This is a genomic window from Micromonospora sp. DT41, from assembly GCF_049841715.1.
Classification (GTDB): domain Bacteria; phylum Actinomycetota; class Actinomycetes; order Mycobacteriales; family Micromonosporaceae; genus Micromonospora; species Micromonospora profundi.
In genome coordinates this window covers 1-106,671 of record NZ_JBNCKU010000018.1, presented here as the reverse complement: position 1 = coordinate 106,671, position 106,671 = coordinate 1, and the positions used below count along the sequence as shown (strand labels likewise).

The 106,671-nt window shown below is 68.3% G+C and carries 85 protein-coding genes, 4 pseudogenes and 2 CRISPR repeat arrays; of the genes and pseudogenes, 45 read left to right on the top strand and 44 right to left on the bottom strand.

Going from position 1 to position 106,671, the window contains the following annotated elements; all coding sequences use genetic code 11:
- Positions 1–39: 39 nt before the first annotated feature.
- A CRISPR array of direct repeats spans positions 40–817; the repeat unit is 37 nt; unit sequence GTTGCGATCCTCGCCCGGTCCGGGGACCGGGCGCAGC.
- Between the two features lie 127 nt (positions 818–944).
- The 14 genes from cas2 to ACLQ23_RS26770 all read right to left on the bottom strand — a co-directional run bounded on the left by cas2 (position 945) and on the right by ACLQ23_RS26770 (position 20,544).
- Entirely contained in the window at positions 945–1,235 is a 291-nt protein-coding gene (cas2, locus tag ACLQ23_RS26835; protein ID WP_357488065.1) for a CRISPR-associated endonuclease Cas2, read from the bottom strand.
- Between the two features lies 1 nt (position 1,236).
- The gene (cas1c, locus tag ACLQ23_RS26830; RefSeq protein ID WP_425881308.1) at positions 1,237–2,262 is read right to left on the bottom strand and encodes a type I-C CRISPR-associated endonuclease Cas1c; all 1,026 of its coding nucleotides are present in this window, start codon (positions 2,260–2,262) and stop codon (positions 1,237–1,239) included.
- The gene (gene cas4, locus ACLQ23_RS26825) at positions 2,255–2,902 is read right to left on the bottom strand and encodes a CRISPR-associated protein Cas4 (protein ID WP_425881307.1); all 648 of its coding nucleotides are present in this window, start codon (positions 2,900–2,902) and stop codon (positions 2,255–2,257) included. The genes cas1c and cas4 overlap by 8 nt, the downstream gene beginning before the upstream one ends.
- Positions 2,899–3,765: a type I-C CRISPR-associated protein Cas7/Csd2 gene (gene cas7c / locus ACLQ23_RS26820; protein ID WP_357488068.1), complete on the bottom strand. Its 867-nt coding sequence runs from the start codon at positions 3,763–3,765 to the stop codon at positions 2,899–2,901. Before cas7c ends, cas4 begins: the two co-directional genes overlap by 4 nt.
- Positions 3,762–5,588 carry a type I-C CRISPR-associated protein Cas8c/Csd1 gene (cas8c, locus tag ACLQ23_RS26815; protein WP_425881306.1) on the bottom strand — a complete coding sequence of 609 codons (1,827 nt, stop codon included), beginning with the start codon at positions 5,586–5,588 and terminating at the stop codon, positions 3,762–3,764. The genes cas7c and cas8c overlap by 4 nt, the downstream gene beginning before the upstream one ends.
- Positions 5,588–6,280, bottom strand: coding sequence for a type I-C CRISPR-associated protein Cas5c (gene cas5c, locus ACLQ23_RS26810; protein WP_425881331.1), 693 nt, complete (start codon positions 6,278–6,280; stop codon positions 5,588–5,590). The genes cas8c and cas5c overlap by 1 nt, the downstream gene beginning before the upstream one ends.
- 2 nt (positions 6,281–6,282) lie before the next feature.
- Entirely contained in the window at positions 6,283–8,568 is a 2,286-nt protein-coding gene (gene cas3 / locus ACLQ23_RS26805) for a CRISPR-associated helicase Cas3' (RefSeq protein ID WP_425881305.1), read from the bottom strand.
- A 311-nt stretch (positions 8,569–8,879) separates the two neighbouring features.
- Positions 8,880–12,691: direct repeats of the CRISPR family, unit length 37 nt; unit sequence GTTGCGATCCTCGCCCGGTCCGAAGACCGGGCGCAGC.
- Positions 12,692–13,332: 641 nt separating this feature from the next.
- Positions 13,333–14,469, bottom strand: a complete 1,137-nt coding sequence (locus tag ACLQ23_RS26800) for a class II histone deacetylase (protein WP_425881304.1) — start codon at positions 14,467–14,469, stop codon at positions 13,333–13,335.
- 45 nt (positions 14,470–14,514) lie between these two features.
- The gene (locus tag ACLQ23_RS26795; RefSeq protein ID WP_425881303.1) at positions 14,515–15,720 is read right to left on the bottom strand and encodes a histidine decarboxylase; all 1,206 of its coding nucleotides are present in this window, start codon (positions 15,718–15,720) and stop codon (positions 14,515–14,517) included.
- Positions 15,717–16,709: a hypothetical protein gene (locus ACLQ23_RS26790; RefSeq protein ID WP_425881302.1), complete on the bottom strand. Its 993-nt coding sequence runs from the start codon at positions 16,707–16,709 to the stop codon at positions 15,717–15,719. Before ACLQ23_RS26790 ends, ACLQ23_RS26795 begins: the two co-directional genes overlap by 4 nt.
- A 14-nt stretch (positions 16,710–16,723) precedes the next feature.
- Positions 16,724–18,169, bottom strand: coding sequence for an APC family permease (locus ACLQ23_RS26785; protein WP_425881330.1), 1,446 nt, complete (start codon positions 18,167–18,169; stop codon positions 16,724–16,726).
- An 11-nt stretch (positions 18,170–18,180) separates the two neighbouring features.
- Complete coding sequence (locus ACLQ23_RS26780; protein WP_425881301.1) at positions 18,181–18,570, bottom strand: hypothetical protein; 390 nt, start codon at positions 18,568–18,570, stop codon at positions 18,181–18,183.
- A gap of 76 nt (positions 18,571–18,646) precedes the next feature.
- A complete protein-coding gene (locus ACLQ23_RS26775) occupies positions 18,647–19,339 on the bottom strand; it encodes an N-acetyltransferase (protein ID WP_425881300.1) in 693 nt (230 codons plus the stop codon).
- Positions 19,336–20,544, bottom strand: coding sequence for an FAD-binding oxidoreductase (locus tag ACLQ23_RS26770; protein ID WP_425881299.1), 1,209 nt, complete (start codon positions 20,542–20,544; stop codon positions 19,336–19,338). The genes ACLQ23_RS26775 and ACLQ23_RS26770 overlap by 4 nt, the downstream gene beginning before the upstream one ends.
- A gap of 525 nt (positions 20,545–21,069) precedes the next feature.
- On the opposite strand from ACLQ23_RS26770, the gene ACLQ23_RS26765 reads away from it, so the two are divergent.
- Both ACLQ23_RS26765 and ACLQ23_RS26760 read left to right on the top strand, forming a co-directional pair.
- Complete coding sequence (locus ACLQ23_RS26765; RefSeq protein ID WP_425881298.1) at positions 21,070–22,269, top strand: helix-turn-helix domain-containing protein; 1,200 nt, start codon at positions 21,070–21,072, stop codon at positions 22,267–22,269.
- Positions 22,270–22,330: 61 nt separating this feature from the next.
- Positions 22,331–22,861 carry a GNAT family N-acetyltransferase gene (locus tag ACLQ23_RS26760; RefSeq protein WP_425881297.1) on the top strand — a complete coding sequence of 177 codons (531 nt, stop codon included), beginning with the start codon at positions 22,331–22,333 and terminating at the stop codon, positions 22,859–22,861.
- 184 nt (positions 22,862–23,045) lie between these two features.
- Here the strand turns inward: ACLQ23_RS26760 and ACLQ23_RS26755 are convergent, their stop codons facing one another.
- From ACLQ23_RS26755 to ACLQ23_RS26735, 5 genes are all read right to left on the bottom strand, one after another.
- The gene (locus ACLQ23_RS26755) at positions 23,046–24,341 is read right to left on the bottom strand and encodes a hypothetical protein (RefSeq protein WP_425881296.1); all 1,296 of its coding nucleotides are present in this window, start codon (positions 24,339–24,341) and stop codon (positions 23,046–23,048) included.
- Positions 24,338–25,033, bottom strand: a complete 696-nt coding sequence (locus tag ACLQ23_RS26750; protein ID WP_425881295.1) for a GGDEF domain-containing protein — start codon at positions 25,031–25,033, stop codon at positions 24,338–24,340. The genes ACLQ23_RS26755 and ACLQ23_RS26750 overlap by 4 nt, the downstream gene beginning before the upstream one ends.
- 258 nt (positions 25,034–25,291) lie before the next feature.
- A complete protein-coding gene (locus tag ACLQ23_RS26745) occupies positions 25,292–25,570 on the bottom strand; it encodes a hypothetical protein (protein WP_425881294.1) in 279 nt (92 codons plus the stop codon).
- A 252-nt stretch (positions 25,571–25,822) separates the two neighbouring features.
- On the bottom strand, positions 25,823–26,275 hold the full coding sequence (locus tag ACLQ23_RS26740; protein ID WP_425881293.1) for a hypothetical protein: 453 nt from the start codon (positions 26,273–26,275) through the stop codon (positions 25,823–25,825).
- Between the two features lie 5 nt (positions 26,276–26,280).
- Positions 26,281–27,315 carry a DUF4192 domain-containing protein gene (locus ACLQ23_RS26735; RefSeq protein WP_425881292.1) on the bottom strand — a complete coding sequence of 345 codons (1,035 nt, stop codon included), beginning with the start codon at positions 27,313–27,315 and terminating at the stop codon, positions 26,281–26,283.
- A gap of 41 nt (positions 27,316–27,356) precedes the next feature.
- Between ACLQ23_RS26735 and ACLQ23_RS26730 the strand changes: the two genes are divergently transcribed.
- Entirely contained in the window at positions 27,357–27,545 is a 189-nt protein-coding gene (locus ACLQ23_RS26730; protein WP_425881291.1) for a hypothetical protein, read from the top strand.
- Between the two features lie 460 nt (positions 27,546–28,005).
- On the opposite strand, the gene ACLQ23_RS26725 is transcribed toward ACLQ23_RS26730, so the two are convergent.
- Positions 28,006–28,848 (bottom strand): TRM11 family SAM-dependent methyltransferase, encoded by an 843-nt coding sequence (locus tag ACLQ23_RS26725; protein ID WP_425881290.1) that lies wholly within the window; start codon positions 28,846–28,848, stop codon positions 28,006–28,008.
- Positions 28,841–29,413, bottom strand: coding sequence for a hypothetical protein (locus tag ACLQ23_RS26720; protein ID WP_425881329.1), 573 nt, complete (start codon positions 29,411–29,413; stop codon positions 28,841–28,843). The genes ACLQ23_RS26725 and ACLQ23_RS26720 overlap by 8 nt, the downstream gene beginning before the upstream one ends.
- A 282-nt stretch (positions 29,414–29,695) precedes the next feature.
- Between ACLQ23_RS26720 and ACLQ23_RS26715 the strand changes: the two genes are divergently transcribed.
- On the top strand, positions 29,696–30,472 hold the full coding sequence (locus ACLQ23_RS26715) for a hypothetical protein (protein WP_425881289.1): 777 nt from the start codon (positions 29,696–29,698) through the stop codon (positions 30,470–30,472).
- Positions 30,473–30,695: 223 nt separating this feature from the next.
- Here ACLQ23_RS26715 and ACLQ23_RS26710 read toward each other — a convergent pair whose 3' ends face one another.
- The 4 genes and pseudogenes from ACLQ23_RS26710 to ACLQ23_RS26695 form a co-directional block, all read right to left on the bottom strand.
- On the bottom strand, positions 30,696–30,845 hold the full coding sequence (locus ACLQ23_RS26710) for an immunity 21 family protein (RefSeq protein WP_245241879.1): 150 nt from the start codon (positions 30,843–30,845) through the stop codon (positions 30,696–30,698).
- 26 nt (positions 30,846–30,871) lie between these two features.
- A complete protein-coding gene (locus ACLQ23_RS26705; RefSeq protein ID WP_425881288.1) occupies positions 30,872–32,077 on the bottom strand; it encodes an McrC family protein in 1,206 nt (401 codons plus the stop codon).
- Positions 32,074–34,362 (bottom strand): AAA family ATPase, encoded by a 2,289-nt coding sequence (locus ACLQ23_RS26700; RefSeq protein WP_425881287.1) that lies wholly within the window; start codon positions 34,360–34,362, stop codon positions 32,074–32,076. The genes ACLQ23_RS26705 and ACLQ23_RS26700 overlap by 4 nt, the downstream gene beginning before the upstream one ends.
- Before the next feature lie 380 nt (positions 34,363–34,742).
- Positions 34,743–35,756 (bottom strand): annotated as a pseudogene (locus ACLQ23_RS26695) (Mu transposase domain-containing protein); the annotation flags it as partial.
- A 309-nt stretch (positions 35,757–36,065) separates the two neighbouring features.
- On the opposite strand from ACLQ23_RS26695, the gene ACLQ23_RS26690 reads away from it, so the two are divergent.
- The 14 genes from ACLQ23_RS26690 to ACLQ23_RS26625 all read left to right on the top strand — a co-directional run bounded on the left by ACLQ23_RS26690 (position 36,066) and on the right by ACLQ23_RS26625 (position 49,780).
- The gene (locus ACLQ23_RS26690) at positions 36,066–36,341 is read left to right on the top strand and encodes a pilin (protein ID WP_425881286.1); all 276 of its coding nucleotides are present in this window, start codon (positions 36,066–36,068) and stop codon (positions 36,339–36,341) included.
- Positions 36,342–36,352: 11 nt separating this feature from the next.
- Positions 36,353–37,270 (top strand): conjugal transfer protein TrbL family protein, encoded by a 918-nt coding sequence (locus ACLQ23_RS26685; protein WP_425881285.1) that lies wholly within the window; start codon positions 36,353–36,355, stop codon positions 37,268–37,270.
- Positions 37,267–38,154 (top strand): PrgI family mobile element protein, encoded by an 888-nt coding sequence (locus ACLQ23_RS26680; protein ID WP_425881284.1) that lies wholly within the window; start codon positions 37,267–37,269, stop codon positions 38,152–38,154. Before ACLQ23_RS26685 ends, ACLQ23_RS26680 begins: the two co-directional genes overlap by 4 nt.
- A 44-nt stretch (positions 38,155–38,198) precedes the next feature.
- Positions 38,199–39,902 carry a VirB4 family type IV secretion system protein gene (locus ACLQ23_RS26675; protein ID WP_425881328.1) on the top strand — a complete coding sequence of 568 codons (1,704 nt, stop codon included), beginning with the start codon at positions 38,199–38,201 and terminating at the stop codon, positions 39,900–39,902.
- Complete coding sequence (locus ACLQ23_RS26670) at positions 39,899–42,358, top strand: helicase HerA domain-containing protein (RefSeq protein ID WP_425881283.1); 2,460 nt, start codon at positions 39,899–39,901, stop codon at positions 42,356–42,358. The genes ACLQ23_RS26675 and ACLQ23_RS26670 overlap by 4 nt, the downstream gene beginning before the upstream one ends.
- A 201-nt stretch (positions 42,359–42,559) precedes the next feature.
- Positions 42,560–43,411 carry a replication-relaxation family protein gene (locus ACLQ23_RS26665; RefSeq protein WP_425881282.1) on the top strand — a complete coding sequence of 284 codons (852 nt, stop codon included), beginning with the start codon at positions 42,560–42,562 and terminating at the stop codon, positions 43,409–43,411.
- Between the two features lie 313 nt (positions 43,412–43,724).
- Positions 43,725–44,411, top strand: coding sequence for a hypothetical protein (locus ACLQ23_RS26660; protein WP_425881281.1), 687 nt, complete (start codon positions 43,725–43,727; stop codon positions 44,409–44,411).
- A 98-nt stretch (positions 44,412–44,509) separates the two neighbouring features.
- Positions 44,510–45,238 carry a hypothetical protein gene (locus tag ACLQ23_RS26655; protein ID WP_425881280.1) on the top strand — a complete coding sequence of 243 codons (729 nt, stop codon included), beginning with the start codon at positions 44,510–44,512 and terminating at the stop codon, positions 45,236–45,238.
- A 13-nt stretch (positions 45,239–45,251) separates the two neighbouring features.
- Complete coding sequence (locus tag ACLQ23_RS26650; protein WP_425881279.1) at positions 45,252–45,836, top strand: hypothetical protein; 585 nt, start codon at positions 45,252–45,254, stop codon at positions 45,834–45,836.
- A gap of 184 nt (positions 45,837–46,020) precedes the next feature.
- On the top strand, positions 46,021–47,316 hold the full coding sequence (locus ACLQ23_RS26645) for a MarR family transcriptional regulator (RefSeq protein WP_425881278.1): 1,296 nt from the start codon (positions 46,021–46,023) through the stop codon (positions 47,314–47,316).
- Positions 47,317–47,396: 80 nt separating this feature from the next.
- Positions 47,397–48,386, top strand: a complete 990-nt coding sequence (locus ACLQ23_RS26640; RefSeq protein ID WP_167944643.1) for a DUF932 domain-containing protein — start codon at positions 47,397–47,399, stop codon at positions 48,384–48,386.
- Between the two features lie 120 nt (positions 48,387–48,506).
- Positions 48,507–48,908 carry a hypothetical protein gene (locus tag ACLQ23_RS26635; RefSeq protein WP_425881277.1) on the top strand — a complete coding sequence of 134 codons (402 nt, stop codon included), beginning with the start codon at positions 48,507–48,509 and terminating at the stop codon, positions 48,906–48,908.
- Positions 48,905–49,351, top strand: a complete 447-nt coding sequence (locus ACLQ23_RS26630) for a hypothetical protein (protein WP_425881276.1) — start codon at positions 48,905–48,907, stop codon at positions 49,349–49,351. The genes ACLQ23_RS26635 and ACLQ23_RS26630 overlap by 4 nt, the downstream gene beginning before the upstream one ends.
- A 99-nt stretch (positions 49,352–49,450) precedes the next feature.
- Positions 49,451–49,780: a hypothetical protein gene (locus tag ACLQ23_RS26625; RefSeq protein WP_425881275.1), complete on the top strand. Its 330-nt coding sequence runs from the start codon at positions 49,451–49,453 to the stop codon at positions 49,778–49,780.
- Between the two features lie 674 nt (positions 49,781–50,454).
- On the opposite strand, the gene ACLQ23_RS26620 is transcribed toward ACLQ23_RS26625, so the two are convergent.
- Entirely contained in the window at positions 50,455–50,823 is a 369-nt protein-coding gene (locus ACLQ23_RS26620) for a hypothetical protein (RefSeq protein ID WP_425881274.1), read from the bottom strand.
- Here ACLQ23_RS26620 and ACLQ23_RS26615 point away from each other — a divergent pair.
- A complete protein-coding gene (locus ACLQ23_RS26615) occupies positions 50,816–51,268 on the top strand; it encodes a hypothetical protein (protein ID WP_425881273.1) in 453 nt (150 codons plus the stop codon). The genes ACLQ23_RS26620 and ACLQ23_RS26615 overlap by 8 nt on opposite strands.
- A gap of 53 nt (positions 51,269–51,321) precedes the next feature.
- On the opposite strand, the gene ACLQ23_RS26610 is transcribed toward ACLQ23_RS26615, so the two are convergent.
- From ACLQ23_RS26610 to ACLQ23_RS26595, 4 genes are all read right to left on the bottom strand, one after another.
- Positions 51,322–52,296 carry a hypothetical protein gene (locus ACLQ23_RS26610; RefSeq protein WP_425881272.1) on the bottom strand — a complete coding sequence of 325 codons (975 nt, stop codon included), beginning with the start codon at positions 52,294–52,296 and terminating at the stop codon, positions 51,322–51,324.
- Positions 52,293–52,631, bottom strand: a complete 339-nt coding sequence (locus ACLQ23_RS26605) for an IS3 family transposase (protein ID WP_425881271.1) — start codon at positions 52,629–52,631, stop codon at positions 52,293–52,295. The genes ACLQ23_RS26610 and ACLQ23_RS26605 overlap by 4 nt, the downstream gene beginning before the upstream one ends.
- Positions 52,632–52,679: 48 nt before the next feature.
- On the bottom strand, positions 52,680–53,216 hold the full coding sequence (locus ACLQ23_RS26600; RefSeq protein ID WP_306273980.1) for a GNAT family N-acetyltransferase: 537 nt from the start codon (positions 53,214–53,216) through the stop codon (positions 52,680–52,682).
- A 577-nt stretch (positions 53,217–53,793) separates the two neighbouring features.
- Positions 53,794–56,370: a BTAD domain-containing putative transcriptional regulator gene (locus tag ACLQ23_RS26595; protein WP_425881270.1), complete on the bottom strand. Its 2,577-nt coding sequence runs from the start codon at positions 56,368–56,370 to the stop codon at positions 53,794–53,796.
- Between the two features lie 318 nt (positions 56,371–56,688).
- Here ACLQ23_RS26595 and ACLQ23_RS26590 point away from each other — a divergent pair, with 318 nt between their 5' ends.
- The 8 genes and pseudogenes from ACLQ23_RS26590 to ACLQ23_RS26555 all read left to right on the top strand — a co-directional run bounded on the left by ACLQ23_RS26590 (position 56,689) and on the right by ACLQ23_RS26555 (position 65,605).
- Positions 56,689–58,620: a hypothetical protein gene (locus ACLQ23_RS26590; protein ID WP_425881269.1), complete on the top strand. Its 1,932-nt coding sequence runs from the start codon at positions 56,689–56,691 to the stop codon at positions 58,618–58,620.
- A 45-nt stretch (positions 58,621–58,665) separates the two neighbouring features.
- Complete coding sequence (locus ACLQ23_RS26585) at positions 58,666–59,190, top strand: alpha/beta hydrolase fold domain-containing protein (protein ID WP_425881268.1); 525 nt, start codon at positions 58,666–58,668, stop codon at positions 59,188–59,190.
- Between the two features lie 1,028 nt (positions 59,191–60,218).
- Positions 60,219–60,923, top strand: a complete 705-nt coding sequence (locus ACLQ23_RS26580; RefSeq protein WP_425881267.1) for a tryptophan 2,3-dioxygenase family protein — start codon at positions 60,219–60,221, stop codon at positions 60,921–60,923.
- Positions 60,924–60,980: 57 nt separating this feature from the next.
- Positions 60,981–62,258: a tryptophan 2,3-dioxygenase family protein gene (locus ACLQ23_RS26575; protein WP_425881266.1), complete on the top strand. Its 1,278-nt coding sequence runs from the start codon at positions 60,981–60,983 to the stop codon at positions 62,256–62,258.
- Positions 62,255–63,433: an aminotransferase class V-fold PLP-dependent enzyme gene (locus ACLQ23_RS26570; protein ID WP_355598233.1), complete on the top strand. Its 1,179-nt coding sequence runs from the start codon at positions 62,255–62,257 to the stop codon at positions 63,431–63,433. The genes ACLQ23_RS26575 and ACLQ23_RS26570 overlap by 4 nt, the downstream gene beginning before the upstream one ends.
- Positions 63,430–64,461: a methyltransferase gene (locus ACLQ23_RS26565; protein WP_425881265.1), complete on the top strand. Its 1,032-nt coding sequence runs from the start codon at positions 63,430–63,432 to the stop codon at positions 64,459–64,461. Before ACLQ23_RS26570 ends, ACLQ23_RS26565 begins: the two co-directional genes overlap by 4 nt.
- A 198-nt stretch (positions 64,462–64,659) precedes the next feature.
- A pseudogene (locus ACLQ23_RS26560) lies at positions 64,660–64,932 on the top strand (IS701 family transposase); the annotation flags it as partial.
- Between the two features lie 181 nt (positions 64,933–65,113).
- Positions 65,114–65,605, top strand: coding sequence for a hypothetical protein (locus ACLQ23_RS26555; protein WP_355598239.1), 492 nt, complete (start codon positions 65,114–65,116; stop codon positions 65,603–65,605).
- Between the two features lie 176 nt (positions 65,606–65,781).
- Here ACLQ23_RS26555 and ACLQ23_RS26550 read toward each other — a convergent pair whose 3' ends face one another.
- A complete protein-coding gene (locus ACLQ23_RS26550) occupies positions 65,782–66,054 on the bottom strand; it encodes an Imm32 family immunity protein (RefSeq protein WP_355598241.1) in 273 nt (90 codons plus the stop codon).
- Positions 66,055–66,433: 379 nt separating this feature from the next.
- Positions 66,434–66,646, bottom strand: a pseudogene (locus tag ACLQ23_RS26545) (HalD/BesD family halogenase); the annotation flags it as partial.
- 155 nt (positions 66,647–66,801) lie between these two features.
- On the opposite strand from ACLQ23_RS26545, the gene ACLQ23_RS26540 reads away from it, so the two are divergent.
- Together ACLQ23_RS26540 and ACLQ23_RS26535 are read left to right on the top strand one after the other, a co-directional pair.
- Positions 66,802–66,924, top strand: a complete 123-nt coding sequence (locus ACLQ23_RS26540; RefSeq protein WP_355595967.1) for a hypothetical protein — start codon at positions 66,802–66,804, stop codon at positions 66,922–66,924.
- A gap of 142 nt (positions 66,925–67,066) precedes the next feature.
- On the top strand, positions 67,067–68,215 hold the full coding sequence (locus tag ACLQ23_RS26535) for an ankyrin repeat domain-containing protein (RefSeq protein ID WP_425881264.1): 1,149 nt from the start codon (positions 67,067–67,069) through the stop codon (positions 68,213–68,215).
- A gap of 286 nt (positions 68,216–68,501) precedes the next feature.
- Here ACLQ23_RS26535 and ACLQ23_RS26530 read toward each other — a convergent pair whose 3' ends face one another.
- Positions 68,502–69,314, bottom strand: a complete 813-nt coding sequence (locus ACLQ23_RS26530) for an LLM class flavin-dependent oxidoreductase (RefSeq protein WP_425881263.1) — start codon at positions 69,312–69,314, stop codon at positions 68,502–68,504.
- 323 nt (positions 69,315–69,637) lie between these two features.
- Between ACLQ23_RS26530 and ACLQ23_RS26525 the strand changes: the two genes are divergently transcribed.
- From ACLQ23_RS26525 to ACLQ23_RS26510, 4 genes and pseudogenes are all read left to right on the top strand, one after another.
- A complete protein-coding gene (locus ACLQ23_RS26525) occupies positions 69,638–70,765 on the top strand; it encodes a Fic family protein (RefSeq protein ID WP_355595961.1) in 1,128 nt (375 codons plus the stop codon).
- A gap of 141 nt (positions 70,766–70,906) precedes the next feature.
- Positions 70,907–71,371: a hypothetical protein gene (locus ACLQ23_RS26520; RefSeq protein WP_355595959.1), complete on the top strand. Its 465-nt coding sequence runs from the start codon at positions 70,907–70,909 to the stop codon at positions 71,369–71,371.
- Positions 71,372–71,514: 143 nt separating this feature from the next.
- Positions 71,515–71,641 (top strand): annotated as a pseudogene (locus ACLQ23_RS26515) (site-specific integrase); the annotation flags it as partial.
- Positions 71,642–72,054: 413 nt separating this feature from the next.
- A complete protein-coding gene (locus tag ACLQ23_RS26510; RefSeq protein ID WP_425881262.1) occupies positions 72,055–73,008 on the top strand; it encodes an HNH endonuclease in 954 nt (317 codons plus the stop codon).
- A gap of 90 nt (positions 73,009–73,098) precedes the next feature.
- Here the strand turns inward: ACLQ23_RS26510 and ACLQ23_RS26505 are convergent, their stop codons facing one another.
- From ACLQ23_RS26505 to ACLQ23_RS26490, 4 genes are read right to left on the bottom strand one after another with little or no spacing between them, the layout of a single operon-like run.
- Positions 73,099–74,205 carry an AAA family ATPase gene (locus ACLQ23_RS26505; RefSeq protein WP_425881261.1) on the bottom strand — a complete coding sequence of 369 codons (1,107 nt, stop codon included), beginning with the start codon at positions 74,203–74,205 and terminating at the stop codon, positions 73,099–73,101.
- Positions 74,202–75,986: a DrmB family protein gene (gene drmB, locus ACLQ23_RS26500; protein WP_425881260.1), complete on the bottom strand. Its 1,785-nt coding sequence runs from the start codon at positions 75,984–75,986 to the stop codon at positions 74,202–74,204. Before drmB ends, ACLQ23_RS26505 begins: the two co-directional genes overlap by 4 nt.
- Positions 75,987–76,006: 20 nt before the next feature.
- A complete protein-coding gene (locus ACLQ23_RS26495; protein WP_425881259.1) occupies positions 76,007–79,150 on the bottom strand; it encodes a helicase-related protein in 3,144 nt (1,047 codons plus the stop codon).
- Complete coding sequence (locus ACLQ23_RS26490) at positions 79,147–80,733, bottom strand: NERD domain-containing protein (RefSeq protein WP_425881327.1); 1,587 nt, start codon at positions 80,731–80,733, stop codon at positions 79,147–79,149. The genes ACLQ23_RS26495 and ACLQ23_RS26490 overlap by 4 nt, the downstream gene beginning before the upstream one ends.
- Positions 80,734–80,803: 70 nt before the next feature.
- On the opposite strand from ACLQ23_RS26490, the gene ACLQ23_RS26485 reads away from it, so the two are divergent.
- The 3 genes from ACLQ23_RS26485 (at position 80,804) to ACLQ23_RS26475 (ending at position 83,973) form a co-directional block, all read left to right on the top strand.
- Positions 80,804–81,985: a sigma-70 family RNA polymerase sigma factor gene (locus ACLQ23_RS26485; RefSeq protein WP_425881258.1), complete on the top strand. Its 1,182-nt coding sequence runs from the start codon at positions 80,804–80,806 to the stop codon at positions 81,983–81,985.
- A 101-nt stretch (positions 81,986–82,086) separates the two neighbouring features.
- Positions 82,087–82,611: a very short patch repair endonuclease gene (locus ACLQ23_RS26480; protein ID WP_425881257.1), complete on the top strand. Its 525-nt coding sequence runs from the start codon at positions 82,087–82,089 to the stop codon at positions 82,609–82,611.
- 54 nt (positions 82,612–82,665) lie between these two features.
- Complete coding sequence (locus tag ACLQ23_RS26475; RefSeq protein WP_425881256.1) at positions 82,666–83,973, top strand: ATP-binding protein; 1,308 nt, start codon at positions 82,666–82,668, stop codon at positions 83,971–83,973.
- Between the two features lie 15 nt (positions 83,974–83,988).
- On the opposite strand, the gene ACLQ23_RS26470 is transcribed toward ACLQ23_RS26475, so the two are convergent.
- On the bottom strand, positions 83,989–85,953 hold the full coding sequence (locus ACLQ23_RS26470) for a DNA cytosine methyltransferase (protein ID WP_425881255.1): 1,965 nt from the start codon (positions 85,951–85,953) through the stop codon (positions 83,989–83,991).
- 281 nt (positions 85,954–86,234) lie between these two features.
- Between ACLQ23_RS26470 and ACLQ23_RS26465 the strand changes: the two genes are divergently transcribed.
- From ACLQ23_RS26465 to ACLQ23_RS26445, 5 genes are read left to right on the top strand one after another with little or no spacing between them, the layout of a single operon-like run.
- A complete protein-coding gene (locus tag ACLQ23_RS26465; protein WP_425881254.1) occupies positions 86,235–88,892 on the top strand; it encodes a Z1 domain-containing protein in 2,658 nt (885 codons plus the stop codon).
- A complete protein-coding gene (locus tag ACLQ23_RS26460; RefSeq protein WP_425881253.1) occupies positions 88,889–89,881 on the top strand; it encodes a PD-(D/E)XK motif protein in 993 nt (330 codons plus the stop codon). Before ACLQ23_RS26465 ends, ACLQ23_RS26460 begins: the two co-directional genes overlap by 4 nt.
- Before the next feature lie 59 nt (positions 89,882–89,940).
- Positions 89,941–91,776 carry a hypothetical protein gene (locus tag ACLQ23_RS26455; protein WP_425881252.1) on the top strand — a complete coding sequence of 612 codons (1,836 nt, stop codon included), beginning with the start codon at positions 89,941–89,943 and terminating at the stop codon, positions 91,774–91,776.
- Positions 91,773–92,663: a hypothetical protein gene (locus ACLQ23_RS26450; protein WP_425881251.1), complete on the top strand. Its 891-nt coding sequence runs from the start codon at positions 91,773–91,775 to the stop codon at positions 92,661–92,663. Before ACLQ23_RS26455 ends, ACLQ23_RS26450 begins: the two co-directional genes overlap by 4 nt.
- Positions 92,660–93,469, top strand: coding sequence for a hypothetical protein (locus ACLQ23_RS26445; protein ID WP_425881250.1), 810 nt, complete (start codon positions 92,660–92,662; stop codon positions 93,467–93,469). Before ACLQ23_RS26450 ends, ACLQ23_RS26445 begins: the two co-directional genes overlap by 4 nt.
- Before the next feature lie 211 nt (positions 93,470–93,680).
- Here the strand turns inward: ACLQ23_RS26445 and ACLQ23_RS26440 are convergent, their stop codons facing one another.
- Positions 93,681–94,118, bottom strand: coding sequence for a hypothetical protein (locus ACLQ23_RS26440; protein ID WP_425881249.1), 438 nt, complete (start codon positions 94,116–94,118; stop codon positions 93,681–93,683).
- A gap of 416 nt (positions 94,119–94,534) precedes the next feature.
- Here ACLQ23_RS26440 and ACLQ23_RS26435 point away from each other — a divergent pair, with 416 nt between their 5' ends.
- Positions 94,535–94,849, top strand: coding sequence for a hypothetical protein (locus ACLQ23_RS26435; RefSeq protein ID WP_425881248.1), 315 nt, complete (start codon positions 94,535–94,537; stop codon positions 94,847–94,849).
- A 607-nt stretch (positions 94,850–95,456) separates the two neighbouring features.
- Here ACLQ23_RS26435 and ACLQ23_RS26430 read toward each other — a convergent pair.
- Genes ACLQ23_RS26430 through ACLQ23_RS26415 form a run of 4 tightly spaced genes read right to left on the bottom strand, consistent with a single transcriptional unit; the run spans position 95,457 to position 102,907 of the window.
- Entirely contained in the window at positions 95,457–98,390 is a 2,934-nt protein-coding gene (locus ACLQ23_RS26430; RefSeq protein ID WP_425881247.1) for a Z1 domain-containing protein, read from the bottom strand.
- The gene (locus tag ACLQ23_RS26425; protein ID WP_425881246.1) at positions 98,387–99,373 is read right to left on the bottom strand and encodes a PD-(D/E)XK motif protein; all 987 of its coding nucleotides are present in this window, start codon (positions 99,371–99,373) and stop codon (positions 98,387–98,389) included. The genes ACLQ23_RS26430 and ACLQ23_RS26425 overlap by 4 nt, the downstream gene beginning before the upstream one ends.
- Positions 99,370–100,881: an ATP-binding protein gene (locus ACLQ23_RS26420; protein WP_425881245.1), complete on the bottom strand. Its 1,512-nt coding sequence runs from the start codon at positions 100,879–100,881 to the stop codon at positions 99,370–99,372. The genes ACLQ23_RS26425 and ACLQ23_RS26420 overlap by 4 nt, the downstream gene beginning before the upstream one ends.
- A 4-nt stretch (positions 100,882–100,885) precedes the next feature.
- Positions 100,886–102,907: an AIPR family protein gene (locus tag ACLQ23_RS26415; protein ID WP_425881244.1), complete on the bottom strand. Its 2,022-nt coding sequence runs from the start codon at positions 102,905–102,907 to the stop codon at positions 100,886–100,888.
- A gap of 645 nt (positions 102,908–103,552) precedes the next feature.
- Here ACLQ23_RS26415 and ACLQ23_RS26410 point away from each other — a divergent pair.
- The 3 genes from ACLQ23_RS26410 (at position 103,553) to ACLQ23_RS26400 (ending at position 104,886) form a co-directional block, all read left to right on the top strand.
- The gene (locus ACLQ23_RS26410; RefSeq protein ID WP_425881243.1) at positions 103,553–103,750 is read left to right on the top strand and encodes a hypothetical protein; all 198 of its coding nucleotides are present in this window, start codon (positions 103,553–103,555) and stop codon (positions 103,748–103,750) included.
- A 169-nt stretch (positions 103,751–103,919) separates the two neighbouring features.
- Positions 103,920–104,141, top strand: coding sequence for a transposase (locus ACLQ23_RS26405; RefSeq protein WP_425881242.1), 222 nt, complete (start codon positions 103,920–103,922; stop codon positions 104,139–104,141).
- A gap of 115 nt (positions 104,142–104,256) precedes the next feature.
- The gene (locus ACLQ23_RS26400) at positions 104,257–104,886 is read left to right on the top strand and encodes a hypothetical protein (RefSeq protein WP_425881241.1); all 630 of its coding nucleotides are present in this window, start codon (positions 104,257–104,259) and stop codon (positions 104,884–104,886) included.
- A gap of 731 nt (positions 104,887–105,617) precedes the next feature.
- Here the strand turns inward: ACLQ23_RS26400 and ACLQ23_RS26395 are convergent.
- The gene (locus ACLQ23_RS26395; RefSeq protein WP_425881240.1) at positions 105,618–106,058 is read right to left on the bottom strand and encodes a hypothetical protein; all 441 of its coding nucleotides are present in this window, start codon (positions 106,056–106,058) and stop codon (positions 105,618–105,620) included.
- Between the last annotated feature and the right edge of the window lie 613 nt (positions 106,059–106,671).

Sequence of the window (106,671 nt, the reverse complement as noted above, 5' to 3'; positions counted from 1 at the left end):
CAACGGACAGACGTACATGCAAGCCGATTCGGACCACCTGTTGCGATCCTCGCCCGGTCCGGGGACCGGGCGCAGCCGGCGGCCTCGGCCGCGCAGCTGGCCCGGGGGCCGCTGTTGCGATCCTCGCCCGGTCCGGGGACCGGGCGCAGCAACGGACAGACGTACATGCAAGCCGATTCGGACCACCTGTTGCGATCCTCGCCCGGTCCGGGGACCGGGCGCAGCCGTGGCTCCGGGCGCGATCGGCTATCAGTTCTACTTGTTGCGATCCTCGCCCGGTCCGGGGACCGGGCGCAGCGATTACTCGGCTGGCCGATGCCATCATGGGGGACAAGGTTGCGATCCTCGCCCGGTCCGGGGACCGGGCGCAGCTGTGGTGCGTGCCGGCGGGTGCTGCGCGCCAAGAAGGCGTTGCGATCCTCGCCCGGTCCGGGGACCGGGCGCAGCCGCGGGTAGCCCAGACGTGGTACGGCACGGCGTAGGTGTTGCGATCCTCGCCCGGTCCGGGGACCGGGCGCAGCTCCACCCCGACCCGTCGTTCACCTTCATCTACGTCGAGTTGCGATCCTCGCCCGGTCCGGGGACCGGGCGCAGCGGGCGATCTCCTCCGGGCTCTCGGTCACACCGTCGGGGTTGCGATCCTCGCCCGGTCCGGGGACCGGGCGCAGCGCGCGATCGGTCCGGAGGCTGTCCTCGACCTCGACCTGTTGCGATCCTCGCCCGGTCCGGGGACCGGGCGCAGCACTGGGGCCTGGGTGACATCGACCCGACGGTGTCGCTGTTGCGATCCTCGCCCGGTCCGGGGACCGGGCGCAGCAGCTCGTGAGCAGCTGTTATTCAAGTTCGTCGCTAGATAGACATCCGTGGCGGCGCTAGATAAGCGCCCAATTGGTATGGTTTGCTAGTTGGGAACGTCAGGCTCTCTGGGTGGCCACTGGGGGTTCCTAGATCACGAACGGGCCGCGGGGATCGACGTGTCGTGGCAGCCCTAGGTGTTCGACGTTGTCGAGTGCGTTGGCCGGGAGGCGATAGATGCGGATGCTGTCGCGGGCGGGATCGATGGCATCTTGCAAGGCTGCGACGAGTTTCACCTTGTCGGCGTCGCGGCAGACGACCTCGAAGACGGATTTCTGGACGCGGTGTCCGTACGCTTCGCAGATTTTGGCGACTTTCCTCAGCCGCCTCTGGCCTGCTGGGGTGATGGTTTCTACGTCGTAGGTGATGAGGATGTCCACGTCAGTTGACTGTCCAGGGGCGGTAGGTGGCGAGGTCTCCTCGGAGGTGCCGGGCGAGCAGGCGTGCTTGCACGAGCGGGAGGACGGCGCCTTCTATTTCGCGGTTGAGGTGGGCGTGTGGCCAGGCTCGTCGTCGGGCGGTCTGCCATGCGTTGAGGGTGTTTTTTCGGCCGGTTTCGGTGAGCCGGTATGCGCCGTTGGGGAGTAGTTCGAAGTCGTCGGTGGAGAGTTCTCGTCGGTTGAGCAGGGTGAAGGCGAGTCGGTCGGCGAGGAGGGGGCGGAATTCTTCCATCAGGTCGAGTGCGAGTGCCGGCTTGGCGGGGCGGGTGGCGTGGAGGAATCCGATGTAGGGGTCGAGGCCGACTTGTTCGAGTGCGCCGTGCACGGCGACTCGGAGCATGCCGTAGAGGAAGGACAGGAGGCAGTTGATGGGGTCGGTGGGTGGTCTTTTGGTTCGTCCGGTGCTTCGCCATTGCTTGTCGGTGACGAGGTATGGCAGGGCGGCGAAGTAGTCGCGTGCGGCGATGCCTTCGGTGCCGAGCACGCCGTCGATGCTCTCGGCGCTCTTGAGCAGTTCCAGTCGTTGACCAATGAGTTCCGCTGATGCTCGCAATGCGGTCTGCCGGTGACCGGATGTGTCGCGGCCGGCGCGGAGCAGAACTTGGCGGGAGTTGTGTATCTTGCCGGCGACCATGGCTTTGGCGATCTTGATCCGGTGCTCGTGGTTGTCGACGGCGCGGTGCTGGGCTTGTCGTAGGAGTGGGTTGCCGCTGGTGGGGCCGGCGACGCGGGCTCTGAATCGGCCCATGCCGGTGAGCCAGCTGACGGATCGGCCGTCGTCGGCGCAGCGCAGCAGCAGGTCGTCGGTGATGGTCACGCCGGCGAAGAGCACCAGGTGGTCGACTCGGGTCAGGGGCAGCAGGCGTCGTCCGGTTTGTTCAGGGTGGTAGACGCGGACGGTGTCGCCGTCGAGGTGCAGGCTGGTTCCGGGAGTTTGTACGTAGAGGGTGTTGAGTAGTTCAGTCACGCCACTGTCCCAACGGCCTTGGGGTGAATAGGTTGTCCGCTGATCGGTGCTGTCGACCGTTGGTCACGTCGGGTAGGCAGTCGTCGCGTAGTGAGCACTTGCGGCATCGGGTGTCGTTGCGCGCCGCTGGTAGGTGCTGGGACGCGAGGAGGTGCCGGATGGCCTCGGCCGCTTGCACTACCTGGTGCAGGAGGTCGGGGCTGATGGTGACTGGGTGGCGGCGGCGTTCGGCGACGGAGTAGATGTATCCAAGGGGCACATCGAATCCGGCTTCGAGGAGGCAGAGGGCCTGACCGGCGAGTTGCAGGTCAGCGGGCCCGTCTGGCTGATAGCGGCCGACTTTGTATTCCACCGGGGTGGCGGTAGTGCCCGAGAACTCCACTACGTCGCAGATGCCGCTGAGGCCGTACACGGCGCTGCCGACGGGTAGGGAGCGGATGGTGGTGAGACCTGCCCGCCGGGTAAGGCCGGGCAGGTCCACCAGTCGATGGCTCAGATCGCCGCGTACGGTCTGCGCGCTGTCACCCCAGATGCCCTCGACGTGGATGAGTGCGGTCTGTCGGTGGCAGTAGGCGTAGTGCTCGAGTGCGGAGAGCGGGATCTCGGCGAGGGTGCTGTCGCCATCGGTCGCTGGGGTCACGGCCAGAGGTTCACCAGTGGGGTGAAATCGATACCCTCGGGCAGGTTGTCGGTGGCGAGGGTCAGCTGGTAGTCCAGGTGGTGCCGGGCGGGCTTTTCCGTGTTCGCGCGGCTGAGGGATACGCGTTCGGTGAGGCTGGCCGCCGGTGCGACGCCGAGGGCGTCGGGGTGGCTGAAGACGTACAGGCCGCAGAGTTTCATCTCGCCGCGGGTGGCGGAGCGGTCGTGGTCGAACATCAGGGTGATCGCCCGCCAGAACACGGCGAGGTCGTCAGAGGTGACACCCGTCTTCCCGGCGCGAGGGGCGGAGTAGAAGATGCGGGCTTGGTAGAGGCCGTAGGGCACGGTCCATTTCGAGCCCATCTCGGTCCGCTCGCCCTTGTCGATGTCGTCCTGGCGGGTTTGGGTGACCCGGGTGATGGCGTGATCGGTGGGAAGGACCGGATCGACGCTGCGGGCGAAGGTGAGCTGTACCGGACCGCGCACTTGTCCGGCGCCGCCCTTGGTGGTGCCGGTGCTGAGTACGGCGCCGAACATGCGGATGTCGAAGTAGTGCTCGCAGAGCCACCGCTGTGCCTCGTCGGCGCGGCCGGGGTTGGCCTTGAGGCCTTCCTCGATGCGGGTGTTCAGCGCGTGGCCGGCCTCGACGAAGATCCCGAACTTTGGGTCGTCGCCGCGCATCAGGGCGACGGTGTCGCGAATCTTGCGTTTGATGGCGACGTCGGTGACGAGGCCCTGGCCGGTCTCGTCGTCGGTGCGCGGCTGGTTACCGCCGTCGGGGTCGCCGTTGGGGTTGCCGTCGGTGACGTCGAACAGGAGAACTGCGTCGTGGCGGCGGGCCGGGTCGAGGTGGGTGTCGCTCATTCGGCGTCTCCTTCGGTGGTGGGCTGGTCGTCTGAGGCGGGCGGCAGGTCGGTGTTCTTCTTCTTGGCGGCGGCCGCGATGCGCTCGGCGCGCATGGCGGCGCGTTGCTGGTGGAAGCCGAGGACGAACTGGGCCTTCTGCGCCAGGACGGCGGTGCTCGGGATCGAGTCCCGGCTCGTGTCGATCTGGGCGAAGATGTCGTCAAGTCGGGTGGCGTAAGCCTTGGCCCAGCCCGGTTTGCGGAGCGGTCCGCGTAGGCGGCGCAACCAGGCGGTCGAGGTCCGCTGTCCGTTGACTAGGACGACTCTCGGGTTGGTGATGGCGCGGCCCATGTACCGCTCGGCGAAGGTGGTGTTCAGCGGCTGGTTCGCCGCGCGGAAGACCGTCTGTTGGAGGTCATCGAGAACGGCGAAGGCCCTGCCGGACAAGTAGGCGGGGTCGTTGTTGTCCAAGTTCAACGTGGGGGTCAGCCTTTCAGACTCGTCGGTTCGGTCTGGCCGGCGGCGCAGGCCGAGCCGGATCAGGGCCGCGCGTGCCGGGTCGACCCGGCCGTCGGTGCGGATTCGGTTGAGCACATGGGTGAGCAGTCGCGGCGGCAGCGGGTTGTGTAGTAGCGCGGCCCGTAGCAGCGCGTGTTGCAGGCCGGCCGGACGGTCCTCGCCCCTGGTGCCGAGGTTGACCCAACTGCCGGGGGCGCCGCCTCGCCCGACCTGCCATCGGCCCGCCGCGCGGACCAACTGGGTCAGCCGGACCTGGGTGACCTCACCGGACCAGTCGGCGATCTCGTGATCGTCAATCCACGAACGAATATGGTCCTTGACCCGGGGCAGCGGCATCTCCACCCAGTCGCGGATCACGACCCGGGCGACGTTGCCGCCAACGGTCACCGAGCAGAAGGTGGACAGGTCGTCATCGCCGGGTTCGATGCCGTCGCCGGGGGTGGCGAGCAGGGCGCGGGCGTCGTCGAGGTCCGGGGCGTCCAGCGGGGCCATGGGGTCGAAGCGGGAGCCGCCGACCAGCCACCAGGCCAGACGGGCGTTCTGCCCGGGTAGCGCGGTGCTGTGCCGTTCATCGGACAGCACGGCCGTCAACGACGACATGAACGTCAAGCCGCACGTGACACAGATCGGGGTGTGGGCGAGAAGTTTCGTCAGCTCGTAGCCGTGGGATGCCTCGTTGACGCTCACCAGGGAGGCGTTCTGAGTGGCGCCGGGCAGCCACCGCCGCGGAATCTGCTGCGGGATCGTCTTGAGCAGGTCGCGGACGTGGCCGCAGACCAGGCAGTAGCCTGCCCGGCCGAGGCCCTTACGCCCGGCGGCGACGTTCGCCCAGTACCGCTTCGCTGATTCGTGTTCGGTGGCGATCTGCCCGTCGACGACGAAGGCCACCACGTCGGCGCGGCTCCACTTCTGATCGGTGACGACCTTCGGTGCGTGACCGCCAGCGTAGAAGGCGGCGATGGCGGGAGCTGGGCCATCCGGCTCCGCGGCAGCCCAGTCCCGGATCAGCTCCTGGAACGCGGTGTGCTGCTTGGCCACCCGGTCGGCTTTGCCATCCTCGGCAACCCAACCCAGCACATATTCGACGGTGTCGGCGGCCAACGTCGGCGCGACCCCTACGGTCCGGGTGACATTCGGCATCCACCGGCTGATCCCGAATCGCTGCCCGGGTGTTCCCGGATCCGCGAAATCGACCAGCTCGGTGTTGGTGGGCGTGCCGTCAGCGGCGAGGTAGAGCAGGAACCGCACCGGCCTCCTTGCATAGAACGGTGGAGTCACCTCGCTGCTGGACTCCGCGTACTCGACGAGCCGCTGCAGCAGCATTAGACGCCCCCGCCGGGGAGGGCAAGTTCCATTCCCCGTTGCGGCACGTACAGAATCCCGGCCTGCACCCGGGCGGAGAACCACTCCATGCGAGGACTGCCCCCACCGTCGCGGTGAATCGAGTGCAGCATGATGCCGATGTCCTCATGCAGATCGTGCTGACGCTCGACCTTGTCGTCCGGCCAACCGAACTCCGCGCTGAACTCCCGCGTACCCAGGTAGGGGCGCTGGAAGCAGGCACCCCGGCGGACCCGGCGGCGCAACTGATCCCGGTACGCAGAGGCCGGCTTATCCGCATGCGAAGCCGGCACTGTGTGCGCGTGGATGCGGTACGCCACGTCCCGCAGGCAGACAGCGTTGCGTTGATCACGATGAGCAACCGTGTCCACCCGACGGGTGCCCTTGATGGCCTCCGCTAACGGCGCCACGTCCGTGGTCTCGTTACGGCGGATCGTGAACTGCCGGATCGGGCTGAGCACCTCGATCGCGACGATCTCGTAGCGAAACTCCGGCTTCCAATAGATCGACTCCAACACGCCCACCGCGGCGGGCGGCGTCATGACCGGGTAGCTCACCCGCTCCACCTTCAGCTCCGGGCGGGAGAACAGGGCCGCCTCGCCGGCGACCTGAACCACCACAGGCAAGTCACCCTCGCGGCTCCGCCGCAGGCTCACCCCGTCGACAACATCCATCGTCACAGCACGAACTCCTCAAGGTTCGGATCGAAGGTTATGCCGGTAGCGCTGTCGTAGTCGCCGATCCACTCCACCAGCGCACCCACCTGAGCCTCGTCGCCGAGAATCGGTCGCATCCGCGTCTTCACCTCCGGGTTAGCGAGGACACCGCTGTGCACGGACGTCGTGTAGGGCTGAAGCTGACGCAGGTCACGCAGGTCCGGCACGGGTGCGTTGCGGATTTCTTCAACCAGGTCGATGAGCGCGGCACACTCCGCGTCCGTTGACGCTCCCTGCGGGGTCACAACGGAGATGCCCTCGTCGCGGATGAGCCGGAACGCCTGCTTGTGATCACGACGGTCGCCTTTCACATCGATCAGCGGGCCGTCGGAAACGGTCTGGAACGCCCACCGCTCACGGGCCTGCTGGATGCGTTGACCAACGTGATCCGGGTCCTTCAGATCGAGCGCGTCATAGACCCGACGGTAGTAGTCCGCCAACGCCGACGCGTTATCCGGATCGGCCACGCAGGGCCCGAAGCAGGTCTTCGCAACACCAACCAGCTTCTTGTACGCGCCCGGCTGCCCTCCGTCTGACGGCGTGAAGATAACGACCCGTCCCCGGTCCAAGCGCCCCTCCCGATTGGCCCGACCGGCGGCCTGCAGCAACGAATCAGCCGGCGCCATCGCCCGATATACCAGCGGAAAGTCCAGGTCCACGCCCGCCTCCACCAGCTGCGTCGCGGCTAGAAGCACTCGCTCACCGGCACGTAACCGCCGGATCACCACCTCCAGCACCCGCCGCCGATGCGCCGGGCACATCCGCGTGGACAGATGCCAGGCGACATCACCGAAGCCTTCCTCCTGCCACCGCTCATACACCGTCCGGGCATCCGCGGTCGTGTTCACCACCACCATCGCCGACCCCCCACCGCTGGAACCCAGCCCGACGCTGGCGTCATCAGCGACGTCAGCCAAGGTCAGATCTGCGTCCAGCCGCCACTCGTACGACACACGCCGCATCTTCTCGTTGAGCACCGACACTTCCGAGACCAACTCGAACCGGTCCAGGTCTTCGAAGGTCCGCAACGCCCAAAAGTCGGGCTGGGTAGCCGACGACAACAGGACCGTCGTCCCGAAGTGCTCCACCAACAGACGCAGGCCGTCCAGGATCGGTACGAGCATGTCGTGCGGCAGCGCCTGAATCTCGTCGAGCACGATCACCGACCCTGCCAGCCGATGCACCCGCCGCATCGCCGACGGCTTACGGGCGTAGAGAGACTCGAACAGACGCACAAACGTCGTCACCACGAACGGCGCATCCCAGTTTTCCGCGGCCTGACGCGCCCAAGGCCCAGCTGCAGGAGCATCGAAATTCACCTGGCTGTGATGCTCCAACACCACCGGCTCCGCACCATCCTCATTGAGCATCTGCCGGTAGACAGCGGCGTTCTGCTCCGTGATGGTCAAGAACGGCACCGCGACGATCACCCGACGCAGATCGTGCCGCTGCGCGTGACGCAGCGCGAAGCCGGCCGCAGCAAGTGTCTTCCCGACCCCAGTCGGCGCGTGCAGCCGGAACATCCCGGTGGGCCGCTCCGCAGCGGCGAGAGACTCCGCGTAAACCTGCTCCCGCAGCCCATCAATCGGCGACGGCGGACGCTGCGCAAGCGACTCTGCCCGACGTCGCTCGAACAGCGCGAACAGGTGGCCGAAGTCAGCATCCGGACGCACCCTCGGAACGGCGAGCTGATAGTGGTGCGCGTGAGTATCCAACCCATCGGCGTCAACCAGTGCGCTGTAGCACAGCCGCAACGCCATCTCCCCCACCAGCGGATCCCGTTGCCAACGCTCCGGCAAGGCAGCGCTCAAGTCGGCAGGTAAGTCCGGCAGCAGACGGGACAGAGCGGCCTCTGCCGACGCCACGTTCCGCGGGTTATCCCTCAACGCAGCTATCAATTTTTTCTTGAAGTCGCCCTGGTCCACGAGCCCACCATGGTGCCCGAAAATGCCGACAGCGAAGCGACCCAGACCACGTTCCCACGCAACCCGCGTGCCGAGCGCCTTGTGATCGATGCCGACTCGCCCGCCACTCGCGGCAACCTTCGACAATCGCTCCTGCCAGGCATCACTGGCCTTGCCGCAGTCATGCAACAAGCCCAGCCAGTACGCCAGATCGCCGCCCCCGAACGGCGCCGCGAACCCCCGAGCAAGGGCCGCCGTACTACGCAGGTGGTCCTCAAGGAGGTGCCACACATCGGTACCGGAAGCGGGACTGTGCGCCTTTAGTGGAACTTCAACTCTCACACGGAACCCTGGAACTCATACCAAGTGACCCCATCACCGATCCATCGAGTCATGCGCCCTAGGAGGAGTCAACGCCGAGTTGACAATCTGTCAGATAGTTGTCTGGGCGTCCGGGGGCCGGGACTGGCCCAGCCCCCGGATCGAACTCGCGTGCTTTCCCGTGATCACTAGCGCCGCCTCCGTGGGCGTCAACCGCAGTTGTGCCCGCTTCGCCCGGTCCGATGGCTTAGAGCGTTCAGTTGCGTTCCTCGCTCACTCCTTGGACCGGACGCAGCGCGCACCGGCCCGAACTCGCTGGACCCGGCCACGGCGCTGCGATCTTCACCCGATCCGAAGACCGGGCGCAGCGTGCGGGTCGTCGACGGCACGCCGGCGATACGGCGGGGGTTGCGATCCTCGCCCGGTCCGAAGACCGGGCGCAGCTCAAGGTCGTCAAGTTCACCACGAAAAACCCGCCGTGGTTGCGATCCTCGCCCGGTTCGAAGACCGGGCGCAGCCGTCTGCCACCTGTTCAACCTACGCCGCAATACCTGTTGCGATCCTCGCCCGGTCCGAAGACCGGGCGCAGCCGTCTTCGGCGACACCGAAACCATTACCCTCGACGCGGTTGCGATCCTCGCCTGGTCCGAAGACCGGGCGCAGCTCGTGGCGGAGGCTGAGCGGGAGGCGGCCCGGCAGTTGTTGCGATCCTCGCCCGGTCCGAAGACCGGGCGCAGCCGTTCGGGGCGACAGCCACCTTCCCCTCCTCGGCGATGTTGCAATCCTCGCCCGGTCCGAAGACCGGGCGCAGCGCTGCGGCCAGGTCCAGGCGGCCGGTGATGCGACGCCAGTTGCGATCCTCGCCCGGTCCGAAGACCGGGCGCAGCCCCTCCGCGCTCGGCGGGTTCGTCGTCGACTGCCCCAGGTTGCGATCCTCGCCCGGTCCGAAGACCGGGCGCAGCCTGATCCTGGACGCCTCGCCGGCGGCAGTCTCGGCGTTGTTGCGATCCTCGCCCGGTCCGAAGACCGGGCGCAGCGCACACCAGCCGGATACGCCGCCACCGACCCCACCCAGTTGCGATCCTCGCCCGGTCCGAAGACCGGGCGCAGCGCGAAAAACGGGTCTCCCCGGGCGCCCGGGGAGAGAGTTGCGATCCTCGCCCGGTCCGAAGACCGGGCGCAGCCTCCCCGTGGGCAAGGTCGCCAAACTCGCAGGAGCGACGTTGCGATCCTCGCCCGGTCCGAAGACCGGGCGCAGCGCGCCCATGCAGGGCACCGCCATGCACACGCTCATGGTTGCGATCCTCGCCCGGTCCGAAGACCGGGCGCAGCCCGTGTGCGGCGCCGCGATGCTCTTACGCGCGGCCAGGTTGCGATCCTCGCCCGGTCCGAAGACCGGGCGCAGCGAGCACGACGCGGCGGCACGACGGCAGGCAGGGAGGTGTTGCGATCCTCGCCCGGTCCGAAGACCGGGCGCAGCTCACGCACCAGCAGCCCACCCAAAAAGCCCTACTACAAGTTGCGATCCTCGCCCGGTCCGAAGACCGGGCGCAGCCTCGGGTGCACCGGATGGCACGCGCAGGCCGCCTGTGCTGTTGCGATCCTCGCCCGGTCCGAAGACCGGGCGCAGCTCCGACGTCTGCATGTACGAGGCGAGCTGCTCCAACTCGTTGCGATCCTCGCCCGGTCCGAAGACCGGGCGCAGCGAACAGTCGGAACGCCCAGTTGCGGCGCCATGCGGTTGTTGCGATCCTCGCCCGGTCCGAAGACCGGGCGCAGCGCCCGCCGATACGGGGATCTTCCACGACCGCGCCGCGGTTGCGATCCTCGCCCGGTCCGAAGACCGGGCGCAGCCATGTCCCGGGGTGGCCTCGCTGACGCGCCGATTACTCGTTGCGATCCTCGCCCGGTCCGAAGACCGGGCGCAGCTCGGTGATCAGCAGCGCGTACTTCGTCGTCGACATCAGTTGCGATCCTCGCCCGGTCCGAAGACCGGGCGCAGCCTCTTCGCGGGCTAGGTCAGCGCACATCCGTAGCAGGTGTTGCGATCCTCGCCCGGTCCGAAGACCGGGCGCAGCCGCCAGCGCCGGGCCGGCTAACACCCGTGTGGGTCGAGTTGCGATCCTCGCCCGGTCCGAAGACCGGGCGCAGCAAGCCCGCTAACCGGCTCGCCGGCTTCCCCCACCTGTGTTGCGATCCTCGCCCGGTCCGAAGACCGGGCGCAGCGTGCTCAACCTCGCCATCGGGTCGCGGATCGTGCGGACGTTGCGATCCTCGCCCGGTCCGAAGACCGGGCGCAGCACGAGCCGCTCGCCGAGGTGATCCCGCTACGGGACCTGTTGCGATCCTCGCCCGGTCCGAAGACCGGGCGCAGCCGGAGAAGCTGGCGGCGGCGCTGCTGCGGATCCCGAAGTTGCGATCCTCGCCCGGTCCGAAGACCGGGCGCAGCGCCGACCGCGCCCGGAGCCACGTCGACATCAGCCATGTTGCGATCCTCGCCCGGTCCGAAGACCGGGCGCAGCCGCACACCACTCTGACGGTCACGGTTCACGAGTGAGGTTGCGATCCTCGCCCGGTCCGAAGACCGGGCGCAGCTCCAGGCCGCCGACGTTCGCGTCGACCTCGTACTTGGAGGTTGCGATCCTCGCCCGGTCCGAAGACCGGGCGCAGCGTGGCCGCCGCGCGTGCGCCTGGTCCTCACCGACCTGTTGCGATCCTCGCCCGGTCCGAAGACCGGGCGCAGCGTCCCCACAACAATAATTGCGAGACGGTAACCAACAAGTTGCGATCCTCGCCCGGTCCGAAGACCGGGCGCAGCCTCGAAGCCCTTGCCGCCGCTGTTGGACCACTGATCGTTGCGATCCTCGCCCGGTCCGAAGACCGGGCGCAGCGCTGCACCCGGACTGGGACGACACGCGGGTGCGCGAGGTTGCGATCCTCGCCCGGTCCGAAGACCGGGCGCAGCCCCGGCAAGCTCCAGTCGGTTATCAAGGTCGGCGTCGAGTTGCGATCCTCGCCCGGTCCGAAGACCGGGCGCAGCGAGGTGGCCGCCGTCGGTCTGCTCCAGCTGGTCGAGGTTGCGATCCTCGCCCGGTCCGAAGACCGGGCGCAGCGTATGACCGTCATCATGGACTGGTGGGTGCGGCACGCGTTGCGATCCTCGCCCGGTCCGAAGACCGGGCGCAGCACGGCGGCGCTGACTACCTCGCGTTGATCTTGCATCTGTTGCGATCCTCGCCCGGTCCGAAGACCGGGCGCAGCCCGCGCCCTTCGTAGATCTTGCCGCCGGAGACGAGGTTGCGATCCTCGCCCGGTCCGAAGACCGGGCGCAGCGGGGCTACGCCGTGCGCTTCGATCTGGCCGACTACCTGTTGCGATCCTCGCCCGGTCCGAAGACCGGGCGCAGCGACACAGGCACGCCGCCGCCCAATGGCGGCAAGAAGTTGCGATCCTCGCCCGGTCCGAAGACCGGGCGCAGCCCCCCACGCCGGCCGATCTCCAGCTGGTCGACCTCCAGTTGCGATCCTCGCCCGGTCCGAAGACCGGGCGCAGCGCTTGCGGATGGTGATGGTGTCACCGACCGCACCGGCGTTGCGATCCTCGCCCGGTCCGAAGACCGGGCGCAGCAACCGGGAGCTATCGACAACGCCCCACATTTGCCGGTGTTGCGATCCTCGCCCGGTCCGAAGACCGGGCGCAGCGGCCGCCGGCGGGGCAGTCGGCGGCCCGACGACAACGGTTGCGATCCTCGCCCGGTCCGAAGACCGGGCGCAGCTACCCGACACGGATCACTGAGCCGTCCTGCCACACCGAGTTGCGATCCTCGCCCGGTCCGAAGACCGGGCGCAGCACCGTTCCCGCGCCCGCTTGTCCGGGTCGTAGTAGAGGTTGCGATCCTCGCCCGGTCCGAAGACCGGGCGCAGCGCCGGGGTGATCTGGCGGTCCGGCTGGCCCGCCCAAGTTGCGATCCTCGCCCGGTCCGAAGACCGGGCGCAGCCAGCCCAGAAGGCGGCGGCCAGCGGCAGGGCGATGAGGTTGCGATCCTCGCCCGGTCCGAAGACCGGGCGCAGCGGTGACTCGGGCCGCCGGGGAGCCGGCGCTGAAGAGGTTGCGATCCTCGCCCGGTCCGAAGACCGGGCGCAGCAGTTGCTCAACAGCATAGATTCATCAACTTCGAGCATCACTAGGCACTCCGCTTAGGCGGAAGTTGCCGTATCGCCCGATTTTCTAGTTCGGAACCCCAAGCTCAACCCACCATCGCCAGAGGTTCCTAGATCAACTGATCCCAGCGCCTAGCGGGACAGCTCGGCGACACCGCCGAGCTGCGCCACCGCGGCACGGCGAGCCGCCGGACGATAGTCCGGCTTACTGGTCCGCGAACGCGACGCCGTGCACCGCCGACCGAACGTGCCCGCAGTACCTCCTGATCACTGAAATGTCACGAAAACTCATTGGGCGATGAGGTCGAGCAGGCATCGGGTCGAGTAGGTCAGCGACGTCCGTCCGAGGCAGGCGAGGACCCACCGCAGAAGCAGGTCATCACCTGGGCCGCTCAAGGTTTGGACACGGTGAGCGGGCATGCGGCACTACCCCCCATCAGCTTCTAAGGGCGTCGGTGACGGGCGTCGGTTGAGGTAGCTGGTGTCCTGGGTGACCGCGCTGACCGTGCCATAGGTGCCAACAAGTTGGGCCAGGTGGGCGGTAATCGCTCCGCACCATCTCAGTCCTCCGGTGTGGATGCGGATACGGCTCGGGCAGCAACGCCGGTTAGGCAAGGCGTTCCGGTCAGCGAGTGGCCGGAGAGGCAGCGGTGCGGATCCCGGTCGCAAGTTGGGCGGCCTCGTTGATCACTGCCTGCTGCTGAGGTGTGAGCGGCTCGGCGGCGTAGCTGGCGACGACGGCGGCGAGTGGGTCGGTGACGTGGGTGGTGGTGCCTGCGAGTTGTTCGAGGAACGCCAGGACGCAGTAGGGGGTGTAGAAGGGGCTGTATCCGCCTTCGTGAGCGGCGACGAGCCGCCCGTGGCAGAGCCGGTTGGCCGCGTCGGTGAGCAGCCGGGTCATCTCGCGGTACGAGGCGGAGGTGAGCATCTGTCTCGCCATGGGGTCGAACACGCCCGCGTCGAAGCCGTTCGCGAGCAGGATCAGGTCCGGCGCGAAGCGGTCCAGTGCGGGCAGGACGACCTCGGTCATCGCGTGAAGGTAGGCGGCGTGGCCGCTGCCGGGCGGTAGTGGGACGTTGAGGGCGTAGCCAAGGCCGTCGCCAGCGCCGTTCTCGTGGGTCCAGCCGGAGTCGGGTGGGAAGCAGCCGGCTTGGTGCAGGGAGATGGTGAGCACGGTCGGGTCGGTGTAGAAGATCGACTGAGTGCCGTTGCCGTGGTGGGCGTCCCAATCCACGACCGCGATCCGCGCAAGGCCGAGTTCGGCCTGGGCGTGGCGTGCCGCGATGGCGATGGAGTTGAACAGGCAGAAGCCCATCCCGGAGTCGGCGGTGGCGTGGTGTCCGGGCGGGCGGGTCAGCGCGTACCCGTTGGTGATGTCGCCCTGGGCGACGGCGGTGACGAGTTCGATCAGGCCGCCGGCCGCGAGACGGGCGATGTCGTAGCTGCCGTGACCGACCGGGGAGAAGCCGTCCCCGGCGTCCCCTCCCCCGCGCAGTTCGCTCTGGGCCTTGATGTGCTGAAGATGCTCGCCGGTGTGCACGCGCAGGAGTTCCGGCACGGTGGCACGCCGGGGCTCGATGACCACCAGCTCAGCGAGGAGCCCGGCGGCGTGGATGAGTTCGTGGGCGCGCCGTTTAGCTTCGGGGTTCTCGATGTGCACGGCGGGTTGGATGCCGGCGGTTGGGTGGGCGGGCAGCAGGCCGGCGCTGGTGCCGGTGTCGTGCCAGAGGTATTCGGGGTGGAAGACGTAGCCGGTGCTCATGGTGATTGCCTCCGTTGGTCGGTAGGGGGAGCTCAGGCAGGATCGTCAGCGCGCTGAGGTGCTGACCGGTGCTGCGGTCGCGGGCCGGGGCCGCGGGATCGACCGTGGCGGTGCGGCGGCGGTGAGGTCGGCGACGAAGGCGTCGATCTGGCCGTGGGTGATGCCGGGCATGCAGATGAGGTGGCTGGTGTCGCCGTCGGTGGCGAGCAGCCACTTCTTGCGTACCTGCTCGGGTGGGGTGGGCAGGACGACGGTGAAGGCGTGAGGGTGTCGCCAGGCGGGCCAGCCGACGGCGGTGAGCTGCTCGACGGTGTAGGCCGCGAGTCGGCGGGCGTGGGTGGTCCGCCAGCGGTGTCCTTCCCGGCCGTGGGTGGCGATGGCGTGCCACAGCAGCGCGGCGGCCAGGCCGCATCGCGAGCCGGTGATGGTGGTGTCGACGGTGGCGGTGTAGGGGACGGGGCGGTGGTGGGTGCGCAGGTGGTCGCGGATGAGGACGACTCCGCACGGTGTCGGCACGCCGAGGAACTTGTGGCCGCTGATGGCGATGCTGCCGATGCCGCTGGCGTCGTCGAGGCGCAGCCGCCCGTCGAGGGCGAGGGGGACGCCGGACAGGGCTGCGTCGACGTGCAGGTGTCCGCCACTGTGGTGTTCGTACAGGACGGCGCGGATGCGGGCGGTGTCGTCGACCGCCTCGGTCATGGTGGTGCCGGCGGTGGCCACGACGATGGCGGGCCAGCGGCGCCGGGTGCGGAGCTGCGCGGAGAGATGCGCGTAGTCCATCTCCCCGTCCGTGCGGGCGTCGATGACAACTCCCCGCGCGCCGAGCAGTCCGACGGTCTTGGGAATGGAGTAGTGCGCGGCGCTCGAGTGGTAGATCCGGGCTGTGGGGTGGGTTCGGTAGGCGGCGTGGAGGGCGGACAGGTTGCCTTCCGTGCCGCCGGTGGTCACGTAGCCCCAACGGTCGTCGGCTGGCATGGCGAGGATGTCGGCGAGCCAGGTGATGACGGCCCGCTCCAGCACTCGTGTGTGTGCGGTTCCACCCGTGTCGGCCGGGTCGCCGATGTTGTTCCACAGGCGGTTGCCGAGGCGCGCCAGGACTTCGCTGTGGTCGAGGTCCACGGCGCCGGGAAACCCGATGCTCGTGGCCGCGGCGGCGTCGGCCTCGCGGACGAGGTGGTCGAGGGCAGCTGCGACGTCGATCGGGGCACGGCCGAGGTTCGCGGCGTCGGCAAGGTTCAGGGTGTGGGTCACACCGGCCGCCCGGAGTGCAGGTGGGTGGTGAGGGTGTGGTTCAGCGCGCCCAGCTGCCGCCACATATGCCGGGTGGCATCGTCGCAGTCCTCGGTCAGGTTCTCGTGCCGGTTGAAGTAGGTGACCCGGTCGGGGTCGAGGGTCCGGTTGCAGCGGATGCCGTCCACGCCGAGGCGTGCGTGCGGGTCCCGGTCGATGTGCATAGCAGTGCCGTCGGTCAGCAGCACGTAGCACTGGCCTTTGAGGTCGAAGACGGACAGGCGGCGACCGGTGGCTGGCAGGTCTCGCAGCGTGTGGGCGAGCTGGTACCAGTGGCCCTGGTCGGAGTCGAGGGTGCTGACGCCCACGCCGACGTAGGTGGACCCATTGGGCAGGCTCATGTCCCCGCCGTTGACCATCGAGCCGTCCGGCCCAAGGGGATGCCAGCGGCGCCGCGTGGAGGCCGCGCGCGCGATGTTCTCGCTGGCCACCTCGGCGAGGTCGGCGAGCAGCCGAGGAAGGTCGTCGGCTTCTGGGGAGGCCAGCCACAGCCGGTAGGCGGTATGCAGCTGGTAGCCGTGCGGCTCGGCGGGGACGTCAGAGACGAAGAACAACACCACCCCGTGCGGGCCGATCGCGTGGCGTTGCCCGAAACGCTGATCCGCCTCCACCATGTGGCCGGTGTTGATCCGCTTGCACCGGTACGCGACCTGCTTGCGAAGGTCAGCCCAGCGACGGACCTCCGGCGGCACCCCATCGCAGGCCGGCACCTGCTCGAACGCCGACGAGGGCGCGGGCAGAAGCGGTGGTGGTGGCGGGACCTTGGCCTCAGGCGGTCGCGGGTAGACGGGAGGCACACGGGCCTCCCGGTAACCCGGCGGCGGCACCTGGGCCGCAGGCCCCGGCGGGCCGGCGGGCGGTGCTGCCGATGAGAGGTCCGGCCGCCAGTCCGAGTTGACGGGATCGACGTCGTAGTGCCTGCCAGGAGGCGGTACCGCAGCGTGGGTCATCATCGTCGCCCTCTTCAGATCGAGATGTTGATGGCGTCGGGGACGGCGTGTGTTTTCGGGCTGCCGCGGCCGATGCCGGCGTAGACCTCCGGGCGGGCCTGCCGTAGGTGTCCGGCCCACACCCCGCCCACGACGGCAGTGGCGGCGAGGATCGCGGGCAGGAAGAACGGATACATCGACCCGGGGGTGGCACCGAGCAGGGAACCGACGTTGCCCACCATCAGGGCCAGCACCACCGAGCCGCCGAGCACGCCCAAGGCGGGGGCGAGCCGCCACTCCCACGCACCGGCCTGCGGGCCGCGCACGCTGGCCGGTGCCGTCATCGCGGCCACCGAGGCGGCCAGCATCAGGCACAGCAGGCCCATCGCTCCCAGCGTCGACAGCCAGGTGAACATCACCGCGATCGGGTCAGCGCCGGTCAGCGCGAACGCGCCCACCACCACGGTGGCAGTGCCGGTCTGCGTCAGCGACCCGCCGCGCGGCGCGCTGACCCTCATCGCGCTGCCGGTCTGCGCCAGGCCGGCGGGCAGGACACCTTCGCGGGCCATCGCGAACACGTACCGGGCGACAACGCTGTGGAAGGCCAGCATCGAGGTGACGATCGCGAAGATCAGGACCAGCTCCGCGAGGGGTACCCACCAGCCGCCGAGACGCTCCAACACCGCGAATGGCAGCCCGGCTGCAGGGTCGGCAGCCGCCTCGGCAACGGCGCCGGGGCCGACCGCCACGCCCATCGCCCACGCGGCGAGCGCATAGACCCCGCCCAGGACGACCACTCCCCCGATGGTGGCCCGGCCGACCGACCGGCGGTCGATGGCCTCTTCGACGAACGACCCCGGGGCGTCAACTCCCATGAACGCGGCCACGCAGAACGCGACCGCACCTCCGATGCCACTGACCGCCAGTCCCGAGGCATCGAAGCCCTCCCAGGACAGCCCACCGACCGCAGGCTGTCCGACACTGGCCAGCACGAAGGCCGCGACAATCAGCAGCGACACCGTCAAAACGGCGGCCAGCACCCGGGTAGACAGCACGATGGCCCGCACCCCCAACACCCCGACCACGGCCAGGGCGATGCCCGCCCACACCCACCACGCGCCGCCCAACTGCGCGGCCATCGTCGCCCCGAACAGCCCGAACAGGCTGGTCTGGATGGCGTTGTACGCCACGAGGGCGACCAGGCCGGCGGCGACACCCCAGCCACGGCCGAGTCCGTTGGCGAGGATGCCGTAGTAGGCCGCCGGATGGCCGAGTTGGCGAGCCATCGCGGTGTACCCGACCGCAAGCACCGCGACCGTGCCTGCCACCAGCACGAAGGTCAGCGGCAGGGCCGTCGCCCTCGTGGTCGCATAGGTGGCCACGATGCCTCCGGCGAGCACCACCATGGGCGCCGACGCCGCCGCGCCGAAGACCCACAACCCGAACGGAGTCAGCGTCCGCCGTGCGAGGGCCACCTGCATGTGCCTCGACTTCATCGCTGCCCCCGCTGCGTGGAGTCCGGGCAGCCAGCGTGGCGGCAGCCGTTCACCGGATGACGGTTCACGTCGGCGGCGTTGGCGGCGACGAGGTACACCGCTGTCGGCCTGATCGGCCCGCTACGCCAGTAGTCCCGGTCCCGGTCGAGCCGCCGTTGCGCGAGGTCGGCCCGAGGTGTGAACCCGAACAGGTCGTGAGCGCCGTCCGGCCACTGCCGTCGAACCGCGTACCCCCACGCGTACTCCGTCGACCCCACATCTCCCACGCCTACGGCGGCGCTAGGCGCGGCGGGCAACCGGGCCAACCACCGCCCGGCGTTCAGCCGCCTTGGTGGGGAGATGGAGAGGGATCGGGCGAGAGCAGACAGCATGAGGGGTGCCTCCATCGATCAGGGGTGCAAGGGCGGACTGCCGGGAGGTCAGCACCGGCAGGTGATCAACAACTGGTGTTCGACCGGGCGGTCAGGGAGAACGAGGTGCTGCCGCCGCTGCCGCCCGACCGCGAAACGGCGTCGCGGAGCGATGCAGGCGCACCCGGCGCGGTAGTCCGCCGGTTAGCCGCTCGCCTGGGTGGGGCCGCCACATCCGCCACAGCGCCGGGCCGCCCGGCTCCAGCAGGATCGGTGAACGTGGCTCGTAACCGAGCCAGGCGAACAGATCCTCTCGAGGACGGGTGCTGCTGATCTCCGTGTACGCCGGCAACCCCTCCGCATCCAGCCTCAGGTGGTGGCTGACCAGCAACGCTCTCGCGGCACCGCCCCGCCCGGGGCGGGCCGCGACATGTGCGAGGTGGTGGTGTGGTGTGTGGGGCAGCACCGCGTCGACGTAGGCGTGCAGCAGGGCGAACCGGGGAGCGTGTGGCCCGAGGAACCGGTCCAGGTCGTACATCCACGTCGCAGCCGGCGGGGCTGGTTCCAGCCGCCTGTACCAGACCGTCACAGCGGTCAGGTCGTCGGTGGTGTCGATTTGGCCGTGCTCGAACCCGTGCGTCAGCACGAGATGCGCATAGCGGTGCAAGAGGGCCGGCCGCTGGGCCACGTCCGGGACCAGCCAGGCTCCTATGGGCCGGGCGACAAACGCGTCCGCCAAGACCGTCGACAGCGCCGGGAAGTCCTCTTCGACTGCGGGGCGTACCGCCGCTTCCACCAGCGTCATGGCGCGTCCCTCGGTGTGCGGTCGGGGCCGGTGCCTTCGGCCACCGTGTGCAGCCCGAACGTGGACTCCACGGCGCGTGCTGACCGGTGGCGGGACACCCACAGCGCCGAATCGAGCGCGCGCTCGAAGGTGGCGGCGAGGTGCAGGCTGTCGGGGGCGACCCCTGCCACGGGCAGGCGCTCCCGGGCGACCTCGATCAACCGCGGTGAGCCGCAGACGTAGAACGCCTGCCCTGGGCGATGGTGGTACAAGGCCACGCTGAGCAGGTCGCCCTGCGCGGCCGGTTCGACGTCATGGTCGTCGGAGAACGCCAACACCACCGTCAGCCAGTCAGCATGCGCCTGCTGAAGCTCGTTCAATGCCGCCGCGTCGTAGAGATCGAGGAGCGTGCGTGAGCCCACGACCAAGGTCACCCGCCGGTTGATCGGCGCCGAAGCTACCTGCTCCACCAGCGCACGCATCGGCGCAAGACCGGTGCCACCCGCCGCCAGCAGCAGATCGGCCTCACCGGCTGCCTCCAGCGACAGCCCGACATCGAACGCCGGTCCCAACCACAGCAGCTCCCCCGGTGCCACCCGCTCGACCAGCACGGGCGAAACCGCGCCGTCCGCGAGCGCCCGGATGTGAAAGTCCACCGTCCCGTCTGGGCGAGGAGCGTTGGCGGGCGAATACCATCGCCACTGACCCGGCAGCCGAGGTGTGCAGACCGGCATCGCCTGGCCAGGTAGGTAGCGAAGGCGCCGCATCGGCCGGACGGTCAAGACTGCGACGCCATCGGCCGCCGCGTTGGACGCCACGACTTCGCCGACCGTCACGTGGGGACCATCGCCCATGGCCTCCGCCGCCCTCTCCGCCAGACGGATCGCTCGTCGACAACCCCGCTCCCAATAGGTCGCCAGCTCCGGGTCCCAGCTCGTACCCGAGAATCGCCGCACCGTGTCCGTCATCGCCGCCGCGATGACGGTCCCGTGGTACGGATACAGCCCGAAACGCCGGTGCATCCGACCCAACACCGCCAAAGCGGCACGCCGACCAGCCGGATCGCCCCGACCAGTCACCACACGCCCGAGCGTCGAGAAGAACATCGGCGCAAGTTGCTGCGGAAGGAACCGCACGCTGCGGTCCTCCATGTACGACCAGAATTGATCTGCGGCCAGGTCATGCGCAGCGAGCGCCGCCTCCAGCGATGCCTCCGTGTCAGCCATTGTGGCAACCGCTCCTCAGATGAGGGCCACCATGAGGCTGCGCCGACCATGACGAACCTATGAACGAATCGCGACGGCCCTCCGCTGCAACCCAAACACCAAAGCCCATATGATCACGGGCAGCCTGACCGCCGGCAGAGCTGGGATTGCGGGAGCTGCGTGTCGACCGCTTTACCTTCGAACCGTCATCGGTCACCTGGATCAACGACCCGGCAATTCCGTGCTCGGATGGAGCATCGCCGATTGGGTTGAACGACCGATCGTCGGCCGGGAGGAACCATTTTCTCCGCCGCATTCCAAGCCACCCTTCACCGCGATCACTGCCTTTTCAGTGGAGCCATGACCCACGAACGTTGGTTCGATGGCCCACGTCGTACTGGCCACCGCCTACCGCGCCTACTTCCGTCGTGTCGGGTCTGCCTATTGATGTAGCGTCGTCGATAAAATAGGCCTACAGCAGGCGTGCACCGTGTGCACACACAGCTGCACACAACGCTTGGGGGCGACGTGGAATCTTTCGGGCACATGCTCAGGCAGCACCGCACGGCAGCCGGCTTGTCGCTACGGGATCTCGCCGTCCTCGTGAGGTTCCAGTACAGCCACATCTCGCAGGTAGAGCGCGGGGAACGTCGGCCTACTCAGGCAATGGCAGACGCGTGCGAGCGGGCCTTAGCGGCCGGGGGCGTACTGGTAGAGGCATACCTACGTGAGCAGTCAGGTGACACCGACATGCGCAGACGCATCGTTCTCCAAGCCATGGGCGCGCTCGCCGCAGCGCCCACTGTGGACCGGCTCGTCGGTTTGGAAGCGCTACGGCACGGCCTCGGCGCCGCCGTCAACGTGGAGCACGACGAGTGGACTGACATCGTCGACGCATACGGCCGAAGCTACTATCAGCAGCCGCAGAGCCGGGTAATGGACCAGCTGGGCCGCGATATGGCCGTGTTACAGCATCAGATTGCCGTCGATCGCGGCGACCGCCGGCCTCTGCTGCTACAGGCTGCCGGCCGACTGTCGGTCATCATTGCTCTCGGGCTAGTCGCGTCCGGCCAGGTGATGGTGGCTCGCCGGTGGTGGCAAACCGCGCAGCGGGTCGCCGACGAGTCCGGTGATTCGGACACGCAGGTGCTCGTGCGAGCCTGGGACGTAGTGAACGGCTGTTACGACGGCCGGCCTGCTGACCAAGTGGTGTCGCTGTCGAGCGAGGTACTGCCGCTGCTGCACGGGCAAGCCACCGCTGCGACGTGTGGCCTGCTTGCCGGACGGGCCCAGTCACTCTCTCTGGCCGGCAGGCACTCGGAGGCGATCAGCACGGTCGAACAGCTCAGCAGCATGGTTGAGCAGCTCCCGGCGGCGGTAGTCGACGACGCAGAGAGCTTGTGGGGCTGGCCAGAGCACCGGCTTCGACACACCGAGTCGTGGGTGTACACACACGCGGGCAACTACCGAAAGGCAGAGCAAGCGCAGGACCGCGCGCTCACGCTGTATCCAGCGTCGCAGACGCGACTACGCACTCAAGTGCAGCTACACCAAGCGGCGGCGCTCATCCGCAACGGGCATGTGCCGGACGGGCTGCGTCTTGCTGCCGACCTAATGGACGAGCTACCGGCCGAACAGCACAACGAAATAGTTCGTAGCGTCGCCCGCCAAGTCGCTGCAGCCGTGCCCGAGCCCGAGCGAAGCCGGCCACTATACGACGATCTGCTCAGCCGGGTACGGCTCTGACTGCCACACGAGCACAACTCGAAGGCGCTACCGCACAGGGATCGGCCCGTAACATCCGGTCATGCTCAGCTACACCGCTCACACTGGCCCGGCCCTCAGCCATCTCTTCGGTCCTCTCGAAAGCCTGTACGCCCTCGTGTATGCGGAGCCCCCCTACAACGAAGGACCGGAGCAGGTCGCCAGATTTCGCGAGGGCCTGCCCGGGGAAGCCGCCCGGCCCGGGTTCACGCTGATTGCTGCGGATGAAGGTGGGCATCTGATCGGAGCGGCATACGGCTGGACGATGCCCGCTGGCACCTGGTGGTCCCGCGCCGAGCAGGAACCCTCCCGCGAGGTGCTCGACGCGGACAAGTTCGCAGTGATGGAGTGGATCGTGCATCCCGAGCGGCGGGGCGAGGGCGTCGGTTCGGAGTTGATGCGGCGATTGCTCGCAGACCGGCTCGAACATTGGGCGACCCTCGCTTCGGATCCCCGGTCGCCCGCCCGAGCCATGTACGAACGAGCCGGATGGAGACAGGTTGCGACGTCGGTGCTCCCGTGGGGGCCGCCCATGGACCTTCTGGTCCTGCCCCTGCCGGTCGCCGACGTCTGACCCTCCGTTGAGACCGCGCCGAGGGTGCGAGGATCCCCCGCTTCCCCACGTTCCTGAAGGAATTGTTGCAACCTCAGGCAGAGGTACGCGCGAGGCGGCGGCCGTTCAGCTATCTGCGACGTTTGCATTCGATGCCGGCGGTGGCGCAGCTCCGTGACCGACGCCACCACCGGCATCGCTGCTGCTACTGCTCTTCCGGGCTCGGACGGCGGCTGCTGAGCATGCGTACGGTGGTGCTCAGCTTGATCGGCGCGTCGTCGGGGCCTCTGAGGAAGGGGTGGATGTAGACGGGGCGGCGCAGCGATCGGCCGGGGCCGTGGGCTTGGTTGCGCCAGTGGCCGGAGACCCAGAACCGGCTGGTTTGAGAGCGCTCTTGGCTACCTGGTATCGGTTCCCCGTCCGGGCCTGGGGTGGCGCCGTGGCCGCGGATGCGCACGATGCGCAGTTCGGGTAGCGGTCGGTTGGTGCGGGCGTAGGTCTTGGCGACGGCTTTGTCGACTCGCGCCGTGGTGACGTCTGCGGTTTGCTGGGCGATCAGCAGCCAGGTTGCGACCAGCGCTGCCGCCGGATGGTCACGGGGTATCAGGTGCTGTTCGGGGAGGTGGGCTGCGCTCGTCGGTGCGAGCCAGCCGACCTGTTCGCGTAGCCGCTGCAGTGGCTTGCCGTGCAGTCCGGCGCCGACGGTGCGGTAGAGGACGAGGTGCCAGCCGTGGCTGGTGTTGGTCCAGGACGCGGCGGTGAGTTGCCGAGGTGTGACTGGTCGGGGCCAGATGAGCATTCCGTCGGTCGCGGGGATGAGGTCGCGGCTGAGGTGTACGTCGGGGAGCTGGGCTGCGGCGTGCTCGGCCAGGTCGGTGAAGTCGGTGTCGATCCAGTACAGGTGTGATCGCTCGAGACCGGCGGCTATCTGCTGACGTGCGTCGGTGATTGCGAGCGTGGCGGGCAGGTTGTCGGTGCCTCGGTAGAAGCGGGTGAGCCGGTCACGGACCTTGGGCAGGTCTGCGGCGGTGATGGTGGTGGTGGCCGGCCAGGCGGTCGTCGTGATGAGTGTTCGGCCGGGGAGTCGGGCGTTGAGGAACGCCTGGTGCAGCTCCTCGATTCGTTGTCGTGCCTGGGGATGGTTGGCGAGGCCGAGTGCCTGTACGGCGCGGTCGATGACCTTGTCGCGGCGGCCGTCGTCGATGTGGGTGTGGCAGGCCGCGCATGCTGCCCAGGAGTGGCCGAAGTCCTGGACGAGCCCTGCGGTGGGGCCGATGGCAATGGCGGTCACCTCGCCGCCGCGCAGTGTCCAGATCGGGTAGGGGTCGCCGCAGAAGTCGCAGCTTCGGCGCACGGTGTCGAGCTGACTGACCGGGACGGGCGCTGGTTGGTGTCCGTCGGTGGCGAGGTGGGTTGGGTGTACGTGGGTGGGTGGCGTGCCGAGGGTGTTCAGCGGGGAGAGGCAGGTCTGGCAGGCCATCTCGTCGTGCGGGGCGGTCATGCCGTGGCCCCGCCGGTCGGCTGGCGCCGGTCACGGAGGCGGGGTCCGCGACGGTGCTGTGCGGGCGGCATGGTCATGCCCGGCTGGTAGATGGCGTGGCGGTTCCGGCCGTTTCGCTTGGCGTGGTACATGGCGATGTCCGCGCGGTGCAGGGCCACCTCAGTGAAGGGGTCGCTGGTGTCGACGAGGGCCAGGCCCACGCTGGCGGTGATGGTGACCGTGGCGGGGCCGCTCTCTGCGGGAAGCGCGACGGGCTCGGCGATGATCGTGGTGAAGGTGTCGGCGATGCGGTTCAGGTCGTCGGTGCAGGCCGGCAGGATTGCGGCGTATTCGTCGCCGGCGAGCCGGGCGGCGGTGCCTCCGTGAAGGGCGGCGATGTCGGTGATGCGGTCGCCGATGTCGATGAGGAGGTCGTCTCCCCGGCGGTGGCCGTGGGTGTCGTTGACGCGTTTGAAGTCGTCGAGGTCGATCAGGGCGACGATGAAGGGCTGTGCGGGGGCGGTTTCGGCGAAGGTCGCGTGCGCGGCTTGCAGGCCGGCGCGGTTGAGCATGCCGGTGAGCGGGTCGTGGAGTACCGACCGGGTGGCGTCGGCGAGTTGGGTGCGGAGGCGGTGAATTGTCGGCCAGGCGGTGAGCCTGCCCAGGGCGAGCGCCACCGCGGCGGTGGCGATCATGATCAGTGGTAGGGACACTGGGTTCCTCCTTTGCAGGAGAACCCGGGACGCGATCGTTTCGAGGCGGCGCGTCCCGGGTCCTGATACGACGACGGCCCGCCTCTGGGGCGGGCCGGGTTGCGGGTTCGTGCCGCTCTGGCTCACGGCATCGGTGACGACGAACCTCCCGAGGAGGCGTCATCGGGTCGGTTCAGTCAGCAGTGCTCGTGGTGGTGTGCCTGCGAGTGGGTTGGAGCATCGGCGTGCGATGTGACGTCAGCCGACCGGAAGTTGGTGTCAGCGGCGCACCGGGTGCGCGGCCTGGTCGGCGCGGAGTTTGGCGGGTAGGTCGGCTGGTATCTCGGCGTAGGGTGCGACGGCTATAAGCACCTCGGCCGGGTCGAGAAGCGTCTCGATCCGGCCGAGGTGGATGGTGTCGGGCTGGTGATGGGGTTCGGTGACCGGGTCCCAGGTGAAGTCGACGACGGTGGCGACGTACGTGCGGTGGGGGTTCCAGCCGACCTGGATGGTGTACCGCTCGAACCCCGGTTTAGGTGTGAGGGTGTACAGGCTCATGGGTTCCTTCCCTGGATTGCTGCCCATGCCCGGCACGCCCTGCGCGCGTAGCAGGTCGTGCGGCAGCGGCAGATGGCCTGGATGGTTCTGCCGGGTGAGAGGTTCGTCGTCGTGGGCCCACTCCCCCGTCGTGAGCCGCGCTGGTAGGCGCCGACCGGGTCTGGTCTGCCACAGCCGCGAGGGAGAGCGGCGTGCTGTTGTGCCCCGGGTTGGACGGCGAGCGGGGGGTGCCGCCGGCAGGTGGGCCGATGCTCATGCCGGCAGGTGGCGGGCGCGTTCCTCTGCCACTTCGATGATCTTGTCGCGGCGCGCGGCGGGCAGGTCGGCGAGCAGATCGGCGTAGTGCTGTTCCTGCGCGGTGAGCGGCTCGGCGAACGCCGCCTTGTAGGCCAGGCGCGCTGCCTCGTGTGCGGCCTCAATCGGGCCACTGTGGTCGTAGGCGGAGGTGACCTGGCGAAGTTGTGCGGCTGCCGTGAGCGGGTCTCGGGACAGGGTGGTGTCGTAGAGGCGGAAGTTCGTCGGAAGGTCGGCTGCGGTGATCGCGGTGATCAGGCACAGGTCGGCTTGGACGTCGTAGGAGAACGCCTCGGTGCGGGTGGGCGTTTCCCCGCGGGCGCGCAGTGCGGCGCGTTCGGCGTGCCAGCGCAGTCGGGCTTCTTCAGCGGTGCGGGCGAGGGACAGCAGGATGCTGCGGATGGGATCCATGGTGGTTACTCCTGATCTGAGGCGGTGTTCGGGTTTGGGATGGATGGGTTGGGGTGGGTGCTGGTGGTCGCCTGTTCGACGGCGGAGGGCGGCAGGCCGGCGTGCAGGGCCTGCAGGAGCAGGTCGGCGAGTTGGTAGTCGGGGTCGATCTGCAGGGCACGCTCGGCGGCCATGACGGCCAGGACGCCGTCACCGCAGCGCCATGCGGTGAGCGCGAGGACGGTCGCAGGCGCCGGCACGAGCGCCTGGTCGGCGCGGCGGGTGACCTCGGCCCAGAAGGTGACGTGCTGGTCGTGCGGTTGAGTGAGGTCGACGGCGAGGTCCCGCACGGGCCGGTGTGTCAGCAGCACGGTCAGCCAGGCGACGTCGTGGTCGGTGAGACGTGTGCCGTCGTCGTGCTGGCGGAGCGCACCGCGGACCGTGTGGACGCCGGCCTCGTACACCGCGGCGCTGCCGCTAGCCTTCAAGGCCGCCATGCGGGCGGTCGCCTCGGTCGTGGCGTGTCGGATGCCCTCGCCGGTGCTGTCGACGGTGGTGAAGCGGCTGGCCACTGCCGCCCGGTCCGGCCTCGCGACGAGCCCGGCGACGGTCGCGTGTACGGCGACGAGTGAGGTGGTGGGGTCGACGGGGGTTCCCTGTGGTGGGCAGCAGCCGGGATCGTCGCAGGTGAGGCTGAAGATGCGGCTTTCGGTGACCCGCAGCAGTTCCCGCACGGCCAGGCCGGTGGTGGTGAACGCATCGCCGACGACCTGCAGTGCCGAGTCGATGTGTCTCTGGGTGCCGTAGCCGACGATCACGAGGTCGGTGATCGGCTGCTGGCGCTGCACGACCGGGACCAGGTGAGCGGTGAGGTCGCGCAGGTGATGTGCGGGGGATCCGGGGGCCGGCAGGTCGCCTCGGGCGGCGAACACGATCCGCCGGTCTCGGCAGGCGATCACGACGATGCTGCCGTCGCTGGGATGGAAGCCGATGAGGTACGGCACCGCGGCAGCCAGGTCGGCCGTTGATCGGACCGTCAGTTTGTTTTCGGGGAATGACACGTTGATCTCCCGTCAGAGTGGGGCGCAGCCGTCGTTTCGGCATGCAGAGCACGGGCCTGATCGGCCGGGCTTCCGCCGGTCATCGCTGCGCCGCCGGCAGCAGCCGAGGGCACGTCCGTGACCAGACCGGCGCACGCAACCACCCGAACGACGGCCATGTGGTGGGCCGGGTGTACTTCGGTGTGTTGGCCGCGAACGTGCTGCGCAGAAGGTCGGGCGGGGCGGGTTGACGGAGGTCGTCTGGGACCTCACCGTGTGTCAGGTGCTGGGTGGGACGACGCATGTTGTCCTCCGTAGGACAGCGAGAAGGCGGCCACCGGTTGGTGGCCGCCTGAACGGATGGTGAAGCCGCGCACTGGTCGCGCTTGGGCGAAGAGTGTGGGTTGGTACGTGCCGGATCCGAGGCTGGCGGCGGCGGCCGACCATGGTTGGTGGGCGCGATGCCGTCGCGCGAGGCGTCAGATCAGAGGCACAGAAGGTAAGGAGAGCCCTCAAGCTAGCCCGTCCGGGAGCGCCGTCGGCGGGGCTGTCAGGTTCGGCCTCCTGGCAGAACCTGACAGCCCGGCAATCCACACTGGCCATAGTGGGACTCGCCGGGACTGCCGCCCGCCTGGCCGATCTCGTCAGCGGCTTGGTCAAGCCCTCGGCGTCGGCCTTACCTGGCCGATACTCCTGACCCCGGCAAGGCTCTCAAGGGCGGCGGAGGACCAGCACGTCTTCGTGCGCCACCAGGTGCACGGGGATGCCGTCGTCGCGGCTGCGGCGGACCGCCATCATTCCGAACATGCTGGCCCGGTGCACGACCTGCCCGTCGCGGACGGCGGCGAGCATCGCCGCCGTCCGTTCCACCGGGACCAGCCCGGCTGACCGTGCGGCGGCGACCAGCTCGCCGGGCAGGTCGATCAGGTCATCGCGTTGGCGGCGTACCGGCCGGGAGGTGATCACCACGGTTCCGCCGGGACGCAGCATCTGGTAGCTGGCGGACAGGATGGAGGCGAACCCGTCGAGCAGGCGGGACCACCCCGCGTAGGCGAGGTTGCCACGCTCCCGGTCCCCATACAGGTGGTCCCGCTTGCGTACCCCGCCTCTGGTTGTCTGGACGAGGCCATGCGTCCCGCGCCCGTACGGCGGCGAGGTAAGCACAAGGCTCACCCGGCCGACCGCCGACGCGGGCACCAGGTCGAGCAAATCGGTAGCGTCCCCGGTGAACACCGTGGCCGTGCCGGCGGCGCCTTGCGACGCGGCGAGAGCGACGTTGGCCTCGGCGAGTGCGGTGTAGCGGGGCTCGATGTCGATCCCGATACCCTGCCGGCCGAGGTGCATGGCCTCCACCAACGTGGTGCCGCACCCGCACATCGGGTCGAACACCACCTCGCCCGGCACGGTGTATGCGCTGATCGCGTGCGCGGCCAGGTGAGGCAGCATTTTGGCCGGATGGCTGGAGGTCTGCCGGACGTAGCGGCCGCGCCGCTGGTCACGGGCAGGTATCTGGCAGGTCAGCCACACCGAGGTAATCGGCAGGATCTCACCCATCGGTGGCCCCGCCCTGTATCGCGCTGCGGGTCAGGATCAGCACGTCGGTGTGGATCGCCAGCTGCACCTGCTCGCCGCGTCGAGGCAGCCGGTCGGCCGCCACGATGTGCTGCAGATACGCCAGCCCGGCCCGCTTCGCGGCGATGACGACGTCGACCGGCAGGGCGACGTCGCGGTGCGCCAGCACCACCGCCACGCAGCCGCCCGGCACGAGATGGGCGCGGCAGCGGAGGAAGAAGTCGACCGGAGAGGTGTCGGCAATCGGCCAGCCAGTGACGATCAGCGTCGCCGACTCGCGGCCCCACCCGACTGGGCGCGCCGCCTGCAGATGACTACGGCGGTGTGCCGCGATGATCGCGCACGCCAACTGCGGTCCTTCGGCCAGGTCGATGATGAGGTCGGACGGGTGGGTGAGGTTGTGGACCAATCGCATGCCCATCGCGTTGGACATGGCCTCGCCTTCGTGTGGGGCGGGGACTGGCCAGACAGTGATCGGCACGGGCGGGTCTCCGGGCACCACGTCCCCCACGGGAACCGGCGCGCGGTGATGGTTTCTGTCGGTCATGGGCACGGTGGCCCCCGGGACCGGCGGGCGTACTGACGATTCCCAGTGCGCCGCTGACAGGCCGATCGAACCCGCCCATGACCTGACAGCACCAGTCATTCGGGCCGGTCTGACAGCCACGTCAACGAATCGGCGGCGGTGAGCGCAGTGGCGAACCTGACATGGCCGGTCACGACCTATCCGGGTCTGACAAACGCTCGTGCTGTCAGGCCGGGCTGTCCCAATCGGAGGCCTCGGAGCCTTCGCACGAGGCGAAGCGCTCCCGGCAAGGGAGACATCACCATGGCAACGACCACCCGCACGAGGACCGCCAACACGGCTCTGACCACCGCCGAGAAGGCCTTCGCACTGCTGACCTGCGAACCCGCACCACTGGTGTTCGACGCCCGGCCGGTGCCGGGCCTGCCAGACACCACGATGCCGCTGGACGAGCTCCGCAAGCTACTCATGTTCGAGCGCTACGACAGCGACACCACCGACGAGTTGTGGCGGCAGCTGGCCCACCACGCCCGCGAATGGGGACCGGCCTGGGTCGTCGGCGCGATCGGCGTGGCGTTGCCCGCCTTGACGCACCTCGCCGCGAAAATCAGCCGCGGCTACGCGCGTCACGCCGACGACGTGGACTCCGAAGTCCTGGCCGGATTCCTGCAATCGTTGCGCAGCGCGGATCTCGCCCCGCCCCGACTGTGGCTGCGGCTGTGCTGGGCGGCCTGGCGCGCCGGCACCGCGGTCGTCAAGACCCACGACGGCGAGGAACTGCCACTGGACCTGCCCACCGGGTCGCGCTCACCAAGGATGCCTTACGGACATCCGGACCTACTGCTCGGCCGGGCAGCCGCCGCCGGCCTGATCACGGCCGAAACCGCTGAACTGATCAGCGCCACCCGGCTCGGCGACGCGCTGATCGAGCAGCTGGCTGCCGAAAAGGGCGTGACCGGACCAGCCCTGCGGATGCGCCGCCGCCGCGCCGAACGGGTCGTAGCCGCCGCGGTCATGCGGGGGGACCTGTCCGGTCCGAGCTCTTCGGCCAGCCGCTGCGAAGGCGCCATAGCCGCCTGAGAGCACCAACCGGTCGGCAACAGGCCGCGTACATAGGTAGCAGCGCGACGGATGAGGATCTACTTTCGGCGCAATCAATGCAGATGCTCCGGAGGCCGCTCTCGCGACCAAGCCGACTAATCCGGCCGGCTGGACCTGATCCCCCGTAGCACCGTGGCGAGCGCCCGGATCGCGGCTAGGTCCGGGTGTGGTGATCAAGCCTGGTCTGCCTCCGGCTGCGAGTTCATGGCACGGGTTGAAGCTGAACGAGGATCATCCAGTTGTCACCATCGGCGCGGTACGTCGCCCGGACCCGGTATTCGCTCGGGCGTAGATCGATCACGAGGTGGTTGTCAGGCTCCAACTCCGCTCCGGGCCATGCCGAATCGAACATCACGACTGGCCCGTCCACCACCCAGATTATTCGGGGACAGCAGCCTCGCGCATGGCGCGGTCGGCGAGATGGCGAACGTCTTTCAGGAGTTGCTCTGGCGGTTGGCGCAGGTCGAGTGGTCGGTAGCCGATGTTGGTGTTGGTGTTACGGGCACGCCATGTGGTGGCCGATTCTGTGCCTTGAGCGTAAAGAATCCAACCGCAACGCAGGTTCAGCGCAGTGCAGTACGCGAGCATCTGGTAGACGTCGGGGTTGGTCGGCTTCCCTGCCCCTGGCTCGATCTTGTACTTGGCATCGAAGACGGCTACCGGTCGTCCGTCGATGATGTGCAGGACATCGGGTTCGATCCGGATGCTCTGCCCTATGTCGAGCGTCCATCTGCCAGGCGCCTCGGTGTGGCCACCGTAAGTAGACAGCGCCTCACGTAGGGCCACGCCGATGAACGCTTCGAAGACCTTCTCCATGTTCACGACGAAGGCCGCGATGGCATAGCGGCCATCGCCGGGGTCGGCAGAGCAGTGCTGGACGATCAGCTCGCTGAGGCGCAGCGCCGGGGCGTATCGGGCGTTGAGCCGGCTCGGGCGCCACACGGGCAGCGGAGCTCCTTGCGGCAGCACGCGCACCCCGGCCAGGCGGGCATCCAGCTCGGTCAGATCAGCCTGATCGGCGTCGCGCAGGCGCGGCACGGTCAGCATGCGTTGTACGGCGGTGCGCAGGAGACGGTTCTCCGGGACGTCATTGCTGTAGTCGTCGTACCGCACCTCGACCGGTAGCGGCACGCCGGGGCGCGCGGCCGCGTGGTCGCCGAACCGGATTCGTCCGCGTACGAGCGGCAGGGTGTCATCGACGGTGGCGTACCCGTGCAGCGGACCGGAGGCGAGTGCGCGACGGGTGTAGCGGATCAGTGATGTAGCCAGGGCGGGCCACAGTCCGGCGGTGGGGACGCCGGCGACGTCTTCCGGGCGAAATCCGGGATTGGTCGCGTAGCCGAGGAAAAAGAGCATGTTGGCAAGGCCGACCTTCGGCGTCACTTCGACCTCGAGATTGCCGACACGGATTGCCCCGACCTTTCGGCCAGCCTTGATCTTCCATTGGCCGCCGACGGCAGGGCTCACGGTAACGAGGTCCGCGGCGCGCAGGGCGGCGACCTGGTGGTCGTCCAGTGTCAGCACGACCGCCTTGGATCCGACCTCGGTGAGAACGATGGAACCCGGTGTGGTGCTGGTGTTCACGCCAGCCTTCCGTCGAAGTCGGCATTCTGGACTGGCACAGTCACGCGCGCAGCGTCGGTGTCGTCGCCTACCCGCCCATTAGGAGCGCCTTGTGTGGCGATAGCCGTGCGGATCGCTGGCAGCCCGAACCGGCTGCGGACCGCTGCGCGTGATAGGCGTCCCGCATAGTGCTCCTCGAGTAGCGGCAGGAGGTCGTGGTCCCAAATCCGTGTCAGGCCGTCGACGTGTTCGGCGCTGGCGCGCATAAAGTAGGAAGGGCCGATCTTGAAGTCGTGGTCGGCGGTCCCGATCGCCGCGTTGAGGGCACCGAGCAGGGCGGGACGTTCGTCATCGGCCTTGCCCTGCTTCTTCAGCCACTCGTGCAGCACCGACGAGACCGGTTCCTCGTCCGGGTGCAACTCGACAAATGCGAAGCGGCGACGGATGGCGGCATCGACCAGCGCAATCGAACGGTCGGCGGTGTTCATCGTGCCGATGAGCAAGACGTTTGGCGGCAGGTTGAACGCCTCCGCCGGCGAGTACTGAAGGCGAACGGTGGCCTGCCGATACTCCAGAAGGAAGTACAGCTCTCCGAAGACCTTCGCGAGGTTGGCGCGGTTGATCTCGTCGATGACCAAGACGTGTGGCTTGCTCGGATTCTCCTTGGCTGCAGCGGCGATCTCCCGAAGCGGTCCGGGAACCTTGGCGAAGCCCACCGCCGAGCCGTCAGCGCCCTCAACGGGCCGGAAGCCTTCGAAGAAGTCCTCGTAGGCGTACGAGGGGTGGAACTGGACCAGACGGATCGCATCCCGTTCTGCGATATGCCTGGCCACCGCCTGGGCGACGAACGTCTTGCCCGTCCCAGGTGGGCCGAAGAGGACGACCTGGGACCGCTCTTGCCACAGGTCGAGCAGCTTCTGCAACCAGTTCTGAGGAAGGTTCAGGCGATCGGCGAGATCGCCGGTAGCCGACGGCAACGCAGGCACAGTTTGCGGGCCTTGCCTTCCACGACTGTTGGCATCCGCCTCGACGTCGGCAGGCTCAACCACCTCCTCGATCAGAGCCGTGAGCGCCTCCAGCGCGCCGGTCAGATCAACGACGACACCCTGTTGATCCAGCTCCGCCGGAAGGGGCGCCGGGAGGGTGTCCACCGGAACCGGGTCAATCGCCACCCATTGCACCGGTCTGACCAGCTGCAGGTCGTCTCCGTCGAGAACATAATCCGGTGATCCATCGATCACGCCGAGGTGCAGCTCGTCGTCGACCACTGTCACCACGATGTCCTCGACGTTCATCAGCGACAGGAACGCGTGATACTCCGTGGCGAGCACGAGCCGCCCGGCGTAGTCCAAATGCCCAAACCCACCATCCACGGCTGACCGCACAGCGGATCGCTCTGATCCCGCGGGCACCTGGCCGATGCGGGTGGCCGCCATCGAGACGACCTGGCTGCTCTTCCACTGGTCGAGCACGTCTTCACTCGCCCGGGAGCGGACGAGCCAGGCACGCCGACCCTGCGGTGGCGGCTTCCACTGACTCGCGAACGGCGGCCGGTAGTAGTCGACTCGCCGCTCACCGACCTGCTTCTGCACCTGTGTGGTGATGTAGAACAGGTCTCTGTTGAGGTCTTGCGTCGGCGCGACTACGGCGCCCGGAGCGAACGCGTCGCGGATCGCCCGCTTATGAGCGACGTTGACGATCGGCAAGAAGTGCGTGGGGAACGCGAGGTAGAGCAGCGCCTCTCGCAACGAGGGCATCAGCTTCTTCTCGTACACAACCTCCTGCCACACCCAGGGGTCGCCCAAAGCAAGGGTGCGCCGTTGCTCAGGCAGCGCCCACCAGGCCAGGAGGAACTCGACCGCGTCGGCCAGCCACTTCCACAACATCGTGTGGGCGCCGGTTCCCCCGTTCCAAGTCTTCTGTTGGAAGGCGGCCAGGATCGGCTCAGGGATGCTCACAGGCGTACGCATCCAGGCCAATACAGCCTCAACACGTCTGCGCTTGGTTGCCGGGGTGAGGTTGCTCAGCGGAAGCGCCTGCAGAGTCAACAACTCCGCAACCAGCAGCTTGACCTCGTCGGAGGCGTCGTCAAGCTGCCGTTGCAACTTCACCAGGAACGCATCGGAGCCCTCGTCCGGGCGCTCGTTGTACGCAATAAACAACTCCCGCGCGGCCCCCTGGGCCCAAGCCCGTCTACCAGGGACAAGCAGCGAGCCGCCCTGGCCAAGCCCTAGATCGATGAGCCTGCGGCCGACCGATCGCACCATGTCGTCGTCTCGAGAGGGAATGATCGCCCCGTCCGCCACGACCCACCCCAATCACGTGCGGCTATCAATACAGAGGCCAGCGGTGACGCCACCCACGCAACCTAATGACGTTGGTACCGCCCAGCAACGCCCAATCGGGCGAAAGGCCCTCCCTTCTCACAGGGTCGACTCTCACAGGTCGAGCCGTCACAGGTGAACAGGCCGAGGCCGACGCGCCGGCGCGATCGTCCAACCGGCAGCCGTAAGTCCCTTCCTCCAGCGCTCAATCGAGCCACTGAAGGAGCATCGAGCACGGGGCACAGGAACGCCGCTCGAGGTCGGATTGCCGACATGGGCCAGTCTCGCTAAGGGTGTTTCCGGCGATCTTGGTTAGTAGGTTTCAGCGGCTGGGAAGCGGTCGCTGAAGGTCATGGTGGCCATCAGGCGGCCACCTCATCCAGGCCGAACCATGCGGTCGTAATCGGCCAGCCGACGGTGCTCCACCTCGGTCGTGACTGCCGCCGCTGGTGCCTGCCGGGCTGCTGTTCGCAGATCGGCGGCGGCCCGGCGGTGAGCGGGATCGGTGATGCTCTGATGCTTGGCCCGGCACCGGTCATGCCGGACGACGAGGCGATCCTCGCAGAACACCTGTACCCGCTCGGCATCGGCGACGATGTCCACCCGTCGGCCCGCCACCGTCGGGTGCACCGAGTAGTCATTGCTGTCCAACCGGACGTAATGATCCCGGGGCAGCCGGGTGCTCTGCCGCCAGCCAACTACCGGCGCGACCGGCGGCAACGACAGCATCGCGGCCCGGTCGGCGACCCAGCGGTCCACGGGTCGGCAGCCCAACGTGCGGTGCCGGCGGTTGTTCGCCCGCTCTAACCACTCAGCCAGTTGAGCGTTGAAGTCGCCGGGTGAGGCGAAGCGGCGGCCGGGCAGGAACGAGGTCTCCAGGTAGCCGTTGGCGCGCTCGACCAGGCCTTTAGCCTCCGGGTCGGCCGGCCGGCACTGGATCACCTTGATGCCGAGGGTCCTGCGGAAGGCGTTCATCGCCTCGGCCAGCTGAGGCCTGCCGGCCCGCCACTGCCCGACCGCGGACTCGTTGTCCCACACCAGAGCCTTGGGCACCCGACCCCAGCCGCAGATCAGCGTCCAGTGCCCGCCCAACAGGTCCGGCGATTGCCGGGCCGGGATCATCACCGCCGACAGTCACCGCGATACCCCGACACCATCACCATCACCATCACCAGCACCGGCGGCCGGTCGACCTGCCCGAAGCCCAACGACACGTCCGCCGGCGGGAACCACAGATCGCACTGCGCCAGCTCACCCGGCAGATACTCCGTCCGCTGAGCCGGATCCGGGCGCCGGAACAACGGCCGCAACTGCTGCACCCGATCAGCGAACACCGTCTTGCCGCGGGTCCACCCGACCCGCTCCATGATCATCGTCGGTCCCAAGGGACTACGTGAGTCGCTGACTGGTCCTGTCAGGTCGTGACGGGTGCCGGGCGAGTTCGATCGGCCTGACAGCCGAGATCTGGGCGGTGCATGTCATCCACGGCATGCCCGCCCGGTGGGGACCCTCATCCGGCGAGGCCAATGGTCCGGCACGGCTGGCGCGGCGTACTGACACCGCAACCCTCGCCGAAGCAAGGGAGGAGCGCCCCCACCGGCCCAGTCGAAGCTTCGCCCTGGTCCCCACCGCGGCGGCCCGCAGAAGTCCTGTGGAGCGTCGCAATGCACACAACTCTGTCAGTCTTGTCCGATCTCGCTGCCGTCGCGCCGCAGCCACTGGCGGCTCCGAAATCGATCAACGAGGTCATCTCCTCGATCACCGCGTGGATCATGGGCATCATCGCGCTGGCCGCGACGATGTTCCTGGTCATCGGTGGCCTGCGCTACATGGCCGCCGGCGGTGACCCGGCCCAGGTCGAGCAGGCGAAGGGCAACTTCAAGTCCGCTTTGATCGGCTACGCGTTGGCGGTTCTCTCTCCGGTGATCCTGCAGGTGCTGCAGGGCATCATCGGCGGCTGAGGACACCGGTCATGGTCGACTGGATGATGAACGGCCTGGTGGAATGGCTCGCCGAGCGGTTGCAAGACTTGCTCGGCGGACTCTTGGCCTATCTGACGTCGTCGATGTTCTTGTCGCCGGACGTCACCGTGTTGCCGCAGGTGCAGACCATCGCCGCGAAGAGCGCGCTGGTTGTCAACGCCTGCTACATCCTCGCGCTGTTGACGGCCGGCGTCGTGACGATGACCAGTAGTTCGGTCGAGATGCGGTACGGGGTCAAGGAACTCGTGCCACGCCTCGTTGTCGGGTTCATCCTGTCGAACGTTGCGGTTCCACTCTGTGCCGTTCTCATCGATGTCGCCAATGCGTTGACGGTGGCCATGGTCGGCACTGCGGCGCCGACCACGCAGGCGGTCACGATGGCCCGTACCCACGTGGCTGCCGCCCTCACCGATCCATCCAACGCTCTCATCGCGCTGGTCATCGGGTTGCTGATCGTCGGGCTGATGTTCGCCCTGGTCACCGGTTGGGTCGTCCGCGTTGCGGTGCTGGTCATCCTGGCTGGGCTCGCCCCGGTCGCGTTGGCCTGTTATTGCCTGCCCTGGACGCAGCCCACCGCCGACCTGTGGTGGCGGGGCTTGCTGGGCTGTCTCGGCACGGCCGTGCTGCAGGCCATCGCGTTCTCCACCGGCATCCACCTGCTCACCGACCCGGAGGCGAGCATTCCGGTCCTGATCGGCCTGCCGGGCTCGGACGTGTTGAACCTGTTGCTGGTCGCGGTGGTGTTGTGGATGACGGTCAGGATCCCCGCGATGGTGGGCCGCTACGCGGCGGGCAAGGGGTCGCCGAACGTCGGCGGGATCATGCTGCGGGCAGTGGTCATCCAGGGCATCACCCGCCGTCTACCGGGCGGTGGGCTTGGGCGTGCCGCCTTGCGAGGTGGGCGATGACGATTGAGGACAGTGCGCCGCGTGCCGTCGTCCCGGCCAACGTCAACGAGCCTGACCGCATCGCGTTCGGGTTGACGTTCCGGCAACTGGGCATCATCGGCGGTGCCGGCGTTGTCGGCCTCGGGGTCTACGACACGTTCGGGCATCTACTTCCGCAGGTGGTGTGGATCGTTGCCGGGGCGCTCGTGTTCGCCGTGGCGGTCGTGGTGGCGCTCGGCCGCCGTGACGGTCTGCCGCTGGACGTGTGGCTGCGGCACGGGTTCGCGCTGAGCAGCAGGCCGCTCACTCTCGCCCCGGGTTCAGCTCGGGTCAGCGCGGTCGCGGTCGTGGCCGGCAACCCGAGCCTTCCGGCGCCGCTGCGTTCTCCGGTCACGGCGGTCAGCCCGACCGGAGTGCTGACCAGTGAGGGCAGCGGCAAGGTCCTGATCGCCTGCGGCACCACGAACATTCACCTGCGCACCGGGGGCGAGCAGGGCGCGCTGTTGGAGGGGTTCGGGCGGTTCCTCAACAGTCTGACCGGGCCGGCGCAGATCGTCGTGGCGGCGCAGCGGCACGATCTGACCGTCTACGCGCAAGCGGTCGTCGACCACGCGCCGCGCCTGCCGCACCCGGCGTTGCAGGCCGCCGCCGACGACTACGCCGAATTCCTGCTCGACCTCGACAGCCAGCGCGATCCGCTGCGCCGCCAGGTCGTCATCGTCACCGGAGAGCTTGGGGCTGACGCCGGCGTGCGCGCGCTGTCCGGGCTCGGTGTCGAAGCCGCCCCTTTGGACGGGCCGGCTGTCGCCTCCGCGCTGGCCGGTGCGGTCGATCCGTTCTCCCCGCCGGTGCCGGGCCCGCGTGCGGTGCCCGGCGCCCCGATCACCCTGCGGAGCACATCGTGAACCTGTGGAAAAGGTCGAAGATCAGTGTCGCGGCTGGCGAGGAGATGCCCTCCCCCGCCGCGTTGTCGGTCACGCCGTGGCACGTGCAGGTCGGCGACGGATACGCGGCGACCTACGTGGTGTGCGGGTATCCGGCCGAGGTCGGCCCCGCCTGGTTGGACCCGCTGCTGTCCTACCCGGCACGGGTCGACGTCTCGGTGCATCTGGACCCGGTGGCGCCGCAACTGGCCGCGCCGATGCTCAAGCGCCAACGCGCCCGCCTCGAATCCTCGCGCCGCCTCGACGCCGACCAGGGACGCTTGGGCGATCCGATGGTCGAGGCGGCCGCGGCCGACGCTGCCGACCTCGCCGATCGGGTCGCGCGCGGCGCGGCGCGGCTCTTCGACACCGGCATCTACGTCACCATCCACGCCCGTACCCTCGAGGAGCTGCGCACCGTCACCGCGGGCGTGAAGGCGGCCGCCGCCAGCGTGCTGCTGGATTTGCAGCCGGCCACGTTCCGGCACCACCAGGGCTGGATCTCCACTCTGCCGGTCGGTGTGGATCCGCTGCGGATGCGCCGCATCCTCGACACCACCGCTCTCGCGGCGGCGTTTCCCCTCGCTTCGGCGGACCTCGCCGCCCCGGCCCCCGGCACCGTCGCTGCGCCCGAGGGGCTGTTGTATGGGGTCAACACGACCAGCAACGGGGTCGTGATCTGGAACAGGTGGGCGCAGGACAACCACAACTCGGTCGTCCTGGCCCGCTCCGGCGCGGGTAAGTCGTACTTCGTCAAACTGGAGGTGCTCCGCAACCTCTACCAGGGCACGGTTGTGTCCGTCATCGACCCCGAAGACGAGTACGCGCCTCTGGCCGAGCACGTCGACGGCACGGTCGTGCAGCTCGGCCAACCGGGCGTCAGGGTCAATCCGCTCGATCTGCCCGCCGACCACCGGGCCGACACCCTCACCCGACGCGGCCTGTACCTACACACACTGATCGCGGTCATGCTCGGGGCGGCCCCGCCGCCCGGCGAGCGCGCCGCGCTGGACCGGGCGATCACCGCCACCTACGCCCGCGCCGGGATCACCGGCGACCCGGCCACCTGGGCCAGGCCTGCGCCGCTGCTGCGGGACCTGGCCGACGTGCTCGCCGCTGACGGCGACCCGGCCGCCGGGCAGCTCGCCGCCCGGCTCGCCCCGTGGACGGTGGGGAACTTCGCCAACCTGTTCGACGGTCCGACCACGACCGTCCCGCGCGGGCACTTGGTGGTGTGGTCGCTGCGGCATCTGCCCGACGAGCTGCGCACGGTGGGCACGCTGCTGGCGCTCGACTCGATCTGGTCGGGTATCGACGCCCCGGCCACGGCGGCCCGCCGGCGGCGACAGCTGGTCGTGGTGGACGAAGCCTGGCTGCTGATGCGCGACGGCGAAGGCAGCAGGTTTCTGTTCCGGATGGCCAAGGCAGCGCGGAAGCGGTCCGCCGGGCTGTGCGTGATCACGCAGGACGCGGCCGACGTGCTGTCGACCGACCTCGGCCTCGCGGTGGTGTCCAACGCCGCCACGCAGGTTCTGATGCGCCAGTCCACGCAGTCCATCGACGCGGTGGCCGAGGCGTTCGGTCTGACCGCCGGGGAGTCGCGGCTGCTGCTGTCGGCGCCGCGCGGCGAGGGACTGCTCGTCGCTGGTCGTAGCCGGATCCCGTTCCGCGCGGTGGGGTCGGCGGCCGAGCACAAGCTTGCCGTAACCGGGATCGGGGAGGCCGAATGACCTCCACCCCGACCTGGCCCGCCGACGTGGGGCATTGGATCATCGCCCGGCCGTGGCTGGGCTTCATCGCCGCCGCCGCGATCGTCAGCGCAGTGTTCGGCCACGACCGACTGCTCGCCTGGCGGCACCAGCGGTTCACGGCCGGCGCACGGTGGCTGACCGTCGCCGCCCCGCCGGAGGTCACCGCCGAGGCTGCCGCGGCGTTCTGGACCACGCTGGTCGGCGTGCTGACGCCGTCGGTGTGGCAGCAGCGCCTGTTCGGCATCCCGCACGTCGGGTGGGAGTACATCTGGACCGGCCGGTCCCTGACCATCCGGGTCTGGGTGCCGGGCACGGTGCCGCGCGGCGCGGTCGAGGCCGCCGTCCGGGCGGCCTGGCCCGCGGCCACCCTCACCACCGCGGACGCCGCACCGCCGATTCCGCCCACCGTCGCCGAGGAGGTGGGTGGGGCGCACTGGCCGCAGCACACCGACGGGCTGCCGCTGCGCAGCGAGCACCACACCGACCCACTGCGGGCGCTGCTCGCCGCCGGAGCCGAGGTACGCCACCGCGAACACGCATGTGTGCAGATCCTCGCCCGCCCGGCACCCACCCGCCGCGTCCGCGCCGCCCGCAGGGCCGCCGCGAGCAACCATCGCCACGGGCGGCCCGACCTGGCCACCCGCGCCGTCACCGGGGCGGTGCGGCTGGCAATCGAGCCCCTGCTGTGGATCCTCGACGTGTTCACACCCGGCGCGTCGCGGCCCCGCACCCCGGGCCATGCCCCGGTGCGTCCGGCCGAGCGGGACCCGGTGGCCACCGCTGAGGCCCGCACCGTTGTCGACAAGGCCGTGCGGGTGCCGCACTACGAGATCGCGGTCCGGTTCGCCGTCGCGGCTGACGCCGGCACGTCCCCACCAGACCCGCAACGGGCCGCGCACGTCCGCTCACGCCTCGGCGGGCTCGGGCACACCATCGCCTCGGCCGCCGCCGCGTACACCGGCCCGAACCGGCTGCGCCGGATGAAGATGCCCCGCCCGGTGGCCACGCTCGCCGGACGGCAACTACGGCGCGGGTTCCTGGCCACCGTCCCGGAACTCGCCGCCCTGGCCGCGCTGCCGCAAGACCTCGCCGTCCCGGGCCTGGACCGGGCGCGGGCCAAGGCCGTGCCGGCGCCCGTGCAGGTGCCCTCCGGCGGGCGCAGCGTGAAGGTGCTGGGCCGCTCGCAGATCGGCCACCACAGCATCGGCCTCCGCGTGACCGACGCCCGGCAGCACGTGCACGTCGTCGGCAAGACCGGCGTCGGCAAGTCCACGCTGCTGCTGAACATGATCCTCGGCGACATCAAGTCCGGGCGCGGGACCGTGGTCATCGACCCCCGCGGAGACCTGATCACCGACATCCTCGACCGATTGCCCGCCTCCTACGCCAAGAAGATCGTGCTCATCGACCCGGACCAGGACAACCCCGGCTGCTTCAACCCCCTCGATGACGGCGGCGACCCACACCTGGCCGTGGACAACCTCGTCGGCATCTTCGCCAAGATCTTCCAAGGCCAGTGGGGGCCCCGCATGGACGACACCATGCGCGTCGCCTGCCTCACCCTGATGCGCCACGCGAAACCAACCCTGAGCCTGGTCCCGTCGCTGTTGCAGGACCGGGACTTCCGGGCCCGGTTCACCCACGGCCTGGACGACCCGGACGGCCTCGGCGGATTCTGGCTCTGGTACGACGGCATCAACGAGCAGTTCCGGGGCCAGGTCATCGCACCCGTCCTCGCCAGACTCCGGGCATTCCTGCTACGCGACTTCGTCAAATCGGTCATCGGTAACGCCCACTCGTCGTTCGACATGGGTCGGGTCCTCGACGGCGGGGTGCTGCTCTGCCGGCTACCCAAGGGCATCCTCGGCGAAGAGACCAGCCGCATCCTCGGCTCGATGATCGTCGCCCGGGTCTGGCAGGCCGCCATCGCCCGCGCCAGCATCCCCGAAGACCAGCGCAAAGACGCCAACCTCTACATCGATGAGTGCCACAACTTCCTCACCCTGCCCGGCAACGTCGGGGACATGCTGGCCGAGGCGCGCGGGTTCCGGCTCGGGCTCGTCCTGGCGCACCAGGACCTGGCGCAACTACCCAACGACATCGCCGCAGCGGTGTCGGCCAACGCGCGCACGAAACTGTTCTTCACCGTCGACCCCGCCGACGCGCGGGACCTGTCCCGCCACACCAAACCCGAGCTGGACGAGCACGACCTCGCCCACCTCGACGTCTACACCGCCGCCGCCCGGCTGCTGGTCGGCAACCGGGAACTACCCGCGTTCACCTTCGTGACCAACCCGCCGGCGCCACCGGTGGGTGAAGCGACCGCGATCCGGCAGGAGTGCGCCGCCGCCCACAGCCGCACCGGTGGCGAGCCGCCGATGCAGCAGCTCGCCCGTACCGCGATGAAGCGGCGCATGACCGACCGCGACCGCTGACCCGGGCCGCGCGTTCGCAGGCTCGGCTGGGCACGGCACCGGGGGCTCGTCTGGGGGTGTCCGCGATACGAGACCCCACACGAGCCCCGCGCACCTGGTCTGTCAGGTGCCTGACCTGCCCCAACCCACCCGACGCCAGGACCGAAACCAAGATCGACTCATCCAGACTCCCTACGGGACTCTCTCTCCAGGGGTATATCCATGCCGCAATCGCAATCGGCCAGCCTCCTTGCCATCTATCCCCACATCACCAACCGTGACCGTCGGCTTCTCCAGCTGCTCGACGACCACCAGGTCCTCACCACCGATCAGATCCACCGCATGCTGTTCCTGGCCCGACGGACCTGTCAGATCCGCCTCGGTGAGCTGGCCGCGCTGGGCCTGCTGGACCGGTTCCGGTTCGCCCGCGCCGGGGGTGGTAGCCATCCGTGGCACTGGACCCTCGGCCACCAGGGGCACCGCTTCCAGGCCGCCGCCCACCGCCGGCCCGAACCCACCGTGCGCACCAGCCGCCAGGCCGTCGACCGGCTCTCGGCCAACCCGAACCTGACCCACCTGCTCATGGCCAACGAATTCTTCGTCCGCCTCACCGTGCACGCCCGCCAACACCCGCAGGCGCGGCTGGACCGGTGGTGGTCCGAAACGATGACCACCAGGCAGTTCCGCACCATCACCGCCGACGGGCACGGCCTGTGGAGCGTCGCGGACACCACGGTGGGGTTCTTCCTGGAGGCCGACACCGGCACCGAACCCCTCGGCCGGGTGGTGGCCAAACTCGACCGGTACGAGCAGCTGATCCGCCGCGGCGGCCCCCGCTACCCGGTGCTGTTCTGGCTCGGCAGCGAACACCGGGAGGAACACCTACACCGGCTCCTGCGCAGCCGCCGCGACAGCGTTCCCCTCGCAACCGCCAACCACGCCACGAACCCCGCCGAAGCGGTCTGGCTTCGTGACGGCGCCACCGGCCGAGTCCGGCTCACCGAACTGCCCAGCGACCACGGGCAGCCCGTGGCGGACAACCCGAACTACGACGAGAGCGGCTTCGTGCTCTGACAGACCCTGACACGCTCGCGGCAGATCCTGTCAGCGCAGCTCAGCGGCATAGCCGGCAATCCTGACAGAGCGGGTGCTGTCAGGTCACGACGCTACGGTGCAACCTCTTCTCTCTTTGCTCGCACCGCCGCCCCGTCTTCCCCCTGGACCTGCCCGCGCCAGCGGGATCACCCACAGCCCACCTGACGGTCGGCTCGTGATCCACGCCCCGCGCCCTCGCACGGCAGCTTCCCGGCACAGACGCCGCCGCGACCCGGTGACACCACGCCGCACACCCTCCACGCCCACCCCTGCCCGAAGGGAGCACCCTGCCATGCCCACGCCGCTGTTCGACCAGGTCGTCGTCACCGTCTGCTTCGCCCCCGGCGAAGACGCCGACTGGTTCGCCGCCTCGGAGAAGGTCAACGACCTGCTGCACGCCGACGGCACCCCGGCCCGCCGCTACCACGTCCGCCACCGCCGCCTCATCGGCTGGCTGACCCGCTTCCTCGGCTACTACCTCCTCGACGCCGCCCGCCGCTTCGGCGCAGTCACCATGGCCGCCGGAGGCCGCAAGGGCCGCCTCGACCTCACCGGCACCGCCGCGAAGGCCGCCCACCACGCCGCCCTGCGCTGGCGTACCTGGAACACCCACATCGCCGCGACAACCCGTCCAGCCCATCCGTGGGAGGACTACCTCGCCCAGCACGACGCCGACCCGACCAAGCTCCGCCTGGCCGAGGCCCGCCGACGCTTCGAGCAGCAGCCACGCGTCCTGGCGATGCTCGCCCACCATCTCGACCCGTACGAACTGTCCGTCTACCAGGCCGGTGAAGCCACCTACGTCGGACTGCACTGGCGCATCGCCCTGATCGGCAACGCACTGATCACCACCGACGGCCGGCTCCTCATCCCGACCAGCGACTCCGTCGCCGACCGGTTCCGCTTCCTCAACGAAGCCTGCGCCTACCTACGCAGCCTGCGCTCCAGCGCACGACTGTGCGCCGTCGCCATCGCCTAACTGCCCTACCGCCCGAACGCACCGAGGACCGGTCGCAGCCCCGCTGCGACCGGTCCTCGCCATGCCCACATCCCGACCGTCTGCAAAGGAGACCTCTCGTGTTCCTGACCGATCCCGCGCTGCGGCGCATCGCCGCCGACACCAACGACGTCCTGCCCGAACACCTGTGGCGCCACGACACCGCCACCCCCGAACCACTCGGCGACCTCGCCCGCATCCTGCACCAGACCGCCCGCGACTTCACCGACAGCACCACCAGCCTCGACCAGGCCCTCGCCCGGGCGGGTGTGCTCACCGAAACCGCCCGGCAAGGGCTGGCCGCCCGCGCCGACCTGCACATCGCCAGCTACCACCAGACCCTCACCGACGCACTGGTCGCCCGCGAACGGCACACCGTCCTCGGGGCCGCGCTCGTCACCTGCTACCACGCCTGGCGCCACCACCGACCGATCGCCGACGGCGACGAGCGGTACCTGCTCCTGCGGCGCTGCGACCCGTCGCGCGGCGTCGCGACTCTACGGCGCAGCGACCCGCACACCTGGCTGGTCGTACCCGACGTCGAGGCCGCCGGCGCGTTCGACATCCCCTACCCGGATCGCGTCGTCGGCGAGGTCACCGAAACCGAGCACGGGTGGACGCCCACCGCCTACATCGCCCGGCCGCATCAGGCCCCGCTCACCACGGTGTATCCGCTACCCGCCTGCGGTGACCTCGCCTCGGCCTGCCGGTCGTTGCTGCGCTGGTGGCACCTGCGCCACTCCGACACCTGGCGCAACCGCACCCCGAACCAACTCGACCCCACCGAACTCGCCCACCTCGCCAGTTGAAGCCGGGGACCTCATGGCGCACCTCGACACGATCAGCCGCTGGATCACCGCGACGACCGAGCGCACCCTCGACCAACACGCCACCGACCCCGTCCCCGCCGCCGCGCACCTGCCCGAAGCCGCCGCCAACCTGCGCCACCTGCGCACCGAACTGCTGCGCGCAGTCGACCGGCTGCGCACCCTCCTGATCAACGAAGGCGACCTGAACGGTTCCACCAGCACGGTCGCCGGCCCGGTAGAGACCATCACAGAGCTGGCCCGGGAGTACCGGTACGCCCGCAACTGGATCGACACCCTCATCGGCGACGCGGCACGGGCCGCGTACGCGCAGGCGAACCCGGGCCGGTCGGTGCGGCGGCGCTACGTCAGCCCCGGTGACACGGTCCTGGTCGTCCTGCCGCACACCGACTCCTGCCGCCGACAGAACCTCGCCGGACACGCCAGCCCCATCAAGGTCGGCACATCCGACGCCCGGATCCGCCCGCCCGGCAGCGTCAACCCGCTGTATCTGTCCCACGCCGACGCCGGCGTCTACCGCGATCCGACCGAGGACCGCCTCTACATCCTCCAGGCCGACGAGGCCGTCCCCGGTCACTGACCGGCGCCGCGGCACCACTCACCGCCACGACCCACCGGGCCACGCCTGAGCGGCGCCCCTCGGCAGCGCGCGACGTCATGCGCCTGCCGCACTGGCCGTTGCCCGCGACCCCCGGCGCACCACCCGCCCCGGCACACCACCGTGCCCGGCACCCCTCACCAGTTCCCACGAAAGGAAAATCCTGATGGAACACCTGTCGCTGACGCCTGCCACGCAGGCCGTCCTCGACGCCCTGACCGACCTCGGTCAGGGCGACGTCCACGAGTTGGCCGACAAGTCCGGCAAGGCCCGCTCGACCACCGACAAGGCGATCAAGACCCTGGCCGACGCCGGTGTCATCGTCGCGGTGGACCCCGACGCCGACCCGGCCGAGGGCAAACCCGCGCGGTGGACCCTCGCCACGCCGAGCGACGCCGATGCCCTCTTGCCCGCCGACCCGGCCGACGCGGCCGACATCGGCGAACCGGAGCCTGACAACGCGGCCGACCAGCCGCAGATGGAGGCAGGCCACCAGCCCACCGATGCGGTCGACGGCGCCTCCGCCGAGAACGACCGACCGGACGACGGCAGTGACGACGCCGTCGACACGCCGGACACCGAGACGGCCGACCAATCGGGCAGCCAGGTCGACAGCGACGACGCGACCGAGTCCGACGGCACCACTGCGGACAACGCCGACCGTGGAAAGGACGAGCAGGCACCGACGGTCGCGGCCGTGCAACCCGCTCGCCCTGGGGACCGCAAGGTCATGGCCATCAAGGGTGTCCTTGCCGACTACGGGGACATCGGCGCCACGCTGGACCTGATTGTCGGCGAGAGCGGTATCAGTCACCCGACCGCCTCGCGGCTGCTGACCGCGATGGAGCAGGCCGACGCCGCCCGCCGGCTGCCCGGCCTGCCGCAGCGGTGGATCGCCGGCCCGACCAAGGCCAGCGAGGTCGACCCGAACCCGCAGCCACCCCGCTGCCCACTGTGCTACCAGGTCATCCGCGGCCTGGCGACCGCGCCGAGCGCCACGGCCGCGGTGCTGCCCCTGATCCGGCCGGACGGCACGCTGCACGTCGTCGCGCCGGACGGCGAGACCCACGTCGTCACCCTGCCCCGTCGCACGCCGCCGCGCGCGACGGGCATCACCGCGAGCGTGGGCCGCCGCAGCGACGGGACCGCCAACGCCGACGGCAGCCAGCCGTTCGGCCGGGGCGAGTTGGAGAAGCTGACCCTCGACGTCCTGGCCGCGAACCCGGGCCGGGCGATGAGCCCGCAGGACATCGCCACCGCCATCAGTGCACAACTCGGCCGCGCGGTCAGCTCCGGGGCGGTGCGCAACAACTGCACCAAGGCCGCCGCCGCCGGCCGGATCCTCCTGGCCTCCGACACACCGCTGACCTTCACCTACTCGCCCCAGCCCGACCAGAACCCCACCCCGAGCACCAGCGCGAACCACCCTCGGCAGGACGACAACGACGCCGAGCAGTCCTGACCCGCACCACCCCCAACCCATCGCGGGGGGCGAGCGCGTACGCGCTCGGCCCCCGCGGCATATCGAAGAGGAGAACCCCTGTGCCGCACGAACTTGAGACATTCGCCGACGGAACGACCGCCTTCGCCAGCGCCCGCCTGTCGGCCTGGCATCAGCTGGGCACCGTCACCCAGCACACGATGAAGGCCGAGGAGATCATGGCCGCCGCCCGGCTCGGCGACTGGGGCGTACGGACCATCCGCACCGTCGGCATCGACATCGTCAACGGCGTCGAGGTGCAGATCCCCGCCGACGACAAGCGCATGACCGTGCGCCGCAACCCCGTCACCGGCGCAACCGAGTACCTGGGCATCGTCGGCACCGACTACACCGTGGTTCAGAACGAGCAGTGCGCCGAGATGCTCGACCGCCTCGTCGACCAGGTCGGCGGCGCCCACTTCGAAACCGCCGGAAGCCTCCGCCGCGGCAAGTCGGTGTTCGTCACGATGAAGCTGCCCACGGCGATGGAGATCGCCGGGGTGGACCGCCTGGACCTCTACCTCATCGGCACCACCTCCCACGACGGCACCGCCGCCCTGCGGGTCGACGCCAGCCCGATCCGAGTCGTCTGCGCCAACACCCAACGCGCCGCCTTCGCCCACTCGGCCGGGCACTACACGTTCCGGCACACCTCCAACGTCAACTCCCAGATCAGCCAGGCCCGTGAAGCGCTGGGCCTGATGTGGACGTACATGCAGACCTTCGAGAAGGCCGCCGAGCGGATGCTCCAGACCGAGCTGACCATGCGCGAGTTCGAGAAGGTCGTCGCCGGGGTGTGGCCGGTCAAGGACAACGCGTCCGAGCAAACCCGCAACAACGCCAAGCAGCGCCTCGGCACCCTCAAGTACCTGATCCGCGAGGCCGACACCCAGAAAGCGATCACCGGCAGCCGGTGGGCCGGCTACCAGGCCATCACCGAGTACCTCGACCACTACCAGCCCGCCAAGAACGAGACCGCCCGCGCCAACCGGGTGCTCACCGGCAACGTCGGCGAGCTGAAGGTGACCGCCTTCGACCTGCTGAAGGTCTGACCGCACCTCGGCCCCTCGGGGCAGCGGTCCGCCGGCCGCTGCCCCGGCACGCATAGAAACGGACACACCCATGGCACCGCCGAGCACCCCACGGCGCGGTACACACCGGACGGCACGCCGATGATCCGCCACATCCGCCACCCCCGCGACCTCCGACAGTCCGTGTGCGGCCTGCTCGCCGCTGACGTCCAGCGGTGGGAGACCGAGCACCCGCCGCGCGTCGAGTCCACCTGCGAGGACTGCTACACCCTGCTCCCCGAAGCCGCCCGTCCCGACGACGCCAACCACCCACCCGGGGACCCCACGCTCATCGACACGCTGCGGCGCATCGTCGCCAACCGGCAGCACGCCAAGATCGACGGCGTCCTCGTCGACCTGTGGTCAGCGAGGGTCACCGTCCTCGTCTGGGACCAGCTCCGCGCCGACAAGCGGCAACGGCTGCTGACCCTGCCGTCACACGAGCTGATCCTGCGCTGCATCGCGATCTACACCCGCCTCACCGCGAAGAAGGACCATCAGTGACCGGCTCCCGCCTACCTCAGTGGTTCCACTTCGGGCCGTGGGTGTTCTCGATCGACGCCGCGCAAGCGCTGATCGCGGCGTCGCCCCGCGCCACCCGGCCCTTGGACGTGCCGGCGTGGGCCGCCGCGTACGGCCTTACGCATCTTGACAACCCCAACCCGTGGTTAACCAGCCTTATCGGCCCGACCGACACCGCCCTCAACCGGACCTATGCCATGACCACCGACCTGACCCAGCCGCTGATCGTGGCGCAGATCAGCGTCAACAAAGCGCCGCCTGGCCCGCTGCTCATCGACGGGACCCACCGCCTCTACCGCGCCTGGCGCGAGCACGTACCGCAACTGCCGGCCTACGTGCTCACCGTCGAGGAGACCCGCCAGATCCAGGACGAGCGGTTCCTCGGACCAGGCGGAACGTCCACCATCCCGCCGCCGACCCGATGACGGCCTGACACCGCCCGTCCCCACTCCGTACGCCTCGGAAGCCGCCCTACACAGGCGGCGACCGAGGCGTACACCCATTCACCCCCTGGGGAGGAACCCGTGACGCACACGCCACCGTGGCACAGGGTCTGCGACTGCCGCTGCATCCTTCACCACCGCCTGCCGCGCACCACCTACAACGAGTCCGGCTGCGCCTGCACCATCACCTGCGCCACGCAACCGATCACCGTGCTGACCAACCAGTGGGGTCGGGCGCTGTTCCTCGACCAGGGCGGCGATCTCTGGCAGGTCTCCGCCATGGCCAACGGCACCTGGGACTGGGACCGCGCCACCGAGATCGACACCCGGGCCGATGTCTACAGCGTCGGCCTCGAGATGGACCACCTGCTCCGCCAAGCCGCCAACGTCCTCGACGCATTGCCCGACTGACCCGACCGCTCAAGGTGGGCCGCCCTCGTGGGCGGCCCACGACCCTTTTGTGCTTCACGACCAGAGGAGACATCTGCGCACACCGCACCTACCGCAACGCCCGCGAGCGCACCTGCGGCTGCCGCTGCCCGATCCACCACGGCCAACCGCGCTCGATCTACAACAACCCCGACTGCCACTGCTTGGCAACCCGCGCCAGCCAACCCATGACCTTGCTTGCCGCACAGATCAACGGCGCCGCGTTCCTCGAGCTCGCCGGGCCCTCTGGTACGCCTGGAGCCCGGCCACTGGGACTGGCGCAACGCCACCTGCCTCGACGTGGGCCACCCACTGTCCCCGGCCAGCACCCTGACCACCGGTCTCCTGCGCGAGACCGACACCGGATTGCTCCCCCTTCACTACCGCGCACGTCGCGGCCACCGGCCCCACACCGCACGCAGACCGGCCCTTTCTTGATATCCCGAGAGGTCATCGCCATGACAAAGATCATCATCGGCGTCGTCACCGTCGTCGTCGTCATCGCCTGCTGCTGACCTCCGTCACCGGCGGCGGCCCTGGCGGGTGCGCCATCGCCGCCGCGCCCGCCCTACGCCCTTCCGGGCAGCCGCCCGGCCCCGACCGATGGGACACCGAGCAACTCGACATCGCCGCCGCGATCATCGACGTCGGGGTCGCTAAAGGCGTCCACCGTCGGCGTCAACGACGTCGTCGCCGACCTCTAGGAAGGCGTACGGGCGGAAGAACAGTTCGAGCGTGAACGGAACACCGCCGCCGGGCTCGATGCTCGTGCCCTGCAACTCCGATGCCGCGTCCGGAGCCTCACCTGCGCGCAGAACGAGCAAGCTCAGGCTCGGGTGGGGCAGCCAGCCCGTCTCCTGCAGCGGGTCGTACTCGTCAACGTCGATGACGTGGATGATCCGCGCCGGGATACCGACCCGGCAGGTATCGCCGGGTGTCAGGCGGAGGGAGTGCCGGGAGCGCTCGTTGCCGGGCTTCGCCGTAGAAACACTGCTGCGATACAGGATGATGCCCTGCGTGCCCATCATCGATCTGCTACGAGCCGGAGTAACCACGCCGCACCCTGACTCGGCGGCGTGTGCCACATGGCTGGCCTCGGTGTACGAGAGCATCAGAGGAGCCGGTGGCGCGGTCACCACCTCGGTCGAGAAACCAACCGTCGGCCGAAACTACCACCGGACCGGTGTGCGACTCAGTGACGGCACGCCGTTGTACGTACTTCTCAACTCCGCGGCCGCCCTGGTCGCCGCAGCCCAACCGCGGGATCCACATCTGATCACCCTGCTGTTCGCCGACGTCCCAGGCGAAGGAATCTATCGCCGAGCAGGGTTGCGGGTCGCCACCGCGGAGGAGCTGGAGCAACCGATCGAAGATCGTTACCTCCAGCTGCTAACCGACGAAGAACGCCGGGACGTCGCCTACCACCGTCCGGGCCGGCTTGGTGACCTGCTGTTCAACTGGTTCGACTGACCTGCCCGTGAACACCTCGCGGCCAGATCCGGACGTCTGATCTTGAGGGGTGCTCACCCAACGAGCCGGCGGCACGCATTCCGCCTGTGTGGTAATCCGGCCTGCTTGAAGACGAGCCCGCAACTCCCGTTCGTCGGGTCCCAGAGCTCGTCGTTGGTCACCAGAGCCCGAACCAGCGCGCGCTGCGTTTCAGTAAGGGGCCGGCTCGTCGCGTATGGCTTGGGGAATGCGAACCGCACCAACGCGCCCCAGCCGTCGTCGAAGCCGGCCCAACTGTCCCGACTGGCCACCTGGCAAGCAGCCGTGGCGATCTCGTCGAAGTCAGCGGCGACGCGGAGCGCCGCGGCGACGAGCGCGAACTGATGCACTCCCGGAGGTGGTGGCTCAGCCAGAGCGGCCAGGATCAGCTCACGACCGCGCGGGTCGTCCTCGTGGAACAGCGCGGCCTGGAGCCGGACCGCCGGGTCCGGGTCGATGAGCCGGTCGCGGAGGTCAACGTCGAGCTGGCCGAGGCAGTGCAGCCACTCCGCCTGCGGCCCGGCGCCTCGTTCCGACCACTCCAGGATGAGCGCCGTCAGTTCCTCCCGCCAATCCGCCAACGGCCGCATCCGAGCGATCGCCACAAGATTCTCCGCGCGGAACAGTGCGCGGTCCGGCGGGGACGCCGTGAGTAGCGGAAGCACCACCGGGTACGCCTGCGCGACAGCATCGGCGAGGTCCGGCAGTATCTCCGCGAAATGGCGGTCGTCAGAGAGGTCGGTCACGCTCATAGCCGCGTCGCCGAGGAACTCCAAGAGCGATTCGACGGTGTCCGGGTGGGCTCGCCCCTCGGCGAGCAGCGCGGTCACGGCCCGAACTGCCGGAGCGGTAGCTGTTTCCGGGAAACCCTGATGCAGCACCGCCATGTCGAGGTGGTCCAGCGCGGCCCCCCGGGCCTCGTCGTCACCGAACTCCAGCGCGGCCAGGTGCCCCGGGGTGTCAATCGCCCGGCCGTACGCGTGCCCGAGCCGACTCCAGTCAACCGTCATCGCCACGTCCTCCGCAGTTCGCCAGCCGACCGGAAGCGGTGTCGGGAACGGTGGCGTCGGTATCCGGTGTCGTCATCGGCAGGGATCAGATCACACGACGGTTTCCCTCGCCGCCCCGTCTCCCGTCGCCTGCTGACGGTCTCGTACTCGTCGGAGCTGAGGTAGCACAGCTCGCGTTGCCTGCGGCGGGTGTTGTACCAGCCGCCGATGCAGGCGAAGATCACGTCCTCGACCTCGTCGCGGGTCCACCAGCTCGTGAGGTAGACGAGTTCAATCTTGAGCGTTGACCAGTCCCACCGGAGCCGCCACAGTAACCGCGTCCGCTCAGCGGCCAAATCCGGATACCGGACGGGAGCTGTCGGGACGGTTGCGGGGTGGACCGCTTACAGATCCATCGCATAAACCCGAACCTGGCGGCCGGTGTCCGGCTGCACGGTCTCGCGTTTCAGCATCATGCCCAGCTTGACCATCACTCGCGCCGACGCCTCGTTGCCGACCACGTGGATGCTGACCAGCCTCCGCAGTCCGAGCTCGGCACGAGCGTGGGAGACCACGGACTGGGCCGCCTCGGTGGCCAGGCCCCGGCCCCAGTGCGCGCGGCCGAGCCGCCAACCGATCTCCACGGCCGGCATGATCTCAGGCAGGAAGGTCGGCACCGCCAGCCCGGTGAAACCGGCCAGCTCGCCGGTCTCCTTGATCTCCACCGCGTACAGGCCGAAGCCGTGCTCATCCCAGTGCCGCTGATAGGTGGCCAGGCGCTCCGCGGTCGCGGCCCGGTCCAGGGTGCGACCGTCATGGATGTAGCGCATCACCTCGGGCTGTGCGTTTACCGCGGCGAAGCCGTCCAGATCGTTGCTTTGCCAGCGGCGCAACAGCAGCCGCGGAGTTTCCAGGGACGTGGCATCAAGGGAACTGGTCATGTCAGGCACGAACCTTCGTAGCATTCCGGCGCTCATGGGGCGATGGATTATCCAGCCGGGAAGCTGCCAGTAGCCGAACTATTCTGAAAGGGTGCCGGTTCGGTTGGACCAGGTGGGAACGTCAGCAACAGTTGCCGGGACATGCAGGTGCGTGTTGGCATGACCTTCGCCAGCACTCAAGCACGGACATCGGCTACGGGCGGACGCTGTCTCCTGTCATTGAGGGGCCACATGCGTTCAGTTGCCGCTTCTCCGAGGTGCTGGGACGTGCGCAGCGCCGGCAACCAGAAACGATCTGAGCGGCAGGAAGTCTTCGGCTGCGACGACCGGTGCTGCGGAGGTCGATCGCGGTGGCCGTCGCATGACCCTGGCCAACGTGGACGAACACGTCCGCTGGTCACCACGCGGAGGTGCCCAGATCGAGCTGGTCCGGTCCGGCAGCAGGAGGGCGTCGGCCAACGCGGTGGCGGTTTCGACGATTTACGGGAACGTGCCGATGCGCAGGCCGTACGAGGTGCAGCGAGCGGATCGGGCAGACGGCGTTGAAACGTGCGCGGGGCGGTCTGGCGGGAGAGGGTCAGTTCTCGTCCGGGCTATTTCGCAGCTGGGTGGCGAGTGCGATGGTGTCGTCGTGCGGTTCGGCGTCGAGGTCGGCGAGGGCTTTGGTCAGGGCGCGTAGCAGGGTTCGGATGCCGTCGGCGTCGCCGAGGGCGTGTCGGGCGTGCATCGCCTTGACGTAGAGGGCTTCGTTGTAGCGGTCGAGTCCGATGGCTTTGGCGAGTAGGTCGGATGCGGCCTGCGGGTTGCTGTGGAGTAGGTCGTCGGCGAGCAGGAGGTGGGCTTCAGTGCCCCAGCGGCGGACTGTTTCGCGGTGGGGTTGCAGCCATTCGTAGTCCTGGCCGTCGGCGAGGGGTGCGGTGTAGAGGTCGCAGGCGGCGGTGAGGAGTTCGCGGCGACGCGGTCCGGTGGCGATGGTGGCGGTGCGCATCAGGTCGCGCAGGGTCCACACGTCGATGTCCACGGTCGCGGGGTCGAGGAGGTACCGTCCTGCGGATTTGATGACGTAGGCGTTCTTCGTCGCGGCGGTTCCGGCGCGGCCGAGGACGTGTCGTAGGTTCGAGGCGTTGGTGTGGACGCGTTGGTCGGCTTGGCTGATGCGGGCGTCGGGTTCGAGGTATTCGCCGATGTCGCGGGTGCTGGCTCCGTCGGGGTGCACGGCGAGGTAGACCGCGAGTTCCAGGGCTTTGGCTCGCAGCGGTCGGCCTTCTGTGGTGATGCCTTCGATGCGCGGTGCGCCGAGTACGCGCAGGCGCGCCCGTCCCGGCAGGGCGTCGGCGGTGGGTTTGACGGCGGTCGGGGTAGCCGGGTCCGTGGCAGGGGCCGTGGTTTCGGTGCGGCTCGTGTGTAGGGGCACGATCGTGACCGGTAGGGCTGTTGAGGTGCTGGCGGGCGGTTCTCCGGTCTGTGCCTCGCGGAGCGTGGTCAGGATCTGGAGGGCTGCGGCCGGTTCGAGCACGGGAAGGCGCGGCGGCGCCGGGTCGGCGGGCTGCGCGGAGAGGAGCGTGGTGTGTCCGTCCGGGGCGATCTCGATTGTGGTGCCGTGGGCCCATTCGCCGAGGAGCAGCGCGGACACGTGCAGACCTTCGCCCAGGGCGAGGGCGACCTTGGCGCGCATGCGGGCATTGGCGGGTGGGGTCTCGGTGATGAGCCTGACGGGCGGTAGGGCTTCCTCGTCGGGCGCTGTCCGTCGCAGCTCGTCCAGGTCGGTCAGGGCGTGCTCATCGAGGATGCGGCTGCGGTGCAGCAGCTGGGACTCGATGACGGTGAGCGCGTCGTTGATGCTGTCGGTCACGTGCAGGCGCGGCCATGGGTTGAGGGTCACTGCGTCCGGGCCGAGCAGCGTGGTCAGGGTGGCGGTGTCGATGACGACCTGGCTGCGGGCGTCGGGGTGGTGCGGGCCGCCGGAGGCCAGCACGGCGACGAGGGCGGCGCGGGCGGCAGCGTGTGCGCCGTCTCCGACGATTCCGGTTCCGCCGCCCGGCAGTACCCCGAGGTCGGGTGCGAGAGCGAGGGGCGGGCCGCCGTCGCTGCTCGCATCCGACGGCTCGCGATCATGGGCGGCCACAGCGCGGCGGACCTGGACCACGGCCGGGGGCAGTTCGGTGGGCGGATCATCGTCCGGCTCGGCGGTGTATCGACGGCGGCGTTGGAGCCAGAGCATCGCGGCGGCGGCGCTGATGGCGGCGGCGAGTGACCAGGGCAGCCAACCCGAATCCGACAGATCCACACCCTGGTCGTCTGAGGCCGCCGTGGGGCTGTTCGTGGCGGGCGGCGACGTGGCGGGGTTGGAGACCCCCGACGACGGCGCTGGCGACAAAACGGACCCGCTTGGGGCCGCCGAGCGCGTGGTGGTGGGAGTGCCGGCCGATGGCGGGGGCGCGGGTGGCGGAACCGCGGGATCGGGCGGGTTCGGTGCGGCGCTCGGCGAGACGGGTGGTGTAACAGGCCGGCGCGACCGAGGGGTGGGGGGCGTTGCTGGTGTGGCGGCTTGTGGTGGGCGGGCGTCGGCAGGGAGGCGAAGCTCCCAGCCGGGGTAGACGAGGTCGCAGTCGCGCAGGACACCGCCGGTTGGGAAGTGGCGGTGTTTGTTCAGGCGGCAGACCTCCGGCCACCGACCGGCGTCGCCGAGCCATTCCTTCGCGACCTTGGACAAGGTGTCGTGTCGCTCGACGGTGTAGAGGTAGCGCTGGTCGGCGACGTGGATGATGGCGGGCCCACGGGCTGCGGCTTGCCGGGGAACATCGGCGCGCTCGGTCGAAGCGACGGGCGTGGACGGCCGATCTGAGTGTGGCGCCGCGTCGAGGGAGCCGGCGGGGGTGACGGCGAGCGCGGCGGTTCCGGCCAGACCGAACACGAGCCGGTGCAACGGGGTTGGCAGCCTGAGTAGGGGGATACGCCACCGGGTCACCGCCGCGAGGATCTCGGCGAGCAGGAGCAGTGTGAACACGCCCCACAGCAGCCACATCGCCCAGAGGGCCGCGCCGATGAGGAAGTCCGGGGTGAACCGTCCACTGGAGCGCGCGAACCAGTCGGGTATCTGCGACCAGGCCGGTAGCCGGCGCAGCGGGTTCCCACCCGCGGTCCACAGCAGCACAGGAACGGCGACCAGGAAAAGGCCGGCGCCGATGGCGCCGCGAACAGCGCCGCCGAGGGAGGGTCTCGCGCGTTGCGGCGGGTCTGAGGGGATACGGACGGTGGCTCGTGCACCGTAATCGGCGAGTTTGTCGTCTCTGCCCCGGCGCGTCTGCGGCACCTGTCCCCCCGGCGGTTGATCGTCGATCTTTTCGGATACACGAGGGTGAGTGTCTCTGGCTATCCCACCGAGAAGGATTCTCACCATCCGCGTACAACGAGTCACGTTCTGCGGATCATGGTTGACACCCGGTTGCCCTCACCGGCGAGACTGCCCCTCATGCCAAACGGGGGCACTGTGTTGTCGGTCGACCTCAGCTCGTCGGCCATCGCGGCCACTGTCAGCCGCCACGGCCTGAAGATCCCCATCCTCATCGACGGCCGCCTCGTCATGCCGCCCGGCGCCGCGATCGGCCCCGCAGGGGAGATCTACCTCGGCCTCGACACCACGGCCGCGATGTCGCTGCCGGCCGACCACCGGTTCGTCGACAACCCGACGGACCTCCTCGGCCGGCCCACCAGTGTCGACGTGGCGCAACCCGACCCGGTGAATCTGCTCGCCACCGTGCTGCGCCACGTCACCCATCACGCTGCCGTCCACGTCAACGGGCCGATCACCGCGCTCACCGTCACCGTCCCATCGAGCTGGGGACCACGCCGCTGCGGACACGTCAACGAGGCAGCAACCCGCGCCGGGTTTCCACCACCGGCCCTGGTCACCGCACCGGCCGCCCTCGCCGCCTACGCCACAATGCTCGGCGGCACCGTGCCGGCAGGCTCCTGCGTGCTCGTATGCCAGGCAGACCGCGAACCGGCGACCCTCACCGTCCTGCAGACCGCCACCGACGGCTACCGCGAACTCGCGACACGACAGATCAGCCTCGACCAGGGCCTCGACCACCTCATCGCCCAACGCGTCATCCAGACGGCCACCGCGGACTCCGACCCGCTCCGAGCGGCGATGACCGCAGCCGGGGGCGAAGCAGGCGACGGGCGTGTTCTCCTGGAATCCGTTCGGGCCGCCAGAAGCCTGCTCACGTCCCAAGACCAAGCAGCGATCCTGCTGCCAGCGCCCCGCCCACCCGCCGTCATCACCCGTCACGACATCACGGCCGCCGCGCAGCCCCTCCTCGACCAGATCCCCGACGCAGTCGACGGGCTCCTCGACGCGGCCGACGTCGACACCACACACCTCACCGGCGTCGTCCTCAGACCAGCCCCCGGCGTACCCGCGCTGGCCGAAGCGCTCACCGAAGCTGCCGGCAAAAACCCTACGCTCATCGACCACCCCCACGCCCTCGCCGACGGGGCGCTCACCCTCACCACCGCCCACCAATCGGGCCCCGCAGCCGCCGCACAGCTGCCCCGCGTCCGCCTACGCATCAGCGACCTCACCGGCGCCCTGCTCCTCAGCGCCTGTTCCCTGGTCCTGCTCCTGCAAGCCGTGCTCACCGCTTACATCTCCACCTACAGCACCTGGGTCGTCGGCGTGCGCACCTCACTACCGCAACTCGGCGCCGCCGGCGCACTCGTCATGCTCACCGCATTCGCCGTGGCGCACCTGGCACCCACCACCTGGCTCGCCGGCACGACCACCGCATCAACACCCGAACCCACCACCGGCAGCCTCATCCGACGCGGATACCTCTCCACCGCCGTCGGCGGCACCATCACCGCCGCGCTCTACGGCCTGGCCACCGGCACCGCCGTCGAATACGACTACACCCCCTACCTCACATGGACCCTCGGCGCCGCCCTCCCCCTCGCAGCCTGCGCCGCCCTCATCGCCGCCACCGCACCCCGCATCCCCGCCGACGCACTACCCACCTGGCTCGCCATGACCCGCCCCGCCATCACCCACGCGATCACCGCCACCGCCGGCATCTACCTCATGCGCGCCGCACTCACCCTCACCACACCCATCTCCACGAACACCATCGCCGGCATTGCCGGCAGCATCGGCGCAGCCCTCCTCGGCATAGCCACCGCCCTCACCATCAGCCTCAGCCGCACGATCCGCGCCATCACCGCACCCGGCCTCGCCATCGGCTACGCCCTCGTCTTCACCGTCGACACCACCGGCGCCCTCATCGTCGGCTACCTCGCCGCCCTCACCTGGTGGGGCATCCGACTCACCGCACACACCCTGCGGCTCGCCTTCCCCCAGCCAGGAACAGCGCTGCGCCGCCTCACCGACCGGACTGGCGGCTGAAGGACCGGGACGCCTCTCGGCCGCTACCACCGCACCTACAGCGCGATGACGACGACCCCAATCAGCGGCGTCGGCCCCGAGTCCATCGCGTTCGCGGGCGATTCCGCCGACGGCGGCCTCACGGTGATCACCACCCTCGCCGCCCGAAACGCCAGACTGCCCCTGACGGGCGCGCTGGTCGTCTCGCCCGGTCTGGACCACACCCGCACGGGTGAGTCGATGGACACCAGAGAGGGCAGCGACCCGTTCTTCACCCGACAGAGCATGGCCCACACGGCGGAGTTCTACCTCGACGGCCAAGACCCGAACCAAGAACTCACCACTCCCCCCGCGCTCGCCGACCTGACCGGGTTCCCGCCGATCCTGCTGCAGGTCGGCACGAACGAACTGCTGCTCGACGACTCCGTCCGGCTGGCGAAACGCGCCCGCGACGCCGAGGTCGACGTCATCCTCGACATCACCGCCGGCGTCCCACACGTCTTCCAGTCCTTCATCGGCCAACTCGACGAAGCCGACCACGCCCTGGACCGCGCCGCCCTGTCCATCACGCAACGACTACAAACCCTCTGAGCACGCGGTTGTCCGGCGGGATCCTCCACCGCCTACCATCCGCGACAACCGGAACGTGGAGGTGAACTGGGCCGCTGCGCGCCAGTAGGGTCGCCGGGCTATTCACCGACTGGCGATCGGAAGGCGTTGCCCCGCCGAGCGGATAGCTACCCAAGGCCATGCTCCCCCGGCCCCCTCGTGAAGCAGCGCACACCTCCTCCCCTTCAGAATCGGCAAGCACCCGTGAGCAACAGCAAGATGCCCTACCCGATCGGAATATCAGGTGGAGCCCGACGTCAACCCTCCGGCACGATGCCCGAATGATGCTGCTGGCCCCCGCCAACCCCCTACGGCCACGCCAGCCCGACGACCACTCCGCGCTCCCAGGCCAGCACACCCCACGGTGCCGCCCGGTCCGGTGCTGACCGTGACGTCGATGGTCGGGTGGATCCGTCGGCCTGTGCCGTCGGGAAGCGGTGACGGTGTACCGGCCGCCACCCGGGGCAGAGTGACCTCGTCGCAGGTGATCAGGGTGACCCGGTAGGTCGGCAGCGAGACTGCCCGCAGGCCGTCCTGGGCCGCTCCGCTCCCGCCGAAGCAGGACGTGCCGGCTCGTCGGGCCGCGCCGTCGCGGCGGTGGGCCCACTCATCAGGGTCACGATCGCCGTGGCGGCGGCGAGGAGGCGTAGCCGATATCTCCGCCGGAGGCGGGAGTCGGTGCGTGAGGTGTTCACGAATGGCTCCTTGGGGCAGGCGGGCCGGCGGAGTGGCGCTCCGGTAGCCGGGATGCTCGCGGTGAACGCGGTGCGGCCGACCGCTAAGGAGAACACCCAGTACAGGCCGTCGCCGACTGCCGCGTCCACGGTCGGCCGAATCCCGCTCTGCCCGGCCTGACCGTTCCCAGCGGCGGAAAGCGCCGGATTTCCCCCCTCAGATCGGTCGGTACGGAGGTATAGCACATTGTCGTTTGTAGTTGCATAATGTGCGCTGCAGTGTGGTCGCACCATCGGTTTCCGATGCAGCGACGCTGACCGAAGGGAACCAATTCCGTGAAGCACGACCACTCACCTGTGTTGCCTGGCGACGGCGCTACGGACTACGCGCGCTACATGCGACTGGACACGCTGCTCGACCTGCAACGGCGTCCGGCGGAGATGATTCACCGCGACGAGTTGCTCTTTCAGGTGGTGCACCAGTCAACTGAGTTGTGGCTGAAGCTCGCCGCCGCCGAGTTGACCGAGGCGGTCACCCGGCTGCGCGCCGGCGAGTTGGCGGTGACCGAGTCGCTGGTGACCCGGGCGACGTTGGGGATCCGGCTGGTCACCGACCATCTGGAGATGTTCCGGCACCTGTCCCCGGCCGACTTCCAGGCCATGCAGCCGGCGCTGGGTAAGGGATCCGGGGCCGAGTCACCGGGCTGGCGGCAGGTCCAGGCCACGAGCCGGCAGCTCGGCCGGGCGTTCGCCGAGCACCTGGAAGCCCAGGGCATCGATCCGGCCGCACTGGGTCGGCCGGATCCCGCCGACCCCGTCCAGCGGCTCGCCGAGGCGCTCGTCGAGTGGGACGAGAGGGTGTCGCTGTGGCGGACGCGGCACTACCGGGTGGCCCTGCGCGTCGGGGGCCACGATCCCGGCGGCACCGAGGCGACGATGCTCGCCAAGCTCGTCGGGTACCGGTTCTTTCCGGAACTGTGGCGGGCCCGCTTGAAGCCCTCCGACGGATCCGGTGACGAATCACAGGCCGGCCACCCTTGACAATCCTCGTTCACCAGTAATTGTCAATTTTCCTCACCCACCTGCGTGGCGACCGAAATGTCGAGGTGCGGTTTCGTGCGTGAACTGACGAGTTGGCTGTCCGGCGGCGGTGAGACCGGCAGTTTTCCGTACTCCGCCGTGCTGGCGGAGTTTCACCGGGTCGGTAAACACTTCGTCGAAAAGGAAGTGCTGGCTCTGCTCGACCAGGCCCGTACGCAGTTGACGGCGCCGGCGTCCACGCGGGCGCCGCACGCCCGACTGCTGAGTGACTTCCTCGACGTCGCGCTCGACAAGTGGGACGGCCGGTACGACTACCGCAGCTACCTGGCGCTGCGACTGCTCCGGCTGCCCGTCGGGGACGACGTCGCCGGCCTGTTCGCTACCCGCCGGGACCAGGACCGGCTCCTCGTCCGCCTGGTCGCCGACGCACTGGCCTTCGAGCTGACCGCCGCCTGTGGTGCCACCGACCTGCTGCCCGAGCGGCGCCCGAGACGGGAAGTGGTGACCAAGCGCTACCGGCTCGGCGTGCGGGCCATGTCGCCCGCCCTCGCCCGGCTGGGCATCGCCGGGACGGTCCCCGGCCGAGAGGCTGTGGCGACCCCGGACGAGCTGCGGGCCATCGCCGCCGACGCCGAACCCACCGGGGAGTTGGTCCTGCGGCTGAGCATGCTGCCGGTCCACGTATCGCACGACGAGTACCTGTTCATCCGGGTGCTCCAGTCGTACGAGTGCCTCTTCACGGGGATCGCCGAGGAGTTGCGCGCCATCGTCGCCGCCCTGAGCGTCGGCCACGCAAGGCGGGCGGCCGAGCGGCTGGCGTACGCCCGGGGGCAGCTCACCGCCGCCGGGCCGCTGTTCTCGCTGCTCGCCACGATGCAGCCGGAGGCGTTCCGGACGTTCCGGGAGTACACCGCGGGAGCCAGCGCCATCCAGTCCCGCTCCTACAAGCTCATGGAGTCGCTGTGCCGCACACCCGAGGGGTCGCGGTTGGACTCGGCCGCGTACCACCAGGTCCCGGAGGTACGCGACCTGGTGCACGCCGGCCAGCCGTCGATCGACGACGCGTTTCGGGCGGCGGTGCGTGACGGCCTACTCGCCGCGCCCGACGGCGAGCGGGTCGAGGAGGAGATGCGGTCGTTCGCCGCCGCGCTGCTCCAGTGGCGGCGTACGCACCACCGGCTCGCGACCCGGATGCTCGGCCCCCGCCCCGGCACCGGCTACACGGAGGGCACACCCTATCTGGCAGCCGTCCGGTCCATCCCGGTCTTCACCTCCGTCGCCGGCGATCCACGACCCCCGTCACCCACCGAGCCGATCGGAGGCAGCCCCGAGTGAGCCCACCGCACCGCAAACCCGACCCCGATACGCCCGAGTGCCTCGACGCCGCCGCGCACGCCGCGCTGCGCGCCGAGTTCCCCCTGCTGAGCACCGGCGTCTACCTGAACAACAACTCGACGGGCGCGGTGCCACGGGGAGCGGAACAGGTGCTCACCGGCTACTGGCGGACGCTGCGGACCTGGCGGGACGAGGTCTGGCAGGACTGGCACGCCGGCCTCGACCGGTACGCCGACTCCGTCGCCGCGTTCATCGGCGCGCCGGCGGGCAGTGTGGTCACCGACGCGAACCTGAGCACGCTGCTCGCCCGGGTGGCCTCCTGTTTCGACTATCGCCCGCCGCGCAACCGGATCGTCACCACCGATCTGGAGTATCCGACGGTGCCGTTCATCTGGAACGCGTTCCGCCGGTACGGTGCCCGGCTCGACGTGGTCGGCTCGGGCGGTCCGCGGTTCGACGAGGACGCCGTCGAGGCACGGATCGACGAACGCACGCTGCTGGTGTGCGTCCCGCACGCCAGCTTCTCCTCGGGGGCCACCGTCGACCTGCCCCGGCTGGTGCGGCGCGCCCACAACGTCGGCGCGCTGGTGGTCGTCGACGCCTTCCAGAGCATCGGGGTCATGCCGCTGGACGTGACGGCGCTCGGCGTCGACGTGGTTCTCGGCGGCGCGCACAAGTGGCTCTGCGGCGTCGGCACCGCCTTCCTCTACGTACGCCCGGGTCTGGTGCCGGAGCTGGAGCCGGCGGCGACCGGCTGGCAGGCCGGTGACCGGGCCTTCACATTCCAGCCGTCGACAGGCTGGGCCGGCGGGGCCCGACGGTTCGCCGGTGGGACGCCGTTCCCCCTGACCTCGCTGATCTCCCAGGTCGGCCTGGATCTGCTGGCGGGGGTAGGCGCCGGCGCGATCCGGCGCCACTCGCTCGCCTGCACGCAACGGATCCTGGAGCGGGCCGCGGCGGCCGGCATCGACGTGGTAAGCCCGACCGAGCCGCACCGGCGCGGCGGCGTCGTGTGCCTGGACGTCGCCAACGGCGAGGCTGTCAAACGGCGGCTGGTCGCGCGCGACATGGTCTGCAGCTGGCGGGGCTACCTACGGGTCGGCCCGCACGTCTACAACACCCTCGACGAGATCGACACGTTCATGGACGCCCTGGAAGAGGAGCTGAAACGGTGAAGGTCACGCTGTCCCCCCGCGCGCTGATGAGTCTGCTCGCCAATGGGCCCAAGGCCATGGACGTGCTGGAGACCGCGCTCGGCACGGGTCTGCTCGACGCCCTGGAGCCCGGGCCGGCGAGCCTCGGTGAGCTGGCCGCCCGTTTCGACGTGCGGCCCCTGCGGCTCTACAAGTTCCTCGACTGCCTGGAGAGCCTCGGTGTCGTTGAGCGCAGCGAGCCAGGTGACGACATCGCGATGGCCACGTACCGTGCGGTGCCCGGTCTCCGGGATGCCGTCACGGCGGTCGTGGGCCCCGGCGCCGTCGAGCGTGACCGGGACCGTTACCCCTGGCGGTTGCTGCACGGCCGGCTGGCCGAGAGCCTGCGCGGCGAGGTGAGCATGAGCGACAACGACTTCGCCTGGCCCCCGAAGACCGACGAACAGACCGCCGACTTCGAGCGCAGCATGGCCGTCGGTCTCGGTCCGGTGATCGAGACGACATATCGCAACGCCGGCCGGCTGTGGTCGGACCGGCGCCGTCTGCTGGACGTCGGCGGGGGTGACGGCACGCTCGCCGCGCACATCCTCGACGACGCGCCGGGGCTACGGGTCGACGTGTACAACCTGCCGGCCGTGGCTCCGCTGGTGGAGGCAACCCGGACCCGTACCGGGCATGCCGACAGGCTGGGTTTCGTCGGCGGCGACTTCTTCGCCGAGCCGCTACCCACGGGCTACGACGCCATGGCGTTCGTCCGGGTGCTGCACGACTGGCCGAACGACGTCGCCCGCCGGCTGGTCGAGAAAGCGTACGCAGCCCTCGAACCGGGCGGGCTGCTGGTGATCTGCGAGGAGTTCCGCACCCCGGACCGCCTGGCGATGCAGTTCTTCTGGAGCTACTTCCTCATCGGGGTCGACAGTTGCGTCAGCCGGCTGCGGGAGGTGGAGTTCTACACCAGTCTGCTCAAGGAGGTCGGCTTCGATCAGGTGGCCGTGCTGCCCGGCGGCTGGGAACTGGCCTGCGGATACAAACCGGCGGCCGGAGCGTGACCCGCCGAGCCGGCGTGACGGTGCGGGCGTGGCCGCACCCGCCGCAAGGCCTCCCGGACTCACCGTTGCCGGCCGGTGCGCCCCTCCCTGAACCGGCCTGGCCCGCGAGCACGAAGCCCTCGTTGCCGGTCTCACCCGACTTGGAGCCCTGACCCCGTCGAAGGCCAGGTCAACCCGCCTCAAGACATCGAGCGTCAGATCGACGGCGGCAAAGCCCGCCGCCGCGCCGACCTGATCGCCGCCGGGCTGCCCGCCACCGCCTGGCAACGCCGCTCCGCCGGCACCGGATCGAAAGGCCCCCGCCTCTACGACTGGGCCTGCCTCGATGAGGTCACCACCGACACTGACCCAGGCGACCACGGCAAGCACAGCTTGCTGATCCGCAAGAACTACACCACCGGTGAGCTGGCCTTCTACCGCTGCTGGAGTCCGCAACCAGTCAGCCTCGCCACGCTCGTGCGCGTCGGCGGTGTGTGCGGCCCGTTCAGGGCCGCCTTGATGGACGTAGTTCTCCCACACGGCTGACAGATCACAGCTGGCAGCAGGCAGCAGGCTTTGTCCGGTCCCAGGGTCTGCGTGACAGATCGGTATCAGGACCTGGGTGACACTGCGCCGAGTGTTGGTGAGTCGGGATGCCTGACAAGATCGAGCCGTGCTGAGATCCGTTGCAATCAGGACCGCGCTCGCCGTCCCAGAATCGCCGTTCCACAACCTGCACTGGCGCAACAAGCTCGACCTCAGCCTGGACTGCTTCATCTGCGAACGCACCGCACGCACCACAGGCTTCGAGCTGGGCGCAGAACAGGCGGTCTGCTCCGGTACCCGCGAGACCGGCAAGCACCGCACCGCCGCCAGAATCGCCGCATTCGACCACACCGACGCGCGCGACCGAACAACCCTCCGGGCGGTGGTGGACTACTGGTGGGCACCCTTCCACGACGCCAAGCGAGACCAGCCAGCCCATGCCCTGACCCGCGCACCTTGGGTCCGCCACTACCTCGGGTACTACTGCCCGGAGCAAGACCAACCTGGCGAGTTTTCCACCCAGACGAACCTCGTCCGACCACAATCCGCTGCCTGCCAGCACTGCTCCGCGCCGATTTCACAGAGCCACGAAACGCCGCAGCTACGACTCCTGCCCTGATCGGCCAGCGGAACCCGCGCCGCTCACCAAGGCAGCAGCCCAGCCAGACATGTCACACAGGTCCTGAGACCGCTCTGTCACACAGGTCCTGAGACTCGACAGGCTGGCAGGAGGCTTGTCGTACTCCGGTAATGCGTTACAGGTTGACTTCACATGATGGTTGACACGACCTGGACCTAGTCCGCCCGCGGGTCGCGGGCCAGCATCAGAGGGGTCGAATCGAGACTCAGCGGCATGGTCCCCGGGTCGAGGTGGATGTGGGCCCCAGACGGTGCGCTCTCGTCCGACAGGGCCAGGCACCACCGTGCCAGATCCCGCAGGCCCGCCCGGTCGCCGAAGATCTCAACGGAGCCGTTCACGATCTCGACGGACACCGTGCCACCCTCCACGGGCACCACGACGCCATGCTCGCTGTCGTAGCCGGGCACCGACAGCACAAGCTCATCCATGCGGCGAGTGTGCCTCAGGCTGATCCATTGCTGCCTCGCGGTGTCACCCATCAAGTGGAGCCCAGCAGGCTGGCAGCAGGCTGGACACTTGAGACTTGACCGTCGGTCAAGCAGCGCTAGGCACGTTCAACTTGACTGATCCTGGTCCCCAGAACGGCGAAAGGGCCGACCCGATAACCGGATCAGCCCTCTGACCTGCGTCGGGATGGCCGGATTCGAACCGACGACCCCTTGACCCCCAGGCAACTCGGGGATTGGGCCTGCCGTTTCGCGGGCCTTGAACTGCTGGAACCGTCCATCGGATTCCCTGCTCGTCCGCTGGCGTCCGTCGTGGTCGTCACCCAGTTAGTCACCCGGACCGAGTTGCAAGATCCTTGCGTCAGTCGTCCTTGGCAACTGTGAAGGGCGCGTAGCCCTCCCTGACCTCCGTCACGTCAAGGTCGCTGAAGATGAGAGTGATGGTGTGAGCGTTCATCTTGAAGCGGACCTCGTGAAAGGGAATGCCAATCTTGTCAGCCCACGACCGGGCACGCTCGGAGTCTGCCACCACCGCCGCGCCTGGGTAGAGCGGCTGCCAGCGCATTGCCCACACCAGGGGCAACCGCGGATGTGCGCGTGGTGGCCGTTGTGGATGGTCAAACCGGATGTGTCGTTTCGGGGTGCACCGGTGGCGTGAACCGGAGTTGCATTTCCAGTCCGGGGATCACGGCCTGGTCGCCATCATCAGGCGAACGGGGGCGCTGGACGGTGCGGGTGTGGGGCGAGCCGCTGGGCGGGGAACTCGGGGAATGGGGCGGCGACGACCTGGACGCTGGGCTGTCGCGGGTGATGGCCAAGCTTCGGGAGCGGGTTCCGGGACTGCTCGACTGAGCGATGGCCTCGGCGTCGCTGCCCCTGCCTGAAGTCCATCTCCGCCGTGAGTCCACACATCGTAGAACGGGCCTGCTCCCGGGACCGCGCATGCAGCTTCTGGAGCGCGTCCTGCCGATACGAACCACATAGGGTCGTTGGCATGGATCGTGATGCAGAGCTCGTTGCGGCCGTCCGTGCGGCCAATCCGGCGGCCGTGGCGAAGGCGCTCGCGGACGGCGCCGACCCCGACTCCGCCGCCAGCCGCTTCACCATCACCGTGCTGTCCGAGGCGGCGAGTACGGGGCGGCTAGAGATCGCCCAATTGCTGGTAAACGCGGGGGCGTCGCTGCGGGCGAGGAGGCCGCAGTACCAGTCGCCGCTGCGGTCAGCGGTGAGCAATGGTCACCTCGACGTCGTCCGGCTACTCGTCGATCGTGGCGCCCTCAAGGCCGAGGGCACCGACCGTGGCAGCCTTCTCGCCACCGCGATCGCCGCCACCCGACACCGACCCCAGGCCGCAGCGTTGGAGGTTTTGCGCTACCTGCTGGAACTCGGTGCCGAGGCCGCGCCTGGCGAGGAGAGCCCGATCGTCCAGGCCGTGCTGGGATCGGCCGCACCTGCCACGATCCGCATGCTACTTGGCCATGGCGCTGATCCGAGCTCGCGGCGCTCCGACGGCACCCCAGCGCTCATCCTCGCCGCTCGGCGCGGTGACCACGCCGCCGTTGACGTGCTGCTCACCGCAGGCGCTGATCCGAACGCGGTCGATGGCTACGGGCACACCGCGCTGATGCACGCCATCGAACGCAACGAGCGGGCCGTGAGCACCGCGCTGCTGCTGGCCGGCGCTGACCATGCGGGCGCGCTCGAGATCGCACGGGGCTGGCAGCGGCAGAACGTTCAGTTCCAACTCGGCGAGATGAGCGTTGGCCTGGACGACGTACCGATCGCCCGTACGGCCGTGCGGCTGCATCCCACCGGGTACGAGCTGCGCGGCGATCCGGCAGAGTTTCGCCGCTGGGGGCAGCTCGTCGAGTGCGCGGCGGAGGAATTGGGCGATGACGGGTGGGAAGCGCGGACCGGCACCCCGTACGCGCTGGCCCAGACCGTCGCCCACAGGTTCGTCGACGATCCGGCCAAGTCGCCCACAGCGTCATGGCACCGCATCGAGCTGACCAGGGCGGAGCTGGCCACGGTACGGCAGGCACTCGTGGAGCTCGCCTACGCGGTCCGTGCCACGCTGCCGGACGGACTCGGACAGGAGTACGTCCATGACGCGCTCGACGAACTCAATGCCCAGTTGCCCTGACATGCGTCCGGCAGTGTGCGCGCAGCCCATATTGATTCCTGGGCGGATGGCGGGATTCGAACCCGCATTGCCAGCTTAGACACTGTCGATGTCCCGCAGCCATCGGCATGACGGCGTGGTCCCGGCGGTCACTCGTGGCCTCGGCTGCCCCCTGCCGTCCTGCCCGTCCGAATGGCACGCCGGCTACGCATCCGTTGGGAGATCCCCTCAGCACGATGCGAAGAGGTACGGCGCTCTGCACAGGCAGGAATCGTTGGTGAACGGCCTCTCAGCCCCGGTGCCACGGTCAGTCCCGCCACTCCTTGGCGAGCAGCTCGTACGAGCCGACCCGGTCGCCGTGCGCGTGGCTGATCGTGGTGATCAGCAGTTCGTCGGCGGCAGTGACGTCACGCAGGACGCGCAGCCGCTCGACGACCGTGCCCGACGATCCGACGAACTGGGTGTCCACCCGGTCGGCGACGAGTTCACGGTCCTCGTCGGTCCACGGCAGCGCGGCGGCCCGCTCCGGGCATGGAAACGGGATCGCGCCGCCACCGCTGCGGATGCTGCGCACCCAGGGCCTGTACGGCGCGGCGAGCCGACGTGCCGTCTCGTCGGTATCGGCGACGACGACGTCGGCGGAGACCACCACGTACGGCTGGTCCAGCACCGCCGAAGGTTGGAACGCGGTCCGGTAGGCGGTCACGGCATCGAGCACCGAAGTGGGGCTCACGTGGTAGTTCGCGGCGAAGGGCAGGCCGAGCGCGCCGGCGAGTTGGGCGCTCTCGCCGCCGCTGCTGCCCAGCAGCCACACCGCGAGGTCGGTGCTCTCCCCCGGTACGGCGTGCGCGTCCAGACCGTTCTCGTCGGTGTAGTCACCACGCAGCCGGGCCAGGACGTCGGCCACCTGGTCGGCGAAGGCCGGCGGCTGCGCGCCCGGTTGGTGCAGCAGAGCGCTGGCCAGCGCGAAGCGCGGTGAGGCGAGCACGCTGGCGTAGGAGAACGGCGGCGGGATCAGCAGTCCGTCGACGATCCGGGCCTCGACCGGCGGCACGTCCGCGGGAGCGGTGAGCGCGCGGGCCGCCTCGACACGCCGCTGCCCGCAAGTGGTCTCGTCCATACAGTCGATCGCGTAGTTGGCTTCCACCGAGTTGTCGGACGAGCCGTCGGGGAGCCGTGCGTGATACGAGTCCTTCAGCTTGAGAAGGGTGTCGCCGCGCCCGTAGAGCGGGCATCGGCATCGGGCTTGGACCCGGACGCGCGGGCAGGACGGCGGGTACGAGTGGACCGACGAGGTGTTCCTTCGGTCGGATAGGTCGTGTCATGACCGAACAACCTCATTCAGCGATCAGGCGCGACACGTCAGGGGCGACCTGATGCCCTTCATCGGCGTGATGCTGAAATTAATCTGGGATTCGGCGGAAAGCATTGTATGATTAGCGCATGCTGTATCGGACCCCTGCGCTCGCCGATGACGACAAGCGCGTGCTTGGCGAACTGGACACGATGCGGGACAACCTGCGGTATCAGATCGCCGAGCCGCACCGCTGGACGGGGCAACTCCGACGCACTCTGATCGCTCACGCTATCCAGGGCTCGAATTCGATCGAGGGCTACCAGGTATCCCTGGACGACGCCGCCGCGGCCGTCGCCGGCGACGAGCCGGTGGAGACGAACCCACAAACCTGGGAAGTCATCACCGGCTACCGGGACGCCCTGACCTACGTGCAACAACTCGCCCGCTCACGCGAGTTCGCCTGGCAGCACATGCTGCTCAATGCACTGCACTTCATGATGCTCCGGCATGACCTCACCAAGTGGCCGGGCCGCTTCCGTCCAGGAGACATCCACATCGACGAGGCGCACACCGGCCGACGCGTCTACACCGGGCCAGACGCCGACGACGTTCCGTCTCTGATCTCCGAGCTGATCGACTGGCTGGCCGACGGCGAACCGGAGACCCCGCTGCTCGTACGGGCCTCCATGGCTCACCTGAACCTGGTCAAGATCCATCCCTGGCGGGACGGGAATGGTCGGATGTCGCGCTGTCTACACACCCTCGTGCTCGCCCGCGACGGTGCCCTCGCCCCGGAATTCTCCTCCATTGAGGAGTGGCTCGGCGTCGGCCGCAACACCTACGCCTACTACGACGCGCTCGGCGAGGCGGGCGGTCCGACCTGGCAGCCTGACAACGACACCAGCACGTGGATCCGATTCTGCCTAAGCGCCCACCACCAACAAGCCCAACTGGTCCGACAACGCCTCGATCAGGCCGCACACCTCTGGGAACTGCTCGACACCTGGGTCCGACGCCACGGGCTACCCGAGCGGGTCGTCAGCGCCCTCTACCTGGCCGCCACCGGCGGCCGAGTACGCCGCACCCTCTATCAGCGCGACGAGAACCTCACCGACGACCAAGCAACCCGGGACCTTCGCGCCCTCGTCCGGGCAGGCATGCTCGAACAGCACGGCGAAACCCGAGGCAGGTTCTACCTCACCTCGCCGATACTGCGCGACCTCGCAGCCCCCGCGCTGCACCCCAAGGAGATCATCGACCCGTACCGACGCTGAGGCGCAGACCCGGCATGCCCACCACCGTGAATCTGCGACGTCAGCGCGCCGAGGAGACGCCATTACCTGTCACCGAATTGGACGGACACCGTGCCTGCCGGCGCGTCCGCGGGCACCATGCGAGGAAACGGGAAAGAGCGCGTGGAAAGCAGCCTGCACGTCAATGGCCTGGTGCTGCCGGCCTTGCTGACCGAACTGCTCAACGTTGGCCGCTGGCGGCATCCAGGTGACGACGTTCTGCGTGATCTCATGCCCTGGTTCAGATCTCCGCTGGACTTTCTCACCAGCATCGAAGGGATGCGCAGCGAGAGCGGATCGCTCACCATGTTTGCCGACGACCCGCCCTCCTCACACCTGTTCAGGCAAACAAGGGGCAGCGTCGCCACCGCCAGCGTCGAGCTGCCCTGGCTCGACGTGGAGAGGGCAGTCCTCATCGCGGTCAACCGCATCCCCGGTGATGACGTCGCGATGGCACTCGACTATCGCACCGACCCCGCCGAACCTCGTGTCGTCGCCAGCGACTTTTGGACCGACCCGAAGCAATGCTCCTGGCGGACCATCGCCCCGACCTTCTCTCAACTCGTAAAGGTCCTCCGGCTCGCCTAACACGACACGCGGAGCCGCCGGCCAAGCACACTTCGTCGCGCCCCATACCATCGACGCCAACACGAGATCACCACTATTCGATCACGACCCGGCGTCAAGCGTCCTGCTACGCCGTTTCGTCAACCATCCGGGCAGCGGCATGACTTGAACAGATCGCGGAACTCTGCGGCCACTCCGGTACGACGGTCACCGAGAGCGTCTACCGGCACCCGGCCGGTGCTCCTGGGCGGCGCAGTCGCCATGGACCGGATCTTCGACGCTGAGGCGTAGTCACTCAGTGAAAACCCAGGTACGACAAGGGGCCGTCTCGATCTTCCGAGATGGCCCCTCACCTGCGTCGGGACGGCCGGATTCGAACCGACGACCCCTTGACCCCCAGTAGTTGAGGGTCCCAGCGGCGTGCTCAAGCACGTTCTCCCAGGTCGCCCTCCAGCATACTCAGCCGAGTAAAGGAGTTCATTGCCCACTTCGCCACAACCTCGCCGATGCAAGAAGATCTGCCGCTACCCCGTGGGCGAGTCGTGTCGAACGCGGACCTTGGTGACTCACCCAGCCCGAGGCCCGCAGCCAGTCACCCTCCAACCTCGGTACCGCTGTCCGTCAGGCTCGGTCCGCACGCCTTCCATGGTGTCCCACCCCTCAGCTAGCTTCTCTCCGTACGCGAAGGGGAGGCAGATTTGGCCGTGAATCACGATGCGCCCAGGGCGTGGCTGATGCTTGCTGTCGGCGCGGATCGACAGCACGGAGGCAACGACGGGTACGACGACGACCCGGACGTTCACTACAGCTGGGACGACACCGTTCCGAACGCCCGGACCGTGGCAGTCGGTGATCGCATCGTCCTCTGGGACAAGGAAGCGGTCATCGGTGCCTCCCTGATCGAGGAGATCGAGACCGGCCACGCGGAGAAAATCCTCTATCGGTGCCCTTTCTGCAAGAAAGCGAACATCAAGAGACGCAGGCGCGAATCACCAGAGTTCAGGTGCTTTCCGTGCGCCGACACCTTCGATGTTGCTGCAACCCGGGTGGAACGCGTCGACACCTTCAGGTCCCGTCACGACGCCAACTGGATCGACCTGGGGCGTTGCCTCGAAGGAGAAGCCCTGCGCAACCTCTGCGTCTCACCGAAATCTCAGCACAGCATGCGTCTCCTGCGGTGGGACGCTTTTACCGAGGCATTGAAGAGTGCCGGCAGGGGGCGGGGTGCGCTGCTCCTTGAGGAGGCGACCCGCTGGGCCCAGTCACGCCCGGGAGGGCATCGGCACGCGAGGGTGCGCGTCCGTGTGGGTCAGCGTGGGTTCAGAGAACGCCTGCTCGCGACCCTGGGGCCGGTATGCGCCTTCACCGGGCCTGGTCCTGCCGCGGTGCTGGAAGCGGCGCACCTGTACAGCTACGCGGCTGTCGGCGAGCATCATGACGATGGAGGGCTGCTCTTGAGACGGGATGTTCACCGGCTCTTTGATCAGGGGGACATCGCCGTTGACCCGCGCAGCCTGACGATCAGTCTGCGAGACGAACTGGCCAGGTACCCGGGCTACGCGCCTTTGCAGGGGCAGCCGCTCGCCACCAAATTGGATCGCGGACATGTCGGCTGGATAGAGAAGCACTGGAGGCAACACCGCCCTGATTCTCCCTGAGCGACCGCAGCGTGACCCGGGAGAGCTATTAGTGCAGGCTCTTCTCCTCTGGGACTCTTTGGGACGCAGCCGGCCCGTGTCCACCAGATTTCAAGGCGTGTATTGCGACAGGTCGAGCAGGTCCTTCGGCAGCGCGCCCACGAGTGCCGGCTCGCCCGATCCCGAGTACATCAAGGTCAGGCATCGCCTCGCCCGTGTAACGAGTACGTACAGGCTCATCCGCATGGCGTCACTGGCGATGTCGCCGGGCACAGTCTGGAGTTCGGGGACGAATACCGCGTCGAATTCCAGGCCCTTCACGCTCTGCCAGGAGATCAACTTGAGCCCGGGTCCACTGAAAGCGGGATCTGAGAGGATCCCGGCGCTCCGGCCGCTGACATAGCCCTGCAAGGGGTTGACGGTGCGGTGATCGAGCTGGTGGTGGTAGTAGAACAGGTCCCTGCTGCGGTGAAGGATCACTCCGATCGTTTGGTTCGGGTGCTGCTTCTCGTGTAGAAGGAGGTGCTCGGCCACGTCAGCCTTGTGCTGCACCCTGATCAGGCGGGGTACAGGACCGTCCGGCAGTGCGTCAGTGGTGCTGCCGCCCGAGCGGAAATGGTCGGCGAGGTCGCGGATCGGTCGGCTGTTGCGCACGACGCCTAGGAGTGCCACGGGTGGATTGGTCCGTGCCGCGGCGGCGATCTCCCGCACGGTGCTCTGACGCGGCCCGATACGTTGGTTCTCGTCGGCGAACACGGTCACGGACGAAGACAGGGCCCCTATGGCGAGGTAGAAGTCGGCCGGCATGTCCTGACCCTCGTCGACGACGAGGTACGGCCGTTGTTCCATGGCCGGTGGATCGCTGATGATCTTTGTCAGGCAGGCCATCCAGTCGAAGTCGTACCGATCAAGCTTCGGCGGACTCCGCCGATAGTGCTTCTGCCAGAAGGCGTGCAGCCATTTGTGATAGGTCGTGGCGACATCAGCCGCTCCGATCTGCGCCACTGCCGCATGCGTATAAGCGGACAGCACTTTGCTGTACATCAGCATCACGGTCGGTCTGCCCGACCGGTGTAGGGCCGCCGCCCGGTAGATCGCAGTGATCGTCTTACCTGCTCCCGGGCTACCAGTGACGAGGTGGGATTCCTCGAACGGCAGAGCGAGGACCTCCCGTTGGGCGGAACTGAGCTCGAGCAGCGGAGGCAGAAGCAGTGTCACGGCGTGCCCGCCTGCACGGCGATGAGTTCGGCGAGAGGGTCACGCATGAAGCCGTACTCGTCGTCCATCACGAGAGTCCGGTCCAGCAGGACGTTCCCCATCGTGCAGCTCGTTTCGGGGACCAGCGCGCAGGCGTGGCAGGCAGCCATCGACAGGCCGGAAGGACCCTGGGCTGTCGACTCCCGACATACCGGATCGAGAGAGCACCATCGGGCGGCGGCGAGAGTGGCGGCGATGGTAGTGACGAGCCGTCTCGCCTCGCCGGAGCGGGCGAGTCCACCGAGGGTGCCTTCGGCATCGCCGGCAGCCGTGTAGATCAGTACCCCGGCCATCGGGGTGTCGGAGTCCGGTGTGCTCGCATAGATACGTTCGCGTAATGAGGAGGAGGGGTAGCCGGCGTCGAAGGCCAGCTGGCGCATCAGAAGGTGGGCGATGGTGTGCAGCAGGACCAGCCGAGGCGTGGGGCTGCTCTCGATCCATCTGGCGTGCATGCTGCCGGCAAAACGCTTGTGGAGCGTGTTAGCGCGTCGCACGACGGAAGTCTGCAGTTCCCACCGTCGGAGGTTTTCCTCTTCGAAGACGAGGAAGATGCCCTCGCCGTATACCTCCACCGCCGGTAGGGAAGTGCTCCGTGTTCCCAGGCCGGCCGGGATACGGGTGTCCATGGTGTGGCGACGGAAGCCACGCAGGACCCGAACCTCGCGTAGGCGGTCGACCAGGACAATGTCGGAGATGGCCGCTCTCATCCGGTCGACCACCGGATTCAACCGGCCGTGGCCCGCGGGTGCAGGAAAGGGCGTGTGCCGGGTGATGAACCGGTCGTCCGGATGGTGTCTTCCGCGCGGGTTGGTCAGTGCCTGCCATTCACGTTCCGCCAGGTCCTCGGGGGCTTCCGAACCGGCGTCGGCGGTCGCGGCGCCGAGGCGGTCGTTCAGAATAGCGATGACCTGCCTCTCGCTGACATCCTCCTGCTCGGCGATCATGCCGATCAGGCGCTCACGCAGCTCACCCTCGGGGTCTTTGTGGAGGAGGACGAAGTACTGGCTCTGCTCCACCCGCGCAGCCGTACCGCCCCAGGTGACCCAGTCGGAGTCGGGGGGAAGGTCGATCGCAGACCCAGTGTCGGGGAAGTAGACGCTCGATGCACCCCGTTGCAGGACCACGGGTGCCTGATCGCAGGTCACCGCCTCGGTTTCACGCTGCCAGGGCTGCCGCCCCCTGCAGCGGATGTTGATACGGCCGAGCGCGAGGGGCGACGTCAGGTCAGCGAAGTTCCTGCTGGCTCGGCAGGTCCGGCAGCGGACCCGGAGTGATTCCAGGCCGCCACCCACGGTCGTCAGATGCTCGAACTGCAGCTCGGCGCGCCCGCACTGGCGTTGCTCACGTCCCTGCCCGCCCCCGGAGTGGGCCCACTGGACCCAGGGCACGTCGTCGAGGTGGCCGTTGCCGCAAACAGCGACGAACCTCATCGGTACAAGCTGAGGGCTGCGGCCGCAGTGTTGACAGCGAGGGATCTTTCCTGGCTGTTCCTGGCGGACGCTCCAGTGGGTCATCGTGCGGCAGGTGCCGCAGAACAACCATTGCGGGAACCGGTAGTAGGGCAGCTTGCCGTCGCGGGGCGCCGGGGGTAGGCGTAGTTCCTCGGCGCCGAAGTGGGCGGCGATACGTGGGGCGGCCAGGGTCATCCGCCGTCCCTTCCACCGGGTGACGTCCTCTGCGACGAAGGATTCACCGAGCATGTCCACGATTGCGCCGACGCCGAACGGCGAGAGTGCCTGCATGCGTCGTAGCCGACGGTCCGTCACTGGCCCTCCCCCCGCACCAGCACCCTGGCGTCGGTGTCGACGTTGCGCATGGAGTCGAGTGTCGGCCATCCCGGTCCGGGCATGTCGAACTTCCTCAGCAGTTGGATGCGTTCGCGCCCTCCCCCGGTATAGGTGAGGCCTCCGAGCGGATGGGCGCGGTCGACGAGCCCGGCCCAATGTTCCTCGAGTTGTTCGACGTGCCGGGCGACGTCTGCGGCCTCGTCCGGATCCGCAGCGCGGGCGCGGGCGATGAACTTCTCCACCAGGCTCCGCCAGGCGGGATCCTTCGGGTCGAACGCGGCAGCGGCGCGGTCGTCGCGCCAGGTGTGCACGTGACGGGCGAGGATGACCAGTCCCGCGTGCAGCGCGCGTGTGCGCGCCGGTACCGAGAACGGTGTCACGGAGGTGGGTTCGACAACCCGGTAGAGGGAGGTGTGGTACGGGATGAACGACTCATAGTGCGAACGGTCGCGGGGTTTGGACGGCGAGTAGAGGGTCACCACCAACCCGGGCTGGCGACGCCCGACCCGGCTTGTGGCCTGGATGTACTCGGCGGTGGTTTTCGGCTGGCCGACAACCAGCATGAGACCCAGTCGGGGGACGTCGACACCGACGGAAATCATGTTCGTGCTGGGCACGAACGACACCGCGTCGGGCTCCCCGCGCTCATGGAACAGCCGCTGGAGATGCCGGGGGATGTCCGCCGGGGGGATGTTGCTGGTCAGCTCCATGATCTCGGCGTCGTCAAGGTCGCGCCGGTCGTCCTCGGCCGCCGCGATGACGCCCAGACGGGCGGGGATGTCGTCGTGCGCCAGGGTGACGGTCTTACCGAGTTCGCGCAGACTGTTGTGGTAGGCGATCAGGGTCCAGTAGGCGTCGGCGGCCTGCGGTCCGAGCGGCAGCTCGACGGGGGCGTTGAGCATTGCCGCGGAGAGGTGGACCATCGCGGTGAGGGGTGTGTGTCCCTGCGGCATCACTCCGGCGTAGAGCCGGCCGGGCCGGCCGGGGTCCGTTCGGACGAAGTAGGAGTCCTCGGCGTCGAGGCCGGACGGCGGGAATAGGGCGATGGGACGTCCGAAGACGCCGCGGGACTGGGCATCGGCGCGACGGATGGTGGCAGTGGAGGCGACGATCTTCGGGCGGGTGCCGTGGTGCGCCATCGCCACGTCGAACGCGGCCTCGTAGAGCCCGACGATCGTGCCGAGCGGCCCGGAGATGAGGTGGAACTCGTCCTGGATGATCAGCGCAGGACCCGGGTCGGCGCCGGCGCCGATGAACACGCCCGCGCGCGGTTCGCGGGTGAACCGGGCGAACTTGTCCACGGTGGCGACCAGCAGCGTCGGCGGGTCGGTGTAGAGCGCATCGTCGACGGACGACACCGGCAGAGAGGTGTGGAAGTCACAGTCGATGTTGGGGCAATTGATCCGGAAGCTGTTGTTGTCCGCGTGCACTCCCCAGGCGTCGTCCGGTGCGTTGCCCTTCGGAACAATGTGGGTGCCGCACCAGGGACAGCGTTCGACCTGGAAGCTCTTGGTCGTCGGTTCATGGTTGCGGATCGTCTGGAGCAGGTCGACGGCGTCGGCGAAGTTGTTGGGGCTGTTGTTGCCTCCGACCCAGATGCCGATGGAGACCGCCCGCGTTCCCAGCTCCTCCGGGCGCTGCTGTCGGATGAGTTCGCAGGCGCAGATCAAGGTGGCCGCCCGCTGGAACTGTTGGGCGGTCAGTAGACGCAGGGTGTAGCGGGTGATGACGGTGGTCCCGGCGCCGGCGTCACCGAGCGTCAGGCGTCGGTGGAAGACCGTGAAGGCAACCAGACCGAGATACGCCTCGGTCTTCCCGCCGCCGGTGGGGAACCAGATCAGGTCGACGAGATCACGGTCGCCGTGCTCCGTGTCGACGATGGAGGGCAGGGAAAGAAGGACGAACGCGAGTTGGAAGGGTCGCCAGCTGCGGTGCGGGTCGTCGTAGGCGGGCGCGGCGGGGAGGCGTTCGTTCCAGGCACGCCCGGTGCCGGCGAACCGGGGCCCGCTTCGGATCATCTGCATCAGCATGGCCCTGTTCGCCAAAACGAAGGCGCGCCGAGCGGTGGGGTCCTGTTCGAGCAGATGCACACCTTCACGCATCCGGGCGCGGGCGCGGTCCACGCGTTTCAGGAGCCGGTCAGCTGCCTTTATGAGGGGGCGGGCGATGCCGTCCCGGCGGGTGCGGGTCCTCTCCGCCCAATGGTCGTAGCTGTCAACGAAGGCGTACAGCCTGCTGATGATCCCTTCCGGATCCTGTTCGAGCCCGGTGAGGTAGTTCAGGCTCAGTGCCTCCTGGTCGCCCGGCAGTTCGAAGGCGACATCGGGGACGACGTGGCTGGGTAGGAAAGTCGTCTGCACCGATGTGGCGCTGTCACCCTCCGCCTGCCAGCTCGCGGCGGCGCCGTGGCCGAGGGCGAAGACGGGGACCTTCCGGTAGAGGAGCGCGAGTTCCTCTTCCTCGGGGTCGGAATGGAGTCGCAGCGTCGACGGGTACGGGGCGATGCAGCCCTCGACCGGGCTGCACCGCAGTGTCACCTGCATAAGGCAGTCGGACGGATCCAATTTCCCGTGGCCAGACAGCTTCCGCTGGTTGACGAGGGAGACGGTGACCAGTACGCCGTCGCCGAACTTCCGCCAGACGATTGCCACAGAGGCGTCGCCGTTGAACAGGTCGTGCCTGGTTTGAAGGCCATTTTTCGAGGGCTCTGCATACAGGGCGGCGCTGCCGGTGGCGGCCAGTGGCTGACGTTGCCACTTCTGCCGGTCCTCGCGGACGTAGCGGGCGGCTGTCACTTCGATCCGCAGGGTTGACCGTGTGCTGGTGACGAAGCTCAGTCCGACCGAGCTCGGCAACAGTTGTCCGGCCAGGGCCACCGGGTCCTCGTCGCTGTCTGTCTCGTCGGTGGATCCGGCAGCTGGAGCATCGTCGACGATGTCGTCGTCGTGGGCATCGAGGGACGCCTCACCGGGGAACAGGATGCCGGCGAGGTACCGGCGGTCGGGTCGCTCGGTGAGTACCTCGTCCTCCCCGGTCCAGGGGCCGATGAGCTGTCGGCGGAGGTAGTCCAGGACGAGATTCCGGTCGTCGGATTCACCGGGAGCGGGTGTGGTGGTCACCGGTCGTCCTCCTGTTGGTGCGTCTGCCCTCCGGTGGCCATCCAGAGTCCGACCCTCGCGCGTGTCATTCCCACGTAGAGGTTGCGTATCCGGCCAGGGTCGGCCGGGCCGACGTCAGCCAGGAGGATGAATCGGCTCTCGAGGCCCTTGAAGTCCTCGACCTTCGCGAAGGCGATCCGGCCCCTGGCGGGTCGTCGTAGCGTGTGCAGATCCAGTACGTCGATACGGTGCCGCCAGCGGGCCGGCAGTTCCGCGAACAGGGACTCCTGCAGGGGCAACGGGGACAACAGGATGATGTCCGTGTTCGGAATTCCGTTGTCGTCAAGGCGGTCGAGCTCGGCGGCGGCTGCCGCGGCCCGGCGCGAGCGGTCGGGCTCGTCGACCACCGTCACGTCGGGCCCTTCGCCCGCCGAGGAGACACCGGTGTCCGCCCCGGTCATCTGCTGTGTCGAGTTTACGATCTGTCGGGTGTTGCGGCAGTTGTCCTGCAGTGGCAGGTTGGCCGGCCGGAGGGACCTCAGATAGTCCAGGGCCTCGTCGTCGCAGGAGCCGACCAGCCCACGTTGGTTGTTGCTGTCGAGCAGCAGGTACCAGCTGCCGTCGCTGAGGCCGCCCACGAGCCGGTTGTCCAGGCAAGACAGGTCGGTGAAATTGACCATGTCCTGCGCCTCGTCGACCACGACGACGTCGAAGTCGGTGTCGTTGCCGGCCATGAGATTGGCGAAGGGGACGACATGCACGTCCTGCATCCCGGGTTGATGCCGGACGAACCCGGCGACCACCTGGCTGCGGCAGGTAAACAGGGTCCGCTTGCCGCTCGCGGCAGATCTGCGGGCCAGCTCGGCCGCGAGCATCGTCTTGCCCGTGCCTGCCCCGCCCTCCACAAGGAGCCGGGGGTTAGTGGCCCACTGATCGAGCGTGCGGTACTGACCCGCGGTGAGAGCGACGAGGTCGGCTTCCGCATCCGTGACGATCTGGCGAAGGGTGGGGACGGCGTCGAAGTCGGGCCGTAGGGCCTGCAGAACCTCCCGCAGGAGTGGTTCGTCGAGCATGGCCTGACGTCCACCGGGCTTGGCCCGCCAGTAATCCGCCATGCGCCCCAGGCTGCGTTGCAGACCATCGGTGCGGTCGAGTTGTCTGCGGTCGATCAGGGTCTCCTCGTCCCACTCGACTGAGGTCTGCTCGGGTAGCTGGCAGTCCGGGAAGATGACGGCGAAGCCTATGGGGACGTTGCGCATCGTTTCGCGGCCGAGGCGCTCCTCGAGGCGGCGCTGCAGGGTGAACATGGCGCTGGTCGCCTGCGCGAATGGACTCTCCTTGCGCCGGCGTTCCTGGCCGGTTCGGTCACGGTAGGTCCAGACGCCGTTGGTGCAGCCGACATAGCCGCCCTTGACCTCGATCACGTACACACCGCGGCGCCCGGCCAGAACGAAGTCGATCTCGCTGACGCGCTTCCAGACATGAGCAGGCAGATTGAGGCTGTGCAGAGCGAAGCTCCAACCAGCATCCACGAGTTTGAGACGTCGGTAGATCTCGGCCTCGGCGGCACTCTTCATCAACGGGGAGATCGGGTCAGGAACCATCTGCACCCGCAGGATTGTGCACGATGAAAGAGCTTCACGTCGTACGTCTCTCTGGTCGCCGGGGTCCACAATGGTGACCGTGACGTCTTCAACCGACCAAGAGGTTGTCCAGATGTGTGTGCAGCTGCTAATGGCGCATGTACGGGACGGTACGGTCGGGGACTGGGAGATCGACAGCATTCTGGAGTTGGCCGGGGACACCCGCGAGGCGGTACGGCAGCAGGTCGTCGAGGGGATGATCGGGCGGGGTGTGGGCGTCATCGCCGCGCCGGAGGGCGATAGGCTTGACGGCTGTGGGCCTGCCGGCGTCATCGAGCCGGCCCGGGCGGAACGTGCAATCGCCGACGCCCGGCGGCTGCTGCGTAGGGACAGGGTCTCGTCGCGGCCCTGGAACCGGATACTGACGGCGTCCGAGGAGGTCGGCCTGGCTCTCCTGCTGCGCGGGGATCAGTACCGACCGCACGAACAGGTCCCTCACGGCTTTCGCGCAGGGCTCGACGTCTCGGACGAGCGGGCGCGGGCCTTCGACGCCATGGTGCTGCACAACAGGCGGCTCGTGATGTCCGTTGCCGGCGGTCACGTGGGACACGGACTGGAGAGTGAGGATCTGGACCAGCACGGCGTCGTCGGCCTGATGCGGGCGGTTGAACGGTTCGATCCCACCCGTGGTCTGAAGTTCTCCACCTACGCGGTCTGGTGGATCCGTCAGGCTGTGACGAGGGCGGTCGCCAATGAGAGCCGGTTGATCCGTCTCCCGGTACACAAGTGGGATCAGGTCCGTCGGGTGGTGGCGAGCCGGAACCGGCTGTTGACCCGGGCCGGCACGGCGACCGTGTCGGAAATCTGTCACGAGCTCGGCTTGGACCCTGGGACGGTACTCGAATGCCTGAGACTGCATGCCGGGGTGGTGTCGTTGGATCTGCTCATCGGGGACGGCAACGCGGCGCTGGTCGACTTTGTGTCCGCAGGCCAGGACACTCTGAGACCCGATGTGGTTACTCAGCGTCATGAGACGTTGTCCATTCTCCGCGCCTCACTGGCTGATCTCCCCGTGCGCTCGGCGGCGATCCTGACCTTGCGAGCCGGCGTCGGCACCGGCGTGCCCATGACTCTCGAGGAGATCGGACGGCGGCTCGGGATCACCCGCGAACGCGTCCGCCAGTTGGAGAAGATGGCACTGCCGCAGCTACGCGAGCGGATGACAGCACGTCTGGGCGGCGGAGCGTGGAGGGGCGATGATCTCGTCCAGTGATGTCCGGATTGCGGACGTCGGAGCGGCACCGTCCACCCCACCCGGCAAATGGAGACAGAACCAACCAACGAAACTCCGCAATTGAGGCGGAGTTAACCATCATGGTCGACGGCATGGTCCTGAAGGTCCCTCCGGCCCGGGAACTGCCGCCGGCCAGCGGCGTGGGTTGGGGTACGTTGTCGGCGATGACGCGACGCCCCACCGCTCTCAACGCCGCAGTGTCGGCGCAGATGAGCCGGATGCCGCGGACGCGGACGAAACCTGAGATGTCGGTGCGACGGGAACTGCACCGACGAGGACTACGGTTCAGGGTGAACCATCCCGGCCTTCCCGGCCGACCGGACATCGCATTCACACGGGCACGACTGGCGGTGTTCGTCGACGGCTGTTTCTGGCACCTTTGCCCCCAACACGCGGTGCTGCCGAAGAACAATGCCACGTGGTGGCGGGAGAAACTGCAACGTAACGTGCAGCGTGACCGTGAAAAGGACGAGGCACTGGCAGCACTCGGCTGGACGGTGCTGCACGTCTGGGAACACGAGGATCCCGTGGCCGTTGCGGAAATCGTCGAACAACTCTGGCGTGCACGGTGCCGATCGGACGCCACAGCATGGCCGGTCACGTGAGACAGGGTGGGTGTGGCATCCTGGTCCTCACGGACGACGTGAGCGGAGGTGCCCATGCCGGGTAGAGCGTGGTACGACGTGGCGCCCTCAGCCGCACGGCTGACCGGGTCGCTGCGTGATATCGGGTACGAGTTCCCGACCGCGGTGGCGGACATCGTCGACAACAGCGTCGCGGCAGGCGCCACCCGCATCGACGTGACCGTCGAGTTCGACGGGGAGGACTCCCGCGTCGTGATCGCCGACGACGGTGACGGCATGTCGGCCGGCCAGCTGACAGAGGCCCTGCGGTTCGGCACGAGGCGTTCGTACCGGCGCGGCGAACTGGGTCGTTACGGTCTCGGCCTCAAGACCGCGTCACTGTCCCAGTGCCGGACACTCACCGTGATCAGCCGCAGCAGCCGATCGGTGGCACGGACGAGCGCCCGGCAGCTGGACCTCGACCTTGTGGAGGAATGGGACCAGTGGGTCGTGGTGGACCCATCCCCGCAGGATCCGGTGGTCCGCAGCGCCCGGCAGGGGCTGGCCGAAGGCACCGGCACCGTGGTCGTCTGGCAGGCGCTCGATCGCGTACTGCCGGAGAAGCGCCCGTCGGGCGGCTGGGCCCGGCGGCGTCTGGAGACCCTGGCGGGGCGGACATCGGACCATCTCAGCATGGTTTTCCACCGTTTCCTGGAAGGGTCCGACGGACTCGCGCCACTGGTGATGTCGGTGAACGGGCAGAAACTGCGCCCGTGGAACCCGTTCGCTCCGCAGGAGCCGCACACCTCTGAGCTGCCCCGGCAGCAGTTCGAGATCGAGATGGCCGGCGGCGTGGGGCTGGTTCACCTCCGACGGTTCGTTCTGCCGCCGCGTGACCGTTTCACCTCAGCCGCGGAATTCGAACGGCACTCGGGTCCTCTGAACTGGAACCGGCAGCAGGGTCTGTACGTGTACCGGGCCAACCGGCTGGTGCAGTGGGGCGGGTGGGGTGGGATACGCGGTATCGACGAGCACACGAAGCTGGCCAGGGCAGCGCTGGATTTCGACAACGACCTCGACACCGCATTCAACATCAACGTCGCCAAGATGCGCGTCAGTCTGCCGGCCCAGTTGCGCCAGATCCTGGAGGCGCCGGTCAATGAACTGTGTGTCCTGGCCAATGACGCCTACCGCAGGACCCCGCGGGGTTCGGTACGGCCCGTGCCGGCGGACGTCAACGCGTCACCTGAGGTGCGTGCCGCCACCCACGCGGCCGCCACCGCCGGCCTCGCCCTACGGATGTCCGCCATGCAGGCAGATCAGTGGGTGGCGTGGGAACGCATCGAGGAGACTCTGCGTGCCCAGTCGCCGGAGGTGGCGCAGCTGCTCGGACTGGACCGGTGACCGGGACCGACGGGGTCAGAACAGCTGAGGCCGATCGATACGCGCCCCCGCGCACTTCTTGACCAGCGGACATTCCTGGCACAACGGCTCCGCCGGCCGGCAGAGTGTGTTCGCGAGTTCGATCAGGCCCAGGTGGGCGGCGCGGGCGTCGCTGTCGATACCGATCATGCGGGCCACCTCCAGCCGGCCGTCGGTGAGGCGGTTACGCCGGTCGACGGGATGACCGCTGAAGCGGGCGGCCACCCGCAACACACCCTTGGTGACGAGGACGGGCTCTTCCGACTCGTCCTCGGTGCCCGCGGGAACGACCAGCACCGCCAGGTCGGCAATGGACTCGTGGAGACCGGGCACCCGCCGCAACGCGTCGTCGTCGCGCAGTACCCGGGGGTCATCCGCGAGTTGCCGGGCGAGCTCCACCACCGTCCCGGCGCGGTTCGCCCGGGAGATGAACCCGCCGGTGCGGCGCAGGTTCTCCTCCGCCGCCACGGTGTCCTGCGGCTGGCGCCACGTCCGCAGCAGGACCCAGACCTGGCGCATCACATCCGGATGGGCGCGATCGAGGAGGATCTCCGCCTGCAGGACCTGCCACCGGGTCTCCGCTCGCAGCCATGGGATGCCGCTGACCTGTCCGGAGGCGAACCAGCCCGCGAGCGTCGAGGCGACCTCCCGCGTCGACACATGCGCCGGACGAGGATTGTCGAGCGCCCGTCGTGCAGCCCGGGACAGGTGTTCACCGAGCAACGGGGGTACCGCGTTGCCGATCTGCTTGAACGCGGCCGACGGCGGCCCGGCGAAACGGAACCAGTCGGGGAAGGTCTGCAGCCGGGCTGCCTCGCGCACAGTGATGGTGCGGTTCTGCCGTGGGTGGATGTACCAGTAGCCGTCCTTGGCGATGTGCGCCGTGATGGTGCGCGACAGGTCGTTCTCGTCGAGGCGTTTGTACTTGTCGTCGAAGATGTCGTCGCGGTACCGCTTGACGTCGTCCGGTAGGTCCGAATACCGGGTCGTCGGGCCCATCATCTCGAACGCCCGCAGGTCGTCCTCGCGCACGGGGCGGGTGATGTGGTCGAAGACCCGGTGCGTATCCGATTGCGGCACCTCCGCGCGCATTCGCTGCTGGAAGCCTGTCGCGGGAGCGTCGTAGGGGGTCCATCCCTCCGCTCCCCCTTCGGGGCGCCAGCCGCCCTCGACCTCAGGAAGGTCGCCGATCGCGTTCCACACGGTGACGCGCTCGGGCTGTTCCTCCGGCCAGTCGAACGCGAGGCCGTCGCGGAGGCCGACCAGAATGAGCCGTTGACGGAACTGCGGGACGCCGTACCGGAAGGTGTCGACCGCCTTCTCCTCCACCGCGTAGCCGAGAGACTCCAACTCGTGCACCATCGTCCGGAGGATGAACATCTCCTTGTCCAGTGCCATGTCCGTCACGTTCTCCATGAGCACCGCCGGCGGCCGGGCCAGCCGGATGACCTCAAGGAACGACCGCCAGAGGTCACGCCGTTCGTCGTACGGATCACGTAGACCGTGGCGCACCTTGTGGCGGATCATCGACCGGCCGGCCTTGGAGAACGGCTGACACGGGGGCCCGCCGGCGAGCAGCTCGACGCCTGCCAGGCGCACGAGGTCGGCGACCTCCCGGATGCGGGCCGGGTCACCCAGGTCCCAGTCCACGCTCAGACCACCGTGGTGGTGCCGGTGGGTCTCGACCGCTTCCGGGTAGTGGTCCACCGCGAGGATGACCCGGTAGCCGGCGTTCTGCATCCCGAGACTCAGACCGCCCGCCCCGCTGAACAGATCGGCCGCCAACCGGAACCCGTCCTTCCGGGCTTCCTGGGCGTACCGCAGCAGCTGCTCGCCGTCGGTGACGGCGTCGGCATGGGGCGCCAGCTGCACGAAGGGTCCACGCACCAGTCTGACCTTGTACTGACCCCGGCGGGCGGTGGGATCGGGTGCGGTGGGTTCGGCATCGGCGCGGTCGGTCACGTGCACGAACGTTACCGGTGACGGCGGCCGCAGCCCAGCACGCCCCGGCGGGGACGCCGGTGTCGCAGCGGGGTCCGTCAGCGGGGCCGAATGACCCGACACCCACGTCGAGATGTCCCATCACTCCGGCCTCATCGACCCGGCCGACCGGACAACCCGACGGTCCTGACGGACGGTGACTTGCGCCACCCATGCTGTATACGTGGTTACCGAACATCGCGCTGATGGCTGTCTCACGCTCACGGAGACCCACCCATCGGCGCCATGACGGAAGGGCACGGATGCACCGGATCAGCGACGAGGACCTCAACGACCTGGTCGAACAGATCGCCAGTGCCGTGTACGGCAACAGCACGATCGCGGCGATCCGTCGTCAGCTGGGCAGATTCGTTCCGGCCGACATCCTCGAGGCTGCGATCACGGAGTACCAGTCCCGGGCCGGCCGCCCCCGGGACCTGCACGAGCCCCGTTCCCTGACCGACCCCGCGGCACAACTCGAACCGTGGTACATCCCCCGGTCCGACGACGTCTTCTGGCCGTCGGTGCGCCGCCGTCTGCAGAACACGGGTCTCGACGAGGAGCCGATCAAACGGATCAACGACGCCTCAAGCAAGATCGTCTCTTATATCCCGCCGCCCGGGACGGAGCGGTTCAGCAGCCGCGGACTGGTCCTCGGACATGTCCAGAGCGGCAAGACGACCAATTTCATGTCGGTGGCGGCGAAGCTGTGTGACGCCCGCTACCGGTTCGTTGTGGTGCTCTCCGGCATCACCGACAACCTGCGGTCCCAGACGCAGCAGCGACTGGAACAGATCCTCGTCGGCGACGACCGCGGCCGTTGGCACCTGCTGACCGACGGTGAGACGGACTTCGACGACAGACAGTCCCGCAATGCGGCGAACCTGCTGAGCAACCCCGATCAGCGGCTCCTCGCCGTGGTCAAGAAGAACCCGTACCGGCTGCGGAAGCTGGCACGTTTCCTCGAGGCAGCCGGCACCATCCTGCAGGACTGCCCCATCCTCGTCATCGACGACGAGGCCGACCAGGCGAGCATCGACGTGGGCAACAGGGGCCGACAGTCGACCATCAACTCCCTGATCCGTCGCATCCTGAGCAAACCGAAGGTCGCCTACGTCGCCTACACGGCGACGCCGTTCGCGAACCTGCTCATCGATCCGACCGTGCCCGACGATCTCTACCCCGCCGACTTCATCGTCGACCTGCCCCGATCCGACGACTACTTCGGCGCCGAACGGATCTTCGGACGTGACCTGCTCACCTACGAGACCGGGCCGGTCGACCGGGGCCTGGATGTCGTGCGGACGGTCCCGGACAACGAGATCGCCCAGGTACGACCACCCGGTGCCCGCGCCGGCTTCGGCGACTGGAGGCCCACCGTCACCGACAGCCTCGGCGAGGCCATCCGCTGGTTCATCCTGGCCACCGCCGCCCGCCGCTGCCGCGACGGGGCGCCGGCCGACTCGACCATGTTGATCCACACATCCATGCGCGCCCCCGCACACCAGCGGACGGCCGAGGTCGTGCAGGCGTACCTGGGGACCCTGCGCAGCGGCTGGTCGACCCCTGCGGCGCAGGAGCGGTTCCGGCACCAGTGGGAGCAGGAGACGACCCGGGTTCCCGCCACCGACCTCCGACTCCCACCCGTGCCGTGGCCGCAGGTCTGCGACCAGATCCCCGGCGTCATGGCCGACGTGAGCGTGGTGGTCGACAACTACCAGTCCGACGTGCGACTCCGCTACGGCGAGGAGCCGGTCACCGCCATCGCCATCGGGGGTAACACCCTCTCCCGCGGGTTGACCCTCGTCGGCCTGGTGTGCAGCTACTTCGTCCGGGCGGCCTCCGCCTACGACACCCTGCTGCAGATGGGACGCTGGTTCGGCTACCGCCACGGTTACGAGGATCTGCCCCGGATCTGGATGACGGGCGAGCTCGCCGCGTGGTTCGTGGACCTGGCGACCGTCGAGGCCGAGATCCGGCAGCAGATCCGCCGCTACGAGACCGAACACAAGACGCCACGGCAGTTGGCAGTGATGATCCGCAAACACCCGTCCATGGCGGTGACCTCGGCCGCCAAGATGCGCGGGGGCGTCACGGTGCGCTACAGCTACGGCTCCCAGGTGATGCAGACCATCAAATTCCACCACCGCGACCAGGGCTGGCTACGGCACAACATCGACGCCGCCGACCGCCTCCTCACCGCCGCCCGTGGCCTGCCCGGGGTCCGGGAAACCCCCGTGCGGGCCGGACGGAGCGCACTGACCGGCGTGCCGGCCGCACGGGTGATGGCCTTCCTGCGCGACTACCGCTTCCACGAGCGCAGCCCCAGCCTCCGTCCGGAGGCCCTGTGCGAGTACATCGCCAAGCAGAACGACTACGACGCCCTCCGCACGTGGAACGTCGTCGTCATCGAACAGGGCAGCGACCGCCTCGGCACGATGGAACTAGCGGGGCGCAAGTACCACCGGATCAACCGCAGCCGTCTCACGGTGCCGGCGGACTACGCCGACATCAAGGCACTGGTGTCCACCATGGACCGGGTCGCCGACCTGCCCGCCTCCATCAGAATCAGCGACATGATCGACGGTGATCCGACCGACCGCAGGCTACGGGAGCTGCGCGACGGACAACTGGGAGGCACCGGACTGCTGTGTCTCTACCCGGTCAGCAGGAACTCCACCGTCGAGCGCAGCAGCGGCACCCGCGGCTATCCGAGAACCGACCTCGCGGCGGTGGAGGACATCCTCGGGATCGGCCTGTTCTTCCCCGAGGCCCGCGGACCGGAGGACCGTGACTACGTCGCGGTCGACCTGTCCGGCCTCGCCCCGGCCGATGAGGAAATCGAGATCGTCGACATCGACGAGATCGACGCCGCCGACGAACGCGCCGGCGAAGCCGTGACCGATGGCGCCGCATCATGACAGGCGCCGCCGAGGAGATGTTCCGCCGTCTGGAAGCGACCGACCCGCCACGGCAGATGCGCGTGCTGGACAGCCCGGTCGAAGTGGCTGCCGGACCGGTCGCCATCGGCATCGACGCCGCGGGTCACCGGCATCTGCTCATCCCGCTGACCGACCGTCACCCCAGCGTGCAGGACACCGCCAGCCGCGGCGTCACCCTCACCACCCGGGGACTGGAGGACGACTCCCGTCAGTCACGGCGATACGCCGACGTGATGTGCAACCTGCCTGAACTCAACGACATCTTCGCGGCATTCTCCGATGAGCTGTGCCAACAGTTGCAGCGCCGCCCCGGCAACCCGGGACGGGTCTGCCTGGAGGTCCTGCACCGGTGGCGTGACCTGCTCTACCCCGCACCGGGTCCGACACTCGGACCGGAGGCGCTGATCGGCCTGCTCGCCGAACTGCACTTCCTCGAACTGATCGGCGGACGTGGGGGCGCGCCACCCCTGGATCTGTGGACGGGCCCCCGCAGCGCGCGCACGGACTTCACCTCCGCCACCGCTGCTGTCGAAGTCAAGGCCACCACGCACCGCGACCGCCTGGTCGTCGACGTGCACGGGGCCGGTCAGCTGGAGGAACGCCCCGGCACCGATCTCTACCTGTACGTCGAACAGTTCGAACGCGACAGTGCCGGTGACAGCGTGCCCGACGCCGTCGACCGGCTCCTCGACACCGGGCTCGACCGGCGTGTCCTCATGGGCGCCCTGGATGCGGTCGGTTACCGCAGCGGAGACGCCGAGACCTACCGCCGGGACAGACACCGGGTGAGGCGCGTCGCCGCGTACCACGTCAACACCCCCGGATTTCCCCGGGTGACGTCGCAGCAGCTCGACGCACCACTGCAGCAACACCTGGTCCGCCTGACCTACAGCATCGATCTGTCAGCTTTCGATCACCACCTCATCGACCCCTGCGCGGCAGCCACCGCGCTACTGGACCAGCCATGACGCGCGCCGTCAGGTACGCCGAGCCCCTCCCCGCATCCGGAGGGATAGACGCGCGGTCGGTGCGTCGGACCCTCGGCACGTACTCCATGGACTTCTGGGAGCTGTTCCTACGTGAGACGCTGCAGAACAGCTGGGACGCCGCCACCGGGGAGCGGCCCGTCCACTTCTGCGTCGACGGTTGGCGCCTGACAGCGGCACAACTGCAGAGTCTGCGCCTCTTCCTTCCCGGGGCCGACCTGGACGCACCGGAGCTCAGGGTTCTGACGGTCACCGACAGCGGGACACGCGGGCTCGGCGGGCCCACCCGTGCCGACCGGGTGGGTGAGGACGACGACCGGGATTTCGTCGACCTCGTCCGTAACATCGGACGGCACCCTGACAAGGGATTCGCGGGGGGAACCTACGGCTACGGCAAGGCCGTCCTGTTCGAGGCGAGCAGCATCGGCACGGTGGCGATGTTCACCCGGGTCAGAACCACCGCGGGTGTCCAGTGCCGACTGATCGGCATGTCCCTCACCGACCCCTACCGGGTCGAGGGACGCCAGTACACCGGACGCCACTGGTGGGGGGTCCCCCACAACGACGTCGGTGTGGAGCCCATCACCGGCCCGACGGCGGAGCGGATGGCCCGGGCCATCGGATTCACACGCCTGCCCGAGGACAGCACCGGCACCTCCATCATGGTCATCGCTCCCCGCACCGAGCAGGAGCGCCTGTCCGAGGTGATCGCCGTGATGGCCGACACCGCGACCAGGTACGCGTGGGCCAACGTCGTCGCGCAGGGCGACCCGGGTCCCGGCCTCAGGTTGCAGTTCACCTCAGACGGCTCCCGGATCGATCTTCCGGACCCGGGCACCGATCCGCGGCTGCGGTATTTCGTCGAGGCGCACCGGTACTGCCGCGCCGTGTTCCAGGGCGCGGCAGAAGAGCCGCCCTGGCCCTGGACGGTTCAGGAGATCGTCGGCAGCCGTCCCGAGCAACGTCTCGGTGTCCTGGCATGGCGGACGTACCGGGCGGCCGCCTCAGGTAACCACGCCCGACCACCCGCCGAGATCGCTCTGATGCGCAGACCCGGCCTCGTCGTCGAATACCGCACCGTCGCTGCGGACCCGTTCGGGCACGCCATCAGCGGCGTGTTCATCGCCGACCCCGAACTCGATGAGGATTTCGCCCGCGCCGAACCACCCACACACCACAAGTGGCAGCCGCGGCTGGCACAACGGCAGCGCTACGCCCGCAACCCGGTCAGCCAGGCCCTCCAGCGCATCGACCGGATCTTCAGGGAGCGTCGGGCGGGAAACGCGACCACACCCACCACGGAGGCCGTGACAGGGGTGTCGCGGCTGTCGAACGTCCTCGGCGCGCTGCTCGATACCCAGGCCGGTGGCACGGACTCCCGCATCCCGGTCGGGCCGGCCAACGCGGTGCCCCACCCGCCACCGGACGCATCGGGAGCACCGGCAACTTCCACCGACACGCCGACGCCCGGTACCGGAGGCAACGGGCGGCAGCAGAGGCCCCCGGGGCAGGGCCACAGGCCGCGCTCCCCGGGGGGTCTGACCCTGACTTTCCATCCCCGCGCCCGGCCGGCCCTGCTGGCCGGCGGTTCCCGCGCGGTCGAGTTCGACATCGACCTCACCGGAAATCCCGGTGCACCGCTGACCCTCACCGCCCAGCCCCTGGTCGCGGTGGCGGACGGCGCACCCGAGCCGGCCGACGGGACCACCCCCGTCGACGTCCTGCACTGGCGTGACCGGGACAGCGGAGTCCTCACGCCAGCTCCACGCCTGACCCTGACCGCCGGGATGTCGGAACACTGGACCGTCACGCTCACACAACCGGCTGATGCCGCCGTCACCGTCCGCGTGAGCCAGGAGGAGGTGGGACCGAGATGAGCGCGCCGATCAGCGCGGGTTACCTGACCCCGGCCGAGGAGCGGATCCAGTCCGGGACCGTGACGGTCACCTGTGCGCAGGGCACACCCGTTGCGGAAGGCCAGCCGGTACCGGACTGGGACTACTTCACAGACCTCACCGCGACCTGGCCTCTGCATGTCGACCTGCCCGGGGTGCTGCAGGACTGCGGCCTATCACCCGACGCCGCCGTGACCTGTCTCGTCACCTGGCACAGCAGCAGCACCAACCGCCGCGGCAACTCCCTCCCGGCCGAACTCGCCGACGGTGGGAACGAGCTGACCGTCGTGATCCCGGGCACCGAGATCGGGGGGAACCTCACCGTCACCGCCCGGATGGTCCTGGCCGTCCCTGATCCTGCACCGGTCTCTCCGCTCGCCGCCACCCTGCCCGGCGCCATCCTCTGGCAGGCCCGACGGCGCTTCACCCTGGAAGGCAGCGGCAGCCGCTTTCCCGTGGTGGCCACGAGCTTCGCCGACAGCGGGCTGGCCGAGGGACGCCGCGCGCTGTGGTACCTGTCCTGCACTCCGGACCTCGACGGTTCCGACACCGGCAGCATCCGGCTGTACCTCAACACGGACCACCCCGCGATCACCACGATGCTCAACCACCCGGACGCGGAGGCCTCCCGGACCCTCGCTGACATGCTCCGCCACGATGTCGTCCGTCAGCTCATCGAGACGGCGCTACGGTGCGAGGACCTCCAGGACGACCACGACTACGGCGAAGGCACGCTGGGAGAGTTGTTCATCAACCTGACACGCCGGTACTTCGCCGACCGGTCGCTTGCCGACCTCCGCAGCCAACGCCGCGGTGACCCGGGTGAGCTGGAGGCGGTCCTGCAAGGCCTGGACCGGGTCCTCGCATGAGCCGGCTGCACATCTACCCACGGTTGCCTGCACATGTCGCGGAGCAACTGCTGACCCTCCACACCGGCCGGGACCTTGTCGAACTGCGGCGGCTGTCGTCCACCGCCGACTCCCGCACCACCTGGTACCCGACCGCCCCCTACCGGGTAGCAGAGGACGAGCTGCGGGCCCTGCAACAGACCGTCCGCGCCATCGCCACCGAGGCAAGCTGGCCGGCGCCTCTGGGTAAGACGAGCGGTACGGCCTTCGACCGGCTGCTGGCGCCGGTCCTGTACCGGCAGATGACCATTGTGCCCGCCGACGCGGCGAGTGAGGAGGTCTGGTCATTCCTCAGCCTGGTCCTTCTGCCGGACGTCGCGCTCTGGCGATGGCCCAACCCGCTACGTCGGCCCGGATACGAACGCATCATCGGCCGCCCCCGTAACGTATTCCGACGTCTGTGGGCCCGCATCCACAGCCTCGGCGAGGACGTCGGGGCCCAACTCTACGAAGACGAGGCCGTCGCAATCCTCGAACGCCCCACACTCGGTGCGCATCCGCGCGTCGCCCGCGCCATCGCCCACGCCCACCTGACCACCGCCGGGGAGGCCGGCACCGCACGGACCGACATCCTGCGGATCACCGCCCGCAGACTCCGGCGACTCGCGGTCGTGGTCAGCCTCGAATCGCTCGACGACGCTCAACTGGCAGACCTGGTGAGGAGATACACGAAGGAAGCCATCGACCAGTTGCAGTCCGAGCGAACCATGAGCACGTACAACCCCGTTCCCACGCAAGTGCAAGCGAGGTCGGGATCAAGTCCCTAACAGCAAGCACAGTGGTGCTGCTGCCCATGACCACGCCGAGCACTCTCGGTCGATGCGCAACGAATTTCCGCCGGCGCGCAGCGTTGAGGAAGGTGATCATCTGGGGCGCCTACTGGTCCGGACCGAGCCAGGCCCCGCGACCGTCCTCCATCGCAACTGCTCTGACCAACTGCCGTAGCAGTACTTAGTCCAGATCGGTCCAACGAGGGCCTCAGGCAGCTTGAGGTGGGCCAGCCGGGACCTGGCCCTCTCGCAGGTTCTTTTTAACACTCTCAGGAGGCACGACAGTGTTGAATAGCGTGATGTTCTCATGCTCGAAGAGCTCCGTCAGTCTCGCAAGCACCTGAGCCGTTTCGTCTAATGCAAGGTGTCGCATGTTTTCGCCCCCCGCCACCTTAAGCTTCAGGAGAGCTACTTCCCATTGCGCAACCATGCCGGCCAGGACAAATTCCTGCGAGCGGTACAAGCGCCAGCTACTGTCCCATGAGTAGAAATTTCTCAGCCCCGCCGCTATGGCGACAATGACACTGACTATCGCCAGAAAGACGTAATTTGCGTGTTCGTCGCGCATAACCGGAATGACGAAAAGCAGCGGGAGTGTGATGCTGAGGACGACTTCGATGGTTCCGATTATCTTGAACCAGATCACGTGCAAACTCGCTAGGCGCCTGTATCGACGCCTGTGTAGCGTGAGGAATTTCTTGATTAGATCGGAGCACTCGGGGAAAGTTTCTGAGACTTCCTTCGACCATTGATACGAATGTTGCAGATCTTCCCGGGACACTCCCAGCATCCGTGCGCTTCCCTTCGATACGGGAACTCAAAGCCACTCATATTCGCTGATGCCGCCGAGTGCCGGCAGAGGACTGTCGGGACAGCGACACCGAAGGGGGCCGCCATGCCGGGCTGGGGTGCCGGCCGACGTCACAGCTCCCCGGTGAGGCAGCCCCACCAGACGGGAACCTGGCTGCTGCGGGAGCACGATCTTCGTACTGCCCGTACGGTCCTAGATGGTGGGCTGTTCGAAGGTCGAACAAGACGTGTGCAGGTGTCACGCTGGCGAGCATGGTTAGCGGGCAACGGCAGCAGTGGGTCCTCATGGCACGTGCAGCACTGATCATCGCCGCTATGCGAAGGTCGCTGCTCACCTATGGCGAACTGGGACATGCCATCGGCATGGCCGGCATCGATCTCCGGAATCAGATGCGCCACGTTCTGGCCCAGGTCGCCGAGGAGTGCATCGCCGCGGGAGAGCCGTCCCTGCCCGCGCTGGTTGTCAATGCCACCACCGGGCAGCCGGGTGCCGGCTGGGTCGATGGGGCGGTCCGCTGGCACGCGGAGGTGCAACAGCTGTTCCGGCACTGGAACTTACCTCGTTGAAGCGGCATGCCGCCGCCGCAGGGTAGCGTCCCCCGCTGGCCCCCAACGCTCCACCGGTCGGGCTGACACACTGCGCTCCTGCTACAAGGGAAAAGGCGGCCTCCCGGGGTTACGCCCGTACCAGCAGCCCTTCTTCGTACTGTCGGGACGGTCGGATCCGAACGATGGGGCCCCTTGTTGCCGTCCGCAACCATCCCGATCTTGTCGATGATTGGCCGAACAGGCGCTGGGTGCACAGACACGATCAAGCAGTGGGCGCTTGTGTCACTGATTGCCAACGGCAGGCCGGGCTTTCGGGAGTAAACCGGGGCAGGCCGACAGGGCAGCATGGGGTCCCACTGCGCCCCGCTCCCCCACTATCGGGGACGTCCCGTCACCAAGAGAACAGTGCGCGCCCGCCCGCCGCGAACTCGCCTACCTGCAGGCAAGGGTGGGGCGAACGGGCGGTGGGGCATGCGGGTCGAGGGAACGGTGGGACAGCCACCAGTCCGGTGCGGGATGCCGCAGGTCGAGCAGATCGCGACGGAGTTGGTGGGCGGGATGACCGGTAAGCGCGCTGAGCTCGTGCATCTGCCAGGGCGCACGGCTCCGTCCTATCGTCACCCACCTACTCAGCGTCGACAACGATTGCGGATTCATCGGCACTATTCCGTGTCTGCCACTTTATTAGCTTGCCGCTGGTTGGCATCGAGCTCACGGGCGTCACAAGCTGGAAGGCCATGGTGACAAGGCCGTCATTGACCGACCGGGCATCCGGAACGTCCGCTTCGACATTCGGATAGACGATCATAGCGCCGGTGGCGGGGGCATACAGTCGATCAGCCTCCGGGTCGGGAACCGGGGTTCCGAGTCCCGCTATTCTGCTGGCGGCGTTGCGGTGCCTCGATTCACTGACGGCGCGTAGCGAACCAGTCGACGTCCTGACCCGACGGAAGATACTGAACGGTCCCTGATCATGGATCGTTCGGAGACTTGCATCCGAGACCTGGTGGGGGAAGATGATCAACCAGCGTTTCAGCTGCTCAGGGCTGAGGCCGCTGAGCCACTTCAGCTCCGGCTTGAAGGTATCTACAGAAAGCCACCTGAGGGATCTGAGCACCTCGACAACTTCACGGTGATCCATCTCGGCGATGCGCGCGGAGTAGAACTTTCCGGTGTCCTGAATCGTCGACACACCGAGGACCTTGGACGCGCGCACGGTCTTGAACCGAACCGTTGTCGTGGCGGCGGAAAGTACGGGAAGCCACGCCGCAGCGTTGGCGCGGGTCTTCTCGTCCCCCGTACGGGAGCCCGGGTTCGGGTATGCGACCGGTTCCATCGGTTCGCCCGGCGAACTCTTCTCGACCAGCGTCGCATTCCACATCTTGTTCCGGCCGGTCGGCCTGAGGTCGGGACGGTGCTGTGCGATGAGCGGTGGAATCTGCCGCGGAGTGATCTGTCGTTCTCCGTCGGTGGGTTGTGAGTATCGCCGCAGCTCCGCCCGGAGATACTCCTCGTCCTTGCACGCCGCGGCGAACATCTCGTGCAGTTCCCCTGTCGTGTAGATGCGGACGAGGTCGCGGAATCCTGGCCGGAAGCCGAACCAGCGACCCATTTGCATGAGGGTGTCAACCTGCTTGGTCACGCGTCGGTAGTAGGTGACGGTGAGGCCTTCGACGGTGAAGCCGCGGGCGAGGCTGTTGCCGCCGACAAGGATCCGCCAGATCGGCCGCATGTCGAAGTCGAGGCTCTCCTGCTGTCGTTCGAGGTCCTTGTCGCTGTTGACCACGATGACCGGCCCGCTACCTTGATCAGGAGGGCTGATCTTGTCGAGGGCGGCCGCGATGTCGGGCCGGAGGTCATCGAAGTCGACCGGCGTCGGCAGGTCGGTACCCAGTGCGGCGCTGACGGGCAGGACATCTCTTTCGTAGAGGGCCCGCAGACGTGCCAGACCCGCGGGTGCGCGGTACTGGCCGCTGTTCCACATGGCGTTGATGACGTCGGCAGTGTCGCGGTGCACCGCCTTGGACATGGCCTCGTGCACGAGCATGGTGTGGTGCTGGTAGGAGGCGTGACCGTGGCGCTGACGGTGGAGCTTCACGGCGCCCGTCAGCAGGTACATGTCGAGCGGGGACCGCAGGTCGATGTCCTGCGGCTCCTCGTCGAGCAGCCGTACGTGCCGCAACTCCTGGGAGTTCTCGAGCGTGCGCTCCGACAGCGGGATGTCGGTGTCGAAATCGTGGAAGTCCTCGGCGCCCATGTAGGCGACGGGGCGGGCCAGTGAGACGAGGAAGTCCCGCGGGAAGATGTCCTCGACGTCGGACGGATCAACGAAGACATTGGCGTACGGCGTCGCGGTGTACCCGACGTACTGGGCCCGCGGCATCATGGACAGCAGCTGACCGATGAGCCGGTTGATCGCCGTACGGTCCTTGCTGTCCTGTGCCCACTTCTTCGGGCTCGTGGTGTTGACCGAGGCCTGGTCGGACTCGTCGTCGATGATGAGGACCGGCACCTCGCCGAGCCGCTCCCTGATCCGACCGAGGTCCGCGACGAGGTCCTGCAGGACGGTCTTGTTCTTCTTAGCAACGACGAGCCGGGCGTCACTGGTGTAGAGGTTGACCGGTGCGAAGAGGGGTTGGGTGCGTTCGCGGCGGGGGAAATCCAGCGCCATGAATCCCTGGCGTAGGCGCCGGTAGTCCCATCCCCGGGTGCTGAGGCGCCGGATGTCGGGGTATCCGATGTCCGACGGGCGCCCGCCATGACGGACGAAGCGGTCCTTCTCCCAGTCCGTGTCGTCCTGGTATTCGTGGCCCCTGCTGTCGTGAGCGGAAATCTCCTGCTCCAGGTTCTCCCGGCCCACGAGTTCGATGTCGAGACGACGCTGCGTCTGGGCGCGCAGCATGTTGGTGGTACCGGTGAGGACGATGACGAGCCGGTAGCCTGCATCGACGGCTTTCGCGATGACGCCGGTGAAGTTCGCGGTCTTTCCGCTCTGCACGTAACCGACCACGAGGCCCTTGGCCTGGTAGGCGACCTCACGGGTCGGGTCGGACAGGCGCCTGACGACATCTTCCGTGGCGTGGTCCAGTCCGGCGACAACGCCGGCGTCCCAGCCCTTGTCCAACAGATACCTGCGGTAGTGCGACCAGTAGAAGTCACGCTCACCCCGTCGCTCCGCGGTGCGCCATTCCTTCCAGTCGTCAGCGATGACGATGGGCGCGGTGGCGTGCGGGAAGAGGCTTGCCACCAGGTGCTGCGTAGTGGGGTCCAGCTGCAGCGTGGAAACGATCGCTGCACGCCGCTCCGCGGTGTTGCGTCCGGTGCCTGCGGCCCACACCGCATCCGAGTCCACGTGGTCCCAACCGGCCAGTACCTGCGCGAACTGCTGACGTAGCGCATCCTCGGGTCCGGCCGACTGCAGATGCGCGAGCAGGGCCGTACCGTCGGTGAGACTCTGATCATTGCCGAACATCGCGGCGACGGGATGGATGGGCATCGGACCGCTGCGCTGCATGCCGTCGAGGGCTGAGCCGTAGGCGAGAGTGACCGTGTCGCTCATTGCAGCTCCTGTCGTCCCGCCGAGACCGCGATCCGCAGAGGTTCGGGTGGGGGATCGGTGCTTATGCCGGTCAGGTCGAGTCTGTACCGGATGTCGGTTATGCGGCTGAGGTCCACACCGGCAACCCTCATCAGATCCCCGGTCAACCGGGGGAAGGAATCGGCGACCCTGTACAGCGCAGGATCGGAACGGAGCCTCCAGCGTTGCAGCGGACCTGCGGCGAAGCGGCTGCGCCACCCCGCCCGCCGTAGGAGGGCTTCGAAGCCCTCGCGCAGGCCACCCGGCGGCATCATCTGCCGTACGCGGTCAACCAGCTCGGCGACGGTTCTGCCGCCGCTACCGGCCCCCGTGATCTGTTGCGACAGCAGCCAGAGCGGTCGGCCACCTGTCGGTTGCAACTGGCCGACCGATGAGATCCGGTGAATCCGTCGCTCCGACGCCGTGGTCTTCACCTCGACATCGACATCGGACAGGCCGAAGTCATGTTCCTCCGCACCGCCGCGCCAGGCCGCGATCGCCGCGTCGGGTGAAATGGTGGCCGCCAGCCCTGCGACCAGGCAGAGCTCGCCGATGAGCCCTGCCTCCACTTCTCTCGTCAGCGCGTCCTCGGGCCTGATCAGGTGGCCGATGTGGCGCAGCGTCTCGAGGAGCGCGGCGCTGAGGGGCAGCCCGTCGAGCTGCGCCCGATCGGCCACCCCGCACAGCACGGGGTAGGCATCGGCGAAGAGGCGGGGATCATGGACGGCGATCTCGATCAGGCGGGTGGCTCCGTCGTGTACGAGGGTCGTGCTGACGTGCTCCAGGCCAGTGGGAGCGGGGGTCTCGTTGCCGCGGGCGGGGCCGCGGAGACCGATCCGGTGGTTCGCCGGATCAGTGAAGAGAATGACTCTCGGCGTGCCGTCGACGGGGTGTTCCATCGGCACCCCGGTCGCTACGTATGCCGCGAAGCCCTCACCACTGAGATGCCGGTCCGGGCCGGTCACCCACGCCCTCCGAAGGACGCCAGTTCAGCCTGGGCGGCGGCGGTGAGGATCTCCTGCCACAGGTCGATGTTGTCCTTGTCGCGGGAGCCGAGGTGGACGCCCTGGAAGACGTTCTCCATCAGCAGGAACATCAGGGCCTTGACGAGGGGGGCGTCGTTGAGACCTCCCCGACGGCCGCCCAGAAGGGCGGCACGGTACCGCCTGTTGAGCAACAGGGTCATGGTCTCGCGCTCAACGTGGAACAGGTCGTTGTTGTCGAACTTCACCCAGAGGATGTTGAGCGGCGAATCGTTGAGCTGCGGCAGTTCGTCGATGATCTCGCGGCTCACCCGCGGGTTGATACCGCGTCCGGGCGGGATCACCGGGCGGCGCCGGGCCGTCTCGCGTTGATTGCTGGTCGCCCACGTCTGCTCTGCGGCGTGGAGGAAGTCGGTAATGGTGCTGCCGTCGGCCGCGTGGGCGGTGCCGACAGCGCGAGCGAATCCCGCGCCGGCGGTCACCCGCGACTTCTCCGGGTTCATCGTGAAGAGTCCGGAAACGTCGCCGTCGATGTCGATGGCTGCACGCGCGAGCTGCAGCTTCTTGTCCGGCGCGTGGATCCCTTCCCAACCGCCCGCATGCAGGAGCCGGTCACGCCGGTAGAAGTAGAGGCCCTGCCGCCGTTCCGCGCCCCCTGGCAGGCGGTATTCCGCGTCGTTCGACTTCCCGGGCCAGATGTGGCACTGGATGGACAGAGCCAGGCCGTTGACGTCTGTTGTGAGCGTCTTCGGCCAGCCGTCCGGCGAACTGCGGTAACCGAACGGGTCGAGCGGGCGGACTTCAGCCGGGACACCGACGCCCTCGTCGACGTCCTCCACATCGACGGTGATGCGCAGCTTCCCCCTGGCCAGGATGCGGTGGAACATGAGCCCGAGATGTCCCCGGAGGTGGTCCACCGTGCGCGACAGGAATGTGCCCACCAGATGTGGGTCCTCGGATGCCGGGAAGCCCCCCACATGGTCCCACCGGATCACGGTGCCCGACGGGGACGTGCTGAACGGCCACGTCCGGTCGAGCTCGGCGACGGCGAAATCCCCCGGGACCACATCGCAGTGGAAGCCGTCGCGATTCTGCCCCTGCAACCACCGCCGACCGACCGCCTCGTGACCCGATGCGCGCGACAGGACCGTCAGGCTGGCCGCCTGACTGAAGGACGCAGCCTTCAGTCCGATACCGAAACGGCCCAGGTCCGTCGAACGGTAGTCCCGTCTACCACCCAGCGTCAGGGCGGTGTCGATGGCGCGGGGGGTCATGCCGTGCCCGTCGTCGACCACGTACAGGCCGATCAGCCGGGCGTTGCGTTGGATGAAGCGGATCAGCACACTGCTCGCGCCGGCGTCCACGGAGTTGTCGACGAGGTCCGCCAGCGCGGTCTCCAGGGAGTGGTTCCGCCCGAGGGCATCGAGTGCGTGCGGATCCGGGGGCAGCTCAACCGATCCGACGACCGGCACGTCGTCACGCCACCGCATCATCTCACCGCGCCCCTGCCGCGAAGGGGCCATCCTGATGGGCGCCACCGCCGCCCGTCGGTCTGAACCCACGACCCCGCGCGACGTCCATCAGCACCGATGCGGCCCGCAGGTGCTTGCCCGCCGGGGTGTACCCCTGCTCGAGCGCCTGGGTGATCTCTCTGATGACGCCCCGCTGGGCCGCATCGAATGAGCCGGTGGTCTCGCCCCACACCGCCAGGTCACGCCAGGTGCGCGGCGGCGTCGTCTGCAACGTCTCGATGTCGGCCGGGTAGGCGTCGAGCTCGACCAGCTCGGCCTGGAGCTGCCCCGGGACCATCCATGCGATCTCCCGTACCGCTTCCCAGCACTCATCCCTCTTCGCCCACTCACCGACGTGCGTGCGCCCCACGGGGGGCGAGGTGATGACCTTCTGCACGAGCGTCGACAGCTCGGCGATCGCCTCCTTCGTCGCCGGCGACAGGTCCTGGGTCCGCCAGATCCGGTCGAGGTCCAGACGACCACCCGTCATCTGGACGAGCTTCGCCACGGTGTAGGTGACGATGTTGGCCTTGTATCCACCGAAGTTCTGTCGGGCGACGATCTTGTCCGCGCGGCGGAACAGGATGGCCTTGGCCACCAGGTTCTGGCAGTAGGATTTATCGACATCCGTGGACGCCTCGTCGAGGCCCTCGGAGAACAACGTGAAGTTCTTCTCAGCGCCGAGGCTCACCTGCTGGGGCCGCATCGACCAGGACATCTCGAACTTGGCGAGCTCGGACTTGGTGAACTTCTGATCCGGCGGATTCATGGTCTTGAAGACCTTCTGGCGCGACCTGGTGAGCTCCGCGGTCACCGCGTTGGCGTACTGCCCCCGGGCCCGTTCGTAGAACCAGTGGGTGTCGCTCTCGTGCAGCGGTCCGGGTGGCGCCCAGAGCGTACGCATGATCCGTTCGACGTCGACGTGGAAGCTGGCGTTCGCCTTGAGGTCGGAGGCGCTGACCTTGTTCTGGGTGTTCGAGTATGCGGAGATCTTCGGGACGATCTCGTCCAGCCGCTCGGGGGATACGACGGTGAGTTTCATCTGGACGAGCACCTGACCGATGTCCGTCGTCCGCCGCGCGTGGTGGATCGACGCAGTGGTCTGCCCGCCGTTGACGATCTGGAACTCGTGGATCCGACGGATACTCCGTTGCCCGCTGTCGTCGGTGTGGAAGTCCACCGCGGATGCCGTGGCGGCGATGCCGTTGTTGTAGGCGAGGAACCGCTCGGGATGGTCGCGCAGCGTTCTCTGTATGCCGCTGTTGACGGCGCCCTTTACCTGGAGGAACGATCGCACGTTGAGCTCGAGGAGGCGCGCGCCGTGGCGTCCGTAGAGGTCGGCGAGGTCGTTGCCGGGCACGATGGCCAGGAACACCGCGTAGTCGGAGCTGGTCTGCGGGGTGCCGAGGCAGGGCAGTCCGTCGGGAAAATCAGCCACGATCGGCTCGGCGCGGCTTCCCGACGCCGTCCAGTTGGCGAGGCGGCGCAGGTCCCAGACGTCCCGGGCGATCTCGTGTCCCTGAAAACGTAGCGGTGGGAGCGGTTCCCGGACGACGCTGCGGGCATTCGAGATGTAGATGAAGCGGACCTTGTCAACCTCGGCGAACTTCTCCGCGACGGTCGACACCATGCCGGCGACCTCGGACGACGGCTCGTGCCGGACGACCGTCCCGGCGAGGCAGCGGGACAGGAAGTTCTCGAGTCGGCGGAACGCGGTCTCGGCATCGCTCCGATTGAGTTTGTGGTCCTCGTCCGCGCGGGGACTGTAGCTGGTGATGAAGAGGTCCAGACATCGGTCATCCGATGACAGGCCGAAGCCACTCACCTCGACCCCGTGGTCCTTGAAGCGGACGACCACGGGATCCTCCGTCAGGCCGTAGCCCGACAACTGCTCAAGGACCAGCCCGGCGAACGCCTCCTGCGGCTCCGAGTCGTTCACCTCGGTGTACGCCCGGACATCCTCGAGCAGGCTGTAGGCGTAGAAGTCGAGGTCGGACTCAGGCACCGGCGATCCCCTCCAGCGCAGACGCATCGCCATGCGCAGGACCTGGCGTGACTGGGGAATTGCTCTGGTTGGTGGTCATGGGTTTCTCCGACGCTGATGTGCGGCTCGAGATCGGACCGCGCGGATCCGGCCGGTAACCGTGCCTATCTTGCAGCATAAGGGCAGCAGACGACAGAACCACAGGATGATCGACTCGCCATGCATCCGGCCGTCCGGGTCCCTCCCCGCGCCTGATCCTTTTCCGAACGTTTCGTGATACAGAACGGGGTGGACGCCGGGCATTCCACCTCCGGTCGATCCCTCGCGACCGGAGCCCTTCGGATGCGAAGGTACCTGCACCGTAACGGTCAGGCGTCACTGCGGCTGGCGACCCGACCGGCGGACGGGTCCTGCTCGATTGAGCGGATCGACCCCGGCGAGGTCCGTGCGCATGAGTGACGCCGTCGACGGTGAGAGTCTGCCCTCCAGGGACGCGGGTCGGGAAAACAGTGTGTGTCCGCTGCCCTTAAGCCTGGGGGGTGCCTGTGACGTCAGGCTCGCTCGCGGGCAATTGGTTCAGCTCCCTGCCCACGTCGACTCGTGCGATGACGACTCGGCCCTGCTGCGGTATGCGGCAACCGCCTGGTGGGCTGGTTGGTCAAGCGCATGTTCAAGAGTGGGATGGCAGCGCTGCTGCGGACCACCCGCTTCGTGAACTGCTGCAGCAGACCCACTGTCGCCGGTCAGCCACAGGTCCGCTGCGCAGGTCTGCTCCCCCAGGTGGCCGACCAGATCCGCGTCGACCCGCCCGTCGGCTTCTCTGTCAGATTGTTCTTCTTCGCTACCGGGAAGCATCCACGGTGATCGTCGTTCCGATCAGCAGGTACTGCTCCTTGCTCAGGAGTTACACCGTTCGTCCCAGAGCGCCTTTGGTTTGTGGGTCGGTCCGGTGTGTCGCACAGTAAGTCCGATCGATTGATGCAGCTCAGTCGATAGGCACAACAAGGATCGCATGCGGCGGTACCCGTCTGACTTGACCGACGCCGAGTGGGAGACTATTGAGCCGATGCTGCCGTCATCCGCAGTGGATCGTCAGACCAGAGATGCACGCCCCGCCGGGGTCATCATGGACGCCATCATGTACGTGGTGCGCACTCGCTGCGCGTGGCTATACCTGCTGGTCGATTGTCCACCGTGGCAGACCGACCCCGGTGACAATGTCCTATCAGCGATCAGCACCATCCGCTCCGGCTGAGCGGGCGTGGACGGACACACGATGGGTGCTACCGCCGTGCGCATCTGAGGATGTGGGCACTGGGCAGCCGCACTCCAGACGATGCCCGCTTGACGATGTGGAGATGATCCGGGGCATGAGACGCACCTTCGTCGTCGCGACGGCCCTCACCGTTCTGGCCCTCGCTGCATGCGCTGAAAGCGAGACGCCGCAGGGCGCTGCCCCCTCGCCGTCAATGAGCTCAACGCGCCCCTCCCCCAGCCCTCCATCGCTCAATGCGGAGCCGACGGCAAGCCCGCCGTTGCCGCCAAGTCCCACCTCGGCCTGGACGCCATGCCACCGGGACTTGTCTTCGTACCAGGGTGGCTGCCAGGACGAGCTATTCGGCGGTGGTGACTCATGCGACATCTCATACGTCGAGCAGCAGGTGGGCAGATTGCTCGACCTCTACATTGAAAACGCGCACCATATCGACGCCGAGCGGCTTCAGGACTGCCCCCAGTTCCTGCCCATATGGAAGAAGGCGGCAACCGGTTTCACAGAGGGAAGTCACGAGGTCGGCATGGGAATTAAGCCGGGGACCTACAAGACCACCGCGCACTCGGCGGGCGAGACGATCGGCGACTGCTACTGGGAACGCAACACCGACGGCGGCCAGACCATCGCCAACGACTTCATCACCGCAGCGAAGAAGATCCGGGTGACCATCCGATCCTCCGACGGCATCTTCACCAGCCGCGGCTGCGGCAACTGGGTGCGGGCCTGACCCGTGTCGCCCAGATGTTCCGGCCAGCGAACGGTGAGCCGCCACGACGTGTGCGCGGCCCGCCCTTCGACCAGCGCGTCGCGTCACTGCGCAGCGGGACGACGGTGGTCACGGATGACTGCGGTAGCGGCGGACGCCTCGCACCTGCGAGGCGCGCTCCAGACAGGCCACCATCCCAGCCACCTGGGCGTGCCTCTTCCGACTTCGGCCGCCGAGGAAGTCGGGCCGCCACCGGAGAATCGCGACCAGTCACCCACCTGACACCGCGACATCCGGTCGGCGGATCACCGCCGCCAGCCACGCCCGGCACACTCGCGGACGTGAAACCTCTACACCCCATACAGACCCTCGCACTGATCGCCGCCGCAGTCGCACGTCATGCGAAAGCTGTCCGCGTCGCAGTCATCGGGGGACAGTCGTCAACCAGCAGCCTCGTGACGGTCGTCGGGGCGGCTCGGAAGCCAGAGGGGATCGCGACGTCGAGCGTAGTGAGCGCCCGCGCTATGGCAAAGGTTCGGCGAGTCGGTGGAGAGTTTGACCTTCCTCATTGCGATACCAGTTCTGGGCCCAGAGCTGGCCTCGTGGCGGCTGTCCGGTGGCCGCGTCGATGATCTGTCGGATGAGCTCAATCAGCCGGTAGGGCTGCCCATCGACGGTCCACTCGACCGGGCTGTTGACGTCGTTGCACCAACTCACCCGGGCGGCACTGGTGGCTACGGCCCCTCGGCGGATCACAGCCACGGAACCCAGGGTCGGCTGGAGGATAGGGCATGCGCAGGTAGGCGCAGATCACCTCGACGATGCTCTGCCGGTGGACCGGGTTGTCCTGCGCCAAGCGTTCCAGGGCGTACAGGCCGGCAAGGCGGACGGGGGCCTTTGTCGGAGCCGAGCTGGTCGGCGGCTTTGACGTACAGTTCGGTAACGCGTTTCTCGCCGGCGTCGTACTCGGCGGCCTGCGGGGTGCGCTCGGCCGACTGCTGTCGGCGGAAGGCCAGTAGCAGGGCAAACGCGCCGGTCACCGCGGCGCCGATAGTCAGGCCAGTGCGGATGCTCTCCACCCGCAGCTGCGCCCGCTGCACCCCGTCGCCGACCATCGACACGCTGTCCTGCAGCCAGATCACCGCGGTCCAGGTGACCGCTGCTACCAAAACCACCGCGACGGGATCACCCACGACTGTAGGGGCCGCACATGCCGGTCTGGCGCTGTCGGCGCAGCCGAAGGCTCATGGTCCTGAGTGATCCGCCGCCACAGCAGCACGCCCAAGAGCAGCACCGCCAAGGGCAGCAGCACCGGCCACCCGGAGAACAGGATATGCCACCACGAACCGGGAACTCGAACCAGCGCGACGCTGAGCACGCCCAGCCCGCCGGCAGCCATCAGAGAAACGCTCAGACGCTTCGTCCCACTGTGGAATCATGCCCGTTCCAGGCACCAACGTCATGCCCGTCTCGGGGCTCCGGCGTAGCCCGGTGTGTAGCCCCAGCGGAGCGATCAGCTCCGCCCCTGCCTCTGGTCGAGGACGGCAGCGGCGTCACGCATTACTGCACGTCACACCCGATCCGGCGTGCCACGCGGCGTTCCCGCGATCCGGCGTGTTGACCAACGCGCGTCCCCGAGCGTCTGATGCATGCGCATCTACGGAACGACTACCCTACGGTCGTGACCTACACTGTGGCCGTTAATCAGCCGTTCGCCGCCTTCGATCCACTAGCCTCGGCCTTTCACGGCAGCCGTGATCTTGGATGTCCAGCGGGTCGGTAGATATGGCGAAGTGCCTGCCACGT

Bases quoted from the DNA above. Each gene is read 5' to 3' on its own strand.
- cas7c (WP_357488068.1), bottom strand. From the start codon at position 3,765: ATGAGCGACACCCACCTCGACCCGGCCCGCCGCCACGACGCAGTTCTC.
- cas8c (WP_425881306.1), bottom strand. From the start codon at position 5,588: ATGCTGCTGCAGCGGCTCGTCGAGTACGCGGAGTCCAGCAGCGAGGTG.
- cas5c (WP_425881331.1), bottom strand. From the start codon at position 6,280: ATGGATGTTGTCGACGGGGTGAGCCTGCGGCGGAGCCGCGAGGGTGAC.
- ACLQ23_RS26800 (WP_425881304.1), bottom strand. From the start codon at position 14,469: ATGAGCACCGGCTACGTCTTCCACCCCGAATACCTCTGGCACGACACC.
- ACLQ23_RS26790 (WP_425881302.1), bottom strand. From the start codon at position 16,709: ATGACCCACGCTGCGGTACCGCCTCCTGGCAGGCACTACGACGTCGAT.
- ACLQ23_RS26785 (WP_425881330.1), bottom strand. From the start codon at position 18,169: ATGCAGGTGGCCCTCGCACGGCGGACGCTGACTCCGTTCGGGTTGTGG.
- ACLQ23_RS26780 (WP_425881301.1), bottom strand. From the start codon at position 18,570: ATGGAGGCACCCCTCATGCTGTCTGCTCTCGCCCGATCCCTCTCCATC.
- ACLQ23_RS26775 (WP_425881300.1), bottom strand. From the start codon at position 19,339: ATGACGCTGGTGGAAGCGGCGGTACGCCCCGCAGTCGAAGAGGACTTC.
- ACLQ23_RS26770 (WP_425881299.1), bottom strand. From the start codon at position 20,544: ATGGCTGACACGGAGGCATCGCTGGAGGCGGCGCTCGCTGCGCATGAC.
- ACLQ23_RS26765 (WP_425881298.1), top strand. From the start codon at position 21,070: ATGCTCAGGCAGCACCGCACGGCAGCCGGCTTGTCGCTACGGGATCTC.
- ACLQ23_RS26760 (WP_425881297.1), top strand. From the start codon at position 22,331: ATGCTCAGCTACACCGCTCACACTGGCCCGGCCCTCAGCCATCTCTTC.
- ACLQ23_RS26755 (WP_425881296.1), bottom strand. From the start codon at position 24,341: ATGACCGCCCCGCACGACGAGATGGCCTGCCAGACCTGCCTCTCCCCG.
- ACLQ23_RS26745 (WP_425881294.1), bottom strand. From the start codon at position 25,570: ATGAGCCTGTACACCCTCACACCTAAACCGGGGTTCGAGCGGTACACC.
- ACLQ23_RS26740 (WP_425881293.1), bottom strand. From the start codon at position 26,275: ATGGATCCCATCCGCAGCATCCTGCTGTCCCTCGCCCGCACCGCTGAA.
- ACLQ23_RS26730 (WP_425881291.1), top strand. From the start codon at position 27,357: ATGCAGAGCACGGGCCTGATCGGCCGGGCTTCCGCCGGTCATCGCTGC.
- ACLQ23_RS26725 (WP_425881290.1), bottom strand. From the start codon at position 28,848: ATGGGTGAGATCCTGCCGATTACCTCGGTGTGGCTGACCTGCCAGATA.
- ACLQ23_RS26720 (WP_425881329.1), bottom strand. From the start codon at position 29,413: ATGACCGACAGAAACCATCACCGCGCGCCGGTTCCCGTGGGGGACGTG.
- ACLQ23_RS26715 (WP_425881289.1), top strand. From the start codon at position 29,696: ATGGCAACGACCACCCGCACGAGGACCGCCAACACGGCTCTGACCACC.
- ACLQ23_RS26710 (WP_245241879.1), bottom strand. From the start codon at position 30,845: ATGTTCGATTCGGCATGGCCCGGAGCGGAGTTGGAGCCTGACAACCAC.
- ACLQ23_RS26685 (WP_425881285.1), top strand. From the start codon at position 36,353: ATGGTCGACTGGATGATGAACGGCCTGGTGGAATGGCTCGCCGAGCGG.
- ACLQ23_RS26680 (WP_425881284.1), top strand. From the start codon at position 37,267: ATGACGATTGAGGACAGTGCGCCGCGTGCCGTCGTCCCGGCCAACGTC.
- ACLQ23_RS26675 (WP_425881328.1), top strand. From the start codon at position 38,199: ATGCCCTCCCCCGCCGCGTTGTCGGTCACGCCGTGGCACGTGCAGGTC.
- ACLQ23_RS26670 (WP_425881283.1), top strand. From the start codon at position 39,899: ATGACCTCCACCCCGACCTGGCCCGCCGACGTGGGGCATTGGATCATC.
- ACLQ23_RS26665 (WP_425881282.1), top strand. From the start codon at position 42,560: ATGCCGCAATCGCAATCGGCCAGCCTCCTTGCCATCTATCCCCACATC.
- ACLQ23_RS26660 (WP_425881281.1), top strand. From the start codon at position 43,725: ATGCCCACGCCGCTGTTCGACCAGGTCGTCGTCACCGTCTGCTTCGCC.
- ACLQ23_RS26650 (WP_425881279.1), top strand. From the start codon at position 45,252: ATGGCGCACCTCGACACGATCAGCCGCTGGATCACCGCGACGACCGAG.
- ACLQ23_RS26645 (WP_425881278.1), top strand. From the start codon at position 46,021: ATGGAACACCTGTCGCTGACGCCTGCCACGCAGGCCGTCCTCGACGCC.
- ACLQ23_RS26635 (WP_425881277.1), top strand. From the start codon at position 48,507: ATGATCCGCCACATCCGCCACCCCCGCGACCTCCGACAGTCCGTGTGC.
- ACLQ23_RS26620 (WP_425881274.1), bottom strand. From the start codon at position 50,823: ATGGGCACGCAGGGCATCATCCTGTATCGCAGCAGTGTTTCTACGGCG.
- ACLQ23_RS26610 (WP_425881272.1), bottom strand. From the start codon at position 52,296: ATGACGGTTGACTGGAGTCGGCTCGGGCACGCGTACGGCCGGGCGATT.
- ACLQ23_RS26600 (WP_306273980.1), bottom strand. From the start codon at position 53,216: ATGACCAGTTCCCTTGATGCCACGTCCCTGGAAACTCCGCGGCTGCTG.
- ACLQ23_RS26590 (WP_425881269.1), top strand. From the start codon at position 56,689: ATGCCAAACGGGGGCACTGTGTTGTCGGTCGACCTCAGCTCGTCGGCC.
- ACLQ23_RS26585 (WP_425881268.1), top strand. From the start codon at position 58,666: ATGACGACGACCCCAATCAGCGGCGTCGGCCCCGAGTCCATCGCGTTC.
- ACLQ23_RS26575 (WP_425881266.1), top strand. From the start codon at position 60,981: ATGTCGAGGTGCGGTTTCGTGCGTGAACTGACGAGTTGGCTGTCCGGC.
- ACLQ23_RS26550 (WP_355598241.1), bottom strand. From the start codon at position 66,054: ATGGATGAGCTTGTGCTGTCGGTGCCCGGCTACGACAGCGAGCATGGC.
- ACLQ23_RS26535 (WP_425881264.1), top strand. From the start codon at position 67,067: ATGGATCGTGATGCAGAGCTCGTTGCGGCCGTCCGTGCGGCCAATCCG.
- ACLQ23_RS26530 (WP_425881263.1), bottom strand. From the start codon at position 69,314: ATGGACGAGACCACTTGCGGGCAGCGGCGTGTCGAGGCGGCCCGCGCG.
- ACLQ23_RS26525 (WP_355595961.1), top strand. From the start codon at position 69,638: ATGCTGTATCGGACCCCTGCGCTCGCCGATGACGACAAGCGCGTGCTT.
- drmB (WP_425881260.1), bottom strand. From the start codon at position 75,986: ATGCAGGCACTCTCGCCGTTCGGCGTCGGCGCAATCGTGGACATGCTC.
- ACLQ23_RS26490 (WP_425881327.1), bottom strand. From the start codon at position 80,733: ATGGTTCCTGACCCGATCTCCCCGTTGATGAAGAGTGCCGCCGAGGCC.
- ACLQ23_RS26485 (WP_425881258.1), top strand. From the start codon at position 80,804: ATGGTGACCGTGACGTCTTCAACCGACCAAGAGGTTGTCCAGATGTGT.
- ACLQ23_RS26480 (WP_425881257.1), top strand. From the start codon at position 82,087: ATGGTCGACGGCATGGTCCTGAAGGTCCCTCCGGCCCGGGAACTGCCG.
- ACLQ23_RS26475 (WP_425881256.1), top strand. From the start codon at position 82,666: ATGCCGGGTAGAGCGTGGTACGACGTGGCGCCCTCAGCCGCACGGCTG.
- ACLQ23_RS26465 (WP_425881254.1), top strand. From the start codon at position 86,235: ATGCACCGGATCAGCGACGAGGACCTCAACGACCTGGTCGAACAGATC.
- ACLQ23_RS26460 (WP_425881253.1), top strand. From the start codon at position 88,889: ATGACAGGCGCCGCCGAGGAGATGTTCCGCCGTCTGGAAGCGACCGAC.
- ACLQ23_RS26450 (WP_425881251.1), top strand. From the start codon at position 91,773: ATGAGCGCGCCGATCAGCGCGGGTTACCTGACCCCGGCCGAGGAGCGG.
- ACLQ23_RS26445 (WP_425881250.1), top strand. From the start codon at position 92,660: ATGAGCCGGCTGCACATCTACCCACGGTTGCCTGCACATGTCGCGGAG.
- ACLQ23_RS26435 (WP_425881248.1), top strand. From the start codon at position 94,535: ATGGTTAGCGGGCAACGGCAGCAGTGGGTCCTCATGGCACGTGCAGCA.
- ACLQ23_RS26430 (WP_425881247.1), bottom strand. From the start codon at position 98,390: ATGAGCGACACGGTCACTCTCGCCTACGGCTCAGCCCTCGACGGCATG.
- ACLQ23_RS26420 (WP_425881245.1), bottom strand. From the start codon at position 100,881: ATGCGGTGGCGTGACGACGTGCCGGTCGTCGGATCGGTTGAGCTGCCC.
- ACLQ23_RS26410 (WP_425881243.1), top strand. From the start codon at position 103,553: ATGTTCAAGAGTGGGATGGCAGCGCTGCTGCGGACCACCCGCTTCGTG.
- ACLQ23_RS26400 (WP_425881241.1), top strand. From the start codon at position 104,257: ATGAGACGCACCTTCGTCGTCGCGACGGCCCTCACCGTTCTGGCCCTC.